Source organism: Bdellovibrio bacteriovorus, from assembly GCF_001592755.1.
Lineage (GTDB): Bacteria > Bdellovibrionota > Bdellovibrionia > Bdellovibrionales > Bdellovibrionaceae > Bdellovibrio > Bdellovibrio bacteriovorus_E.
Map to the genome: position 1 here is coordinate 402,929 of NZ_LUKF01000016.1, position 115,343 is coordinate 518,271.

Consider the following 115,343-nt stretch of genomic DNA (forward strand, 5'->3'; position numbering starts at 1 on the left):
GCTTACCGTGTGGGCGCGCGAATTGCGAATTTAGAATTCATGCAATTTCACCCCACCTGTCTTTTCCATCGCGAATCGCGCAACTTCTTAATCTCTGAAGCTCTTCGCGGTGAAGGTGGCGAATTGATCGATGCTTCTGGCAACGCATTCATGCAGAAATATCATAAGCTGGGCTCGCTGGCTCCGCGCGACGTTGTGGCTCGTTCTATCGATAAAGAGATGAAAAAAACCGGCGCAGAATGTGTTTACTTGGACATGACAAAATTGGATCGCGAATTCTTAAAAAATCGTTTTCCAACGATCTTCAACAAATGTCTTGAGTTCGGTATCGACATGAGTGAGTCGCCGATTCCTGTTGTCCCCGCTGCGCACTACCTGTGTGGCGGTGTGCTTACGGATCTCAACGGTCGCACGGATGTTCCCGGTCTCTGGGCTGTCGGTGAAACGGCTTGCACAGGCTTGCATGGCGCAAATCGTTTGGCCTCAAATTCTTTACTGGAATGTTTAACGATGGCCCACAACTGTTCTGAACAAATTAAGCAGCAGTGGGATACAGACACATTTTTCCCTCTGGATCCCAAGCCTTGGACTCATCCGGAAGAATCAAATGATGATGAGATGATCGTCATCAACCACATGTGGGACGAGATTCGCCGCTTGATGTGGAACTACATGGGAATTGTCCGCTCTAACAAACGTCTGGAACGCGCCCAACATCGCCTCCAGAATATTTTGTCAGAGACGAAAGAGTACTATTCACACATGAAGATTCATTCTGACATCTTAGAGCTCCGCAATATCGCTATCGTCGCCAACTTATCGGTCGAATGCGCCCTTCGCCGTCAAGAATCCCGAGGCATACATTTCAATATCGACTACCCTGAATCCAGTCCGGAACCGCACGACACAATCGTGGTCCGGGGCCTGATTTGACTTGCCCGCTGATTGCTCTCGCGGCAATCTAGTGGGTATGTACAAAAGATCTGAAGGCTTTTTTAAAGGTTATCAGGACATCAACCTGTTCTTTCAAATTTGGGACAACCCGAATGCTCGCGGCACCGTCATCATCAATCACGGTCAAGGCGAACACTCCGAATCTTACCACCGTCTGATCAAAGCATTTGAAAATGATCAATGGAGTTTTTACGGATGGGACTTGCGCGGACATGGACGCTCTGAAGGGCGTCGTGGTTACGTCGCGCAGTTTGATGATTACTGCAAAGACTACAAAATCTTTTTGGACATGGTTCTTAAGAACGAAAAAGTGAAGCAAGGCCCCGTAATTCTTTTCTGTCATTCGATGGGTGCTTTGATCGAGCTTAAAACTCTTTTGCGCAATCCCGACATTCGCTGCGACGGCATTGTTGTCAGCTCTCCCCTTTTAGGAGTTTCTGTTCCAGTGCCTGTTTATAAATCCAAAGGCGCGGTGATCTTAAATTCGTTACTACCGACAATCACAATGGGGAACGAATTAACGAATGATATGCTAACGCGCGATCCAGATGTGATTCGCGAGTTTGAGCAAGATGCTCTTCGCCACAACCGCATTTCACCGGGAGCGTTCTTAGGTTTCTTAGAATCCTTTGAATACGTTCTTCCACGCGCGAACGAAATCAAAAAGCCCGCTTTGTTCGTCATTGCTGAAAACGACCCCGTGGTCAGTAGTTTCGAAGCTAAAAAGTTCTATGACAAATTGGGCAGTCAGAAAAAAGAAATTTACATTTACCCTGAAGCAAAACACGAAGTCGTGAACGACATTATGCGCACAACGGTTTTTGCCGATATCAAAAAATTCTTAGACGGTTTCTTGGAGTCTAAATAATGAAATACCTTTTGAGCCTTTGTTTTTTACTTTCTGCGTGCGCCAGCACTTATGAAGTCACTCCCGCAGGTCACACGATTAAAACCAAAGATGACTATATGGAAGTGATTGAAAAGTATTCCGATCAAGTGCGCCAGTATTCAGGCTTTTACAACACTTTGGATTTCCAAGCGACTTTGCTTAATTCAACGGTGGCTCAAGCCCAACTTGCTCAAAGCAGTATGCTTTATCAGTGGGATGACAAACGCTTCACTGAAGAAAAAGGGAAATACGAGAACCGCCTAAGCAAAGAAACAGAAGTATTCTTGAGCTTCTATACTCCGGAAAGAAAGAATGATGATCTTTTCAAAGACTCCACAATCTGGAAAATCTTTTTGGATGTCGATGGACGTCGTTATGAAGGCAAAGCTAAGAAGATCAAATTGCAGTTAGCAGAAATCGAAGGGCTTTACCCTTATCACAACCGCTTTTACACGCCTTATTCCGTGATCTTCCCGGTTCCTATGCGTTCTATTGAAGGTAAACCGATGAAAATGACCATCACGGGCGCTGTCGGCTCTGGCGTTTTAAATTTCCAACCTTAATAAGTTTTTTTCTAGGAAGTCCGTCTGAAAAGACGGACTTTTTTTTGCCTTAATTGCGCTTAAAGCGTCGTCCGACTTCAATATCAAAAAGCGGTTTTGCGAATTTCGCAATCTTCAATCCCACTCCCGTCAATCCACTCGGCTCTAAAACTTCAATATCATGAAGAATAGCTTCACGAATCATCTGTGCATATTTTGCTGGAGAGATTGATTCCGTCGGAATCACGAAATTCTTAGAATACAAAGTCTCGATCTCATCAAACATGCGAGTCTTGATCCCGGGAGTGACCAACAATAATGTCGTAACACCCGTATCTTTAAGCTCCATACGAATGCAGTCTGTAAATGCCATGACGGCGGCTTTTGAGGCCGCGTAAGTCGAAGCACAAGGAAAATGCATATACGCAGAGACGCTAGAGTTATTAATGATTTTTCCGCGCTTACGTTCTAACATTCCTGGCAACAGCCCGTGAGTCAGATGAACCAGCGCATTCACGTTCACTTGAAACATTTTGTAAATATCATCTAAAGGCTGCTCTTCAATCAGACCGCCCGTTAGCATTCCGGCGTTGTTGAAGAGAATATCAATCGGCGTCTCTTTCAGATTATTCAACAGCGCATCGACACCTTGACGGGTTGAAAGATCTGATTCCCACACGCTCACTGATTTTGCGCCCACGGTTTGCAATTCTTTTACCAGATTGTCGTCCGACTGCCTCATCACAAGATGAAGATTCGCTTTGTCTTCGGCACACATTTTAGCGAAGGCTTTTCCGATTCCACGACTGGCACCTGTGATAAGAATATGACGGTTCGCGATTTCCATGCTGACTATCCTTCTTTGATGACGGTCTGAGGACTTAATCCCCAGGATTTCAGAATTTCGATTTCATCGGCGGCCGACGTGGCCTTTTTGAATTTAGCTCCTGATTTTCCGCTCACACGGTTTTGGCAAGAAGGCCAATTCTTGTGACGATAAACCAGGCCACCGATATTGCTCAAGTAACTGAAAGCCTCTTTCTTTTCACCCGGCGCACGCATTTCTGGCAAAGCCGTGTCGGCGGGAACTTCCAGCATGTTGATGGGATAAGAGCTCAAAGGTCCCTGATACAAAGACACGTAATCATTTTTTGAAAAGGCGACGGCGATGCGATCACAGCGTTCATTGCCCGGCGTGCCCACGTGACCGCGCGAATATTTCCACTCAATCTTATTACCGGGACCGCGCGCTTGAATGAGCTGCGCCAGTTCTTCCCAAATATCACGATTGGAAACATCCGCACCTTCCGCCGTTTTCCAACCGCGTTTTTTCCAGCCCCAAATCCATTGCGTGATTCCACGAATCAAGTAAGTGGAGTCCGTATAAAAATGCACAGGACCTGGCACAGCAGAAATAAACTTCAGCGCCTCGACAGCGGCTGTCATCTCCATGCGGTTGTTCGTCGTAGAGCGTTCTCCCGCACCTAGTTCTTGCACCTGATCATTCGGCAAAAGCACAATGCTTCCCCAGCCACCGGGACCGGGATTTCCTGAACAAGCGCCATCAGAGAATATCAAAATATAATCGCGTACTTTTATTGCCACAGCTCATGGTCATCGCGCGCTTTTCTTATGTCAATGCGCTGGATGCCAGAGACGGGCCTCTGACCAATACTTAGACAGGTAAATCTTATCAGGCTGCAATTTAGGGCCGTTGGCTTCTGGCACCCTCCCTGCAAAATAATCCCGAAGGAGAGTGTTTATGTCTTTTGCTATGCGCCCCCTTATCGGATTTTTGACGACAGTCTTGCTGGCAAGCCAGGTCTTTGCCAATGCATCTGTGACGTCTTCGACGACGCTAGTACAACAACCGAAAAAACAAGGGCGCATGTGGAGTGGATTCGTCAATGCCAGTCGCTCGACAAGTCTTTATGACTTTGAAGACGGCACTCGCCAGGACGCTATGGACTATATGATGCGTCTGAATCTGAAGTTGAACGACAAGTTTTCTATGCGCGTTCAAGGTGGTTATTCTCAAGATTTAAAATATCCTGAAAACAATGATTTCTCGGACACGTCTGTCAGCTTGGGGCGTGCGCCCATGGCTTTGGGTAAAACGATTATGTTGGGTTATCGCGTAGCTACGGGTCTTCCTACTTCTAAGGATTCTCATACTCGTCAAAATCTGATCGCTTCGCTTTCAACAACCGTGAACGGCATGATCAATCCAGACCGTCTTATTTCGGGACTGGACATCGCGGGTTCAATTTCGGCAGGTCGCAACTTCCATCAGTATGAAACTGCTTTGGATGGCCGTGTAAATACGCAATGGACTTCATCGCAGATGTTTTCGATGGCGTACACTTTTACTACGGGCATTTCTGTATCCGCTGAATTTCTTCACCGAAACACATGGTCTTACCAAAACGTGATGCGCGACAGTTTCGAAATGACTCAAGAGATTGGCTATGAAATCAATCCCACTTTTTCGATTGCCGCAGGCCACACAAACTCAGGTTCTTCTTTAAAACCTAACGGCGATGACTCTAACGTGCAGTTGATCAACGAAAACACTTCACTTGTTTACGCCTCTGCAACTGTAGTCTTCTAGGACGGCCATGAAAGCCTGGTTGGTAGCACTTCTTCTTACTCTAAGCTTCCAACCCGCGTGGGCCGGCACTCCTCTGGACATTGTCTTTGATATCGACTGGACCACCTTTTACACCGTTCATTCCGAAGACCCGAATGAACGCAGCTCTAAGAGCATTCAAATAGAAGGTAAAACCTATCGACCCACCGACCACCTCACGGAAGTCATCGAACATCTTTTAAAAACTCATCCAGATATTCGCATCAGTTTTTTTAGTGGTGGAACCCAGTCACGCAATATGACTTTACTTGAAAGTGTGAAGCTTTCTGATGGTCGGTCCCTCGTCGATATCAGCCACCGTATTCTGTCTTATGGGGATCTGACCGTGGTGTCTCAAAACAAGACTTTGAAATTCTCCGAGCAGCACAAAAAAGTTTTGAATCAAGGAATTCCCGACTGGAATCCCAAGAACACTCTTCTGATCGACGATCAGCCTGAATTCGCCGTGAAGCCTTTAAAGTCCGTTTCTTCTTTAGGTCATTTCAACTTCCAACAGAAATTTGATGTTTCACGAGCTGGAGAAAAATTCTTTCCGGCATCCGAGATCGAATGGAAGATGGAGCGCAACAAAGCTCTTATCTGGTTGGCTCTTTTAGAGAACGCCATTGCAGAGTCTGCGCGCACAGGAAAAGATTTTTCATCCGTCGCCCAAGAGCTGTGGACTCGGGACTCAAAAAATCCTTTCATTTTAAAACAAGGGCAAGACCTGCTTCCTTCCTTGAAGGGACAGGCCTGCCGCAAGATTTTCGCACTCTAAATTTACTGCATTTCTTTTAAATACTTCAGAGTTATAAAGTGCATTGCCCGTGTTTTATCAAAATGTATCGAATACTTTTGCGGATAATAGCCTAGATGGGTGAAGGTCTTTGGCAACATCAGCTCTTGCTCGAATTTCTTTTTCTTTAACAAAAACTCTCGCGTGATCATCGGCTCAATGAATATTAAATTTGCGTCGTAATAGCCATAGATGTAAGTGGTCGTAAAAGGCTTGCCGTTGTACTCTGGCGAACGCATATCCACCCAGTGCCAACCCATTTGCGGAACGCCTTCGGGGCCACCGACATAGAACGGTGGAAGCTTATCGGGATCCGGTTGCTTCAAACAGATTTCACGATCGGCGCCCATACAAGTGATCGCTTTGCGAGTTGTCTCATCAATAAAATAAAAGTGAAAATCGAAGTGAGGTCGGTTGTAAATACCATCAGGCTCATGACCGTGAGGCATCCAATTAATGACCATGTGATTGTAAGGCGGGATGTTCAGAATGGACGGCAATTTTAGTGTGTACTCACCTGGCTCATGTTGAGGCAAGGCATTCAAAGCTCCATCCGTAAGCGCCAAGCCGACAGAATAAGGAGTGCCATCTTCTCCGATATCTGCGAAGGCCTTCGCAGTTCCCTCTCCCATCGCCACGGCATCCCCGTATACGATAAATCCGTGGGCGTAGATCGCTAGAAAAAATAGTCCGCAAAAGACAAAAATCCCTCTCATAAATCCCCCTGCTTTTCAGAATGAAATCCGAGATTTAATTCGACGACAAGCTTCCACGAGGACCGGTGTTTTAAATCAGAAAATCAGTGTCTCATTTTGAGATCTCCCTGAATTGTCCCCTGTATATTCTGTGGACGGCTTGTCTGCCTGTAATGCATTTAATTCACGGCCGCAACCAGAAGCTCGTGGCACTTTCAATGCATTTATATCCCTTAAGGAGAGTGTCTTTGTTCTAGGCCCATATATTCGATGTGGTGCTATGAGCAGTGACAATTTAGGAATGGAGAGAAAAATGGCTCACAAACCTCAGTACACAAAAGCATTTACGGCTTTGTTGACCTTCGCCCTCGTGGCCGCGGGTTGTACGAAAAAGCGTGATGCGACTTTACCGGATTCAGAAGCTCTAGAGATCTTTGCGATTTCAGACTTCGCGACCCCGTCGAGTGAAGGTTTTAAAGCCATCGCAAAAGCCAGCGCCCGCGAGAAGTCTTTGGTTGAAGCAGCTAGCAATAAGGCTTCAAACGAAAAAGGTTTAGTTGCGGTCGACACATCAGAATCTTCCATCCCTCAACGTTTGCGCTTCATGTTTGAAAACCTTGAAGTTTCCGGTCAGGAAGCCCAAGACTTCAAAATCGTGTTCGGCGTAGATTCCAAATTTGTTACGGCCTACAAGCTCACAACGAATGTTGAAAGCTTGACCCGCCTAGAAAAACAACTCGCTGTCTCTCCAAGCGAAGTTCAGCTTTCTATTGATTTACAAAAAGCCACTTCCTCTCAAGCTAAAAAAGAAATCATGAATAAGATGGCGACGGCGCAAAAAGCTCGTTCGGCTTCTTTATTGAACCGCGCTAACATCAACGTTCTAGTTCCACTTTTCAAATATGAAATTGCTTCTAAAGGTGTTCTGGAAAGAACAAAAAATGAACTCAGAGAAAGCACTTCGACATTGAAGTTGCGTGAAACTGAGTTCAGCCAGGCCACTCATATTCGTTTGAATATTACTTCTGACGCTCGTAAGGATGTAGGCAGCGTCGACCAAAAAGTCGAAATGGACCAAATCTTCACGATGGAATCCTTGGATAACAAGATCCATAGGGCTGCAGACCTTCAATCTCGCTATAACTTCAACATGAAGTTCGTAGCTGACGATTCTCAAGTTCTTACTAAGCTTGATTCTGACGATATGAAAGTTTACGAACTAACAACGGTAGGTTCTTTGTCTGACGATGAAAAACGTCTTATCAATACAGGTCGCGCAGCGGGCGAAATCATTCGTTGCTCTGACTCTGGCGTGACTTCTGCGGATAAGAACTGTGTTCTTCGCTTGGTGGCGAAGGTTCCAGTGACTTATAAAAACGCTCGTCTAGTGCTTGCAGACTCTAAAGATAATACTTCAAATAAAATCGAGCTTCAAAAGGTTACCAAAGCTCAGGCGCAAGGCTTGGTTGAAATCGCCCGCGAAGTACGTGCAGAGCGCGCTCGTCCTACGGGAATTATCGATCCATTGAATACAATTAAAGTAGCGGACCTTAAGGGTGAGTTTTACTTCAGAAGAACTTTTGAAGATGCTTCTAACATGATGCTCGTGGGCAAGTCTGGTACAAGCGGTGACCTTTCCGTCGTGAAATTCGAACTTGAAAAAAGCCGTTTAGTAGTACGCAATCAAAAAGCTTTGATTCAATACGAAGGACAAACAGCGAAAGACAAAGAAGAGTTGATTTCAGTTCCGGTAAAATACTTCAAACTTGAGACTGTGAACGCTGATGGCGTAGCTCTTCAAGTTCCTAAATTAATTGAAGCGAAGCTTGAAGATGCAGAGTACGTAGAGATTGATTGGACTAAAAATACAATTCCTGTTGCCAATTCTCCATTGGCTTTTTTCGATGCTGGCGAGTGCTGGGCTGCAGCGACTTCTCAACAAGTCACTGACATGGACATGCGTTTAAATAGCGATGGCATCCTGAACTTCTCTTTGTCTGGTTCTTACACTGTAAAACCAGGTTGCCATAACGCTCCGACGACAAATAACTATGCTTTGGGTTGGAATGTTCAATTCAACTACAACGTGATCGAGCGTCTTTCATTCAAAAAACGCACGAATGCGCAAGTTGACGATGCTCAATGGGCACCGAACATCGCTCCCAACGTTCAAAGCTCTTTGAACTTCGCAACATTCACTATGGGTGAAACAATCACTTCTACTGATGTTCGTCCAGGCCGTGAGAACAGCGAAGTGTACCGTCCCGTGGTTCATGACTTCCGTAACGGCAAAGTATTGCACTACTGGGTTGGCGGTTTGAAAAATGCTCCTTCTGACAGAAAAGCTCTTATCACTCAGGCAGCGGTCGAGGTTGTGGCTGAGTGGAATGAAGCTTTCCGCAAAGCTTTCAAAGGTACGAACCTTGAGCGCTCTGGTGACTACATCGTTCTTCACACGGGTGATGATGATACAGGTCACTTGGGTGACTTGGACCGCAACTACTTATGGTTCTTTGACCAACCGACTGAAAACGGTCTTTTGGGTGTAGCTCAACCGGCACCAAATCCATACTCTGGTACAATCATCGCGAACAACGTGATGGTTTACTCTGGAAACTCTGAGATGGAAATCCGTCGCATGATGGAATCTTACAAAGAGTCTCGCGAATACGAAAAAATGTTGGACGAAGCAAAACAAGAGGCTTTGGCTGAATTCCAAAAAGAATTGGCAGCTCAACAGCAGCAACAAGGCTCTTCAGCAGCAGCTGAAGGTTCAGCAGGTGCGGCTTCAGGTGCTGCAGCAGCTGAAAAAGTGAGATCTTTGACGAAGTCTTACGGTTCATTCGTACAGAAATTAGTGTTGTCTTCACGCCCAGTGGCGGCTCAACGCTTCTCTTCTAAGTTCGCTTCGAACGTAGCATCTAAAAAAGCAGGCAAGTCTTTGCAAGCTAAGATTCTAAAAGGACGCAGCGTAGTCTCTGAAGCTAAAGTAAATTCAAATAAAGACTTCACTCGCAGTGTATTGGAGGCTGCTCTTTCTCAGGAGTTGGAAAACGATCCAATCATGTTGGAAGCTATCATTGCTCGTGAGTTGGCTCGCACTGAAAATGGCATGTCTCAACAAATGAAACAATTGTTGTTGAAACAAGCTCAAATGAAAGAGATGTCTGCAAGATTTGATCAACAAGCTAAAAAACGTGGCGGTTGCTTCTTGTACACGCGTGCAGAATACAACGACAAGTTCCTAAGCTCAGATTTTAACACATTATTCAAAAAAGAGATCAAAGCGACTTTATTGCATGAAGTGGGTCACGCGATCGGTCTTGTGCACAACTTCAAAGGCTCTTTTGACAAAGCTAACTTTAACTTCCCAGGTGAAAAGACAAACCGTAACTATACATCTATCATGGACTACATCGCAGCTCCTGAAATGGAATACCAAGGCCCAGGTACATACGACGTGCATGCATTGCGCGCGGCTTACACAGGTTTGGTTGAGTTGAGTGAAGATATCAAAGCTATGGTTGCTAAAACTGGTGGTGTATTAACTAACCAATCTAAAGTGTCAGTAAACACGGTAGCTGGTCAGTTTATCTCTTTCCAAGACGTTAAGAAAATCTTAGGCTTCAGATATTACTCTGATATGGCAAGACAAACTGTCGCGCAAACAGGACTTTTGAAACATTACGGTCAATGTAACGACATGGAAGTAGGAAATGAACCAGGATGCCAACGCTATGATCAAGGTGCCTCTGCGGTAGAAGTTGTTAAAAACGAAATCCAAAACTACCACAGATCTTATGCGACATCTTACCATGCAGCTGATCGCTTGAACTTCGGCTGGCCGCAAAAAGTAAACGTGATCAGAAGCTCTATCTCTAGATTCACGACGATTCGCTCTTACTTGGATCATTACTTCAAGATGGTGATCTACCGTACAGCATTGTCAGACGCTGAAATGGCTGACTTCCGTGAGGCTTCTCACCTTGGATACGACTTCTTCCACGAAGTGATCCGTATCCCTGACACGAACTTGGCTTTCGGTAACTCGAAAGAAGAAATCAAACAACGTTTGATCCCAGTTCCATACATGTTGAACGAACCAGTTATGCAAAACGGTCAACAAGCTGTCGATGCTAACGGTCAACCGGTGTTTAAACAAACTCCTGACGTGCGTATCCTTGAAGCTCGTCGTGTTTACGATGCGGCTCCGGCTCCGATGAGCGATCGTTTGGATACTTTGGGTATCGGTTACGACAAACAGTTCGCTCTTAGATACTTGTTAACTGCAAATCCTGCAGCTATGACTGATGACTCTCAAACGGGTTGGATTGGTTACAATGAATTCGAACAGTATTTCTTAGGCGTTCAACATGCGGCTCAGTCTCAAAACATGTTGACGCTTCTTGAAATCATCTCTGGAACACTAAACTCAGGGTTTGTAGACAAGTACCACAACTTACAAACGGTTGAGTTGCCAGTGAACGTAAACAGAAGCCTTTTGGATTCTGCAACATTGGGTGGCTTGGCTGATACCAACCAATACCGCTATCCAGGTTTGGATACTTTCGCAGAGTTCTTCAAAGTGGGAACTTTGAAAGGTGGAAAAACTGTAAAAGATCGTTTGATGGCAACTCGTTACGGTCAGAGTTCAAAATCAGCTGCGGGTGTTAAGTTCTTCGCTGCTGACAATGCGATCGGTGCGCAGGTTCTAGTAAATAAAGCCGCTCGTAAAGGAACACTGTTAGAAAATAGGGAGACTTTGACTCAGGGTATGTTCCAGATGATCCAAGCGGACATGGAATTGAGTGCGAAGGTAGCTGCAGTTAAGAAAGCGGACGAAAAGTTGAAAGACAAAGCGTTTGCAGACATTGTAGCTTCTTCTGAAGAGTTAAAAGCACTAGCTGCCAAGGGTGACGCAGCAGCAGCCGAGCTTGTGATGACATTGACAGCTTTGAATCAAAACGGCGCGATCGTGTCTGCTGATGAGATCAAAGCAAATCCAAACTTCGCTTTGGATAAACAAGTGTTGATGTTAAGAAGCATGACTAGCAGATCTATGTCCTACTTCACGCAAGTAAAACCAATGCTTGAGCAAGTTCCTCTAGAGCAGTTGAACAACGTATTGCAACAGTTGGCGGGTTTGAAATCAAACAACACGACTCTTGCAAATTCATTGGATTTGCTAGCGCTAGGTCAGGAAGTTTTAGTTCAAGCCGTGTCTTCAGTACAAATCGTACTTAAAGACCGTGGCCCAGTATCTGGTGATGTGGTGATGGGATTGATGATGGATGCTTCTCCATTGTCGAGCTCACAACAAAACTTGATGTACGCGATCGAAGATCTTGCTCGCTACACAAGCATCTTGAACCCTGAGTACATCTACTAATATGAATCTTCAAAACGCGGCCCCCGCTCTCTCCTGGGGGTCGCGTTTTTTTTAATTTTAAAACCACGGAGTCTATAAATGAAAAAATCAGTTCTGATGGGTCTTTTATTATTAGGAAGCTCCTCGGCCTTTGCGGGCGTTCAAGATTACATTGGACGTTATGATTTACAGCGCGAAGAGCTTAAAGACGGGACCTTCTGCTATGAAGGTTTAATCGTTAGACAAGAGGGCAAAGAGCTTTCTCTTTATCGCTCTGACATCACAGATTTCGCCCTGGTAAAAAGTGAACTTAATTCTTCACGCGAAGTCCGCACGTCTCACGGCGAAGCCATGACGACAACTAAAGGCAAAGACTCCGTCACTTTGAAAGACGATGGCAGTTTAGTTTTTCAATTTAGCGGTATCGAAAGTATCTTGGGAGTTCCCGCTTCGCGAGTTAAAGACGCGGTCGCTTTGAAACTTTCCGATGATAAGAACACTCTTTTTGCCGTTCGTAAAACAGCCGATGGGCTTGCCGGTCTCAACCGTGGTGAAGCTCGCTGCGTTTATAAACGTCAGTAATTTCTTGAAAATAAAAAGGGAGCTTTCGAGTTCCCTTTTTTTTATGATCTGAATTTTGGAAAAAGTCCTTCGCCCTTAGTTACGAGCTTCTTGAGCCAAGCTCCGAAACTATCTTCAGGTCCCGGCAACCGTTCGGTCACAATTTTCTTGTCTGCGTGCAACTTATCAATCACGCGTTTTACTTGTTTCTGACTTTCGTTAGTATGCTCGAAGCGAACACCCCAACCTTCACTGCCTGGACGATTCACTCGGTAAACTACAAGACCCGATACAACAGTTTCGTGATCGTCGAATTTCCAATACACGTCGACCTTATCACCATCAGCAAGTTCCGGCCCCGCTGTCAGGAACAAGCCACCTTGCGAAAGATTTTTAATAAAAGCTTTCGCTCCATTCACGGTTCCTTCTTGATTGAAGTTATAACGAGGCGCCGCTTCCCACCAACGCATGCGCGGATCAAAGTACACTTGTTGAACGGACGGCACGACGAAGTAGGCAACAATCAAGACGTCTACAAGAAGAACCACAATCAGAATCACCAACGTGTTCCAGTTCATGCTTGTCCAGTAGCTATAAAGATTCGAAAGTAAGACTAAAGCGATACAAGCAAGATAGGCCCAGTAGCTCCAGCGGCGGCAGATGTAGATAAAGATGCCCGCAAGGACAGGTACGCCTACGTAAAGAAACAACAAAGGCTTCGGTAAAATCTCAAACCAATAAGTCCACTGCTGCGGAAGAGTACGTCCCGAGCGGAAGGCATTGAGAATAAGATTTCCAATGGGTGCGAAAACATGAAGGAGTGCAAGAACGATCAAGGACCAGGGTTTTCTTTTCATATAATCAAATGATAAGAAAGCCCTCGGGACTAGACAAGGGAAAACAAAAGTCAGGACTCCGACGACTGCATGTACTCAAGAAGTCTTTTTTCCATTCGAGAATTCATCTCTGGAAGACTGCGGACATTCTCAATCTTCACCAATGCATCCATCGGATAAACAACAGCAAGATTGATTTTATTAACGCCGTCTAAATACTTCATTTGATAAAGAGCCCATGCATAGGCTTCTAACTGTTTAAACGCGGTTTCTGAATACCGTTGAGAGCCGGTTTTATAGTCCACCATCCACAGTGTATCACCAACGATGCCCCAAAGATCGATCTGACCTTGCATAAGAGCGTTTTTAAAATTCAAAGCAAAACCCCATTCGACATGTCCTTTTTCGATGATTTCTAAAAGAGGAATGTCCTTGGTTTCAGTTAAGAATTGCAAAGGCTTTTTGAGGTCTTCATCCGAGACTTTAAGCAGCTCTTCGTAAGAAGTGTATTTCAAGGCCTCAAACAATCTATGCGCATTCGTTCCCTGTTGGGCCCGAGCTAGACCTTGTCCTAAAGCGCCTGCTTTCGGAGTGTAAGTGGAGCCCGTCGGTGCTTCCGGCGCAACGAGTTCGGTAACAGAAATATATCGGCGTTTAGCCTCTATGTCTTCGCCTTGCCATGCCGGACGAAGATTCTTATGTTCCAATGCTTCGCTTTGCATTTTCTGCGGTAACAAGTTTTCTACTCGCACCACGTAAGCGAAATCTTTTTCCTGATGCAGACCTTCTTCCAGGTTCAAAGGACATTGTGCGGCCCACGATTTCTTACCGATCTTTCGGTCCCAAATTAACGAGACACCGGATTTGGCTCGAGTCATTGCCACGTACAGCACGCGATTGAACTCTTCACTTTCACGCTGACGAAGTTCTTCGGTGATTTGATCTGCCAGAATACTTCCGGTCATCGCTTGAGTTTCTTCGTTGCGAACTTTCAGAGACCACAAACCATCTTGCTCTCGGATACTGAGCACAGGGGCGTGGCTGGCGCGAGGATCTTGCCCCATACCTGGTAAAATCACTTGATCAAATTGCAAACCTTTTGAGGCATGCACGGTCATGAAGTTCACACGCTTAGGCTCAATCACCGGAGTCGCATCCGCATCTTCCCCGCCTTCGTCCGTCGACAAAGTTTCAAGGCTAGAGTCTAAGAAATCCAAAAAGTTAAAACCAGGTCGGCGTTCTTCCTGACTCAGAAGTGCCACGACTTTCCAAAGATTGGCTTCGCGACGTCCCGTGGAATCAATTTTTGCCGAATAGTCAAAAAGTCCCAGATCAATCAAAGCTCGCTTAAAGGTCCAAGAAAGCCCCTTGGTTTCACTTTGCGCAATTAAAGTTTTAAGAATACGCAAGGGATGAGTTTCATCTTTTTGCTCTAAAGGCTTTTGAGCCTCTTTCCAGAACGAGTGCTTGAAGCTGTGACAATAACTTGCAATTTCACTATCCGACAATGCCAACCACGGGGATCTTAATAAGGCCACAAAGTTGGCGTTATCATGAGGATTCACTAAGAACTTCAAAATGGCCAAGGCGTCCAAAACTTCACGACGCTCATAAAAACCACTGCCGCTATGAAGTTGCAATGGGACGCCGTACTCTTGCGCCACTTTCGCAATGTCTTCAAGAGTTTTATGGGTCCGACCTAACACACAGATTTGTTCCGGACTCACACCTTCTGCCAACAGTTCTTGAATGCGGGCTACTGTCGTTAAAACCTCGGCAGAGGTTTCGTCTTCGTCTCCAGTTTCAGAAAGCAAAACTTGCACGACGGGATCTTCATTCCCCTTTCGAACTTTATCCGGAGCCGGCGTCATAGCGGCAAACTGCTTGCTCAGCTTGGTAAAATAGTGATTGAAGAATTCTAACACTTCTGGAGACGAGCGGTAATTCGTCAGTTTAATCTGCACATCGCCGTTTTGGCTTTGGATTTCGCTGACCTTTTCCTGGAAGACTTCCGAACGAGCTCCGCGGAAAAGATAGATACTTTGCTGGGGATCCCCCACCACAAAGAGAGGACGCTCGCCGATAAGGTGACGCAACAACCGCACTTGCACAGGGCTTGTATCCTGGTATTCGTCGACCATCCAAAAATCCCACTCTTGCGAAAACTTCACAGCAGCGTCTGGGGACTCTTGAATGATTTTGTACGATAGAGTCTCAAGATCACTCATAGAAAGCAGACCTTGTTCTAATTTCGAGCTCATAAAGTCACGACAGAAGAAAGACGCTAGTTCATCAAAAAGTTCACAGTTCTTTTGATGCTTTTCCCAAAATTCGGGACGATAGCGCGGCTCTTCCAAAAGCTTATCAATACGCTCACGCAATTCTTCTAATTCTTCATGAAGACTGAGGGAAAATGGCGGTGTCGCTTTTCTAAACTGAGGTTTCGAAGTGTGTTCCCAGAAACTCTCTAGGCGCGCAAAGAACTCATCCCAGGACGACACCGTCCAAGAGAAGTTCGCTAAAGATTGAGCATATTCCTGCCACTTTTCATTGGAAGCTTCTTGTCCGATCTCAGTACAGACGCGCTTCAACTTACCTGCGATATCTTTGACGACTTTTTCAGTTTCCTTTTGCATGTCCCCTTTTTCAATAAAGGTCATGTTGGGAAAGATCACATTTTCAGAGAAATACTTTAGCAAGGCACTTTCTAGGGTTTGAAAGTCGTATTCTTCCAGAAGTTCCTGCAAAGAAGGATTCTCCAACAGGTATTTGCGCATGATTTTACGCGCGCCCTTGCGGATCTCGGAATCACTCATGATTTTATAATCAGGCGTCAGCCCGATGCTAGAACCATAACGAGATAAGAACAGACTTAAAACCCCGTGAATCGTTGAAATCTGAACTTGCGACTTTGCACTGACATAGTGGAAAAGATCTTCACGACCTTCAGATAAAGCTTTGCTTAAAAGACGCTCTTTTAGTTCTTGCGTGGCTTTGCGCGTGAAGGTCGTCACGACGATGCGTGGAAATTTACCGTTTCTTTCTTTAAAGTCGCTAGCAAACTTCAAAAAGGTTTGGGTCAATGTTGTGGTTTTACCCGCACCGGCCCCGGCGCGCAGAATGGTGTTTTTTAATTCAGATGTGGGGCTCGACATTGTCGCCTCCATTCACAACCAGAACAGGTCTTAAAGTCCGTGGGTTTTGCCTGACTTTCCCCTTTTTTGATACGATCTAAAGTTCCCATAAGAACTGTGCTGAACTCGGAAAGATATTTTTCTTTGGATTCAGCCGTGGCATTTTTATCTTTCCGTTTGGAAGACGGAAATAAGCCTCCGGCAAAATCTTCGATTTTAAATCCTTTGCGTTCAAAATTTCTAAAGACGTAATAGAAAAGACCGATGACTTCCCCGCCGACGTCTTCTAGCAGGCCTTTTTCAATCACCCACATGTAAAACAAAAGCTGAAGCTCGCGGTTTTTAAACCACGAAGCATGAGAAGAGATGCCCCCTGCAGAGCTCTTGTAATCCAGAACAACCAACTGACTGACACCATCCCCGTCAATACGGTCGATTTGACCAGAGATACGGAAGCAGTTGTCTTTAGGTTCGCGAGAAATTTCTTCGGTCACCGGATCTAGATAAAATTCGAAACGCTTTTCTCGGGCCAAAGTACGTGTTTTCTTAAACTCATCCCGCCAACGCTTTTCAAAATCTAAAAAGCGTTGTCCCAAGTGAATGTGTTTTTTCTTAAATGGCTTCCAAAGACGATCATCCGCGAAAAGAAGTTTCTTTTCCGTTTTGATTTCTTCTAGAACCTGGTCCAACTCTTCCGCGGTCCAATTAAAGCGCATCGGCTCCGCCGTCAGTTTTTCAAATAGAGCATGAGCCAACTGACCACGCGTTCGATGATCCACATCCAGATCAATATCAGGAAGGTCTTTTAATTTAAAATATCTTTGCGCTGCAAACACGAAAGGACACTCTAGGAAACTTTCTACAGAGGACGCAGAGATTCGCGGTAAATTTGGCACCTGAATATTTTCAAGCTCCATCTTCCCCATATCCTGCTGAATGCGTCTTTCGATATTTTCTTTACGTGCATCCACCCACGGACGTCCCGCGGTTTGATCAGAGTGTTGCAGTTCATCCCAACGAGTTTCTTTAGGAAGATTTAAAGATTCGTGATCGCCAGATAAGCTCATCCAGAATGTGCAAGGCGAACAGAGGCTGCCACTTAAATCCGTAGCTCCAAAACAGAAAATGTCGTGAATGCTTTCAGCTTCGGCCAAAAGACGAAGTTCAAAATCCAAATCGCTTTGATCTGGATTATCCAGGTAGAAACCAATGTCTTTTGCTAACTCAAAATAGTCTTGACCCGAAAGCTGCGTTTTATTTCTGGCACGCAAAGCTTCGTCGGTCAGGCCTACGAAGATACGGTACTGCGCTTTTTCACTATGCGCTGACATCAGTTTTGTCACCATGATGCCGCGAGGATGGCCTTTTTCTAAAGTGTACTCTTTAGCGGCCACGATGCTTTCAAGATAACTCAGCCATTCTTTCCAAATAAGTTTGGTCGAGCTAACGGCATTTTGTAAGAGCTCGCGCAAGATTACCTGCACGATGTCGGTCTCGGCTGAATTCCAGTACATCAAAGCTTTTGCGACAAACTCGTCGCGACTTAAAATTCCAGTAAGATCCAATTGCTCGTGGAAGACCTTATAGACGGTTTCATTGCGGGCAAGATCTTCATTCACGTAAAGGCTTTTAAACAACGAACGGAATTCTTCATAGCGAAGCTCTTGAGATTCTTCTTTATCGAAGAAGGAAATTTCAAGGTCCGAGCTAGAAAGTCGTCCGCTCTTAGAACGAAGCAAAGCCAACCAACGAGTGACCGAAGGAAGACTTTGCGCTTTGTGGGTTATATCCTTTTGAACCGGAATGCCTTCTTCTTGCAAATACGACTGCAAAACCGGCCAGTATGTTTCTATATCTGGAGCAACGATGGCAATAGACTCTGCGGATTTTCCCTCATCCAGCCATTCGCGCACTTGCCCTACGCTGTGTTTGATTTCGGCTAACATCCCTGAGAAACGCATCACATCCTGACGTTTCTCCTTTTTTACGACAGAAGGAAGCTCTTGCACCTTCTGACTTTGTTGGCGCAGATCTTCGTAAGGCTTTAATAGGAAATGGAAATCTTTTTTCCAAGAAGGATTCGGCTCTAAAACAATCACGTCCACCGAACGCGAAAGCACGCGCAGGATTTCTGCCTCCACACGTGAGATTTCCCCGCTCAGATCGACGATCAAAGGAATATCCCAGACGCGTTCAAGCTCATTGAAGTTTTGCAAATAGGCCGTAATCCAATCCGCGGTGATCACGCGGTGGTCTTGAAGAAGTTTCAGTGCACAGAAACGCGCGCGCAGATACCAATCACGCCACCGGTTCTTAGATTCAGGGTGAGTTTCAAACCACTCTTCAAGCCGCGACGTCCCTTCGGGATGGAAAAGCACCGCCGCCATTTGGTCGATATAAGAAAAGACCGTGTCCTCCGCGGAAGAATTGACGCCAAGAACTTCGGCATTTTCATCCATAATGGTGCGCAGAAGAGAACGCGCAAAAGGATCGCTGACCAAACGTAAACCCGGATCCAAACGCTTTAACAGAATTTTCCAAAGATCACTGGCACGCAAAACAGATTCATCAACGTACTGTCCTTCACGTGCCAGAATTTTTTGTTGAAGTTCGAACTTTGTGCGCAAGTCAGAAACCAACCACGATTGGGAACGTGGATTGTAGTTCGCAAAAATCTGTGCGATCTGAGTTCGACTTTCTATGGGAATGACTTGCAACATTTACGAATTACCGGCGTTGTTTTAGTTTACGTCTCTTGCCGTTATTATCCGTGAATTTGAAGTTTGCATCAAAGCTTAAATCAATACTGAGACTCGCCATATAACGGGAATCCCCGTCTTGACCTGGATAAAGACCGGTCTCTTCAGTGTAACTTACAGCATCAAGATGGAATATGAGAAAATTCACACCCACACCGTAACTGAGGTAACCTTGATTATATCCTGCGCGCAAGTCGATCAAGGGAAGAGAAATCTCCGTTCCGACGTGCAGTTTCTTTCCTATTTCGATTTCAGGATTCAAGAGTCTTCGGCCCTCGACGCCTATCACCCAATCAAGGCCAGGCAAATCCATGCCGACGCCCGCACCAAAGACTAAATTCTGTTCAATATGAACGGGCGCATCGTCACCCTCTGTTTTCTTAAAGGCTGTGTTACCCACGTCTTGCCACACCAGTGTCAGCGTCGGCTTTAGAATCGGCAAAGGAATCTCATGCAAGATCGCCAAATCCGCACCATATCCCTGCCCTTTGTTGGCAAAGCGATCTCCGATGTCTGAAAGACTGCTTGAGTCTGCGATATCGCTGATGCTTAATTCCTGCGTTGAGCCCCCTTGGCGAGTGATTCTTTTTACACTCATTCCAAAATAAGTCGAAGGTCCCAAGGAAAAGGCCGTTCCCAAATAAATGGCCTGATCACTGCGGAAGTAAGTTTCAAATTGAGGGAACGCCGGATTGTGAAGTTCGGCAGTCACTTCGGTGTCGTAAAGATAACCTGCAGAAATCAAAGGCAAAGAAATGGCGGCTTTACCCACGCCTTGCGCCCACAGCTTTTTACCGTAGAAGTCATTGAACGTGGATGGGTCATTGGCATCAATATTCTGCAAATCATCAAGACTGTCGACCAAGGTTTTATTCGCACCTGCCATTAATTCAATCAGCTTAATATCAATGGCAGCGGCTCTTTTTAAAGCCGCAGGATTGACGAACAAGGCATCCGCATCATTTACAAATGGCACCAGCACGCCACCCATCCCACGAGCGCGGATAGAGCGTGTCGTTTCACCCAAAGACTGAGCAAAACTTTGCGCACTGAATGCAAAAATAAGAGCGGCAAAAATCAACTTCATGGAGCTTGCATCCCCGGACAGCAATCCGCATTCACCGAAATTGTCGGAGGAGATCCCATCGTGTAGTTCACCGTAATATCGGCGATATCACACGCACCCACTCCCAGAGTGCCACTTTCAATCATGCGACGGAAAATACGACGCAACTTAGGTGTCACATCGGCGTCTTGAGTTGTCGTACAAACAATGGGATCTGTGACATCCGCGCCTAAACCGAAATCTTGATACGTCGGCGTATTAGAAGGAAGTCCCAAGTCGACCCACGTCACACCCATAGGAGCACCATGGTCTTGAGGAGTTCCAATAGGCGGAATCACCACATCTGTTTGACACAAGGTTTGTGCATCACCGAATGAATCGCCCGCGGTTCCCGAAGTCAATTCATCACCCAAGGCCGCCAAGTTTTCAAAGACCAATCCCACACCCGTGACGATGCGATCTACTTCGGCATCACTGAGCTTTCCTGCCGCCGCACTCACCGTACAAGCTTCTGCGCCCGCATCGGGCACACCATCACCAAGACCCGCAGCATCGATATCAAATTTTGATTTCAGAGTCGTCGCCATGCGAGTCAGTCCCAAAATCGCGGCGAAAAGGTTTTGATCATTCGTTCTTTGTGCAGCGGTAGTTCCGATGCTCATCAAAACCGCTACAGCGTTGTCACAAGCAGCAACATCGGTGACCTGACCTTGAAAAATCTGAAGGGCAATTTCAAACATCTTTGTCGAAGACACACCTTTAAGTGCCTGCACCAAATCAAAAAATGAAATACCGCACTTACCACCGTAGGCATGCATAAGGCTCGTTTTCACATCATTACGAGCTTGGTAATCCGCAGACAATTGCGTCGTCATGATAGAGATCGCATCATCCCAAGCGGCATCATCGATTTTCTTTTTCGCTTCCAAAAAAAGAGCGGCATCTGAATCCGTAGATGCATACTCGGTCAAAACGTTTTCCTGATTGCTACAAGAAGTCGCCACCGACAGAGAAATTAGAATGATAAAGAGATGTCTAAAATATTTCATGCCTCATCCTTAAAACCGGTAAGCAAACTTCATAGTATAACGTCTGTCTTCTTTAGGTTCGTCTTGAGTGCCGACTTCTTCGCCGTAAGATGCAAGCTGCCATTGAAAGTGTTCAGTAGAATACTCAAAGCCTGCGGTCCAATATCTTTGATTATATCCTCCACGGAAAAAGAAGGCATCTCCGAAGTTCAATTCGAAACCACCGTGAATCAATTTGGCCTTATCCTCTTCATCACCTGATGTTAATAAGCCACGGTACTCAACCGTCCAAGCCGAACGAATGTTGTTGGAATGAATCGGAAAGAGAGCCGCTGCCACATCGATGTCTTGCTTTATCAAATTGGGACGATTGACTGTGTCTAATCGGATACCATTGGCCTGATCGAAGCTGGTGCCTCCCACATCACGCACGACAGCTGTCACCGTCGGCAGAAACTTCCAAGGCGCCGCGAGGATCAACCCAACATCCGTTGAAAGGCCTACGCCCTCACTGGCTATAGAATCATAATCCAGTGGACCTGTGGCACTTAAAGTTTGATTGTCTACTTCGATGCGATTGATAAGTTTCGTGTTAAAGCCAAGCTTGATTCGTCCATCCCAGAAACGGAAATTGAATCCCAAAATAAACGCGACGTCATTGCGATAATAAGTGTCAATGGTCGTACCGTCACCGGACATCTCAGCATCTAGCAGATAGTTCCCGTAAAGTCCCACACCGAAGTTTCTGCCGACAAAAGAAGGAAACACCTGCGCCTTGGCATGATAATAGGAGCTGCGTTTTTTATCTAAGGCCGGAGCCACATCTTCTAGGGAAAATGGATTTGAAAAAGCCTCTTCGCTATAGAAACCCGGAGCGTTGTAACCCAATTCAATTTCCGGGTCGATGATCGTTCCATAAAAATCACGAAGTTTTCCCAAAGCCGCGGGATTCACGATCAATGCGGTTTCATCATTGGTAACGGCAATACAAGCGCCACCCATGGCCTGGCAACGAACACCTGAATAAAAACTACGACGCTCTCGTGCATTCACTTCGTAAGTGAACGCCATCAATGCAAAAATTTGAAAGAGCGCGATCCACAAAATCCTTTTCATAGATACCTCGCTAAAAACACGTGGAATATATCAAAAGGCTTATCGGTTCAATGGGGGCTCATATTGAGACAGAAAGGGAAAATAAGGTCTTAGGTCGTGAAGAAAGACTCTCTTCAGGCTTTAGAAGCCAAGAAGAGAGTTGATACGTGAAAGTCGATTTAACGTTTCTAGTTGAGGTTTGTTACGGCCTGGTTGCAAGTCTTCAGGCTGAAGGTCTTGCTCTTTCATGAAGGCACATATTGATTGAGCGAAGTCTTCTTGGGACATCTCATCTTCTAATTGGAATTCGATTTCATATTTTTTTTGAATGAAAGTGCTCCCCACAAAGTCTTCACCTTGAGTGATGGAAACTTCTATATTTCCCCAGCCCATATCCTGAAGAACCGTCCACTTGATCTTTTTCGTCAGATGGCTCGCCGTAAAGTACCAGTGGGTGTTTGCAGGGACAGACAACAACTTATCCAAAAGAGGAAGCTTCAGCCCGACAATGTGCCGATGTAACTTTTGGACATCGTGAACAGCTTTTGGCAGATCAGTTCCATTCAAAGCATCCAGTTGTTCAACCACGGCGCGCGCGAAGTTTTCGTGATCACGATTGTTAAGTTTTAACTCCCCGACAGCCTTCTCTTTGACTTTGAAAGTCCATCCCTCGGGACATACCGAAGGCAGAATCGAGATCTTTGTATTCGCTTGAAGAACGGCTTTTCCTTTTGTCGTTTTTAAACGGAACTTGTACATCTCTGGATTGGGGATCAACAAAAATTTACTTCCATCATAGATATCCGCGTAATAGTCGACACGATCTTCACCCACGAAAGCGTATTTTTTAAGAATCTTTTGAGCCGCGACAGCTTCGAGGTTGAAGCCCGCTTCGATCTGATTCTTGATACTACCATCTTTCGCGCTCGCGACTGAAGAAACCACAGCGAAAAGGACCAGCCCGAACAGGGCCTTAGACAGAGATTTCATTATTGGATTTCCTCTTTTTTGATAACGAATAAATAATTTCTATTTCCCACATCTGCGTCATGAACACCAAAGTCATTGTCATTGACGATATAGACTTGGCCTTCTTTATCGACAGTCATGCCTTCCAGTTTTTCAAAATCTTGTAAGCCTTTGTCCGTTAGGTTTAAGACTTCGGTTTTTTCTACAAGCTTTACGTCTTGGGGAATTTTAAAAGATTCTGAAGCCAAGGACTCTTTGACGACATTGCTGGCTTTCGTGCGGTCCACCGCAAAAACTCTTTGCCATGCTTTCTTACCGGTTTTCCCATTCTGTTCTAAAACCCAAATACGGCCGTCAGGCCCAACAGTGGCGGCACCAATCTTCCCACCCTCTTTGCTAAGGGGATAAAAATAAACGCCCACAGTTTTTTCTTTGATTGGATCAAATTCGAGGATCGGAGCCTGCTTTTTATCAAGATCAGGAACTCCGCTTTGCAAAAACACCAATAAGGTTTTCTGTGGAGTAAAGACCAAGGCTTCAAATCCACGGTTCAACTTTCTTTTAGCATAGAAATACGGAAGCTCTTCAATCCCCGTGCGTTCTTTGGAAGATCCCTTGGGAAGAAACCTTTTTTGCACAAGCCCTTCCGCATTCACCTTCAAAAGCGAAGGTCCATATTCCTCACTCGCCCAGAAGTTCTTTTGCTCGTCTAAAGCCAAACCTTCTGGATCCAAGCCGATAGCATCGAATTTCAAAACAGTGCCTTTTGCATCCATGGGAGTTTCATCCGCGCCTGTTTGATTGAGCTTCGGGTTCACGTTAGGCAGACCGGTAATTAAGATCGGCTCCGGCTTCAATGTCACTTTGACCTTCAAGCCAATGCTTTGCACAAGTTTCACTTCACCGTTCTTAAATTCAAACTTAAGAATTTGCGGGTTGTAAGCGGGATGAAGAAAGGCTCTTTCTGGTGATTTTTTATCCCCTTTTTCCTTACCGTTGGGACCACGGTCTGTGATGGAATAAAAAACACGTTTTTCTTTTGAAGACTCTGACAGTGAATAGACGAGATCCGAAAGACCACCCAACAACACTTTACCTTCCGAATTTTCAAACAAGGGCTTTTCGGATTGGATCAAATACTTCTCTGCCGGGGCCGCTTGAGCAACCGTCGAAAGAAGCATTGTTAATACTATGTATTTACACATTTTTGTCCCCATTCGTCTGGTATATGTGGTCGCGGACTTACAGACAATGACTAACCAATAAGCCCATAAAACTCTGACTGAATCCTAACAATAATTTCGCTGAATATTCCAATATAAAAAAGCCATGAAGCTGACTTTCCGCCATCTAATTCTATTTTTCTTCTTCCTTATGTGCCGACCCGGTTTTGCACAAGAGGCGGTCAGCGTTATCGACACGCCATCACCAAAAAAAACCTGGAATATCAAAGTTGAAATGGAAGCCAAATCGACTTTCGATAAAGAAAAAAATATGAACGGCTACTCTTCCGAAGCTGATCTTCAATTAACGCGGATGTGGTCCGAGACTTACGGAACAATTTTAGGTATTCAGGTCGGCCACAAAGCTGGTGAAGAAGAAACAACGTCACAGATGGAAGAAGCGACTTTGGGTCTGCGTGTCGCTCAAAAAATCGCGGGTCTTAAATGGCGCGCTCAATTGACGTACAATTATCTTCTTCAAGAAGAGCAGCGTCTTGCTGACTTCCGCGACGGCTCTTTGATGTTAGATATTCGCACTAATATTCCGCTACAAACATGGGGTAAAGCGCGCTTGCGATTGAAGCATGCGGAATATCTTCCCACGAAAAATGAAGATGACATTGGCGTTCGCCAAACGAAGCTAGAGCTTTCACCGTCCTATCTTTGGGGAAGATTTGCCACGGGCTTTAAAAATCAAGTCACTCGCCTTTCAACTTTCGCCGAAAGCTTTCACACTTTTGATATCGCGCCCTTTATTAAATATGAAGGAGATCATTTTGAGCCTATGCTTAAGGTCATCTATCGGCCTGTGGAAAAATCCGCACAGTTTCACACAGCCCAAAACTGGGAATCACATCCCATTTATGCTTTAGAAATGGAAATGAATTTCTAACGTCTCAAGTTAAGACAGAGCCCCCTTCTTTTAATCAAAATCTGAGTTAAGGCCCCCCTTCGGATTCCGATAAGTACTAAGTACTTTCAAGACTTCATGAAGGAGACTTCAATGCAAATCCATAAATCTGCAGCTTTGCTAGCGACATTAAGTTTGGCTTTGGTCCTAACGGGATGTGAGGGCGAACAAACAGAAAAAGACATGATCGCGGAAGCCCAATTCTGCCTGGATAAGGCGACAGACGAAGCTTCGGCTATGGCTTGTACAAGCAAAATCTCTGGTCTGACTTCTCCTCGTGCCTATGCACTTCGTTGTGCGGCGGGCTTTATCGCCGCAGAAGTGACAGATCCAGCAAATCTTTCCAGCGCTTTGAATGCTATTCAAGACAACCAAGGCACAACAGCTCTTCTGTCGGCTTTAACATTTCCGCGCCAAGATCTTATGAATGACACTTTCGCGGCCTGCAATGCTTCCGGCCAGGACGGTTTAGCGTTGATTGGTGCGATGGCGAAAAGTGCGACGTTGCTTTCTAACCTTTCAGGTGGAGCTTTTGGATCTTGCACCTCTATTTCAGACTGTGACTCTGCACAGATCGAATCGACTATCAATAATCTGATCGCGGGCCTTACTTCTGGAGATCCGACGGAAGAAGCGGAGGCAGCCGAGGCCATCACTCAAGTAACGGAAGTGGTTCAAACAGTTTACGCGACAACTTGTGGTGGTACTCAAACGGCTAACGATGACATCTGTGGACAGATCAATACAGCTTTGGGTCAAGCCGGTGTGGATATCGCAACAACGGATCCGGCGGAAATCGTAGAGCTTGGAAAAAAACTTTTAGAACAGTGGACTCAATAGTCTTCGTCTAAAGAGAAATAAAAAAAGGCTTCCACACGGAAGCCTTTTTTATTATTTAAACTCAGTGATTCTTTTAGAAATCCAGATTCAATCTTGTCGCATACACACGACTTTCAATCGGTGTATTTCTTGTTCCCACATCATCCGCATAAGAAACAACATCCAAGTTGAAGATTCCGAGCTCGGCAGATAAACCGGCGGTCCAGAAACCTTGGCTCATACCTACACGGTATTGCCCTTTCCACCAACTCGTCACCGTCCAATCAAACTCAAAACCTAAGTGAATGCCTTTTCTCCAAGTGAAATCCGGATGACCCAAATCGCGAACATCCAAGACGCCACGGCCGCCAAAGATCCACATGGATGGATATTCCCAGCGTGAGCCTAGGTCGAACACGCGGTACAATTTTTCCGGCGTGCCGTTTTGTTTCTCTTTATTTACTAGTTGCATAGACTGGCCAAAGCCGGTTTCAGCAACGTTACGAACTACCGCTCCGAATGTGGGGTGAGCCAAACGCAAAAGAGACCAAACGCCTGAATCCGGAAGTTCCGGCGTCCACAAAACACCGAGGTCTGCATCAATGGTGTAACCTTCCAAAAGATCTTCTTTAGAAACAATCTCGTCGCTAGCCGCCAAGTCCGTCGCACTGATCGGCTGACTGAAAAATCCGCGATTCACGAATTTGCCTGTAATACCCCATGAAAGACGACCGTGATCAAACCAATGAAGATCATCTCCATAAGCAAGACCTAAAGTCGTATCTGCATAAACCGTCGCATTTAAAGTCGGACCGACTTGTTGATGCATGGCCATTTCTACGCTGACATCCATCGGGATTAAAGCCACTCCCCAATTGGGGCGGACCCAAAAGCCTTCTAACGGAGCCAGTCTTAAAGAATAAACATCACCATAGTGTTTTTGAATAAGTTCTAAGTAAGCCGTTTGTTTGTCGGTTTCAGACTGACTTGAAGATTCAATTTTTGAATACTCGTCATAGAAATCCATCGCGCCCGGGGTTCCCGCAGCACTCAAAGAAAGATTGATTTGACCGTCGTCTCTTCTGGCTAGACCAGCGGGATTGTAAAAGATCGCGGAATAGTCATTGGCTACGGCAACAAAGGCATCACCCATTCCTAAAGCACGTGGAGCTTGATAATGATGATGAATAGTGGTGCTGATGCTTTCTGCCTGGGCAAGAGGTCCAGTTAACAACGCAAAAAGACCCGAGAGGAATAAAGATCCCCGGTTCGACATAAATTTGCCTCCAAATTTGTTAACAATGATTGTAGTCCTAAATTATACTTTGTCTTATGCGAGTTATTCTTTCTCTCCTTTTTTTGACCTTGGTCGTGAGCGTGTCTGTTTCTCAAGCGGCGCCTCAAACAACGACCACTTTAGAAACTCAGCCCTTAAGTGGGGAAGATGATCCGTTATTGGCAACGCGAGATCCCGAGGCGCGCGCTTCCATCCCGACTTTTTTGTTAGGAACATATTTAGGATTCGAGGGCGGAAACTACTTAGAAAGTGATGACTGGGATCAAGGGCCTTACTTGTCTCTTCGTTTTATCCCCGTTCAAGATGATTCTATTTATTGGGACTATGAAGTCGCCGTGAATACCGCCAACTTTGTGGGATTAGGTGCAGGTTATCGCTGGTACTGTTGTCCTGACGACAGATTCAATCCTTATCTTCGCGCATCCGCAAATCTCTATCTAGAAGGAGCTGACGAACTTGCAGGGCTCGTCGAAATTCGTCGTTGGCGGGCTCGCGCCTCTGTAGGCATGGGTGAAACTTTCAACGCCGAGTTCGGTGTGGGAGCCGCGGTCACGGGGCCTGATTTATTTGCACAGTTTGGTTATCAGTTCGCGTTTTAAGCTTTTTCCGTTTTTAACGTTTCCAACCAAGCAAGCAATCTTTCGATCTCTTTTAAAAGATGCTGTTCATCGCGGTTGTTATGCAAAATAAAATCCGCTTGCTGTTCTTTGAACTGAATAGGAATTTGCGAAGCAATGCGCATATCGATTTCATCATCCGTCCAATTCTGACGGCGACGTAAGCGCTCTTTTTGTTGTCCCTTGGTGCATGAAACCACAACGACGGCGTCGAATTGATCTTGTGCTTTGGTTTCGAAAAGCAACGGAATGTCGTACACCGCGACCGGATGATTCATATCTTCGAGCAGTCGACGACGGCGACGAGTTTCCTCTCGAATCAAAGGATGTAAGATAGATTCAAGTCGATGCAAAAGCTCCGGATGACCGAAAACATGCTGTCCTAATTTGCGACGATCCAAAGATCCGTCGGGCAAAAGGAAGTCTTGGCCAAAAACATCGATCACAGACTTCAGTCCAGGTGATCCGGACTTCACGACCTCTTTGGCAATTTCGTCCGCATCTACAACTGGAATAGAATGATCTTTAAGCGCACGGCTTACAGTACTCTTACCGCAAGCTATACCTCCGGTCAGTCCTATCCATTTCATAGACAATTCTCCTTAAGGATTAGTTTTATTTTACCGATAGACCTCACAAAGGGGAATCAGTTTTCATGTCTCAAGCCGTAGAGCAGTTTGGTAAGTACATCCTTCTTGAGCGTCTCGCCGCAGGCGGTATGGCGGAAGTGTACCTATCTAAGTCAACGGGTGCCGTGGGCGTCAACAAGTTTGTCGCTATTAAACGTATTCTTCCCCAATATTCCGACCATCAAGAATTTATTGAGATGTTCAAAGAAGAGGCGAAGATCGCCGTGAACTTGAATCACGGGAACGTCGTCTCTATTTACGACTTCGGGGTTGAAAGAAGTCAGTTCTTCCTGGTTATGGAATACGTCGAAGGCCGAAACCTTCGCCAAATCCTGAACGAACTTAAAAAGTCCAACACGCAATTCACTATCGAGCAAATCGTCTACATGATGAAAGAGGTTGCTGCGGGATTGGATCACGCCCACCGTTGCCTTGATGGCACGACGGGCAAACCTTTGAATATCGTTCACCGTGACATGAGTCCGCAAAACATCATGGTCAGCTTCGAAGGCGAAGTTAAAATCATCGATTTCGGTATCGCTAAAGCTGAAACTCAACTGGAAGCAACAAAAGCTGGAACCCTGAAAGGGAAATACGGCTACATGAGTCCTGAGCAAGCCGATGGACAATCCATCGACACGCGCACGGATATTTTCTCTTTGGGTATCGTTCTTTGGGAACTTTTAGCGAATGACCGTCTTTTCACTTCCAACAGTGAAGCGGCGATTCTTCGTAAGATCCGCGAGTGCCAGGTTCCTTCTATTCGCAAGATCAATCCTTCTGTTCCTCCGGAATTAGAAAGAATTGTTAACAAAGCTCTCGCAAAAGATAAAAGCCTTCGCTATCAAACAGCGGCGGCCTTGCACCGTGATTTGAACCGTTTCTTAAATACGCAGTATCCGGAGTTCTCTCCGCACGACTTCAGCGTGTTTATGAAAAACGCTTTCTCTGCCGCTTTCCTCGAACAACGACGTAAACTCGTTGAGTTTGCAAAAATCCAGGCGACAAACCCGGATGATAAAACCGTGGTCACTCAGACGGATATGCGCACACAAGCTCGTGCGATTCCTCAAGCGGCCCCGCCTGTTGCGGATGAAGGCGAAGAAAAACTAAATATTGATACTTCGACAGATATCCGTGTGAATCTAGATAACTTGAAGACTCCGCCAAAACCGGCGATGCCTTCAGCGGGTCAGACAAACACAAACATCACGCAAACCCGTACTTCCGCAACCGGAACTTATGCTTCCGGCACTGGAACTATGACTCGCACTCCGTCGGCGATTTCACAAAGTGGCACTCGCACTTCGATTCCAAGGTCTGCGTCTTCATCTTCTATGGAAGACATGACGGGTCTTGTGATGAAGGCCGTGATTGGCTTGGTTGTAGTTGTGGGCGGCTGGTGGGTTTATAACAATTTTGTCGCTAAGAAGACTCCAAAGGCTCCCGCTGTGAGCGGTGCTACGACAACAGCTCCAAATTCTCCGAATACGGCCGCGAACGGTGGCACTCAACAACTCGATATGGCGGCGACTTCTCCGGAATACACTGTGACTATTTACAGCAGTCCGGACCGTGCACGCGTCGTGATTGACGGTGTCGATACGGGCGAATTCACGCCGGCTCGTAAAACTGTGAAAGCGAACACTCCTTTCAGCCTTCGTTTGGTGAAAGAGGGTTACACAGATCTCGTGACAACGATCACACCGACTTATGAAGCTTATTCTTTCAACGGCACTTTACAAAGACTTCCTCGAGTCGCGTCCGTGATTATTAACATCGTCAATGGTGGAGCAAATCCAGAGCTTCGCATTGCCGGAGTTCCTGTTAATATTAAGCCCACAGGCGATGCTTACTTGATTCAAGCGGAAGTGGGAGTGAAGATCCAAGCCCTTAATAAAACAACAGGGCTTTCTGCTGAAACCACTGTCACAGTGCCAGCAGACCAACGTAAAATTTTAGACTTGTATTTGAAGTAATCCCCTTCGTTATACATAGGCAGCTAGGGAGTTTTCATCATGACGAAGCCAACCACTTTGGGACATTCCATTCTTTCCATGCGCAACAGAAATCCTGCGCACGTGGCTGTAAAATTCAAAGTCAACGACACTTGGCAATCGAAATCCTGGGCTGAATATTATCGCGATATCGAAAATGTTGGCGCGGCTTTACTTTCTTTAGGAATTAAAGAAGGCGACCGTGTGGCGATCATGGCTAACACTCGTTACGAATGGTCGGTGATGGATTTAGCTATCTTTGGAATCAAAGCTATCACTGTTCCCATCTATCAGAACAACACCGCCGAAGACGTGGAATACATTCTGAATAACTGCGGCGCCAAGGTTTTGGTCTGCGAAAGCCGCGGTCCTTTAAAAACTTTCGAATCAGTTAAAAACAACTGCCCGAAGGTTGAAAAGCTCATTGTGTTTGAAAACACCTGCCCGAATCCTGACGCTATCACTTGGAATCGCGTGCACGAAATGGGCGAAGGTCATTTGAAGAAACACGCCGACAGCTATCGTCGACTTTGTGAAACAATTAAACCTGAAGACACTGCAACCATTCTTTACACTTCAGGCACCACGGGACGCCCTAAGGGCGTGATCTTGACACACCTTCAAGCTTTTAGCGAAGTTTCAGAGGCCTTCCCCTATTGCGGAGCCAATGAAAAAGACATCTCTTTAAGCTTCCTGCCCTACGCTCACATCTTGGGTCGTATCGAGCACTGGGGTCATCTGTATATTGGCTTCACCATGGCCTTTGCAGAAAGCTTAGAAAAGATTCGTGGGAATCTGACAGAGATTCGTCCCACTATTTTAGTTTCAGTGCCGCGCATTTTTGAAAAAATCTATGCCGCGATTTGGGCGCAAGTACAAACGCAGCCCTTAAAGATGAAAGTCTTCACTTGGGCTTTAGATATCGGTCGTAAAGTCGGAGAGCATAAACTCAGCGGACAGATTCTTCCTTTAGATTTATTAGTGAAATACGAATTGGCACGCAAGCTGGTCTTAGGAAAAATCACGGATGCCTTTGGGGGTCGTCTGCGTTTTGCTATCAGTGGCGGGGCGCCGATCTCTAAAGACATCGCACTATTTTTTCATTCTGCGGGGATTTTAGTTCTAGAAGGCTATGGTCTAACAGAAACAACGGCCGCTATCACCGTCAATACGCCTTTTAATTATCGCTTCGGTTCTGTCGGTCGTCCCATTGGCGAAGTGAAACTGAAGATCGCTGAAGACGGCGAGATTTTAGTGAAAAGCGATAAGGTTATGAAAGAGTACTACAACAATCCGGAAGCCACGAAAGAGGTCTTTACGGATGGTTGGTTTCACACCGGCGACATTGGAGAAATTCTTCCTGGTGGTGACCTTAAGATCACGGATCGCAAAAAAGATTTGATCAAGACTGCGGGCGGTAAATACGTAGCGCCTCAGAAACTGGATGGTCTTTTGAAATTGTCTCCTTACGTTGCTCACGTGCATGTTCACGGAGATCAAAAGAAGTATATCGTCGCACTATTAACTTTGGATCGCCCTTCGGTTGAAAATTTGGCGAAAGAAAAGAACATCAGTTATAGCGACTGGAATTCTTTAGTCGCCTCCCCTTTCGTACAAGAAATTGCACGTAAGGCCGTCGCCGATGCCAATTCACAATTGGCTAGCTATGAGGCCATAAAAAAGTATGCAGTCCTTCCCAACGAGTTTACTATTGAGGGTGGCGAATTAACGCCGTCTTTAAAAGTAAAACGTAAAGTCTTAGATCAAAAATTCAAGGATAAGATCGAGGAACTTTACTCATAGGGAGACCTGTGACTCTTGTCCCTCTATTTCTTGTCGTCTTTGTAGATATTCTGGGAATGATGATGATCATTCCCCTTCTGCCCTTCTTCGCGATGAAAATGGGCGCCTCTGTCTTTGAGACCGGCCTTATCACTGCGGCTTATGCTGTCATGCAAATCCTTTTTAGTCCCGTTCTTGGCAGGCTTTCAGACCGTTATGGTCGTAAGAAGCTGTTGTTGTTAAGTCAGGTGTTTTTGGCGGCAGGATTCTTTCTTTTAGCTTCCTCCACCAGTGTGACGATGGTTTTTATCGCACGCATTCTTTCGGGAATAGGCGCGGGCAATTTATCTTTAGTGCAAGCGATGATCGCCGATTCCACTCGAGAAGAAGAACGAACTCGGGCTTTCGGTTTATTCGGAGCTATCGTAGGATTAGGACTTACTATCGGACCTGCATTGACCGGTATTTTTGCAAAGATCGATTGGACGGTTCCTATCTATGTGAGTTTTTCGTTGGCTTGCTTGAGCTTTCTTCTGTGTGCAACATTGCTCCCTAACAAAATGCCCGCGTTGGTCGTCAGAAAATCCATCATAGAGACACTGCACGGTTTCTGGCAAACGTCGGGAACCCGCCAATGCTATTTGCAGTTCCTTCTTTTCTTTTGCTCCTTTGCATTTTTGGTATCAGGGTTGGGCCTCATCATGGAAAGTCGGTTCTTCACTGCTGAAGGCCGACGCTATGGCCCTTCAGAGATTGGATATCTCTTCGGCGTCTTAGGCGTGATAGGCATCGTTGTTCAAGGTGTTCTGTTGCCACGCTTAGAAAAGACCTTCGGCAATCATCGGCTGACTTTGTCAGGATTTCTTTTAACCATCTTAGGTTATTTGGGTGTTGGTTTCTTTCATAACGTCTATTTCTTCTTTTTTGCCTGCGGACTTTTTGGGATTGGTAACTCATTAATACGTCCGACAATCACCAGCCGCTTGACAAAGACTTTACACAAATCAGATGAAGGCATGGCTTTGGGATTTTCAAGTTCGTTGCAGTCCCTGGCCCATGTGATCTGTCCTCCCTTAGGTGCATTTCTAATTCAGCATCACTGGGTCCCTCAATTGGGTATCTTGATGGCCCTTCTATCTTTGATGGGTTATGTCATCGGATTGCGAAATCAAGACACCGTATCAGCCCTGTGATAGCCTTTTTCCATGCTTCCTAAAAGACACCCGGTTCATATATTTGTTTGGATTGCTGTTGTGATCGCCGTCGCTCTTTTTCTGCGCGCCTCGATTCAACATTCAGCGCATGTCTTTACGAACATCTTTATTTTCTTATTGAATCTGTTTATCTGGCTTGCGGTTTTGAATTTAAATTATCTGACTCAGAAGTTTGCATTTAAAAAGCTCGTCTGGATTTTACTGTTCATGCAGGCACTGACCATTTTCTCGGCCTATCACATGACCCAGCAGGTGCTGCTCTTTGGTTTGATCGCAAGTTTGAGTTTAAATCTGCTCGCGTACTTCGTGTATATGGCGAATGAGAAAAAAGTCGCAACAGTTGTCGTTCTTGCCTCGCTGGCATTCCTGGTCAGTCTTCTGACAACACCGCTAGAGTTTTGGCTGACGGCGGGATAGTTTTTTCCTTTCTTAAAAATTAGGGCGTTGTTACTGCCACGATGGCAGTAAGCGGTTGCGTTATGTCGTTGGTCGTCTCGCAAAAAGCGGGCGGATTTAATTCAATTGTGATTAGTAAGATTTTTTCAATTCTAGCTACTACCCCCGGGTAGGTACTTTTACTTCCACGGTGGAAGTAAGTGTTAGCGTCACCGGTAAACTGAGGTTCTTTATAAGAAGGAAATTTATCCGCAAACAAGTATAAAGAGATTAGTTTCTCGAAATCAGCGTAGTACTGTCTGGAAAGCTATTCTCGCTTCAAGCTATTTCACTTCCACCGTGGAAGTAAGCTTCAGCGTCAATCGTTGAACGGAGGTTTCAGAAACAGAAACAGAAACAGAAACAGAAACAGAAACAGAAACAGAAACAGAAAATTACGAGTATTAAACTTAGACTACCAGAAGTAAAATCTACTGCCACGATTGCAGTAAGCAGATGCGTTAATAATGACTATCAAGCTCGAAGCGATAACGGCCGTTCAATGTTTTCCAAGCTCAGAGCGATTTTGATTGAGCATTCAATTCAAAAAAAAAGCGCAGTTCGCACTGCGCTTTTCTATTCACCTTTTTAAAATGCGAATTACAACTTCAGCTGTCCCGCTTCGAAAAGATCAAGACCTTTCATGATCTGTCTCATCTGATCGCTGAACACTGTGGACTTTGTGTCATCCAAATCAACGGTCTTACAAGGAACGGCACCGACAACAGCTTTAAGAACGTTGCATTTCACGATTGTCGCGCAAGTCGTATTGCCACATGCCACCGGAGTTCCGCTGAAGAAATTCATTGTACGATTAGACTCGTAAGCTTTGGTTTCAATCGCTTCACGGCAGGCGTTGCGTTTTTTGCTGCTCTTATCAACCGGACACATCCAGTCGACAACGGCGTTAATCATCTCTTGACGAGAAGACTGTTTTGAAAGCGGAGTCACTGTCGGGCTTAACAATGTATAGTGAATCAATGCTTGGGGAATCAGGCTTTCCACTGGTGAAAACACCTTATAAAAACCTAAACCTTTGCTGAATCTTCCGAAGTCATCGTAATAAGCCGTGTTCACCGGACGAAGACGAAGGCATTTGCGAGTTCCACAATCAAGGCTTTGACGGATCACGCTTGTTGTTTGACCAATACGAGAAAGATTTTCTGGGAAAGAACCAGGATTGTGTTCATACCACTGACCATCACTCATCGGCTCGTGGAAATCAGAAGATGTCATACTTCCAAACACAGGACGACGCCACAATTTCGCACCCGTTGGAGCTAACAACCAGCCCGAGTTGCAAGAGTTGAATACCACAATCGCGTTAGGAGCTAAAAGACTGCCGATTTGAGCAAACTCTTCGTCTTCGTGATTGATTCGATCCCGTTTATCTTGCAAACGAAAACCATTGTACGTGTTCGCATGACCGAAAAACTGCAAAGAGCTGATCGGCGCATTTAGATATCTCATAGCCAAAATGAGACGGCTCTTAACAAGTTCATCCTTATCTGCTTTACGGAAGCCGAAGCCCGCATTAGCAAGCATAGAGCGCTCAGCCTCGAAGTATTCATTCACCGGGCTGATGATGACACGTTGACGCTCTGGAAAGCGATCTCGTGAGACTTTAGCAGCTAATATAGCGGTCTTTAAAAACTGGTTGCCTTGATCTGCACCAAAACCAGCCACGAATACATCCGTCGGTACGCCCGCACGGATCGTAGCCGGCTCAGAGGCAATAAAGTAGGCGTGTGCTTTTTGAGTAGCGATTCCTGAAAGGCACAGGAAGGCTCCAAGAATAAATTTGAAATTCATACGACCTCACTTCGTGATTTATAAAGTGAGGCATTAACTATCATATGTTTGGGAACATCTAAAGAAGCGGTGACAAAGTCCGACACCGCGATGAAAGATCTTCAAAGCAAGAACGAAAGTGTCTAGAGACTAGACACTTTCCCGAGTGAAAAGCTTATAAATTACGGCAATAAAACGATTTGCGAGCTGATCACCTTACGACCGTCTTTATCGATCGAGATCGCTTGCGCTAGATAATAGATCCCGTGAACAAGCCCATCCAAGTTCACCGTGTGATCAGTCACTAGATTCGCATCTACAGGAGTATAAATTTCTTCACCTGTATACACGTTAAGAATTCTCAACTGGCTGTTGGCTGGAAGATTGGTCTTCCAAGTTAAGACCGCCGTTGGAGCCGCCGCAGAGACCACGACGAAATCCGACAAAGCTAACTCCACAGGTGGTTCTTCAGGGGGACAAGGGTTCGTTGTTTGCGCAGGCATTTTATAGTTAGCTGCTGCGATCGTCGACCAACCCAATTGCTCTAAGAACTTCACGGGCAACAATTTCTTTCCATTGTCAGGATTGTAGAAATATTTGTTGGAAGCAACACCACACAACGGATTGCTGTTTTGTTTCTTCCACGTCTGGGCCTTTTTATGATGTTTCCAGATCATCACATTCGCAATATGGTAGCGTGGCCCCTGATAGTAAAGAATCTTGATCGGAAGTTCGGTCCCCTTCTTCAATTCTACCGTGCGGAAAGCACAACCCATACGTGTGGAGTGGTCACCATCATTATTAATGATTTCATTCCACTGATTATTTTCTTTCACGAAAACGCGCGATCCATCGTCAGATAGAGTTGCGAGCTCGTAGTGACCTTCTTTATCTTTGTCAGAAAGTTTTAAGACAGATGTGTATTCGATGGCAAAGTTCTCAATCAGCTTATTGCCTTGAGCATCCACCAAGAATTCATCATTCACGTTTTTAAAACCCGCCGTAAATGGCGACGTAGGAACATTCACGTCAGCAAAGTAAAGCTTGGCATCGAGCTTTAAACCTTTGTTGTAATAGTCCATCACCCCTGAAATCTTTTGACCCATCTCTGGAGTTCGCAGAATCAGCTTTCCCAACAATCCACTCTCAGGTGTCGTCCCCGCACTTTGAGAAAGCGGAGTACAAACGGTGTTTGCTGGATCTTCAAAAGTTACATTTTCAAGTGGTTTTGAAGCCGGTGCTCTATTAACACCCGAATAGGAGCATTTAATTTTCTTAAGATGCCCACGTTCATAGCGGATGTCTTTCTTGAACCAGCCTGCTTCGGCAGAAAAGGACAATAGCAATGCCATTACTATCAGTGATTTTCCCATTACACGTACCTCTTGGTTTTTCCTATATCTATAAGTTTAACAAATATGGAAAAATCGTGGCGATAAAATGACAATGTTGTTTGAAGATGAGATTAGACTGTCTTCGACTGAGACGGAAACTAGAGCCCTAGTTTCTGTTTGATCATTTCGAGATCTTTTTTAAGAGCTGCATTTTCTTTTTCTAAGTTCTGCATGCGTTCTTCATTAACGACTTTAGCTTCTTCTAAAGAAGCGATCTTACGCTCTAGCGCTACAATCTGTGATTCTTGGGCTTTGCACATGCCGTAGAGTTCGTGCGTGCTTTCGATCAGTGGGGCGACGAGTTTAGAGTAAGCGACGGCCTTATATCCATCCGCGCCTGTAGTCACCGCTTCAGGATATACCGCTTCCACTTCTTGTGCGATCACACCAATATCCTGTCCAGCTTGAAAAGACTTATTTGGAAAACTTGCGCGGTCCCAGACAAAACTGACACCTCGCAATTTTAATATTTTTTCCAAAGCAGCTGACAAAACGTGGATATCTTTTTTATATCGTCGGTCCGACGAGCTCGTCCACGTGTGAGTGCCGCCCGCGTTTCCATTTACATATAAAGAATATCCCGTAAATACTGTGGAATTAATCCCTACTCCTCCACCCATGTAGGGATTCGACAAGCCGTTCGATGGAAGTAGGGATAGTACAGGAGTCCCGAGTGAATCATGCTTAAACGAAAGTGTTCCCAAGGGTCCCCAAGTAGAAGTAGAAGTCGATCCGGCTTGACCGATATTCCACGCGCTGAGGTTGGAGCCGCTAGAGTTGTAGATTCGTAATCCCGTTGCCGTGGTATTCGCCGAAGTCAAACCAAGTGGAGTTGCTGACGCATCATCAGAGATCTGTACTCTAAAGCCAGGGATTGTAGTTCCAATCCCCACTTTACCGTCATTCGAAATTCTAATGCCCGAACTTCCTGTCGTGGTCCCGTTTTTGGTCACGACTAAGTCCAAAGCCATACCTTGTGCGGTCGCCGTGTGATTTTCAGTTGCGGAAATACTTACACCAGCATAGCCGACAGGATTGATTGCATTGGCGCCAAAGAATGCTGCAATACCTTGCCCACTCAGCGGATGAGTCGGAGTCGCCAAAGTTCCTCGAGCAGTGTATCCATAAAATGCAGAATAGTGATCAGGGTCCGTCGATACTGTCGTCGCACCGATAATTGACGAAGTTCCATCGCGCGTAACATCTAACGACGTCCTTGGACTACTTGTTCCAATGCCTACGTGACCGGCATTCGTAACGGTGACTCTGTTCAATCCTGCAGTCTCAAAATGCAGTGAATAATTGTCATTAGTTCCAATCGTGAGCGGCGCAGAAAATGTGTTCCCGTCTTTAACGACAGCGCCCGTGCTTCCAATATTCGCACAAGTCGCCATACCGCTGGCATCAAACGAAACTAACTGTCCCACGGTACAACTGAAACCATTTACCTGAGCCCCAGTTCCATTCGAGATCAAAAGTCTATTCGCAGGTAACGAGGCGCTTCCCGTCCCGCCCTGTGCAACAGGCAGAGTTCCAGTCACATCGGCAAAACTCAACGCCATCGGTGACCAGTTTGTTCCGTTGTATTTCAATATCTGTCCATTGGAAGGCATCGTCGCTGCGATATCACGTCCCTGCAGTTTCACCACTGAAGGATTTGGATAAGTGCCTGACAAATCACCGCCGGCAGTCCCCGTCGCACCAGTAGAAATTCCTGAACTTAAAAGCTCCCAGCTTGAACCACTATCACGATAAATTTTTTGCGTATCTGTCGTCACGTACAGGCGACCGGCAGTTCCCGCTGTGGGCTTTCCTGTATCCGTACCTGATTGAATACTTGGAGTGCCGCCCGAATTTTTAACTGCATCAGTGATACCATAACCGGCAAGCGTTGTCGGCGTTCCACTTGTGATTTGCGACCAAGGAAGTCCTGGAATATCTGACGCAATCAAACCTCCGCCTGAAGTCACGCGACCTTTTCCATCCACGGTCACTTTGGCGTATGTGCCAGCCGTTCCCACTGAATTCAAAGTTAAAATACCATTCGTCGCAAGCGAGGCATCACCAGTCAAGGGGACTGCCATTGCTTTATTGCTGCCATCACCAACAAATATATTTCCTGCAGGCAGAGCTCCGGAAAGTTTATTATTAAAAGTATTCCAGTCACCCGTGCTTAGATAACCGCTTTCCGTTCCACTTGCTTGTGGAATAGAAATCTGAGGCGTCGTCGTTGGTGTCGTCACATTCAGAGGAGCCAAAGCCGTTACATTCGTGACGGTTCCTGTGCCCCCACCACCGGTCGCAGAGATCGTAATTGAACCCGCACCACTCGTGATGTTAATACCGGTACCCGCATTTAAAACGCCGGATTGATAAACAGAGCCATTCCCAATCAAGATACTTCCATTAGCGGGAGCCGCCGTCGGGAAAATATTTAGAATAGAATCAAGAGTTGTATAACGAGCAAAAAGACTATCCACGTTCGCTTGAGTCGTGGTCGCGTTGACGTTCACAAAATCAGAGGCCTGCTTATCACCCAAACGCTGTGCCTGAATTGCATAAGGGACAGAAGTGATTGTCACGTCAGGAGTTAAAACTGTGGCCCCGACAGTGATGCGCAATGAACGAGACGATGAACTTCCTGCGGCGACGGGTGATGAACCTTCGCAGTTTACGGTCCCGCTTTGCGCAAAGATTCGCTCTAAAGTGTTCGTCGTTGAGTCGGTTCTATTTCCGGTACCAACGATCACGCTGAACTGACCTACGGAACCTGGAGTCACCGTTTGAGTTTCACGATACAAAACACAAGATCCGCTTTGCAAAACTTCAAAGGTCACCGTTTGCGCCGTCGTAATGGGAGTGTCTGTGGCATCCGTCAGAATACCTTCGTACGTCAACATCGGGCCAGGACCTGTCGCAGCCACGGCTTGAACACTTAAAGAAAGAAGAATCGCCAAGATCGACTTCATTGAGTGATCCTTCCGCGAATCTTAAATCCTCCCCCTGAAGCCACATGCTGATCCTGAGCACGCACGCGACCACGCAGATGCAAGCCCGTTCCGGTTTGCACTTGTGATCCCGCTAAAATCTCATGAGACATTGGCGAGGAAGGGACATACTTCACGTTCACGGTGCGATAGATAAAATCACCAATGCGCGGTTGCGCACGGAATTTCACCGACACCGTATCCCCGTTTGAAAAAGTCATCGCATCCCAGGGAGCTTTGGAATTAGAAAGAGTGATTTCAAACTTTCCATTTTCGCAGGTATTCTTGGCCGTCGACTGATAATCCGCTGGATTTACCCACGTCGTGCCACCATCAAAGCTCATCTGTACTTCGCCTACGAAAGCGGAGCACTCCGCCTGCAAAGACACGGAATTCATGCTCGCGGTGATCACGTGATTGTTGGTGAAATTGAAACCGTCAATAGAACGCAAGATAGAAACTGTCGGAGTCGTATCCGTACAGCCCGCCATCAAAAGAAAGAGGCCCAAAATGTTGATCTTGCTGACGTTCTTATTTTTCATTGACCCCTCATTTATCGGTAAAAACGAGGGGAAGCTTTAAGTATCAGCTTGAAACGTTCTCAGAATGAAACACTACTTTTTGCGGAAAATATGAAACTGATAAACCCCGGTGCCATCTTTGCTTTGGGCCCAAAGATTACGATCTGACAATGGCTCCCAGTTTTTCGTATCAATAGCGGTGGGCGCTCTCATAAACGAGCGGATGACCATCTGACTTTGGCTTCGAGTCTCAGGGGAAAGCTTTTGTAAAATCTGATTGGCGTCAGGCTCTGACAGGTAAGAAATCGTGTCGGACAACGAGATAAAATCATAAGCATGCTTAGGAAGCTCTTCCAAAAGATTCCCATGAAGATAACGGACTTGAGTGCTGGACTTTTTGACAGCCTCGACGGTTTCAAAGTGTGCTTCTAACGGCAAACCTTCCTCATAAGCAATTCGGCCTAAAAACAGAATTTGCATGAAGTAGTTTTTACGAACCAACTGAGTTCTAAAAATGCGATCGAACTCTTCCATAATAAATTGAGAAGGCGCCCGCTGCTCAGTTCTGTGCTCGGACTTCCCGCTGAAATGTCCCTTGTATAAGAACTTATTGAAAACATACTCGCTGGCGGCAACTTTGATAAAACTATTCCAACGAATTTTCGGCCAATGCTTTTCATAGAGTTCGATTTGTTCTTCCAAGCTTTGGGCTGCAAAAACTTTACTGAAATCACATTGCAAGACCTCACGGAAAAGATATCCCAATTTTTGAAAGTGAGATTCCCAACGACCCAATAAAATAAAACCTTTAGGCTTCCATCCCGACACGCGCTCGTTCCAATAGTTCTTTGCGTCCTGGGACAAAGTTAATCTTTTATAGAGCGCTTCGCGATCATCCCCTTTATCGCTGCCCGCTTGCAGGGCTCCACGATATCCCATAAAGAAAAGATACTCTTCATATGTTAACGTCTTCATGGCTTGCAAACGCAGTTCACAAAGATAAAGCTGACTGACTGACATATCGATCACATCAAGATACTTCGGATTTTTCGCCATCAAAGGCAAACAGCGTGCACCAGAGCCGGCGATACTGAACACTCTTTCCACCCCATTTGGCAGAAGATCATACTCGATACGCGTGTCTTCATTGGACAAGGTGTAATTCAGATCAGAAAAATATTCTTTTGCCATGAAAGCTCCTTAAAACGCTAAATTGCCACTTAATTCTAAACGTAAACCAACCACGGTGCCACCGGTAATCTCTTCATAAATCTTATATAGACCACTGACGCCCGCATAATTCTGCACAAAGCCCGACACCGTAAAATAATCTGTAATATTGTAACCGTAACTGAAACTTCCGAAATTGCTTTCTGCATCCGGGTTATAGAATGCCTGAAGCTGCACGTCGTGACGGTTCGGGTTCCACTGTCCCGTCAGGTAATAAGAGGTTTCGTAAGCCAAGCCGTTCGGGACTAAAGTTTCATATCGACTAACTTGAGTCAGCAAGATCCAGTTCCCCCAAAAGATATCACAACCCAAGGTCGCAAACTTTCGGTCTTGTTGATTTTCCAACGCCTTACGATCATGAACGTATCCCAATTCAAATTTCGGAACGGCATTTTCAAACGCATAGTTCCCCGTAACGCCATAGTGATCGGTGGTAAGGACTTGCGCAGATAAAGCGGAAAATGCAAAGTTCCCCCAATTCCACTTCACGCGTCCACCAAAGCTGGTGTTCTCTTCGACATCGGGTTGAGGAATCGGCACAGGGTAATAAGACTCGGCAAGCTCCCCCACACCCACAAACTCCAAAGAATAAGTTTCCCGGGCATACGAGAAAACAACTCCGGTAGAATGAGTGAGCTGGTCGGCCAAGGGATCAAAGAACAAGCGGTTCCATCGGCGTCCCGTCCACACATCCAGAGAGGGAACAGTCCAACTTTCGCTCCAACGCAAAGCCTGCCGTCCTACCCGCACATAAAAAGAATCGAGGTTGAATTCAAAGTAAGCTTCTTGAAGATATCCATGGGAAGGTGATCTGCGCACGAAGGCCTGATCTTCGTTTCCTTCAAACTCACCAAAGCCTTCGACGAAAATTCCGAAAGGCCCGACTTTCGAGTTCAACTTCCCTTTGACGATCAGGCGATTGGCCAACTCTTCTTCTGTGCCTTGAATATATTCATAGCGAGGCGCGACCGTAAGGTCCGCCATCGCGACGGCTGAATTTAAAAGAAGGATCAGAAGAAGGCCAAATCTCACTACTTCATGCTTTCCATGTTACGAACGGTAAAAAAGGATTCACCGAAAGTCTTTTTACCCATGGCAAGGATGCGCACGAAGCTGACTTGTTTATTTGTATCTTCGATTTTCAAAGTCGTCGGGCGAGTCGCGCCGGCGATACTTTTATAGTCTTCAAAAAACGCTCTTTTAAGAACGGTTTTTCCGTTCAATCCCAAATATTCCGCACGCAAGGGTTCGAAGTTCCCTTTTTTCAGCCAAAGACGAATCCACGCATAAGTCAGATTGTCTTTGTTGCCTTTAAGAAGAAGCTGCACTTCTTTACCGTTGTCGGCTTCTTTCGTCACATCGTAATCGCCGTACCAGCGAGTGCGCGAGATATCGCCATTAGAAACTTGACCTGAAAGTTTTTGTGCCAAGGACAAACGCATCGAGCGCTTCAAGTTAGGAACATAAGCGTGGAAGTCACGATCCAACATCAACATATTGCGACCCTTGTCCCGAGCCGGTTCTTTAGTAACGATCAAGGTTTTATCCTGCCCCTGCAAAAAAACTTGGAATACAGAATTGTTTTCCGGAGTCTCTACACGGATTTTCATTTCATAAGATTCTGCCGGATTGCGAATATTGTCGGCCTTTTTAACCCACTCTGCGGGATTTTCTTCCGCGACCGCATGAACTGCAAATACAAAGGTGCACAAGGCTAAAAGTGTCTTCATGACATCTCCTATTTATTTCTTTTTGAAAGAGCCAGTTGTCGTGTGAGCTCAATTTCCTTATCCGTGATAATTCCTGTATGACCTTGAATCGCCGCCAATTGAACTCCGTGGCGACGGGCCATTCTATAGATCTGCTTAACCTTATTCCACTCAATATCGCGGCCCATGGTAAAGGCCTCGAACTGTCCTTCCAAAGTCAGCAATGCCGTTTCCGCTAAGCACGCATAAACCGCTTTACCAGGAAGCCCCATATCAAAATCAATCTCGACCGGTCCTGGTAAAATCACTTCACCCGATTCGATGATTAAAACATCCGGTCTTTTCTTCGCATCTTCAATGTCGAAATCCAAAGGGCGGGAACAATCACAGACTACTGCGCCTGGTTTCAACAACATCACGTCCACAATTTTGTGATCAAACGCGGAAGTGGCCGTCACAAGGACATCCGCCTGCGGAGCAAGCTCGTTGGCATCTGTAGCAATTGTGATTTCACAACCTGGAGCCATTTTCTGAATCGTCTCTTTCAGTTCTTGCAGACGATTCATACGAGGCGCTACCAGACACAGTTTCTTAAAGACCAGCGAAAGAAGTTTTGCAGAAACTTGCCCAATAGAACCTGTGGCACCAATCACCATCGCCATGCCGTCAACCATGCCTGTCTGCGGATCTTGATTCAAAAGACGCATTTTTTTAACCACGTCATTTAAGGCCCACAGTGTCGCTGAAGCACTTAAACTATTTCCCGTTGTCACCGGAATGGGACTGTTCTGATTGATAGTGATCCCTTGGTCGCCCACGATTTTCGTGTAAGCGCCAAGGCCAATCATCTTCGCTCCGCGATTGGCGGCATCGTAACAGATGCCTTCAATCTTGCGATAAACGACTTCGGGATCCGTGTTTTTTAAAACTTTCGGTGTTGCTGGTAAGGCATAGATAATACCATTGATCTCTTTACCCGATTCTTCACTGATGACATGTTTCACGTGCCCATGAACAAAAGGCGGAACTTTCGAAGCCATTTTATCAAAAGAATCATTCCATTCTTTCGGCATGTACTTCAGTGCAGAAAGCCCCGGCACACGCATAAAATCGCTATGAGATAAGGCATGAATCACAAACGCAAAATCCGGTTCTTTTTCACTTAAGATTTTATTCTTAACGACGTTGATACCTTTAGAAATCTTCGCTTGCGTGGAAGTATTGCGAGTCATCACATACTTGCGCGCCACCTGACGGATTTCAGTATCCTCCGTCATCAGTTGCTCCCACTCTTCAATGCTTAAAGGCGCCGTGCGGTTGTGCACCAAACGCAAAGTCGCATCCAAAACAGAATAATTCATGTAAGGATGCACTCGATAATTTTCCGGGAACAAATTAATAATACTACGAGGATTGTACTTCTTTACTTCCGCTTCCATCAAAGGATGCGAAGACCAAATGACCAGATCTTTCCCGCGTACAAACTCCGTAGCGGCTGAGTCGAAAAGTAAAAGAAACGGCAAGTCACAGAAAACATACTGAACATTTTCAACCTGTGCCGCCAAAGAGGAGCGACTCATCTTTTGAAGTTTTGTTTCCGCCAACGGAGTGTTGTTACGAAGATCTTTGAAGTTTGCGACATTCAAAACCAGTTTTGAAAGCGTCATCAAACCTGGGAAAGGTTGAATCAACCAAGGTACGCCCAATAAAGAATAGGCGTCACCGATGTAAACGGATTTGCGATAGCGATGACGAATGTATTCTTCCAGCTCGGCGCAAAACACCGCCGATGGGAAAAAGATCCCACCTTCAGGCTGAATCTTCCCCGATTCAATTTTTTTAACTAAAGAATTAATGTTCGCGATTTCACGAAGCCCCGTTCCATCACATAAAGGTACTGGCGAAGGAATCCCCATGATTTCTAAATACTGGCGATGAACATAGCTTTTTTGTTCAAGCTTAATTACCGGAGGCAGGCTTGTTAAAGCAAAGGCATCCACTTGATTGCGAAGCGTTTCAATCAGACGGCGCACGCCATCCACAGAGAAATTCACACTAAAGCGCTGCACTTCAAAGTGACTGCCGTTAAATTCAAACTCATAAGCCGCATCCCAGTGCGGTCGGCCGAAACTAATTTCGGCGATTCGATACGAATGCTTCATACCCGCTCCAGAATGCTTGTTCATATTCTTTAAACTCAGGACACCAAGAAGGGCCTAGAACTTTGCGCGTCGCCTCGGTGTCGTAAGTTGGAAAGTTCATTAAATAAAAAAGTTCTTCTTCAGGAAAGCGCGCCACCAGACTTGAAACTTTCATCATCAAAGGTTTTGGCACTTTGCTGACAAGGGTGATGCCTTTATTAGGAATCGCCAGGCGCTTTAATGTGGCCGTGTAAAGTTCTTTTGCCGTCAAACCGTACGTCGGCGTAACATGAAAGCTTTTATAGCCTTCAGGTTTTTCGGTCAGAGCCCATTCGCAAAATTTCACAATGGCTTCTGCGGCTTTATCCACAGGAACAATCGGCATCTTCACCGATTCATTTCCTGGCAATGGCAATGCCGTTGGAAGTGATTCAATCAAAGGACGGATTTTTTTAAAAGACTCTGGAGCGTGATAAGGTCCATCGATACGTTCGATGCGGCCTTTCTTAGTATCCCCGACAAGCACTCCCAAACGCAGATTGATTCGTGATTTGATATTCTTCACCGGCCAATTGTGCAAAACCTGTTCACCCAACGCTTTCGAATCAGAATAAGCATCCGGGAAGGCTTTAGAAAAATTAAGATCGTAAGGTTTCACCGTCGAAAGGGTTGAGTTGATAGCCGCCGCGACAGTGCTGGTATTAAGGAAGTACGGAATTTCTAAAGCCTCAGCGACTTTCAGTGCAATTCCCATCGCCGAAATATTATGTTGAAAACAATCAACATAAGATCCTTTCAGATCATAAAGTCCTGCCATGTGTACGATGATGGAATATTTTTTTGAGCGAAGAGTTTCAAAATTAAGATCTGCATTCCAATGAGTCAGATCGCCCTGGACTTCTGTCTGGCCTGAACGTGACAGGACGTCCACTTCGAATTTTTCACGAAGAAGTGGAACGACCAATTTTCCGAGAAAGCCAGTGCCCCCGGTGACGAGGATACGAGGTCTGCTCACGGAGCCTCCAGAAATATCATTATTGTCGGACCATGATAGGAAGTCCGCGATGTAAGCAGCGGATTGAAATTTCCTGCACGTCCTTAAGAAGAATCTCGCCATCCCCAAAGAAAGTCAAAGAGCGGCGGGGGTTCTGGCTCTTTAGTCTGAACTCTCGAAGTTCGAAAGTTTTAAAGGCATTGAATTTTTCTAAATTACCTTTACGGATTCGCAAAGCAGCCATTGCATGTTGCTGGGCCGTTTTAGTTTCGGATAAAAGTAAGTTCACGGTGCCATCGGTATTGGACGTGTAAGGAGCCGGTAAAAAGCTCGCGCCAATACTTTGCTGATTGCTGACTAGAACGATGGGTGAATTTGTCTCGACGTTAACCTTGCCCGGAATTTCAATTTCAAGACCCCAGCCATCGGGATTCCAAGTGCGAATCGCTTCGGCGGTCATCATCGAATAAACACCGGGTCCCATTTTCTTTACCGCGTAATAACTTTTTTCTGCAAGATAGCGGAAGGCTTTTGCTGATTTGGGACAAGTCGAAAGAGTGCGAAGATGATTTCTAAATTTATTTGCGAGCTCCGCAGCCACTGCCGGAAGACCTAAGCCTCCGTTAGTCAACATATAAGCTTTTTGTTCGGGAGAACTAACCTCGATTACATCGATATTCTTAACGACACCTTCAAAGATATTGCGAACCGCGCGATCAATGCGGTGAGAGACTCCAATTTCATGAGCTAAATCGTTCGCGGTTCCCGAACGTACGATAGTAATAGGTGGAATCTTACTTAAGTCATCATACTTCATTAAACATTGAAGCGCGACATTGATGGTACCATCACCACCACAGATAATGATGGCGTTGGTTTTATGAGACATCTCTTCATTAAGGAAATCCGCCATCTCCGTCAGCGTCTGCGGACGGCTGAAACGAAGGTCACAGCGAAACAAAGCTTCGCGTACTTTCGCTTCAATCAGATCTGCATTCACAGACCCGGCTTTGGAATTTACCAGAACGGATACTCTCATAAAATTTAGTCCTCGGTGGAACACAAAAGCAATTCTTATACCTAAGGTTCTTTGAGTCATGAGCGCTAAAATAGAACTGGCACTCTAGAAGATGACTAAAAACGTCACTTTGGCACCGTTGTACAGAGAGTGGACACAATAAGCAAGAGTCAGGATGTCACCGACTCATATATCTAATAGATGGACACTGTGGACCCACATTTGAAACACGTAATGAAAAATCAGAGAAAACTCAAAATAAAAAATCCCGCAATGATCGCGGGATTTTTCAAAGATAGATCTTCTTGGAAATCTATGTCGAACGAAGAAGCTCTGGGATCGACTTCTTAAGAAGTTTCACTGTCGGATAAAGACTTGCTAACACCGTTGCAATCATCGGCAAAAGAAGAGCCTGCACGTAGTGCGGAGCCATAATATCTAAGTACACGATAAACTGACGCGTGATCCCCGGTGCCGGCGGCATGGGAATTCCTCCGCGCAGTAACGTCTTGTCGATGAGGACCGCCAAGCAGATTCCTAAAAAGCCCCCCAAAGTTCCTAACAAGCTATTTTCAATAAGCAGGATACGGAAAAGGCGCGAGCGTTTTTCGCCGTTGGCGCGAAGGGCACCCATCTCTCCGGCTCTCTCTAAAAGACCGACAGAGATCACGTTGAAAATACCCATCGCCACGATCACCAGAATAATAGAGCGAATGAATGCAAACTGCGCATTCAAGAAATCGACAGAGTTCTGATAATAGTTTTTGTCTAAGATTTCAAAAGGAATGGCTTCGACGTTGGAGTTCGCATCGTGAATGTCTTTTTCAACTTGTGGCCAAGCTTCCACTCCCTTTGTCGCTAAAGAAAACATTTCGATACGATTGGTATCTAAAAGCTGATGAGCTTGCTTCAGGTCCACGCGATAAAAAGAGTCATCAATCACTTTCTTACCGGTAAAGAAAATGCCTGACACTTTGAGATCAGCGCCATTCAATTGGTTATTCACGGTTTGAGTTAATAACGTGACCGTATCACCGACTTTAGCGTCTAAGCTTTCGGCCAAACCCTTACCCAAGATCACTTCATCGACACTTTGTAAGTTGCCGCCGGAAATGAAATTCATGTCAGTAAAAAACGCGTTTTCTCTTTCGGGAATAACACCCTCCCCTTTACCACCTAAGGTGATTCCGCCTTTGACGATAAAAGAATAGAAAGAAACACGAGGAAAGACTTGAGTCACTGACGATGAGGAACGAATTTGTTTTTCGATCTCTTCCGGATTTTCAAACCAAGCCTTCCAAGGAGTTTCATGTACTTTGCCGAAATAGTTTTTCGGAAACACTTGTCCATAGCCGTAATATCCATGAATGACGTTTTCACGGTACTGATTCATCACACCCGAATTAAAGCCTTGATAAATCAAAAGGCCCGCGGCACCAAGCGCGACGGTACAAAGGCTGGCCAAAGTTCGGCGAGGATTTCTAAAAAGATTGCGCCAAGCAATTTTAATCAGCTCAAACATTAGCGACTCTCCTGGATGCGACCATCTTTCATCGGATAAACAGACTTAGCAAAGCTCACAAGATGCGAATCATGCGTAGAAAAAATGAAGCTGGTGTTTTCGGCTTTTTGCAGTTCCTTAAAAGCATTGATGGTTTTTTCTGCGGTGACCGAATCCAGATTCGCCGTCGGTTCATCTGCTAAAACCACGACCGGTTTTTTAGCAATCGCGCGGGCAATGGCGACGCGCTGACGTTGTCCACCCGAAAGCTCCAGAGGTTTTTTCTTGGCATGATCTGCCAATCCCAAAAGGTCTAAGGTTTCCAGCGCCGTTTTCTGAGCCTCGGCGTGATTATAGCCCAAGGAAGGAAGAAAATAAGACGTATTTTCTAACACCGTCAAAGTCGGAATCAGATAAAAAGATTGAAAGATGAATCCGACTTTATGCAAACGAACTTGTTCTTTTTCACTTTCTTCAAGACGAGTCACGTCTTCACCAGCGAATTCGATATGGCCATTCGAAGGAGTGTCGATCAATCCTAACAGATTCAGCAACGTCGTCTTTCCAGTCCCACTCGGGCCTACAATACAAGTGAAGCAGCCCTTTTCCAACTCCAGATCGATGCCTTTAAGAACAGGAACCTGTTGTTTATTCCAAAGATAAGAGTACTCAAGCCCACGAAGACGATACAGTGCACTCATGCCGGTGATTCCTTACATGTAAAAGCGAAAACCCAAAGAGATAAAACCGCCCGAAAAATCCAGCTCGCGCTGTTCCCCGGATGTATTTAGGACCGCGTCTCCACTGCTTTTCGCACCAGAAAACGTTGTGACATCTTTCGAGTATTTTAAATTATCTATTTTTAGTTGACGATAGCCGAACTCAACAAGAATGGTTGTCGTGTCTGACAAATTACCTTCATAACCCAAAGAAGCTTGCAAAGAAGTTCCCGAACCTTTGGACTCGGCCGTGTGATCGGCGACACCTGGGAACGCTGTTTGCCCATCCGCAGTTAAAGTGTATGCATTTTTCATCGTGACACTGGCAAGGCCTGCGGTCGCAGAAATGAAGGAACGATAACTTGCTGTACTTTGCAAATTAACTTCAACGCCCACCTTTGGAACATATCCTAATATCTGACTGTTCGCCGAATACAAATCGGCAGTTCCATTATTCGCGGTCGAATCCAAAGTGGAAGGTTTTAAAATTTCAAAACCAAAGCGGAAATTCAAGTAGCGAACTGAATACAGAAAACCAAATTCGCCGGAGTAGTTGTAATTCACTCCCCCGCTGTAGTTGATGCCAGAGCTGGCTTCGCCATCCAGCCCTTCCGTCCCGATAGCCGAACCTCCCCCTGAAACCAGGAAGTAGGCCGCGAAAGTTTCTTTTTGAATATTGAACACTCGTGCTTGAGCCGTGCTCGTTAAAAGCAAAAGCGGTAAGAGCCAGAACTTCATCACGGTCTATTCCGTAATCAGATCGATAACGACTTTGCTTGTCGTCTTGTTGCCAGCCACCTGATAAACGCGCACTTTTGTATCTTTCTTAAGATCCAAAGTCAGATTCAAAGAACTGTCGATCGGATCCAGACTCATCGATGTTTTCGTCACGGCCATTGAGTTTTTCATCAATCCCGAAAGACGAGTTTGATCAATGTTCGCATTCGGCATCTGGGAAAAATCAATCACCAAACGCGAAGGATTTTTTTTCAATTCCGCAAAATAATAACCTGGAAGTCCCTTGATCGTACCGCCATTCAAATCGCCGATATCCATCACGATACGCTCTACTTTTTTCTTTGTATCCGCCGTGCGACGAACATCCATCAAAGTGAAACCCGTGCCGGCAATTCCACCGAAACTGACACCTTGACCTTGAAGAATTTTAGAAACCGGTTTTGCCTTTTGCGCGGGAACTGCGGCAACTGCAGGTACGGCCAACATAACGGCCCAAGAGAAAGCAAAAACACATCCGATGTTTTTCATGATCGACTCCTTTCGATGCTCACCTAAAAGAGTAAAAGAAGACCCCCTCCCTGCCAACCCTAAAACTAAAAGGCACCTGCTTTTTAAAAGTGCCTGCTTCTTTTCTGTCATGCAGAGCAGTACAAAAAAGAAGCAGGCACCTTTAGGCGCTGGGTGCCCATTTTGGGCACCGGGATTGGAAATTTTGCGACTGGATTCGAATATATCCCAGCTGAAGAAATTCTCATAAGGCACCAAACTTGAACCTTAGATGGCTGTTGAAAGATTTATTTTAAGGAGCCACTTATGAAAAAGTTGGTTTATTTCGTCTTTGCTCTATTCCTCGCAGCCTGCCAGCCGGGCGATGATGGTGGCGCGGGGACAACAACAGTAGTAACACCGTTGAACACGGGTTGTTTGACGGGACAAGCCTATTGTAACAATACCGTGTATTCACAATACTACGGATTTATTCCTTATCCGGGCATGTACAATTACGCGTACAACTACACGAATTATTTTAACCAATACGGATTCTGTGGTTGCCCCGCAGGTTATTCTGCAACTTACAACGGGAGCTTCGGCTTAGGTTGTATTCACAACGATCTAATCAACCCTTACTACAACACTCTTTACTACTGGCAGTGGGGTTACACTTGGGGCTACACGACTGCAGCTCCACAAACGACGATCAATATTCCACAAATCTCAAACGTACCGGGAGCAAGTAATAGTGCCAGCGCCTGCAGAAATAAATTAACTCAGAGCTGCCTATTGGATCAGGGAAACACTTGCGGCGCAGGGGCGACGTGCCGCCAAGTGATCTACGGATCAAATCTTGGAGTATGTACTTACTAGAGCGAGTGCGGCACTCCTCGACCGTTTTTACGGAATAATACGCCGCAATATCACGGGCCCTTGGACGGATAAAACCACCAAGGGCCCTTTCCATTTTTAGACGCCTTTTTACACCTAGTTTTTGCTTTATTTCTGCTCTGGTTCGTGAAAGAAAAGAAGAGTCTTTTAACTCTCTTGGAGGCACATCATGAGCAATCCTCTTTTACAACCTTTTACCAATAAAGACCAAGCTGTTCCCTTTGATCAAATCAAAGTGGAGCACTATCTTCCGGCTTTGGATGAAGCGATCAAAATTTCAAAAGAAAACATCGCGAAACTAAAAAGCAATCCGGCCACTCCTGACTTCGAAAATACAATTGTGGCTTTAGAAGCGGCTTCCGAGCTTCCAGACCGTATCACAGGGATTTACTCAAACCTGGAAGTGGCGCACGCAGATGAGGCTTTGCAAGCGTTAGCGAAAGAGATTTATCCCAAGGTCACTGCCTTTGCGTCTGACGTTTCTTTGGATGAAGAAATCTTTAAGCGCGTGAAAGCCGTTTACGATAAACGCGATTCTTTGAACCTGAACAAAGAACAAGCGCGCTTGTTAGAAAAAACTTATCTGTCTTTCACTCGCAACGGTGCTTTGCTTTCTGAAAAAGACAAAGAAACTCTTCGCAATATCGATCAGGAACTTTCTGTTCTTGGACCGAAGTTTTCTGAAAACGTTTTGAAGGCGACAAACGCTTTTGAAATGTTCTTGGATAAAAAAGAAGACGTCGAAGGCCTCCCTGAGGGCATCCTTGAAGGAGCCGCTGCAATGGCTGAAGCCAAAGGCCAAAAAGGCAAATGGCTTTTCACTCTTTCAATTCCGTCTTACCTGCCATTCATGACGTATGCGAAAAATCGTGCCCTTCGTGAAAAAATGTGGAGAGCTTACGCTTCTCGTGCTTACAAAGGAACTTTCGACAACCAAGAAACAGTTTTGAAGATCGTTCAACTTCGCGATCAACGCGCAAAACTATTAGGCTTCAAAACTCACGCTGATTTCGTATTGGCAGAGCGTATGGCGAAGAACCCGCAAACAGTGACAGAGTTCCTTTCAAAACTTTTGAAGGCTTCTAAAGATGCCGGCAAAAAAGATTTGGCGGAAGTCACAGAGTACGCGAAGAAATTAGACGGCGTTTCTGACATCCAGCCTTGGGACTTCGGTTACTACTCCGAGAAATTGAAAGAAGATAAATACGCTTTCAATGAAGAAGATCTTCGTCCTTACTTCCAACTTGAAAAAGTGGTCGACGGTGTTTTTGCTCACGCGAAAAAACTGTACGGCCTGACTTTCAAAGAAAACAAGGACATCCCGGTTTATCATCCAGAAGTAAAAGCTTACGAGATCTACGAAGATAAATCTGGTAAGTACATGGGTCTTTTCTATACAGACTTCTTCCCGCGCGAGACCAAAAAAGGCGGCGCTTGGATGACTCAGTTCCGTGGGCAAGGCTTGCTTAACGGCGAGATGAAACGTCCTCACGTCAGCATCGTGTGTAACTTCACGAAACCGACGCCGACGAAGCCTTCTCTTTTGACTTACGATGAAGTACGTACATTGTTCCATGAATTCGGTCATGCTTTGCATGGCATGTTGTCTGAAGTGACTTATCAATCTTTGAGCGGCACCAATGTTTATTGGGATTTCGTAGAACTTCCATCGCAAATCATGGAAAACTGGGTGGGTGAAAAAGAAGGTTTAGATCTTTTTGCTCGTCACTATGAAACCAATGCGGCGATGCCCACAGATTTAATCGAAAAATTAAAAGCGTCGCAAAAATTCCAAGCGGGTTATGCGTCTTGCCGCCAATTGCAATTCGGTATGATGGATATGGCTTGGCACTCAACGGATCCTTCGACAATCAAAGATGTCGATGCGTTTGAAGAAAAGGCGACGGCCGAAACCCGTCTGTTCCCTAAGATCGATGGCGCAAATAGCTCTTGCAGCTTCAGCCATATCTTTGCAGGTGGATACTCAGCGGGATATTACTCTTACAAATGGGCTGAAGTGTTGGATGCCGATGCCTTTGAGTTCTTCAAAGAAAAAGGTTTGTTCAATGCCGAAGTGGCTCAGAAATTTAAAGACAATGTTCTTAGCAAGGGCGGAACGGAACATCCGATGGAACTTTACAAAAAATTCCGCGGTCGTGAGCCAGATCCGAATGCGCTTCTAAGACGCGATGGTTTGATCTAGTGAGTGCAAAAGTTTCGATGAGCAAAAACAGTAAATTAGTTCTAGAAGAAAATAGCAGCATTGCTTTAGTTTACCGCTTAGAGACGGCGCAAGCCGTCTCTCTAGCAAAAAAGGTTTCTGATTATTTGAAAGACAAGGGCTTTGATGTTTTCACCGGCCCTGATCAAAAAATCATTCCCGGCACCAAAGCCGCTAAAACAAAAAAACAATTGGACCAGTTAAAGCTGATCATTGTTCTGGGTGGTGATGGAACGTACTTGCGCGCCGTTCGCCTTCTTGAAGGGCGCAGCACGCCGATTTTGGGCTTTAACATGGGCTCACTGGGCTTCCTAACGGCTCATGCCGCTGAATCCGTTTTTGATGTCATCGAAAAAACTTTGGCGGGAAAAATGGTTCTTCGTCCCCGCTCTATGCTTTTTGCAAAAATTCTTCGCCGTGGAAAAGTGCGGGATGAGTTCCATGCACTGAACGACATCGTGATTGAAAGAGGCTCAATGAGCCAATTGATCAACACGGCTATTTATTCTGAGAAATTCCTGGTCAGCGAAGTGAAGGCCGATGGTTTTATCGTCGCCAGTCCTTCGGGCTCGACAGCGTACAATCTCGCTGCGGGCGGTCCTTTGCTTGATCCAGAGTCCCCGGTATTTGTGATGACGCCTGTTGCGCCTCACTCTTTGACGTCTCGTCCTTTGATCTTCCCTGACAATAAAGAGCTTTCTTTCAAGCTTGATGGGAAAACTCAAAAAGCGCATTTCATCGTGGACGGTCAAAAGATGACGGAACTCACGCCTCAAGACGAAGTGATTGTGACAAAGTCTTGTTACGATCACATGATGGTGCGGGAACCTAATCACAACTACTTCCACTTGCTTCGCGAAAAACTTAAATTCGGAGATCGCAGCTAGAAACCTAGTTTGCAGGAGATATTATGTTACTAGAGCTGAAAGTTTCTAATTTCGCCATTATCGAAAACTTGCACATCACCTTCAAAGAAGGACTTAACATCTTGAGCGGTGAAACAGGTGCCGGTAAATCCGTTCTTCTTAAGAGCTTGAGTCTTTTGATGGGCGGAAAAGCATCTAGCGACACGATCCGTACCGGCGCTTCCCAGGCGACGATCGAAGGCTCGTTTGATATCAGCAAACGCTACGACATCATCGACAACTTAAAAAGCATGGGTATTGAAGTGGATGAAGACACTTTGATCGTTCGTCGTGTTTTAAGTGCAGGTGATAAATCGAAAGTTTATTTGAACGGCAGTCTTAGTACATTGAACAGCTTGCGCGACATCGTGGCTCCTCTGGTGGAGTTAGCAGGTCACTCAGCACCTTTGATCGAAATGACCGGCCAACATGAAAACCGCAATTTGATGTCTAAAGCTTACCACTTGGATCTTTTGGATCAGTATGCGGGCACTTGGGATAAGCGTCTTTTGTTCACTGAAAAGTACAATCGCTATCACGCCATCTTTGAAGAAATCAAAAAACTAGAAAGCGATGCCAAACAAAAAGCACAGCGTTTGGATTTCTTAATTTACCAGCGCGATGAAATTGCCAACTTGGATTTGTCTCCGGGCGAAGATCTTGAACTTGAAGTGGAAGTTAAGAAGCTTAAAAACTCTTCGCGCATTGGTTCTTTCGTGGATCAAGCCGAAGAAGCGCTTTACACCGATGACGATTCCGCAATCAGCCGTTTGAATGCCGTTCTTAAAAAAGGCCTGGAACTTGCGGGCGTGGATCCGCAGATTGCGACGAAACTTGAAAATCTTGAACAAGCGAAAGCTTTGATTGATGAGACCGTCTATGAGCTTCGTCAGTATGCTTCGAAGATCGATGCCGATCCTCAGCGCCTAGAAGAAGCGGAAGGTCGTTTGAGCGATCTTCGCAAGTTGCAAAAAAAATATGGCTCGACAGTAGACGATATTTTAAAAGCCTTGATGGATATGGAAATTGAAATTTCCAATCTGCAAAATTCTGAATCCAAAGTAGAATCCTTAAAGAAAGAAGCTTCAGCGATCTTAAAAGAGCTAGAAACTTTAGGAGCCGATCTTCACAAGCGCCGTCTAAAAGGTGCCGACTTGCTTTCAGAAAGCGTGAATGCCGAGCTATTAGATTTAAACATGAAAGGTGTCACCTTCCACGTTCAGGTTGAAAAGATGGAGCTTTCTTCTTCGGGCATGAGTGACGTGGAATTCCTGAGCCAGACTTCCGCAAAAGACGTAAAACGTCCTTTGGCGAAATTTGCTTCGGGAGGCGAGTTGAGCCGTATCCTTCTTTCTTTGAAGCGCGTGGTGGGCTCGACAAATCAGCCTCGCACTTATCTTTTCGACGAAGTGGATACCGGCGTTTCCGGTGAAACAGCCGAAAAAGTCGGAAAGAAACTAAAGACCATTGCTAAAGGACAGCAAGTGATCTGTGTCACTCACCTTCCGCAAGTGGCTGCCTTCGGTGATGCTCACTTCTTTATTCAGAAATCTCCGCAAAAAGGTTCTGTGGCGATGCTTGTGTCAGAACTCAAGACAAAAGATCGTGTGCAGGAACTGGCTCGTCTTATCAGTGGCGAGAAAATCTCTAAAACTTCTGTCGCTCACGCCGAACAACTTTTGGCAGAAGCTCAAGCCTAACAGCTGATGAAGAATTCGTAAGTAGAGCCTCCTTATTTCCCCAAGTAAAATGGGGATAAATAAGGAGGTTTTTTTATGATTCTGGTCATGGGAGCCACGGGTAATATAGGCTCTAAAATCGTTACCCACTTACTTGCTCACGGTCAAAAAGTGCGTTGCGTGGCCCGACACTTTCCTAACAAAGAAAACTTCCAAGGCGCGGAACTTGCCCAAGGCGACGCGAATAACGTGAGTTTCTTAATGGATGCCATGCGCGGTTGCTCGGCAATATTCACCATGATTCCACCCAACCCCAAAGCCGAAGAATCCCGTTTCTATCAAAATAAGTTTGGCGAAGTGATTGCCGAAGCTATCGAAGAAGCCGGCATCAAAAAGGTCGTCAACCTCAGCAGTGTTGGTGCGGATTTAGAAAGCGGTACAGGCCCCATCTTAGGATTGCATGATCAAGAAGAGCGCTTGGGTGAAATCACTCATGCCGACATCATGCACTTGCGCTGTACGTACTTTATGGAAAACTTAAATAATAATATTTCTAGCCTGATCGGCATGAATCGTTTCTTTGGTACAATCAACGGGGATGTACCAATCCCCATGGTCGCGACAAGAGATATTGCGGCTCGCGCGGCATTCTTATTGATGAATCCAGATTTTAAATCCCACAACGTCGAATACCTATTGGGAGAGCGAGATATTTCAATGAACGAAGCTGTTAAGATCCTGGGAGCTGCCGTCGGTCGCCCTGACGCTGAATACGTTGAAGTGCCTCCGCAAGAAATGCGCAATTACTATATCGGTGCAGGATTAAGCGAAGACTGGGCGGATGTTTATCTCGAGATGGAAGACGCATTCGGCAACGGCACCATCGCAGGAACTTTTCAGCGCAACAAGATCAACACGACCGCCACCTCTATTGAAGAGTTTGCTCGCACTACTTTTGCGGATGCCTACAACAAAGCTTTGGCGAAACAAAACCAAGTGCGCTTTCAACAAACTCAACGCGGCGGCGAAGCCCGACCTTAGTCTGAGTCCCCAACAAGCCTTTTGGAAATCCAAGAGGCTTGTACCCACCTTCACCCCATCATGATAGCCTGAGTCCCATGAAAAAAATCACTTACGCTGTTTTACTTCTGGGAGTTTCCTGCATGCACAAAGATCTTCGTTCTTATCCGCAACCTGAAAAAGTTCCGGTGACGCTTAATAAGCACGGAGACATAAGAACCGATGAATACTTTTGGCTGCGTGAACGTGAAAATCCGAAAGTCATTGATCACTTGAAAAAAGAAAACGAATTCACGGCCCAGGCAATGAGTTCGGTGAAATCTTTGGAACAAACACTTTTCACCGAGTTAAAGTCTCGTGTAAAGGAAGATGAATCATCGACCCCAGTAAAAGATGGCGATTATTACTATGCTGCTCGCTATGAAAAAGGACAACAATACCCGCTTTATGTTCGCTACAAGGGTTCACCGAAAGGGACGGAAGAAATTCTTTTGAATATGCCGGAACTAGCGAAAGGACATGACTTCTTTGAATCTACGGGACCACGCATGAGTCCCAATCACAAGATCATGGCCTATGCCGTAGATACAGTGGGACGTCGCTTTTATACCGTGTATTTCAAAGATCTTGAAAGTGGAAAGCTTCTGCCCGACACGATTCCCAATATGACTTCGAATCTGACTTGGGCTAATGACAATGAAACCGTTTTTTACGCCGAACAAAATCCAGAAACTTTGCGCAGTGAAAAGATCTATCGCTACAACTTGCGCACGCAAAAGAAGGACTTGGTTTATCACGAAAAAGATGAAACCTTCAGTACTTACGTTTACAAGTCATTGTCAAAGAAGTTCATCTATATCGGTTCTAGCAGCACATTAACGACGGAAGTTCGATTCATTGAGGCTAACAAACCCACGGAAGCCTTCCGCGTCTTCAATCCTCGTGAACGCGAGCATGAATACTCGGTGACGGACGATGGTGAACGCTTCTACATCATCACAAATAAAAAAGCTAAAAACTACAAGCTGATGACGACGGACCTTTCTCACACGGATGCTAAATCCTGGAAAGACCTGATTCCTCATCGCGCTGACACATTCTTGCAGGATGTGACGGTGTTTAAGAATTATCTGGTTTTGGATGAAAGAAAGAATGGTTTAACTCAAATCCATATCACCGACAAAAAAGCCAAAAATTCTTATTTCATCCCGTTTGCGGACGGCAGTTATATGGCTTCCGTCGGCGACAACCGCGAGTTTGATGCCGAGTGGGTGCGCTATGATTATGAGTCCATGCGCCTGCCCCCTTCTGTTTATGAGTTCAATATGAAAACTCACGAGCAGGTTCTAAAAAAAGTGCACGAGGTTCCTAACTACAACCCGGAACTTTACAAATCGGAACGCATCTTTATCACGGCTCGTGATGGTGTGAAGGTGCCGGTCTCTTTGATCATGAAGAAAGATCATAAGGCTGACGGCACGTCTCCTCTTTTAATTTATGGATACGGCTCTTATGGGGCTAGCATGGATCCCTGGTTTAGCAGCGACGTCTTTAGCTTGGTGGATCGCGGATTTGTTTTTGCTAAAGCTCACATTCGTGGCGGCAGCGAAATGGGACGTGAATGGTATGACACAGGCCGTACGATGAATAAGAAGAACACTTTCAATGATTTCATCGATTGCACCGAAGCCTTGGTAAAAAATAAAACCGCTTCTGCAAAGCGTGTCTTTGCCATGGGTGGCAGTGCCGGTGGCTTATTGATGGGAGCCGTGATGAACATGCGTCCTGATCTTTATCAAGGTATCGTGGCGCAGGTTCCATTTGTGGATGTGATTACGACAATGCTGGATGATACGATTCCACTAACGACCGGCGAATATGATGAATGGGGAAACCCCAACGAAAAAGCCGCCTATGAGTACATCAAATCCTATTCACCGTATGACAACGTCAAAGACCAGGCTTACCCGAACACTTTAGTGACGACGGGTTTGCATGATTCCCAAGTTCAATACTGGGAGCCTGCAAAGTGGGTCGCTAAACTGCGCGATCATAACAAAGGACCTTCCCTGATTCTGCTTAAGACGAATATGGAATCAGGTCATGGAGGCGCCTCAGGACGCTTTGAACAACTGAAGGAAACGGCCACCGAGTATGCCTTTATTCTGATGGTGAATGAGAACGTAAAATAAAAAAAGGCCGAGTGAACACTCGGCCTTTTTCTTTCAAATTTATCTAGAAATCTTAGTTAACGTCTTCAACGATGATCAACGCACTGAATGTGTTGAACTTCATCAACTGACCGGTTCTGCTGTGCACGATCTCTTGTTGAGAGATGTATTTCACATTTCCGTTTTCATCTAGAACTGGAGTCCCATCCAGATTCACCGCCGGAACTACAGAGCGTTCGGTTTCTTTCACGCGGAAGAAAAGGTTTTCAGCCGTTTCTTTATCTTGACGAATGCAACCACCCGAAGCGCGGCTTCCCAACATATCTACGTAACCTCTATAGACTTGGTGAAGTGCCAGACCATTTTCGATATCAAAAAAAATCGCGTACGGCATATCTGAATCCCAAGAACTTGATTTGTGGTCTTCAGACAAATATTTCGGAGTGTAATATCCTGTGGGTGTTTGCGACCAATAAGATTTTGGAGGCGCGCCTGTGCAAACTTTGTTTTTACGGCGAAGTTCAAAGCCTTCACGGCCTGTAGAAACCTTCGTTTTATGGATCAAATATCCATTTTCGTAAACCTTCATAGTTTGGGCCTCGTAACCGCGAGAGGCTTTGTTCACAACGATCACATAGCGAAAACCACGCATCCAAGGCTTTGTATCAAAATCACTTTCAGAAAAACGACCTTTAAAATGCTCAGGTAACTTTTCTGTCGTCTGCTTCTCAAAGGCCAAAGTCGCTGCATATTCCTGCTCATTATACTTACAGTCGTTAAACGTGTTTTTAACTTTACCCCAGAACGACGCCGACGCTGTCTGAGATACCACCAACGTCATTACGATGGCGCCATACTTCATTACGTTCATAAAAAAACTCCAGTCTATAAAAATAAATGACGAAAACAGGAGAGCAATTACCCTGCCAGGAAATCACCAGTTCAGAACAAAACTAAACATAGCAGGCCAAAAACGGATTTTCGTTTTCACCCGTGAGCGGCATTTTCGCTAAGAAGTTCTACATGTAATTTTTACTTTATAACGATTTTAAGAGGGAAAGAGGAGAAAAGGGCGGCCCCTCTCAGACGGGGCCGCCCCAAAGAATCTTTAAGTCAATTTGCGAAGAACGTAGTGAAGAATTCCACCGTTCTTGTAGTACTCAAGCTCAACAGCAGTATCGATGCGTGAACGCACTTTGATTTCTTCTGTTTTACCAGTAGTGCGAGTGATACGAACAGTAAGATCTTGCTGCGCTTTCATGCCCGCTTCAATACCCACGATGTCCAAAATCTCTGAACCATCCAAGTGCAAAGTCTTGCGGTCCGTGCCGGGATGAAATTGCAATGGCAATACACCCATACCAATAAGATTGGAACGATGGATGCGCTCAAAGCTTTCCGCGATAACCGCTTTAATTCCTAAAAGACGCGTTCCTTTTGCCGCCCAGTCACGAGACGATCCCGTGCCATACTCTTTACCAGCAACGACAACCAAAGGTGTTTTTTCAGCCTGATACTTTATGGAAGCATCATAGATCGCTAAAACTTCACCGGATGGAATATGTTTCGTCATTCCGCCTTCAACCAAGCCACCCAGCATTTCATTTTTAATGCGAATGTTGGCAAATGTTCCGCGCACCATAACGTCGTCATTACCACGACGAGAACCATAAGAGTTAAAATCCTGTGGCGCAACGCCCTTACCAATCAAATAACGACCCGCTGGAGAATCTTTTTTAATACTTCCCGCAGGCGAAATATGATCCGTCGTAATGGAGTCACCCAAAATCGCGAGAACGCGCGCGCCCTTCACATCTGTTAGCTTTTCTGGCGTCATTGTCATGCCGGCAAAGTACGGTGGATTTTTGATATAAGTACTTTCATCCCACGAATATGTTTGCGAAGAGGTCGTATTGATTTTCTTCCAATCCTCCGTTCCCGCAAAAACATTTCCGTACCGAGAATCAAACATCTTTGTTTCAACAGTTTTATTCACAAGATCTTGGATCTCTTGATTGCTTGGCCAGATATCTTTCAAGTAAACAGGCTTGCCAGCTTTATCTTCGCCAATAGCATCTTTCGTAATATCAATGTGCATGCTGCCGGCAAGAGCGTGGGCCACCACCAACATCGGCGATGCCAGGTAGTTTGCTTTGATGTGCGGATTGATACGGCCTTCGAAGTTGCGGTTTCCAGAAAGAACAGACGCCACAACTAAGTTTCCTTTTTCAACAGCCGTCGCAATTGGTTGAGGCAATGGACCGGAGTTTCCGATACAAGTTGTACAACCATAACCGACAAGGTTGAAGCCCAATTGATCTAAGTATTTTTGTACGCCGGATTTTTCTAAATAATCTGTCACGACTTGGGAGCCTGGAGCTAACGAAGTCTTCACCCAAGGTTTTACTTGCAAGCCTTTTTCCACAGCTTTTTTCGCAACCAAACCAGCACCAATCATCACGGAAGGGTTGGAAGTGTTCGTGCAACTTGTGATAGCCGCAATAACAACATCGCCGTGACCGACCGTGTAGCTTGCGCCTTCCACGGCCATCTGCGATTTTTCTTTGGATGTCATATTGTCAGCAACTTGAAATCCTGAAACCAATTGGCTTTGAAAATCTTTTTGAGCGTTTGCAAGAACAACGCGATCTTGAGGCCGCTTCGGCCCTGCCAAAGACGGTTCCACCGTTGAAAGATCTAAGTCTAAAATATCTTGGAAGAAGTAGTGCTTTTCATTTTCTTCAGAACGCCACAAGCCCGTCGCTTTCGCGTAGCTCTCTACAAGTTCAATCGTTTCTTGAGGGCGGCCCGACAAGCGAAGGTATTTAATCGTCTCTTCATCTACAGGGAAGAAACCGCAAGTGGCGCCGTACTCGGGAGCCATGTTGGCGATAGTCGCACGGTCAGCAAGAGGCATAGACGCCAAACCTGATCCAAAGAATTCTACGAACTTTCCAACGACGCCTTTTTTACGAAGCATCTGAGTGATCATAAGAACTAAATCAGTCGCCGTTGCACCTTCTTTAAGTTTGCCATGCAAACGGAAGCCAATCACTTCAGGGATTAACATGCTGAGCGGTTGCCCTAGCATCACCGCTTCGGCTTCAATACCACCAACGCCCCAACCTAAAACAGAAAGACCATTCACCATTGTGGTGTGACTGTCTGTTCCGACAAGTGTATCTGGGAAGGCATGTCCTTCAGAACTCCAGACAGTTTTACCAATGTATTCAAGATTCACTTGGTGGCAAATACCAGTACCCGGAGGAACGACTTTGAAGTTTTGGAACGCGTTCTGGCCCCATTTTAAGAACACATAGCGTTCGTGATTTCTTTCGAATTCCATTTTTACGTTTTCATCGAAAGAACGATTGGTTCCGAAGGAATCCACCATCACCGAGTGATCAATCACCAGATCCACGGGAACCAGCGGATTGATCTTTTTCGGATCGCCACCCAGATTTTTCATCGCGTCTCTCATCGCCGCTAGATCGACAACCGCAGGGACACCTGTGAAGTCTTGCATAAGAACGCGCGCTGGGAAGAAAGAAATTTCGCGAAGCAAAGATTTAGGATCCAAGCTAAGAAGAGAGTCGATATCTTCTTTCGTCACATGCAGTCCATCTTCGTGACGCAGAAGATTTTCTAGCAGGACTTTCATGGATACAGGAAGTTTTTGTAGATTCGGGTGAGAGATTTTTTGTTGGTTGAAAACCGTATAGGATTTCGCTCCCACCTGAAGAGTTTCTTTTGTTTTAAAGCTGTCTTTGGATTGAATGTGCATAAGACGTCCCCCGTCTTAATTCCACTCCCCTCGCAGGATTTTATCAAGCCAAAAAGCCCCGATCTGGGTTTTCACATCCGAGACTTTTCCCTCTTGAACCAAGCGCATGAGGTCTTCTGGTTTTACTTCGACGACCTCAATAAACTCACCATGATCCAGCTTCTGCTGCGCAAAATTCAGTTCGCGCGCCAAGTAAAGATCTATGTGTTCGTTGGAATAACCGATGACAGGATGAATCGTTGTTAAGAATTTCCAGTCCTTAGCTTGGTAACCAGTCTCCTCCAAAAGTTCGCGTTGGGCTGTAAATAGAGTTTCTTCATTGGGATCCCGTTTTCCCGCAGGAAATTCTAAAAACACCTGCTTAACCGCATGACGGTACTGGTGAATCATCACGACATTTCCGTTCGGAAGAAGAGGAATCATCATCGCCGCACCTGGATGAAGGATGTATTCACGCGTGTAAGTACGGCCGTCGGGAGCCTGGACCTGATCCTGCTCTACGCGAAGGAACCGGCCTTTAAAAATCTGTTTTGTCGAGAGAGTTTTTTCTTCGAGATGCTTCATAAAAAAAGAGTCTCATACAGAGAACACTTTGTCTCAATATAACTCCCCTGGACAAAAGATGATCCCGTCCTTTGTCCTAAACCTGTATAATGTTAGTTGCATACACTATGTGGATTAAAAGATTCTAATAGTGATTCAAATATGGTGGGAATCAGGAGGATTCTTTTATGAAGATGTTGAATAAAGTAGGACTTTTTCTTTCAACAGTTCTCGCAGTCTCGGTCTTCAGCGTACAAGATGCAAATGCACAAAGACGTTTCGGCAGCAGCCGTGGCCTTTCGGGAGACATGGCTTTGGGTATTGGCTTATCGACCGTCTCTGCAGATCAAGACGACATCAATAGAGTTATTGATTACACCACTAATGGCGGTTTCGCGAACGTCAAAAACATGGGTTCGGCCTTGGAGTTCTATGTGAACTGGAGTTATCGCTTTAGCGGTACAATGTATGCGATGGTGATCCGTCCTTCATACTTCACTCAAAAAACGGATGGTTCTGGAGCTGCAGGTTCGTATGACTATGAGTTGACTGGGTATACGGTATTCCCAATTTTCCGCCTCTACCCTTTGGAAAACTCTTTCATCAAATTCTATATGCAGACTGGTTTGGGCTATGGAAGCTTAAGCGGCTCTATGACTGCTGGTTCAAAGAATCTTGATTTTAAAGGCAGTGCTTTCGGAGCGATGGGCGGCATTGGAGCTGAGTTCTGTTTCACCGATACTCACTGCCTGACTGTCGAAGGTAATATGCGCTACATGCCTATTGAGCGTAACGTATCTACTGGCGGCAACTGTACGGCGGCCAATGATATTCCAGGCGTCAGCCAGTGTGGAAACGGCGCTGAAGTTGAACGTGATGGCTCTGACTTAAGAACGACCATGTCGGGCGTTCAGGGTCTTATTGGCTATACAATGAATTTCTAATCTAAATTGTTCCTATGTCCGATCACCTAAGGGCTCCGAGAAGGAGCCCTTTTTTTATATTCTCGTCAGGAATAATAACATATTTACTATGACCCTTTAACTTCCTGAGGCCTTTCTGTATAAACGGCCCCATGAAAACACTGATCGCATCTCTTCTATTGTCTTTAGTCTCTGTTGCCCAAGCCGCCGTTGAGGGCAGCACGATTCCCAATGCTCACGTGATTTACAGCGAAGGCGATATAGCCGTCATTCGTGGCAAAGCTCCGGCAAATAAAAAACAAATGGAAGAGCTTCTGGCTTTGGGCGTGGAGGAATTTTTAATCTTTAAAAACGACACCAAAGGAGAAGTCGCAAAACAGATCACTGCTTTGCAAGGTTTGGGAGTCGCTAAAACATCCATCACCCATATTCCATTTCTTTGGAAAGATCTTCATGACTTCAAATCTTCCTGCGAAATGACGATGCAAGCTTTGCGCACAATTGAAAAAGCAGTCGAAGACAATAAGAGCATCTACTTCCACTGCACTGTCGGGGAAGATCGCACCGGATACCTTGCGGGTCTTTGGGGACTTTGGGCAGGCACTTATAAAACTGTGAAACAATCCGTGAATGAGGAACTCTGCGCTCGCGGATACGAAGCGGGCAATCCGCGCAAACCCTATCGTGATGTGGTTTTCAAGATTCGCGAAACTTTGACCCCGACTTATTTAAAAATGACGGTGATTCTGGCAGAAGCCAAACAAAGAGGTCTTTCGTTAGATGAATCCTTGTGTAATGCAGAACCGGAATTAAACGTGGACGTCTCGAAGTTCTACTGTGGAATCAAAAAATAATTACTGCATTCCGTTTAATAACGATGAGTTTCCCATATCCGAATATGCGCGGGTGCCGTTGGTTAGAAGCATCGGCTCTGCCGTTCGCGAATACAGATAAGACTGATTGGAATAGATGCGGTTGGCTCCGTCAGACAACTGCCCTTCGGTTCGCTCAAAAGAAATATTCAAGGCTTTCGCCAGCATTCCCTTCTTGCGATTATTGGTCTCCATCTTACTTAAAACTTTATCTAGTTCGAGCTTCAGTTCAGCGGCAGCTAACGTATCTCTTTTATCTTCCGCTTTTACGATACGGCTTCTTAGTTCCGAAGCCTTCGTGGGCAGGGCCTTATCCAGAATAAATTCCGCCTCCAGTCTTTCTTTAGAGACAGTCTGGCACGCCATCATAAAGGCGCACAGAATAGGAATTAGAAATTTAAAGTTCGATGTTTTCATAGCCACCTGCTGTTATTACTGCAAAGTGTGCCAAACACATCAGGAGCGTCTCAAAATGAGATTCGGCTTTCATCTCTAAGAAAGATAAGTTTGAGATGTTTAACGAGCTGGCAGATGTTGCCGTTTTAGGACTCTAAATACACCCAATTCGGCTGGCCGTCTTTGATATGAAAGACCTTAACTTTTTCTTCGAACCACGAACCCAAATTCACCGTGCGCACTTTTCTGCCGCGAATATCAACGACGTGATCGTCAAAGACATGCATGTGGCCCGAGATAATAATATCGAAAGGCTTTTCTTGATAAACCTTTTCTGTGTGGGCGCGAATCATCTGCACCAGCTGAGATTCGTTCGTCGCGCGATAGTGACCACTGCGCGCACGACTGCGTTTGCTCGCTCGATTTCCGACGTAATCCCAGAACTTCCCAGGAATGATGTTTCCCAAAGGTTTGATATAAGGGTTGCGGATGATACTACGGTATTTTAGATACTTTTCATCGGCCAGATTGATCAAATCACCATGTTCACAACGAACAATCAGGCCATCCAAATTATAGTACTGAGCTTCCACATGAACTTCGACGCCTAATTGCTTTTGGAAAAAGCCTTCGACGTGAACGTCGTGATTGCCTTCAATATACGTGATGCGGGCTCCGGCTTTGCGGAGGTCTCGCAAGGCTTCGATTAAATCCGGAAACTTTTTAGCGAAATACGAATGACCGCCCACCCAAAGATCGAAAATATCACCCAGCATGAAAAGATGAACTTGCGAAGGATTTTGCTGCAGCAAAGAACGCAAAAAGCGCAACAGGATTTTCCCATTGCGCTCTTCTGCGGATTTTAAGTGAATGTCAGATAAAAACCAGGCTTCCACTATTCTTTATTCAAATCAAAACCTTGTTTCTTGCGAATGAACGCCGGTACTTCAAGATTTTGGCTAGAGAATGGAGAGCTCAAAACTTCGCGAGCCATGCGACGAGCTTCTTCCAAAGATTGCTGTTCATGATCCACGTTCATAGACAACTGTTCAGGGTTGTTATGACGAGCTTTCAAGTCTTGGCTTTCTTTGAAAGCGCGAGCTTTCGCTAGCAACATATCACGAGGAGAAACAGCCGCTTCAACTTGAGGTTGAATTGGTGTTGCCACTTCTTGTTGTTGCGGCTGAGGTTGTTGAACCATCATGTTTTGCGCCGCTTGTTGCGCTACTTGCGGAGTCACTGGAGCTACTGGCGGAACTACAACCGTCTCAGTTACCGAGGGACCCTCCTGTTGTGGTTGCGTAAAGTTCATCACGTGGGATTGAACAGTCGCAATTGGTGGCAACTCAACAGGGGCCGCTTGCTGTGGAGCTTGCGGCATCTGTGGCATTGTCGGCATTTGAGGCATCTGCGGCATTTGGAATTGCGGCATTTGCGGCATCACCGGCATTTGGGGCATTTGTGGCATCTGAGGCATTTGCGGCATCATGTTCATTCCGCCGAATTGCGCTGTTGCCTGTTGGTTCAAGAAGTTTTGCATTTGATTTACTTGAGCCATGTCGTTCACAAGTTTCACATCGTGAGAATCAAAACCAGTCGCAATTACAGTCACGCGAACTTCGTCACCCATGTTATCATCGATAACCGCACCGAAGATGATTTCTGCATCTTCATGAGCTGCTTCCGTGATAAGAGTCGTCGCTTCGTTCACTTCATATAGAGAAAGATCAGATCCACCTGTGATGTTCACGATGATACCAGTCGCGCCATCGATTTTAACATTTTCAAGAAGTGGAGAAGAAATCGCTGCTGTCGCGGCCTCAACAGCGCGGTTTTCACCTTTCGCTGCACCAGTACCCATAATTGCGATACCTTTAGAAGACATAACAGTGCGGATGTCGGCGAAGTCCAAGTTGATCAAACCGCGGATATTGATAAGGTCGGAAATACCTTTCACTGCTTGAAGAAGAACTTCGTCCGCTTTTTTGAAAGTTTCCAATAGTGGCGTTTTTTCAGCGGCGATCGAAAGTAGCTTTTGATTCGGGATAACGATCAAAGTATCTACGTTCTCTTTTAGTTCCTGCAAACCACCTTCAGCGTGTTTACCGCGTTTTTTACCTTCGAACAGGAAGGGCTTAGTGACCACACCGATTGTCAAAGCGCCAAGTTCGCGCGCAATCTTCGCAACAATCGGAGCGCCACCTGTACCTGTTCCGCCACCCATACCCGCAGTGACGAACACCATGTCCGCGCCTTCCAATTTCTCAACAATCTCATTATACGATTCAATCGCAGCTCTGCGACCCACATCTGGGTTTGCACCTGCGCCCAAACCTTTAGTCAAATCAAGACCCAACTGAATTTTGTTAGGGGCTTTATTTGCATTCAAAGCTTGGATATCTGTGTTGGCAACGATGAACTCAACACCGGTCATATTAGACTCGATCATTGTCGTTACAGCGTTGCTTCCGCCACCGCCGACACCGACAACTTTAATATTCGCTCCGATATTGATATTTTCCTCTAGCTCAAACATTCGACCCTCCCCTATTAATACCGCCAGCCCAGGCTACGGCGGTGATGCAAGTAAAAAACTTTTAAAAAATCTGTCCGAAAAAATCTTTGATCTTCTTCGTGATACCGTCGAGAGACTCGCCGATGTTCACTTCCTGCTGCTGATGACCTGCCTGCAAATCTTTTCTTTGTGCCAGTGCATACAACAAAAGACCGACGGCTGCTGAGAACTCTCCAGATTTCACAACATCTGTCAGACCGCCGATTTGCTGAGGAGTACCTCGGCGAACCGGAATATCAAAAATAAACTCACCCATCTCAATCAGACCATCAAGTTGACTTGCGCCGCCGGTAAGAACGATTCCCGAACCCAACATTGGCATCAAACCACTCATGCGCAAATCGTTCGCGATCAAGTTCAAAGTTTCCTCTGCTCTTGCTTCGATCACGTCTGCTAAGTCTTTGCGAGGAATCACGCGGGATTTTCTTCCGCCAACACCTTCGACTTCGATAGTTTCATTTTCATTCACCATAGAAGCCATGGCACAACCATGCTTCTTCTTTAAAGCCTCTGCCGCGAACTGAGGAGTGCGAAGTCCTACAGCCACGTCATGAGTGAAGTGTTGACCGCCCACCGGGATTGTCGATGAATGCGCCACACTTCCGTTAACGAAATACAAAGCGTTGCAAGCGCCGCCGCCCATGTCGACAACACACACACCCAGATTCTTTTCGTCATTAGAAATAACTGCGGTTGCTGAAGCCAATTGCGCCAGAACCAAGCCAGAAATTTTAAGTCCCGCTTTTTCAACACATTTTACTGAGTTGTTGATCGCGCTTTGACTGCCCGTCACGATGTGAACGTTGGCTTCTAAGCGGATGCCTGACATTCCCACAGGATCTGTGATGCCGTCTTGGCCGTCGACTTTGAATTCTCTTGGAAGAATGTGCAGAACCGTGCGATCTGCGGGAACCGCCACAGCTTTCGCCGCTTCGATCACGCGATCAATTTCTGAAGGAGTCACTTCGCGATTTTTAATTGCGACCATGCCCTTTGAATCAAAAGAGGAAATATGTGTTCCCGCAACGCCGACCCATACTTCAGAGACGGAGTAGCCAGACATCAATTCTGCTTCTTCTTTAGCTTTTTTAATGGATTCCGTTGTGGCCTCGATATTCACCACAACGCCTTGGCGAATGCCCGTATTAGGAGCAGTTCCTACGCCAGCGACTTCGATTTTTCCGTCGGAATTGACTGTGCCGATCACAAAAGAGACTTTGGTAGACCCAATGTCCAAACCAGCCAATACCGGTGCCTTCGGTTTTGATGTACTCATCCTTAAGTCCTCACGGATGCTTAATCTAATGTTGTAGAACCACCCAATAAAATCATTTCAAAGGGTTTTCAAAGCGAGCTTGACCCGACTTTGATCGGTCCTCCAGACTTAAGCTTAGGGATCCTTACGCAACCTGACAAGGACTTTCTTAGACAGATTCGCATCTATGACGCGCGCGTCAAATTGGCGAGATTCGAGATAGTCGACGACTTGTGAGACTCGAGCGGCCTTCAGTGAAACTTGGTCTTCGCCCATCTTCACTTGAATTCCGGTCTTTATCATCGTCATCCAAAAACCTTCTTTAGAGTCGTGGCGAATTTCAGAAATCGTTTTTTTACTGAACGATCCTTCAGCAGGAATTTGTTCGATCACTTCCACTGCTTTTTTTCTAAGCTCACTTTTCTTCTGAAAACTTTCGCCATCAAGAAGAGCCACATCGGGAGCTTGCTTGGTTTCAACAGGATCTAAAAAACTTCCGTCTTTGATAATAGGAACAAGCTTTCCGCCTTTACCCATATAAAGAAGCTTCACTTCATAAGGACGAACACGCACCGCCAAAGTTGCGGGCCAACTGCGTTTGATATTAAGTTGTTCCACCCAATTAAGATCAGACACTTCACGAGAGATTTTTTTAAGTTTGATATTCCAAAGAGAGATACCTTTGTACTTCGCTAAAGAAGCTTCTAAACGGTCGACATGAGGTTTTAAGAATTGCTCTTGCCCTGCTGGAGGGTTTTCAAGAATCACTTCGATTTTCGTGATATTGAAGAAGCCATTTTTATTGAGATAAAAAAGGGAACCCGCAAGCGCTACAGGCAAAACAATAAATCCAAAGATGAGTTGTAAAACGAGCTTCTTCACGAGGTTCTCCGAGCAAATCCTTTGCTGTCGTAGATTTTAGACTAGCAAGAGCGGCCCTCACTTTGTAGTTATTTACGTGAGGAGATTTCCTTTCACCCCTGAAGCAAGACCAAGGTCGCAGCCTTGAAACACTTTCCAACCTAAACTCTCGAAATAAATGCAGAACACGAGTTCTTAAGTATTTTTTTTATTCGATCAGCCACCGATAGAAAGATTACGAAGGAGACATCTATGAAACTCGGAACGAAGATTATTTCAAACGTGGGCTTGTCCTGTGTGATTTGTACGCTTGCCGCCGTTGCCATTTCTTCGTCGAAGGTTCATAACCAAGGACGCACGCAGCTTATTGAGAAATCGCAAGCGATTCTTTCACGACTGGAAGCCATTCGAGGCTACATCGCCACACAGGGAAAATTAGAAAACGATTTTGCTCACGCTGTTAGCAAATTTCCTGACGGAAAATTGCCTGAAGAAGAACGTCAAAATTTACTTCGCAAAGTTCCTATTTTTGCCTCTATCGTCGTAGGATTTGAAAATGCTAAAAATGATGGATATCAGTTCCGCGTATTTGCCGATAAAGCTCGCCGCGAAGGCAACAAAGCGACCGTAAAAGAATTAGAAATCCTAAAACAATTTGAAGCCAACAAAGACCTGAACGAAATCGTTGAAGATACAGACCAAGCCGTCATCGTGTATCGACCGGTCCGTCTTTCTGCCGCGCAAGGCTGCTTGCTCTGCCATGGTGATCCAGCAACAAGCCCCTGGAAGAACGGCAAAGATATCTTAGGCTACCCTATGGAAAATTGGAAAGATGGAAAGCTTCACGGCGTTTTTGCCGTGACTGCATCTACAGAGGAAGTCACTGCCGCGGCGATGAATACAACCTACTCTATTCTAGGTTGGGCTTTATTAATTACTGTTTCTATTCTTGTGGTTTCAATCATCCTCGTGCGTAAGCCAATGACGGCTCTTTTAGAGTCCATTAGTTTACTCAATGTCGCAGGGACACAAGTTTCTAGTACGGGTAAAGAAATTCGCGACTCAAGCCAAAACTTGAGCAACGCCGCCGTCACCGCCGCTGCCTCGATCGAAGAGACCTCGGCATCGACGGAAGAAGTTTCCAGCATGGTGAAAATGAATACGGAACACGCCAGCAAAGCCCGCGATCTGGCTCATCAAGCACAAGAAAAAGCGCGCATCGGTGAAGAAGAAGTCCGTAAACTGACGCTTTCGATGAATGAAATCACAACAAGCTCAAAAAAAATCGAGGAGATCATTACCGTCATTGACGATATCGCTTTCCAGACGAATCTTTTAGCTTTAAATGCTTCGGTGGAGGCTGCCCGCGCCGGTGAACACGGAAAAGGTTTCGCCGTGGTGGCTGATGCTGTACGCAGTTTAGCCCAAAGAAGTGCGACATCCGCAAAAGAGATCTCAACGTTGATCAATGAAAGCGTTTCGAATATTGAAAAAGGTCATAAGGTTGTTCAATCCAGCGAGGTCTCTTTGAAAGAAATTGTGAAAAGTATTGAGCATCTGTCTGTGCTCAATGATGAGATTTCAAATGCCAGTGGCGAACAAGAACAAGGCATCGCGCAAATCAATAAAGCTCTCTTTGAAATGGATAAGATCACTCAAGCCAACGCGGCGGCAGCAGAAGAGTGTGCGGCCGCGTCCGAAGAATTAGCGAATCAATCTGTCGTTATGGACGATGCTGTTAAGAATTTAAATCACATCATCACCGGTAAAACGGCGGCTTAAACATGAAGACTTGTTGCCTCTAGACGACGCCTCATAGCCGAGGATGTATTTAATCCCTTAGAAGAAAGGACGAATTCTCAAATTGAGATTTCGTCCTTTTTCGTCACCTGTCAGTCTTTTTCACTCTCAAACTCAGCACGGACTTCAGCGCTGTGGATACAAGCTTGCACCACTGATTCTGTATGAGAACACATCTGCTTTTACTGTTAGGATCCCTCTTATTTTCGGTAGCCGCATCGGCCGCTCCGAAAAGAATCTGCACAATGACTTTAAACTCTGAAAACGAACGCGAAGTTCTAAAAAGCCTCTATGCCGGCAGCGATGTGGAAGTCACTGAGTTAGTTCCCACCAATAAAGATCCTCACTGGCTACAGAAAGCCTGTCAAAGCGGTATCGAGTGTGATGTGCTTCTAGTTTCAGGTCACTTTGGTGGCGTGTTTTTTGGTGAAGGTGTGAGCACAACGCTGGATCTGAAGGAAATTGAAAAACTGAGTTGCGAAAATACCTGCGCGGGAATTTTAAATAAGCCCAAAGATGTTTTCTTAATGGGTTGCAACACTCTGGCAACAAAAGTTCCCGACAAACGTTCCATTGAAGAATACGTTGAAGTTCTAATTAAAAACGGTTTTCCTCGCGACCTCGCCGAACGCGTCGCCTTTTCCCGTTATTCCGATTACGGCATGAGCATCAGCCAAATATTCTCTTCGGCCTTTCCTCAAGCGGAAAGACTGCATGGATTTTCTAGCACAGGCCCGATGGGCAGTGTGGCGGGCCCCATGATGCGTAAAGCTTTGAAAGACATTTCTAAAGACACCTTCTTTAGCAAAGGCCCTAACACGCAGAAACTTAAAGACGTGTTCGCTGGAACGAGCTATCGCATCGTAAATCCAAAGACGGAAATGGATCCAAATTATCGCACTCTTGCATGTAAAACCTATTCTCAGGAAACAGCTCACAACAAAGAAGCTATCGAGTTCATTTCACGGAAAACAAATTTGAAAAAATACTACGAACCCTTGCTAGAGGCCTCGCAAAATCCGTCGTTTTTAGAGCAGCTCCAAAATACGGTTCAGCCCTCCCCTGAAATCACTAAAAACTTCGAAAACTTTTTTGCCCAAATCAGCTCGGCGAAGTCTTTGCCATTAAAAATGAAATTTCAATTCTTGGAATTGCAAACAAAGCTGGGCTGGATGCCCGAGATGGTAAAGCAAGAACAACAAGAAAAGCTGATCCGCCAAAGATTAGCGAACGGCCTGAACTTCATCATCACGGATCAGTTATGCACAATGAAAGATCACTTGAAAAACACCGAACTCAAAGGCGACTGGATCAAGCTAGATAAAGTAGGCATCCCCTTCATGCCCCGAGTAGCCCAGTGTTTCGGTTCCTACGACACGCGCATGGAAGACTTACTGAAAGCCATGACAACAATGGACGATCCATCATGGAGACGCGAAGCCGTTCGCGCCCTAGCTCGCCGTCTGACACAATTAGAAGTTCAAGATCTCTTAATAGCCTCATCTTCGTGGTCCGTCCGCGACCGCCAAGACGTGCTGTACACTTTAAACCAAAAACAACAAGACCCATTGCCACCCATGGCCCAACACTGCATGCTCAAAGCCAAACACCAAGACACCGCAGATTCACGCGACGGCTACCGCTGGGGCTGCTACAAAGATTTCGAACACCTGATCGACACCCCAGCAAAGTGCCATCAAGTCGCCGAACAATTCGAAACCAACAGCGTCTCTGGCATAGACTGGAATTGTCTTACAAGATTCAATTCAAAAATCCATTTAGGCGCGTGCCTAGCATCAGCCGACCGCAACCAAGACCCCGAAAACTCCGACGACATCCGCTGGTACTGCTGGAGCAAACTCCAAAACCAAAACCAACTCAGCCGCTCCGAATGCCTAGCCCTCGCCTCCTCAATGCGAATCCAAGGCAACCGCTTCAAAGCCAACTGGAACTGCATGAACCGTCTCTAAAAAAAAGCCAAAACCATGAGGCACTAAAAAAAATCCTCGACGCAAAAAACGCCGAGGACTTTGTTATTTAATCGTTTGAAATTCTGAACATCGTAGGCTGCGGAAGTGAAGGGAGCTGCTAGGGATCTCCTCCGAAGGAAGGCCTTTGCCGGCGCCAGGACAAAAATAGCAGGATGCTATTTTTGCGCGTCAGCCCCGAAGGGGTTGAGGGCAGGAGCCCGAAACATCCGCGAACCGCACGAAGTGCGGCGGCAACTGAGCCCGGATGGCGTGCCGACCGAAGCGAGGAGATCCCTAGCAGCTCCCTTCACTTCCGCAGCCCACCGGTGGCTCTGATTTTAAAGCTGATTCAAAACATCAAGACCAAGTTTCCATCCGTCGCCGGCTCCTAGAGTGACGAAGACATCGCCTTCTTTGAGGAGGCCCAGCACCTTCTGAGTAGCCTTCTCATCACGAAGGAAATAAGAAGCATTGGCATGTTTCATATCTAAAGCTAGCTTTTCACTGCTGATTCCAGGAATAGGCGCTTCACCCGCCGCATAGATATCCGTCAGAAGAACTGTGTCTGCCTCTTTGAAAGCCGTCGTGAAATCATGCCAGCAGTGTTGCGTGCGTGAATAACGATGCGGTTGGAAGAAGACAACCAGGCGTTGACCCGGATACTTTTCACGGAAGGCTTGCAAGACCGCGCGCACTTCTGTGGGATGGTGACCGTAGTCATCGTAAATTCTGATGCCGCGCTTTTCGCCTTTAAAGTGGAATCGACGATCCACACCTTCAAATCGTTGCAGACCTTTTGCACAAGTGGCAAATGGAATTCCCGCCGCGACACCCGCACAGATGGCCGCTGTCGCATTCAAAGCATTATGACGACCGGGAACTTTCAAACTGAATTCGCCCACCAAGTGGCGCGTTCCTAAAAGACGGTCGCCGCGATACAAAGAATAATTGCCTTGCTCACCCGAAAGAACCAAGTCGTTCTTTTCATCAAAACCATAGAACAAAATACGTTTTGGGAAGTTTTCAAAAATCTGACGGATCACCGGATCATCACCGCAAGCGATGACTTTTCCATAGAAAGGAACCTTCTGGGCAAAGTCATAAAAACTTTTTTGCAAGTTTTCAAAAGTCTTATAGTGATCCAAATGGTCGGAATCCACGTTCGTGATGATCGCCACTTCCGGAGAAAGTTTTTGGAAGCTGCCATCAGACTCATCGGCTTCAGCGACCAACCAGTCACCGGAACCCAACATCGCCGTGGATTTGATCAATTCAAAACGTCCACCGACAACAATGGTGGGACTTAAATTGGCTTCTAAGAAAATCGCGGACGTCATCGACGTCGTCGTCGTTTTACCGTGAGTGCCGGCAACGGCAACACCACGCTTAAGACGCATGATTTCGGCCAAAGCTTCCGCTCGAGGAATTAACGGAATTTGACGAGCACGGGCTTCAGAAATCTCGGGGTTTCCATATTGAATAGCGCTGGAATAAACCACCACATCCGCGTCACCCACATTAGAGGACTGATGTCCTTTAAAGACTTTCACTCCAATTTCGCGAAGACGTTCTGTATTGGCGTTATCTGCGATATCACTGCCTGAAACTTTTGCGCCGATATTGTGAAGAAGCTCCGCGAGCCCACACATACCGATGCCCCCGATACCTACGAAATGAAATTTGGCTTGTTGTAACTTCATTGCAAGATTTCCTTTGCGATCGTGGTCGCCGCTTGAGGGATGTAGAAGTTCTTTATATTCTGAACCATCTGTTCACGCAAAGCTTTATCGTTTCTTAAAGATTGAACTTCTGAAATCAATCTTTCCGGAGTTAAATCTTTCTGTAAAATCATGCGACCGGCATTTTTTGACACAAGACTTTCAGCATTTTTTTGCTGATGATTGTCGGCGGCTGGCAAAGGAATAATGATAGGAATAATCCCGAAAGCCGCAGCCTCTGCGATGGAGCTGGCGCCACCGCGACTGACGATGATGTCGGCCCAACGATAGTATTTTGGCATGTCGTAGATGAACTCTTGTGGCTCAACACTGCAAGGAGCTCCACGATATTTTTCCGAAATGGTTTTGAAATCCAAAGAACCGAGTTGATGAACGACAGATAAATTGCGAACCCATTCTCCGCCGGACATGATGGCATCACTGAGGCAGTTATTGATGGCGCGGGCCCCTTGACTGCCACCGAAAGAAAGCAGATGAAAGTTTTCATCTTCCCTTTTTTCTGTCTGCGCATTTTCAATCTCTTCACGCACCGGCATACCGGCTTGAATCACGTTGTCACTTTTTAAATGCTTCTTTGCTTCGGAAAAGACGACAAAACATTTATCCACGAATCTTGCCAGCAGACGATTCGCCATTCCTGGCATTGCATTCGGCTCCCAGATCGCGGTGTTAAATCCAATAATACTAGCGGCAAGCACAAAAGGACCTGAGGCATAACCGCCTACACCGATCACGTACAGAGGTTTTAATTGTCCTAATAAGCGAATCGACTGCCAAACACCCAAGGGAATTTTGAAAAGAGTTTTCAGCTTTTGAACGGGGCTTTTCACATTGAGCTTGCCCGACTCAATCAAGTGAAGTGGGAAACCTTCGCGAGGAACAATCTTCGTCTCTAAACCCATCGCCGTGCCGACAAAATGAACTTCCACACTAGGATCCATTTTTTGAATGGCGCGTGCGATTGCTATACCAGGATAAATGTGACCACCGGTCCCACCACCCGCGATCACAATCGTCTTTTTACTCATTAGTTTTTCACCTTCGAATGCGTCCAGCGTGATCCGAATCGACGAGAAAATTTATCCTCTTCAAAAGAGTTTTCGATATTCAGGATCAAACCAAACATAAAACACAATGATACCAAAGAACTTCCGCCGTAACTCAAGAATGGTAGAGTCAAACCTTTCGTCGGAAGAAGTCCCATGACCACCCCCGCATTGATAAAGACACTCAGTCCAAAAGTCACTGACAAACCTAGGGCCAACGCTCTTTTAAAGGGTTCTTCAGCTTTCACTGCGATCTGGATGCCGCGGAAAACTACGAATCCGTACAGAGCCAAAATCGCCACAAAACCGATGAAGCCCATCTCTTCACCCAATACCGCCATCGTGAAATCCGTGTGCGCTTCAGGTAAGAAGAAGAGTTTTCCTTGTCCTTGTCCCAAACCAGCGCCCGTCAAACCACCCGAGTGAAAACTGAGCATACTCTGAATCACCTGGAAACCTTTTTGCGCCGGGTCCGACCACGGGTCTAAGAACGCCAGGACACGGGCACGACGGTAAGGAACCGACATCACCAGAAAATAAAACGCAGGGATCAAAACCGCAAAGGACGCGATAATGTATTTCCACTGTAAACCGAACGCAAAAAGCAAAGTCACACCCACCATCATGATGATGGCGAAAGTTCCGAAGTCAGGTTGCTTCAATAAAAGTCCCAACGGGAAGATCATAAATAGAACGATCCAATGCCACTTCACACGGGCTAAGAAGTTTTCCTGGCGGACCACAAGACTTGCGAACAAAAGACTGAATGAAATTTTCAGCAATTCCCCCGGTTCAAAACGAATCCCTAAAGGAAGTTGAATCCAGCGCATAGCCCCACCAACGCGAACACCCAAGCCCGGAACATAGGTCGCTAATACACCCAACGTCGCTAAAAGCCAAAAAGCCCAGCCGTATTTTTCAATGTAGCGAAAGGGAATATGAATGGTCGCAATCAGAACCGCAAAGGCAATTAAGGCGAAGATCAGTTGTCGCTTAAAGAAGAAAAGGCCGTCGCCGTAAGATTCGATCGCGAAAATAAAACTGGAAGAATAAACTTGGACAAGGCCAATACCCAGAAGAGTGATGATGGCTAAAAACAAGCTGCTAGACAAATATCTCAACATAGATGGGACTCCCGACCTTTAGTTAATCAGAAGTCCAATTTATCGTCTATGACTCTCAATTTGAGTTTTTAAAAGCTGGACCCGCTTATTCGGAGATCACTTCGGCGTTGGGATCTTCCGTTTCCGCTTTAGGAGCCGGAGCTGAAATCGCCTTCTTAGCCGTCACTGCACCCTTCTTTGTCGAAGCACAGCAGTAGATCACACCATTTTGGTCTGAAGAGTTTTTGTAGTTAGTGATCGAGAAGTTGCGATTCGCGTCACAGCGACGCGCCATTTGCATACTGAGTTCTACATCCAAGTCAGGATTCAAATCACCGCTGACGAATTCACAGTACATTCCGGTGCTAGCTGCTAATTTTTCACGTTGTTCCTGGCGAGCTTTAAAAGTTCCGGAAGCGCAACCGGAAAGAAGAAGAGCGGAAGATGTGAAGAGGATGAAAAGACGTTGGGACACTTAAGCCTCCTGGCTAAAAGAAGACCGTCCTTCTTGGACGGTCTGATGCTTGGTGAGCTGCTTCAGCTACGGGCGCGCGTGCGCGCGCCCTGCGCTCTGCCGGCTCCGCCGGTCAATGAAACTTTCTCACGATTTCTTTGAAATAATCGCCGCGCTCTTCGAAACTGTCAAACATGTCGAAGCTTGAGCAGCCTGGAGATAGAAGAACGGTGTCGCCGATTCTGGACTTTTGGTAAGCGATAAGAACCGCCTCCTCAAATGTACCGATCAAGAAAGTCTCAGAGAAGTCACCGAGGTCACGGTTGATTCTTTCTTTGGCTTCCCCGACTAAAATCAAGGTCTTCACCTTTCTTTTCACGGCAGTACGCAAAGGTTCGTAATTCAAATTCGTATCTTTACCACCCGCGATCAAAATCACGTTTTCATCGAAAGTGTCCAAAGCGCGAAGAACCGCGTGCACGTTTGTTGCTTTAGAGTCGTTGTAGAAAAGAACTCCGCCCACTTTACGAACATACTCGATACGGTGTGGAAGACCTGAGAAACTGTCGATCACTTTTTGAACAGCTTCGCGAGTTGCCCCGTGTTCACGAGATGCCAGGATCGCGGCCATCACGTTTTCAACAGAGTGCTTACCGCGCATTTTCATGTTCTTGATCGTGAAAGTTTCGATCTCGGGACCTGTGCGAACACGGATCTCATCACCGATATTCACCGCACCACCGATGTTCATGATTTGTGGCTCTAAAGCCGGTTTGCGAGAGAAGTAGAAAATTCTTCCGCGTTGAACCGCTGGATCACGCGCCAACTCAACAACCGCGTTGTCGTCAGCATTCAAGATGCTTGTTGTCGCTTGATTTGTGTTTTTGAAAATACGTCTTTTGGCGTTTACGTACTCTTCCATAGAGCGATAACGATCCAAATGATTTTCGGCCAAGTTCGTGAACACGATGTTCATCGGGTTGAACGTGTCACAGTGTTCAAGCATGAAGCTAGAAACTTCCGCGATCACCACTTGCGCTTTTTCTTCAGAGCGCAAGTAATCAACCAAAGGTTTTTCATTCGCGCCACCCACCCAAGTTTTGATGCCGGATTCTTTAAGAATCGCTTCGGTGATTTTCGCAACAGTCGTTTTACCGTTTGTTCCCGTCAAACCAATGATAGGTTCTTTGATAAAGCCTGCAGAGAATTCAAACTCGCCCGTGATGCGGATACCTTGAGATCTTGCGTAATCGAAGATTTTCAAATTGCTAGGTACGCCCGGTGACAAGATCACAAGATCTTGCGCAATGAAAGTTTTTGGACTGTGACCGCCCAATTCAAACTTGATTGGCAAATCACCCAATTGTTCTAACTGAGTCGAAAGTTCAGGTTTGGATTTATGATCCGTCACTGTCACTTGCGCGCCATGCTTAGTCAGGAAGTGCGCCAAAGAGGCCCCCGTCTTACCAAGACCGACGACAAGAATTCTTTTATCTTTTAATTCGCTAAACTCTTTATACATTTTCTTACCTCAACTTCAGAGTCGAAAGACTTAATACTGCAAGCAAAATAGAGATGATCCAGAAACGCACGATGATCTTTGTTTCTGTTAAACCACCCAATTCAAAGTGATGGTGAATCGGCGCCATTTTAAACACACGCTTCCCGGTCATCTTAAATGAAATCACCTGAGTGATGACCGACAACGCTTCCACCACGAACACACCACCAAGAACAACCATTAAAAGTTCGTTCTGAGTGATCACGGCCATGGTGCCCAAGAAACCGCCCAATGAAAGCGATCCCACGTCCCCCATGAATACTTGTGCGGGGTACGCGTTAAACCACAAAAATCCCATTCCTGCAGCAACAATCGTCGCTGCAACCGGAGTTAATTCACCCGCCCCGATCACATGCGGGATTTGCAGGTAATTCGCGATGGAAAAGTGACCTGTGACGTAGGCAAATAAACCTAAAGTCGCCGCTGAGATCATCACCGGAACAATCGCCAAACCATCTAAACCGTCAGTTAAATTCACCGCATTGGCTGTACCCACAATCACTAAAGATGCAAACACGATGTAGAGGTAGCCAAGCTCCAAAGAAACGGATTTTATAAAAGGAATTGTCACCGCTGTGCTGAGTCCGTGATAGTGAACTAAGTAAGCAATCACTCCACCGCTGATTAAAAACTCTCCGGCCAAACGGATTTTACCAGAAAGACCTTTGGAGTTTTTCTTACTCACTTTGAGCCAGTCATCCATGTAACCGATCAAACCAAAGCCCCAAGTGATAAGCAGCACCGCCCACACCAAAGCATTCGTCATGTCGACCCAAAGAAGACACGGAATCAAAGTGGAAAGAAGAATCAATCCTCCACCCATTGTCGGTGTTCCCGCTTTTTTCTTATGTGTTTGAGGACCGTCATCGCGGATCGCTTGCCCAAAGTGCTTCATCTGCAAACGACGAATGAAGTAAGGTCCCCACATCCAACACAGCAAAAAGGCCGTGAAGAACGAGATAAACGTACGGACAGTTAAGTACCTGAAAACATTCAGAGGCGAAAACTGATCCGCCATCGAATAAAGCCATTGATAAAGCATGCTGGAGATATCCTCTGTTGTGACTTGTAAATTTAAATTTCCTAGGAACTTAAAGGGTTTAGCATGAACGGATTCGCAAAAGCAAGAAAAACTTTATAACTAATTGATATTACTAATGTTTTATAAACCTTATGAGATATGACAGTCGTCATGTCACAGACCTTTAGAAATGATAAAATTGAAACGTGATGAAGGAGGTCCGTTGTGAAACTCGTATTAAAAAATCACATAAGTCGTAAGCTTATCACTGTGCCGACAACAGCCACAGCTGCAGAGGCACAACGCCTGATGGCCAACTACTGGATTCGTCACCTGCCCGTGATGGACGAAGAAGACGATTACATCATCGGGATGCTTTCCGACCGCGATTTAATGCGCGCTTCTTCGCTAGAGGTGACGGTCGACAAAATCATGACCTCACCCATTAAAACTTTCGATATCGACACCCCGATCGATGATGTCGTGGAAGCGATGATTGAAGAAAAAGTCTCTGCCTTTCTTATTACTAAAGAGGAAGAAGTGGTGGGTATCGTGACGACAGAAGACATGCTTTTGGTTCTTCATCAGGTTTTGAAAAAAGAAGATACGACCACATGGAATTTGAGCGAGATCTTAGTAAATCCGGCCCTGCAACGAGCCGCCTACTTGGTAGGCCAAGCGGGTATCTAACTTTGAAAAGGGGGATTGTATGAATAAAGAAAAAACTACGAAACCCAGATTCGCCAGTCATAAAATGAATTATGGAAAAATGAATGAGCGTGATGCCCGCGCTTCCGGTTATACCGATAAGCAAGGCCGAGCCGTAGACATGGCGAAACCAGATGTCGAAGGCTCTCCAACGGGTGCCTATACTGACATCGGTGCGGGACGCTCCTCTGTGGTTCATCCCTCACCTAAAAAATCCGAAGATCGTCATTAGTGCTTTAAGATGGATTTTTCTTCGGGATGTTTTTCGAACCATTTTTTGACATAGGGGCATGTTGCGATCACTTGGGCGTTTTCTTGCTTCGCTGTTTTTAGGGCTTCGCGCACCAATTGATCCGCAACATTTTTCCCGCGAGCTTCCGGAGGAACTTCGGTGGCATATAGATCATAAACATCTCCTTTACGACGATAAAGAAGATGCGCTTCCCCACCCTCTACCATAGTAAGAAATTTGTGACCCTGAACATCGTGCTTAAATTCCATGTTCAACCTCATTGTTAAAAGTTGTGACTTTTATTTTTATCTCTAAAAAACAAATCAGCAACACCAGACTTCGTGTAAAATGGCGTTACGTGTTCTTGCAAATTCACAGAAGGAGATTTCGATGCAAATGGATTCCATAGATCTGCAATCACTTCGATTGGCTAAGGAACTCTTAGAAAAGCCGGGACTCACCGCGCGTATCGCCGCGAAGATCGGGGCCCCTGTGGAAAAAGGCCTTTCCCTGTTACCAGATAAAGTTCAGAAGACCGTGCATAAAGCGGCAGAAAAATCCATTCACGTCGCCTACGATCTTGCGATGCGCACCGTGCCCCCTTCGAACGACAAAACTTCACACAACCTAGGACATAAGCTGGCCGTCGCCGGGACAGGAGGCGCGGGAGGCTTTTTTGGCCCGGCCTCCCTTCTTATCGAACTGCCTATTTCGACAACCTTGATGATGAGATCCATCATCGACATCGCCCAAAGCGAAGGCGAAGACATTTCAGACGTGGATACGAAACTGGCTTGCCTTGAAGTTTTTGCGTTTGGTGGACTGAGCACTGCCGACGATGCAGCGGGTTCGGGTTACATCATGACCCGTGCGGCTTTATCCAAAGCCTTCACCGATGCGGCAAAAGCTTTTCTTGGAAAAAGCCTGGCAGAAGAAAGTGCGCCGATCATGGTAAGACTTCTTTCCAGTGTGGCATCACGCTTTCAATTAGTCGTCGCAGAGAAAGCGGCCGCACAACTCATGCCTTTAGTGGGAGCCTTAGGTGGAGCCGCCGTCAATGTGATCTTTATGGATCATTTCCAAGACATGGCTCGAGGTCACTTCGTCGTTCGCCGTCTAGAAAGAAAATACGGTATCAACGAAGTGCAGACGATGTATCGCGAATTAACTATTTAGGAAGACGGATCGTAAACTCGCTTCCCACATTCATTTTGCTGGTGACTGTGATCGTTCCCTCATGAGCTTCGATCACGGCACGAGCGATGGCTAAGCCCAATCCAAATCCCGACTTCCCCGGTGACCTAGCGGTATCAGCACGATAAAAAGGCTCAAAGATATGAGTCAGATCTTTTTCGGAAATTCCAATCCCTTGATCTTTCAATTTCAAAACCCAGTGATCACAGTCTTTCTGCAAGGAAATAGTAAGTTCGTTAGGTTCAGAAGGCTTCGCGTACTTCATCGAATTCTCAATGAGATTGCGCAAAACACGCTCCATTTGCATCGCATCCATATGTAAGGAGGCCTCTTCCGGCAGATTCAGATGCACCTTCATCGACTCTTCGTAATCAGAGGCGACATTTGAAATGAGCTCGCTTAAATTCACATTGGACTTTTTAAGCGACTTCGCCCCTTCTTTCAGACGATAAGATTCCAAAATCTGATGAATCAATTCTTCCATCTTCGAAAGATCATCTTTTATGGAGGCCTTCATTTTTTCATCTGCTAAAAGATCCACAGCCACCCCGACGCGAGTCAAAGGACTGCGCAATTCGTGACTGACGTCTCGAAGAAGCTGCTCTTTAGCGACGATCATCTTTTCAAGGCCGTCGGCCATGTTGTTGAAAGAATCCGCGATAAGACCGAATTCGCCGCGATGATTTGTTTTAATACGGTACTTCAAATTCCCTTCCGAGATTTTGTTCACCCCTTCGACGACCACCTTGATGGGAGACATCATCCAACGAATAGTCAAAAAGCTGATCGCCATAATAAAGAAAATAAAAGAGGCCACCCAAAGAAAAGGAAACAACCACGCTCGAGGGATTTCATCATACGAAATAAACCAGACAGTGCGCGGTGTAACGCCTTTAACTTCTGCAAAGTAGAAACCGTTGGTTTTTCCTAAGGAAAGCTTATTTGAAAAATCCTTATCCATCTTTTCGGTGGTCGCAAAACTGGGAAGTCCCTGACTGTCAGCCAGCTGTTCGAAGCCTTCACGACGGACATGCAATTGCAGGTCTTTATAGATACGACGAATGTCGTCTTCATTCTGAATTTTGGCACCTAAACTTTGAAAGTAGTTGACGGCGTTGTTTTCAATCACCGGCGACAAAGATTTCTCAGGGCTTAAGGAATGTCCTAACAGAGCCAAGCCCCCGACAATCAGAAGTGATGTCAGAAGAAATGCCAGAAACACTTTGATAAGAAGTTTCATTCCACGGGGTTTCACAGTGTTTCCTCCACAGGAGCAATAAAGCAATATCCTTCTCCCCATACAGTGCGCAGGAAGACAGGAGTTTTGGCAGGGTCTTTTAGTTTTTGTCTTAGACGGCTGATCGCCACATCAATGCTGCGATTATAGGCTTCCCAATCTACGCCGCGAAGTTCGTCCATAATACGATCACGGGAAAGACTTTGGCCGGCGTAAGACATCAGAAGTTTCAATAATTCATACTCGTGCGTACTTAGATTCAAATTCTGCTCTTCTAAGAAAGCCGTGCGAAGCTGGGTGTCTAAAACGAGAGCTCCGGAACGAAGTTTAGTTCCACCGACAGAAGTCTTTTTATATCGGCGAATCAGACTTTTCATACGAGCCACAAGTTCGCGGGCTTCAAAAGGTTTGGGCAGATAATCATCCACTCCCAATTCCAGACCTAAAACTTTGTCGGAAGTTTCGCCGCGAGCTGTGAGCATCAGTATCGGCAGATCGCTGAAGCCTCGAATTTTTTTGCACACTTCAAAGCCATCCATTTCGGGTAGCATCACATCTAAAATAATCGCATCAAACTTTTCACGCTTTAAAGCGGACAAAGCTTCTGAAGGAAAAGTGAATTGCACGGTCTCCAGTTCAAATTGACTGAAATACTGCTTTAACAATTCTCCTAATTTTTGATCGTCGTCGATCAGGGCAATGCGATTCATAAAAGTATCTTAATCCATTTACAGATTTCGCGAAAGCCCCAAACCCTTGAATAATCAAGCAGTTACAATTTGTTACAAATATTAACAATCCGGCAACCACTTCGCCCTCAGAACCACCTAAACTCATATTCAAGAAACCCACTCATCCGAAGGAGTTGATATGAAAATCGTAGATAAAAGAAAATGGCCCCGTGTTCTGGGCGTTGTCTTAGCGGTCGCTGGCGTCGGTCTGATGACGGGTTGCCATCGCAGTCCTGAAGAAAGAATCAATGCCGTGAGCGAAAAAATCGCGGATAAGTTTGATTTCAATGAGCAACAAAAAGCCTTGCTAAATGATATCGCCGCAGACGTGAAAAAAGATTTCGCCGAAGAAAAAGCCGTTCGTCAGTCTTTATATGGTGATTTCAAAACCATGTTGCTTTCTGAAGAACTTGATAAAGCCAAAATCAAAGAAGTGATCAAACAACGTCAGGCGCGCATGGATGCAAGAACGGATAAATACATTGATAAGGTGTCTGCTCTTCATAAAAGCTTAACGCCTGAACAGAAAAAGGAACTGGTCGAAAAAATCGAAAAGTTCCATAAAAAGTGGGAGTAAATTATGTATTTCGCGCTTTTTACCAGAGCGCTGAACCTGCCAAAGGTTCAGCGTGTTACTGCTTCTCCGCGAAATCTAAAGGTTCACAAGGGAACACAAAGCGTTCCAGCTTTGTCCCGCGTGACGCCTTCACTACCGCGATATCTCCAGATTTTAAAAACTGACCCAGATCCTGGCCTGAAGATTCCTTAAAATCTTTCTCGATCAGGGATGGATTTTTATAGCCGGCTTTTTGCAGGCCTTTCCCGAAGGCCTCATAGTCGTCACCGATAAAATAAACCTTATCGAATCCTGCTTGTCCCACCCAGGTGCCCAGTTCTTCATGCAAGGAGGCTGAGGCACTTCCTAGTTCACGCATCTGACCAAACACACCGACTTTTCGACCCGAAACCGTTAACAGCTTCATATTGTCGATCAAAGCTTTCATGCTGTCGGGATTTGCATTGTAAGCATCAAAAATCATTTGCGCGCCCGATTTTAAATTCACGAGCTGATTGCGGCCCCAATTTGTTTTGCAGTGAGGAAGACCTGACCATACTTGTGCCGGAGTCATTCCTGCAGCTAGCCCCAAAGCCGCCGCAGCCATCAGATTCGTCAGATTTTGAGATCCAAAGACTTGGACTCTGGCAGAGCCGGACTGACCACTGATGCTTCCTTTGATCGATAGTTCTCCCATGCTCATAGAGGCAATTGTCAAATGCACATCGGCACGAGGGTCTTCGGATGAAAACGTCAGAAGTTTTTCGTGCGGGTATTTTTCTGTCGCTCTCACGTACATTTTGTGAGTTTGTGCGTTATCTAAATTGTAAATGCGAAGAGTGTTAGAACCAGACGCAATATAGATTTCTTCTTTGGCTTCAGCGACTTTTTCAATCGTCCCGAAGAATTCCATGTGCGCACGTCCCACCATCGTGCAGACAACCACATCAGGTTCTGCGATGTGCACTAGCTCTGTGATTTCTCCGGCGTGATTCATACCCATTTCTACAACGGCGACTTCGGCGTCCGCAGGAATTTGCAACAAGGTGAAGGGAACGCCCCAATGATTGTTGAAAGAACCTTTGTTGTAGTGAACTTTTTTAACCGAGCCGATCAAAGCGGCCGTAAATTCTTTCGTTGTCGTCTTACCGTTAGAGCCCGTGATTCCCAAAACTATGGCTTTAGACTGACGGCGCGCCCAAGTCCCCAACTGTTGAAGAGCCTTCAATGTGTCAGGTACTTTCAAAATCGTCACTTGGCCTTTTAATCTTTGTACAAGATCGCTGTCTTCATGAACTAGAAGTCCTGAAGCTCCTTGCTGAACCGCTTTATCTAAAAACTGATGTGCATCGAAAGCTTCGCCTTTGAGGGCGATGAAAAGCTGACCTTTGAGGTCCGCTCGTGTGTCCGTTCCGATGCCTTGAAATTTTTCTTCTTTCAATCCCAGAGCTTCAGCACCTGTGACTTTTACAATGGTTTGCACATCCATGGCTCTCATTGCTTTTATCTCCCTTGTAAGGCTTCTTCGGCCACTTTCACGTCACTGAACGGGAATTTTTCTTTGCCGATGATTTGGTAGTCTTCATGGCCCTTGCCCGCGATCAAAACGACATCGCCTGGCTGCGCCTTTTTAATAGTTTGATGAATGGCTTCTTTACGATCGATGTAAACTGTCGCCTTTGATTTATCAGCGCCTGCCACACCTACCAAAATATCATTGATAATGCGTTGAGGATCTTCCGTACGTGGATTGTCCGACGTGATCACGACATGATCAGAAAAACGCAGCGCCATCTGCGCCATCAAAGGACGTTTTCCTTTGTCGCGGTCGCCACCGCAGCCAAACACGGTCCAAATTTTCGCTGAAGAATTTAAGTTCTCACGCACTTTTGTTAAAGCGGTTAAAACGTTTTCTAAAGCATCTGGAGAATGAGCATAGTCGACAAAAACCGCGAGGTCTTGTTTATTAGGCACTGATTGTAGGCGCCCCGGAACACCGGTGAAACTATCTAAGGCGCTGATGCAAATTTCTAGAGGAATCCCCGCCGATAAACCCGCACCTAAAGCTGCTAGGGCATTCATCACATTGTGGGTGCCAGACATCGGAAGACGGATCTCACCTTCACCCATAGGGGTTTGCACTTTAAAATGCGTCAGTGCAAAATCCATTTTCAAAATTTCATAACGAATATCTGAATCCTTGGAACCATACGTCCACAGCACCGCTGGATCCGCCACTTTAAGACGACGGCCATATTTATCTGCGGTATTCACAATCGCATAACATGGGGACTTCTCTGTCTTCCAAAGAAGATCCGTGAAAAGTCTTTGTTTCGCTTCAAAATACTGATCCATGGTTTCGTGATAATCCAAATGATCCCGCGTGAGATTCGTGAAGATCACGGTATTAAATGGCACACTGTCGACGCGCTTTTGATCAAGGGCGTGCGAAGAAACTTCCATCGCTACGGCCATCGCTCCGTCGTCGCGGAACTCGCGCAGGCGCTTTTGCAAAAACACAGGATCTGGCGTCGTCATTTCTGAAGGCCATACTTTATCTAACAAATGATGATTGACGGTGCCGATCACACCGGTAGGAATTTTTCCAGCATTCAAAATCGCTTCAGTCATGTACGTGACGGACGTTTTTCCGTTCGTTCCGGTGACACCGACACAGAAAAGTTCCTGCCCTGGATCCAGATAATAGCGACTTGCTAAAAGATCCAAAGTTTCACGCGAATTTTCTGTTTGCCATACAAAACCGGCATAACCTGCGGGAACTTTCGCCTTGTCTTCAACGACCAAAGCGGCGGCCCCTTTTGCCACAGCATCGCCTAAGAAACTATGTCCATCCAGTTTGCTGCCACGAATCGCAACGAAAACAGAGCCAGGAACAACCAAGCGCGCGTCATTAAAGACACCGCTGACTTCCGCCTCAGACAAAGTGTAATTCGAAGTTCCTGGAATGATGGAAAAGAGATTATTCAGTTTCATAGACTCGGTTTCAAGAATAGCGTATGACTAAGTTATGAGACAACTCGGAAAGATACATTGCCAAGAAATAAATAAAGACGATAACGCGCCCTGGGTGATCTTCTTCCACGGTTTTGGCGCTGATTGTAATGACCTTTTTTCTTTGGGAGAAATGATCTCCACTAAGAAAACTTACAACTGGCTTTTCCCGAATGGGATTTTAGAAGTTCCTATTGGTCCCGCATGGATGGGACGCGCTTGGTGGACAATCAACATGATGGAAATCCAAGAAGCGCAAGCCCGCGGTGAACATCGCGATTTCAGCAATGACACTCCGAAGGGTCTTTCCAAAGCTTACGACGCGGCCATGGAAATGATTCGTCAGCTCAAAGTGCCTTGGAACAAAATTGTGCTGGGTGGCTTTAGCCAAGGTGCGATGCTGGCAACAGAGATTTATCTGCGTGCGCCCGAAACACCTGCGGGACTTGTCATTATGTCAGGCACCTTGCTTCATCAAGAAGAATGGAAAAAGCTTATCCCCGCACGCGAAGGACAGCGCTTCTTCCAAAGCCATGGCGAGATGGATCAAGTTCTTGGCCACAAACAGGCGCAGAAACTAAATACTCTTTTAAATCAAAATGGCATGAAGGGATCTATGCTGAGCTTCCGTGGAGGTCACGAAATCCCAGCCCCCGTGATTATTAAAATCAGCGAGTACTTAAACTCGATTCAAACTGATTAGTAAAGAATGCAACCATTCGCGAGCGGGCTTTGATTGAAAGCCCGCGCTCTTCGCTTTCTCTACATTTAAAAACCAATCTTCCGAAATTCCATAAGGCGACCAATTTTCAGGCGAAGGTTCTTGCAAAAGCTGGGCTTTCCGTCCCGTGATGGATTCAATGTCGCTCACAAGCTCTTTCAACGGAATGGCGTCTTCAGAGGCAAAATTAAAGGGTCCTTCATGCTTCGTATGCACGAGCCATAAAAGAGCCCGGGCCGCATCTTCTGAAGTAATAAAAGAAAACTTGGCATTTAAATTCGGGAAGTACAAAGGCTCGCCCTTTTTTATTTTCTGAATATGGCCCAACAATCTTCCCGTATAGTCATCCTCGCCGACAACCACCGGAAAGCGCGCAAAAGAGCATTTAAAAGGAGCTTTCGTGGCGAAGTAATGTTCTGCGGCTCTTTTGCCTTCGCCGTACTCTTCCGCAGGATTTGTGGGCTTTTTGGGCTGATACATATAAGCGTTGTAATTTTCTTCCAGAAGATTGCCGCCTAAGTCATACACCGACATCGTTGAAGTCATAATGTAGTAAGAGGTTTTTTCCGCGAAGACCTCACAACTGGCCGCTGCATCTTCCGGAGTCATACAGACCTGATCAACGACGACGTCAAAATTCAAAGATCCTACGGCCTGCGCCAGGGACTCTTTGTTTTTTCGATCCCCTTTTAAACGATGAACACGGGCCCCGAAATCATCTTCTTGCTTTCCTCGAGATAGCACCCAGATTTCGTGACCTTCGCGAATCAGGGAGTGCACAAATCTTTTCCCAAAATAGCGAGTCCCACCCAATACAAGAATCTTCATACTGAAACGTCCTTCTGAAGTGTCTGAATTTTTGATCTTAGTTCTGCGGCCGCCACCTGCATGGATTTCAAATCCGGCACTTGCAGCAGCTTCTCTATGTACTGCGATTCAGTCGGTGGCAAATCGCGATACAGATATCTCAATCCAAAATCATGCTTCTGCGGGGTCCTGTGTCTACGGACCAACTGCACCCACATCATCACCAGTCTCTGATAGAACGTGTAGCTGTCAATGTACTTTCCTCGTAAAGATTCTTTCAGGAAAGTTCTGTACAGGATTTCAAAACGCGCAATCCATTGAGACCATTCGATTTTTTTCGAACTTTCATAGCGAGGCTGTTGCGACGCCTGTTTTAGGATATCTTTTTTATCAAAAAGAACTTGCGGCGAACCATGACGTTCGACATTGAAATGCTCGGCATAATCTTCTGAAGACAACGATTGAAAAACACCGATATCCAGATAATACGTTTCGGAAGTTTGATCTAAAACATAGAATTTTTGGGCGAAGTTTTTCCAGGGAGAATCTTCCACCTTCCAAATATGGGTGATGGTCGCAATCCCTTTAAGAGTGTCCTCAACTGTTTGGAAGATTTCGTCTGGATTCGTGCTGATGATAACAATATCCGTATCAGAAAGATCATCTTCAAAGCCTGTCGCGGTAGATCCGCCCAGCCAAGCTCCTTCCGCAGATGAGGACTGCTGAAGATTTTGAACTAAAGAATGAACGATTTTATTTTTATCAAATCCCGTCGCCATACAGAAAGTATGGCGGGCCTGAGGACGAATCACTAGAAGGATTTTTAAGTACTACGATATAAGACGCCAAGTTTTAGCGGGTTAGCTCTGCTAAAACATCCCAACCGAACTTTTCGATTTTAGCGTCACCGATACCGTAAACAGATTTCATTTCTTCCAAGTTTTGCGGATTCTTAACCGCTAAGTGCTTTAAAGTCTGATCACTGAACACCACAAACGCCGGCGCATCGAGTTCTTTCGCCTTGGCTTTACGCCATTGACGAAGGATCTCGTAACGCTTCTCTTGAACTTCATCCAAAACAAAGTCCATGTCGGAAGCTTTGGGTTTCTTGGTCTTTTTCAATGAGGTTTTAATTTTTTCTAAAGTTTGATCCAGCACCAACGATGGCGTCAGCGGTTTCAAAATACGACGAGAAGATTTTGGATCACAGTTATCACAGTGTCCGCAACGCTCAATACGTTGAGAATCTTTGTAGTAAGTTAGAATTTCCGCATGACGACACTCGCCGCCTTCGGAATAGTTCACCAAGGCTTCTAAGTTTCTCCAACGAGCACTTTTGATTTCTTCGGGCGCTTCTGAGCTGTGAATGAAGTAAGACTGCAAGCCTTTGTCTTTTTTTGAATACAAGGCCACGCACGTCGACTCGGCCCCATCGCGGCCACCACGCCCCATCTCTTGATAAAGCGCATCGATGTTGGCTGGGATTTGATAGTGAACGACCAAACGCACGTCGGGCTGGTCAATCCCCATTCCAAAAGCGTTCGTCGCAACAAGAATCCTAAGATCTCCGTTGGCATACGCTTCTTGTGTTTGTGCGCGAACTTCGGCCGTTAAGCCCGCATGATAAAAACCAACTTGTTTGAATTTTTTTTGTAAAAGGGCCGCTGTGGTCTCTGTCACTTTGCGAGTGCCACAGTAAACGATGATTCGACCTTGCGGCGTGGACTTGATACTTTGAAGCAGCAATTCCAACTTCGCCTCTTCGTTTTCACAAAGCTCCACCTGATAATAAAGGTTCGAGCGATAAAATCCGTGAACCATGCGTTCCGGATTTTTCAAATTCAAATGCTTTGAAATATCATCCAGAACCGTCGGCGTTGCCGAGGCCGTGAGCGCAAGAATCGGCACATGCGGGCAGATTTTCTTAAGGACACTTAATTGCGCATACTCTTCACGGAAATCATGCCCCCACTGTGATACACAGTGAGCTTCGTCCACCGCAAAAAGAGCGATCTGACGATGTTGAATCCATTTTTGAAAGCCTTCTTTCTGAGCCCTTTCCGGCGAAAGGTACAAAACAAAGGCGCCGCCTTTATTCAACTCAGCAAAAACATCGCGTTTTTCATCGTCCGATTGACCTGAGTGCAAACAGCCCGCAGGAATGCCCAGTCTTTGTAAAGACATCACTTGGTCTTTCATCAAAGCTATCAAAGGTGAAATAACAATCACCAGCTTTTGAAAGTGGACAGCCGGATATTGATAACACAAAGACTTACCGCCTCCCGTAGGCAGAACGGCTAAGACGTCTTTTTTTGCAAGAACCGCATCAATGATCTCTTTTTGCCCGCGACGAAATTGCGGAAGATTGAAGTATTTTTTTAGTAGATCAGATTGCGATGCCTGCTGGATTTCCATACCCGTGTACTTTCTGTGAAAGAGTTCTGCGAAGCAACAACAATCTGGCCTTCGCTTTGAAACTCTTCGAGCAAAGAATGAACTGGGATTAGGTTTTATCTGAGGAAGAAAAGACTGACACAAGTGGCCGATGTTTGAAGAAAACTCGGACAAAAAAAGGGAAGATCTTCACAATCTTCCCTTTACTTTTATTTCATTATAACCGTGATCTCTTTTGTTTCCGGAACCATCGATCCCGCATCGGGAATGGTATCGGCGACGACTCCCTGACCGACGAATTTCACTTTCAAGTCTTGACCGTTGATACGGCGAAGAACTTCACGTGTGGTCATGTTCTTTAAGTTCGGAACAGTTTCCCCTGTCGCCACTTCCGTGACTTTATCTAACTCTGTCGCGGTTAACACTTCTTTCGGTGGGATTTTCACAACTGGTTTAGGTTCAGCGGCAATACGACGCACCTTTTTATCAACAGTCGAAACCTCAGCCATCGGAAGTGGAGCAATACCTTCTTTGCGAACCGCATAAGAAGCCAATCGCGAGAATAACGGAGCCGCCACTGTCGCGCCATAATAAGCTTTGCGAGGAGAATCCACGGCGACGTAAATCACAAACTTGGGGTCATTTGCCGGAATGAATCCGCCGAAGCTAGAAATGTAAGCGCCTTTTAAGTAACCACGTCCGTTCGGATTGACTTTCTGAGCCGTCCCGGTTTTTCCGCCGACCATGAAACCATCGACACGAGCGTTGCCACCCGTTCCCCCTGTCGTCGTCACCCCAACAAGCATCGCCCGCATTTGCGCCGCTTGCTCTGCCGTCAAGACACGTCGAATGGGCTTCACTTCAGTCTCTTTAAGCTCTCCTGTTTCAGCATCACGAATGCTGTGAACGATGTACGGAGTGTTCAACACACCACCATTTGCAATGGCAGCAAAGGCATTGGCCACTTGCAAAGGAGTCGCAGAGATACCATGACCAAAAGAAATATTACTGAGCAAGTGCTGTCTCCACGGAAGAGCCTGCACCATGCCGCGCGCTTCGCCCGGAAGATCCACACCCAGTCTTTGCCCAAAGCCGAAATCTAAAAGACCTTGGCGAAGTTTGTCTGACCCCATTTTAAACGCGATCTTAGTTGTTCCGACGTTTGAAGAGACCGCAAGAATTTCACTCACTGTCAGATCTTCAAACTTTTCTTTTGTTTCAGCTTCGCGGATGATGCGATCACCGACTTTGAAGCTTCCTTTTTCACAATAAAATTTTGTATTTGGCTGAATCAATCCGTCACGCAAAGCGGCCGCGATCACGAAAGTCTTCATCGTCGAACCCGGTTCAAACGCGTCCGTCACGATTTTGTTACGACGATGCTCACCAGGAGCCTTCATTGCTTTGTTAACATCAAAGGTCGGCGCAGAGGCCAACGCTAAAACCGCCGACGTTTTTGCTTCTAAGATCACACCCACCGCGTGATCGGCTTCGAATGTAGAAACCGCATTCGCAAGTTCACTTTCAAGTCGGTACTGAAGTTCTGAATCCACCGTCAGACGAAGTTCACTGCCTTCAGGGTTTTCAATGAACATCAAACCGTCATTGATCAAAGGACGTCCGCGGGCATCGCGCTTCACGGATACTTTCTTTTGGTTGCCCGCAAGAAGTTGATTGTAACCAAGCTCTAAACCTTCAAGCCCCTGACCTTCAATCCCCAAGAAACCCAAAGTCTGAGCCAATAAAGTTTCGTTCGGGTACACACGGCGCCACTCTTCGACAAACGAAAGACCGCGAATATCCCATGATTTAATTTCATCTGCGGTCGCTTGATCCAACATGCGCTGAATCCAAACGAAACGACGACTGCCATCTTTAATCTTCGAATACACAGATTCATAAGATTGATTTAAAGCCTTCGCTAATTTCTTTGCTGCGACTTTGCGGTTTTCGATAATTTTTGGATCGGCATAAAGAGAATAAGCCGCCGCCGACATGGCCAAGTCACGACCATTGCTATCAACGATGGCCCCTCGGCGCGCCTGCAAAGTGACCTTGGTTTGAAACTGTCTATTTTGCAAAGAGTTTAATCTGTCATTAGGAAGGAATTGCAAGTAACCCGCACGCAGGATCAACGCCGACCACAGAACTAAAATACCTACAAAGATGATGACAATACGTGATTTCAATTACAGGTCCTTTTTCGCAATGTCTTTATTCACTACTTTATCGGCTTCTTTCGTCATAGCGCCGGTCAAGTGAATGATCTGATTGGCCTGAACTTTTTTAAGTGTGAACTTTTGCTGAGCCATCGTATCCAAAAGCTGCGGGCGTGTGATCTTCGCAAGTGCAATTTCTTTGGTGCGCTTTTCTTCCCACACTTTTTTATGCTCGCGAGTCAGTTTCAAAACGCTATAGCCCATGCGACGTTCTTCCATTTGCAGGAAGACGATGGAAAACAAAGTAAAGATGATAACCAGAATGCTAAAAAAAGGTTTTAGCTGCCTAAAGTTTTCCGAGCTCATCCTGAGCACTCCTCTCGAAGACTCTCAACTTCGCAGAACGCGAGCGAGAGTTTTTGTCACACTCTTCCTGAGTGGGAACGATCACTTTTTTATAAACGGATCTACCTAGATCTTCCGCCTCTTTGAAGATGTTTTTCACAATACGATCTTCTAAAGAATGGAAAGAAATGACGGCCAAACGGCCACCGGGATTTAAAGCTTTCATCATCGCAGGCAAAGCTTGTTCGACAACTTCCAGTTCCGAATTCACTGCCAGGCGCAAAGCCATAAAATATTTTGTAGCGGGATGATGACCTTTGATCTGCCAGCCATCAACGCGTTCAATGAGGCCCGCAAGCTGACTGGTTGATTGGAATGCTTTGGTTTTGCGATCGTTAACAATCGCGCGTACGACACGAGCCGGACGATACACTTCGCCGTACTCTCTGAAGATTCGAATGAGTTCATCCTCTGAAGCCGTATTCACAAGCATCTCTGCTGTCATTCCTTGTTGCTGATTCATTCGCATATCTAGGGGGCCATCGTGATAAAAACTAAAGCCTCGTTCGGCCTGGTCTAATTGCGGAGAGCTCACACCTAGATCTAAGAGCATCATATCAAAGTTATTTAGATTATGTTCTGAAAATTGAGAGAAATTTCCATGTATTATCTTTAACTGGCCCTGCTCGACTTCCGTCTGGAAGCGCGTTTTCGCGTAACCAATCGCTGCTAGATCTTGGTCCATGACCGTGGCTTTCATCTGGGGAATCACATAGCGCATGGCCGAGTAGTGACCTCCACGTCCAAAAGTTCCATCGAAGTACGTTGGACTTTCTTTTTCGCGATAAGGATAAAAGGCGGCTAACACTTCTTGCAGCAAAACGGGATAATGCTCAGGCGAGAACTCAAAAGGCAGCTCGACTTTGGGCGGGATCACTTCTTCTTTGATCTCTACTCTTTCGCCGGATTTCGGTTTGTACTTTTTCATAGCTGCGGACTCTCTGATCTGTAAGGAATTCCCGTGAGATTTCAAGGTATGAATTATTCTATTGAGCGTCAAGTCGCTTTGTCTTAACCTGATTTTATGTTAATCAACTGTCCACGGTGTGGATTCCAGCAACCGAAAGATAAATACTGCGCGCAGTGTGGCGTCGATATGGAGAACTTCAAACCTGCGACACCTCCTATGTGGAAACGGGTTTTTGGAAATCCTTTGGTTCAACTTTCACTTTTGGTGGCGGTTGCGGGTGGCGTGGGAATCAGCCTTTACCAAAAAGGTCAGCAGAATCTTGAACGCCGGGTGAGTTATCTTAAATCCACGGTTCAAATTAATCCTTCTTCAAACACTTCCGTGGCCTCTTTAGCGGAAGCCGTGGATTCAGAACCTACAGAACAGGCCTCTCAAGAGCCCGCAGATATGGCTTCCGATAATGATGCAACGGACGGTACGGTGAGTGCGTTTAAGGTCGCTCCCGCTGCTGGGGCAAACCCAACGGCTACGGCGACTCCGTCTCCCTCTGCCACTGAAAAATCGGCACGCGCGGGCGCTAAAGATGGTTCTCACTTGGTGGTGTATTACGCGGAAGTAGGACGAGGCAGTTTAAACGCCATCATGGGGGCCAGCCGTAGCACGGGGCAGTTCATGAACTTCAATGACTACGTAGCAGGTATTCTTCCAACCGTTGATTCGAATATCAATCGCCCTCAGATCACTATTCTTCACAAAGAAGATCGTGCTTTAGATGGTGCTCGCACTTTACAGTGGTCTTATTCAATTAAAGACCGCAGAGACCCTTCCGTAGAAATCGGTCTGACAACTTTTTTTGAAATCAGTGAAATCGAAGGCAACACGCTTCGCGGAAATTTGGAGATTCAAAGAACTTGGAAAGACCCCACACCTTCGGGAACTTTCGAAGTGCAACGCAAATCTTTCCCCGCGATTTTCGAAATCGGTGGCCGCACAGGATTTTTCTTAGCGGGCGTCATGCCGCCGCACTCGAATCTTGAAAACGAAGACGAACTAACAGCCATTGATGTTTTCAAAATTTTGCGTTCGCCGCGCTTCAGAGCCGGTGACAGCGAGTTTGTGATTTTCATCGAGTTCGTTAAAGGCAACTAATCACCAAAGGTCATTTATGGGATTTCATCAGGAACTGGGACACAAATACGGGTCTCAGGTGCACATCATTGACAGTCCTTTTCTGAGTGGTCTTCTAGCCCGCTTGTGCTCTCCGGACTGCTATCAACCCGAAATCAACCGCATCGTGGAAGTGCTTTACACTCACTTGATATCTATCATCATGAACAATGAATTTAAGTTGGAAAACTTCACGCAGCCCACGCGTATGACGGATGTTCATCCCGATAAAAAGCTTCAGGGCGTGCGTCTGTCGGCAGAGCAAAAGGCAGTCAGTGTGAACCTGGCACGTGCGGGTACTTACCCCAGCCATATTTGCTACAATGCTCTGCATTTTTCCTTAAAACCGCAGAACGTCCGCCAAGATCATATCTTTGCGGCGCGGGTGACGAACAACAAGGACAAGGTCACGGGAGCCGAGTTCGGCGGTATGAAAATCGGGGGTGATGTGAAAGACGCCCATGTCATTTTCCCCGACCCGATGGGTGCCACGGGCAATACAATGATTACCGCTGTGGACCACTATAAGACCCATATCGAAGGTCCCGCGAAAAAGTTTATCGCGTTAAACCTGATTGTAACCCCTGAATATTTGAAGAATGTTCTCACCGCCCACCCTGATGTCGTGATCTATGCCTTAAGGCTTGACCGAGGACTGTCTTCTGCGGCAGTTTTAGAGGCTATTCCTGGGGAATTTTGGGATCAAGAGCGCGGCCTGAACGATAAACAATACATCGTGCCTGGCGGCGGCGGCTTTGGCGAGATCATGAACAACTCTTTTGTGTAGATATGGAGAGAGCACTATGACAAACCTTTCACTGAAACCTTACATCACTGAAGAACAAATTCAGGCAAAAGTAAAAGAGTTGGGCGAGACTCTTTCTAAGAAATTTAAAAATGAAAAAGTTGTCGCAGTCTGCGTTTTGAAGGGTTCTTTCATGTTCTACTCTGACTTGATCCGCAACATCAATGCAGACATCACTTGTGAATTCTTTGGCGTGGCTTCGTACCATGGTGGAACTTCTTCTTCTGGTGAAGTGAAAGTAACATTGGACTTGGCAAGCCCGGTTGAAAACTGCCACGTGATTCTGGTTGAAGACATCATCGATACGGGTCTGACGATGAACTACTTGAAAAACGCGATCCTATCACGCAAACCAAAAAGCCTGACAACAGTATCACTTTTAGAAAAGCCGGATGCTTTAAAAGTAAAATGTGAAATCGATCATGTTGGCTTCAAGATTCCAAACGATTTCGTTGTTGGTTACGGCTTGGATTACCAAGGTTACTACCGCAACCTTCCTTACATTGCGCAAGTTCAAAACTTCCAGTAATTCATCACTAAAAGTGATTTCAAAAAGGGAGCCTTGGCTCCCTTTTTTATTTTGTTAATTCGCAAAGCCCCGTTTGCATCTCAACAACCCTTCCCCTTGAAACATGACCACTCAAAGGCTCAGGCTAAAATCATCTTCATGGTTGAAGCAGGCGCCCCGACACGGTATCTAGTTTGTGAAGTTTGTGGCTATCATATGCCAGTGCCTGTGCATGTGCGCGCGACGATTATCTGCGATCGCTGTGGCAGTCGTAATACGCGACTGAATCCTAAATCCACAAAGCTGACGGCGGCTTTTTCCTTTACGGCCTTGATTCTTTATCTTCCCGCTAACTTCTTTCCATTTATGACTTTGGAAATCTATGGAAATCGTACGACATCGACAATTTGGAGCGGGATCGTTCAGCTTTCGGATACGGGATATTGGCCCATCGCCATCATCGTTTTTTTAGCAAGTATTTTGATTCCGCTCATGAAACTGATCGTTCTGTTTTACTTGGCCGCCACCGCCAAAAACAATCAGAATCCGCGTTTTAAAACCACTCTTTATCACATCGTAGAAGCCATCGGACGGTGGTCGATGTTGGATATTTTCTTATTGGCAGTTTTAGTGGCCGTCATGAAATTAGGAAATCTTGCAGAGGTTCGTCCTGAAGCAGGTTCCATCATGTTTTTACTTGTCGTGATATTTACAATGCTCGCCTCGGCGTATTTTGATCCACAAATGTTATGGGAAAGAGAAAGTGATGACTGAAACAGCCACCGAACAAAAAGTGAAAGCCCTGAAAGCCGGATGGTATATCTGGCTTTTCCCCGCGTTTGCGATTGCCATTTCCGCTTGGCTTTTTTGGGACTATTGGCAACAAAGAGGTCCGCATATCAAAATATCTTTCGAGGACGGATCTCAAATCCAGCCAGGGAAAACACAGATTCGCTATCGTGGGGTGACTATTGGTGACGTACAAAAGGTCACTATTTCCGAAAACAAAAAAGATGTGATCGCCCACGCTGTCTTACAAAAACACGCCGAAGAATTTGCCGTTGCGGGAACGCGCTTCTGGCTGGTGACTCCGAAGGTCAGCTTGCAAGGTGTTTCCGGATTAGAAACTTTGATCGAAGGCGCCTACATTTCTGTCGATCCTGGAAAAATCGGTGGAGAACTAAAAACAGAATTTAAAGGTAAAGAAGGAGGCGAGTCCAAAGATCCACTTGAAGACACCAGCACTTATCAATTGGAAACAAGTGACTTAGGATCCGTCAGCTCTGGAGATTCTGTGACCTTCAGAGGAATGAAAATCGGCACCGTAACCAAAGAAACTTTGTCTAAAACAGGTCAAACCGTTCTTTTGCAAATCAATATTTTAAATCGTTACGTCCGAGTTGTCAGAACGAACACTGTTTTCTGGCGCTCTTCAGGTATTAGCGCGAAGTTGGGTTTATTTAAATCCGAATTAAAAATTGACGCTCTTGATACCGTTCTTCGCGGAGGCATCGAACTTGCGACCCCCTCCCCGGCGGGAGAAATTGCGAAGGCTCAGACGAAATTTCCATTACAGGCCGATCCGCCTAAAGAATTTGAAAAATGGAACACGGTTTTAGAATAAAAAAAGGGGCCGAGGAGCCCCTTTTTGTTAACGAAGATCAAAGAACAAAAATTCCGTTTCTTTATTAGCTTTAATATTCAACATCGTTTCATTTTCGATCGCCAAAGCGTCCCCCGATTTTAAAATCGTCCCGTTGACGACAAGCTCCCCTTCCGCCAATTGCACATAAGCACCACGGCCGGGACGAAGAGAGACCTGTTGTTCCACTCCAGGTTCAAAGATCGCGGCATAAAGATCCACATCTTGATTTATTTTCTGACTATCCCCACGCCCATCTTTCGAAACCAAAAGCTTCAACTGATTTAGTTTTTGTTCGCGCGTAAAGGACTGTTGCGTGTAACCGGGCTTGGCCCCGACGACATCAGGTAAAATCCAAATTTGAAAAAGCTGAAGCTCTTCACTGTCTGAAGGATTGTATTCACTATGACGAATGCCCGTGCCCGCGTGCATGGTTTGAATTTCGCCGGCTTTGATTTCTCCGACATTTCCTAGGCTGTCTTTATGTGCCACCTTTCCTTTGAGGACATAGGTGATGATCTCCATATCTTTATGCGGATGGGCTGGAAAGCCCGCCGATTTCGCGATCCAATCTTGATTGATCACGCGAATGTCCCGAAAACCCATAAATTGAGGATCGTAATACTCGCTAAATGAAAAGGAATGGCGTGATTTCAGCCAACCGCCAAATTCTGCATAGCCTCTGTCTTCGGATTTACGTAAATACATCATATTAGGCCCCTTTTCTCTTCATAAGATGTGCATGAAATAGGCAATGGCAAGCCCTCATGACACGATACAAAACAATGGTCCCATGCGATATGCCGTATTTCCATAGACAAAAAAGACGGGTTCAAAAATACTGTCATTGGGCACCTCTCAGGGAGGATCGATGAAGCAGTACCACGATCTTATTAAATTCGTTCTTGAAAATGGCACTAAAAAAGAAGACCGCACAGGGACCGGAACTATTTCTACTTTTGGTTATCAAATGCGCTACAACCTTGCAGAAGGTTTTCCTCTTTTAACAACGAAGAAGTTGCACACGCGCTCGATCTTTCATGAGCTTTTGTGGTTCCTTAAAGGTGAAACCAACATCAAGTATCTTCACGATAACAAAGTGACGATCTGGGACGAGTGGGCTGACGAAAACGGCAACTTGGGACCGGTGTATGGAAAACAATGGCGTTCGTGGGAAACCGCAGACGGTCGCACCATTGACCAAATCACAAACGTGGTTGAGCAAATCAAAAAAAATCCGAACTCTCGCCGCTTGTTGGTGGTGGCTTTCAATCCAGGTGACGTAGATAAAATGGCTTTGCCACCTTGCCACGCGTTCTTTCAATTCTATGTCGCTGACGGAAAACTTTCTTGTCAGCTGTATCAACGAAGTGCCGATATTTTCTTGGGCGTTCCGTTCAATATCGCGAGCTACGCTTTACTGACTCATATGATCGCGCAAGTTTGCGGTTTGGGCGTCGGTGATTTTGTTCACACATTGGGAGATGCTCATCTTTACACGAATCACTTAGAGCAAGCGCAGTTGCAGCTGACTCGTGATTTCCGTCCTCTGCCCCAATTGAAGTTGAACCCAGAAGTGAAAGATCTTTTTGCTTTCACATACGAAGACATTGAAATTGTCGGTTACGATCCACATCCCGCAATCAAAGCGCCGGTGGCCGTATGATTTTAACCCATATTGTGGCTTGTTCGAAAAATCATGTGATCGGAACTCAAGGGGGGCTGCCCTGGGATCTTCCCGAGGACATGAAATTTTTCCGCGACACAACCAAGGGTCACATCATGATCATGGGCAGAAAGACCTTTGATTCTTTCAATGGCCGAGCTCTTCCCAATCGCTATCACATCGTGATCACCCGCGATCCGTCGAAACAAAGCTTCCCTTCGACAGAATCCAGTCCGGTGGTTTTTGTCTCTTCGATTGAAGAGGCCGTAGCGCACGCCAAACCACTGACAGCAAAATGGGGCGATGAAGTTTTCATTATCGGCGGCGGAGAAATCTACAAACAATCCATGCCGATCACGAACAAAGTCTATCTAACCCTTATCCATCAAGAGTTTCCGGGCGACACCTATTACCCGCAAATTGACGAAAATGTTTTCACACTGAGTGCACGTCGTGATGTGGAAGTGCCAATTCCATTTTCGTTTCTAACTTACATTCGCAAGTAGGGTCTAGATTTATAGTCTCATTTTGAGAACACGGAATTTTGGACTCTACGAACGCGATATTTCCTCCGACAATAGAATTAGCAACCATGCCTTTCGGAGTCGCGATGAAAACGTCCAAACGCTTTGCCACTAAAGAAACTGCGAAGATCGAAGTTTACGGGCATATTGGAATTCTGGTTGCGAGTCTAAAAAATCTTTCCGAAACCGGCGCCTTTCTAGAAGTTTCCCAAGGTGATTACGTCCCGCAAAAAGGAGATCTTCTGAATATGACTGTCCAGCTGGACAGTCTTCGTCGTACGCACAACGTGGCCGCCGAAGTGGTTTGGAGCAAAGGTTTGGGGCTTGGCATTTGTTTTATTAACAAAGAACAAGTTCTGGAAAGAATGATGGCCAAAGCCGTTGGCTTCTAATAAAATCTGTAGATCATGCAGATCCGCACAAAAGTTGACTTAAGCTCATTTAACACACTTCAATTACGTTCCCAGGCAGAACACTATGCGGAGCTTCGTTCACCGTCTGATTTGCATGCCGTTCAAGATGACGCCTCTTTAAAAAAACTGACTTGGAACATTTTGGGCGGCGGTAGCAACCTGGTTCTTCCTTCATCCATTCCCGGTCTGGTTTTGAAAGTTGCTAATCAAGGTAAAGAACTTGTCGCTGACGACAAAGACTTTTGGTTCGTCAAAGTTCAAGCGGGCGAAGTTTGGAATGACTTTGTTCAATGGACTTTGCAGCAAGGCTTTTGGGGTTTAGAAAATCTGTCTTTGATTCCCGGCACTGCCGGTGCGGCCCCTATTCAGAATATCGGCGCCTATGGCGTGGAGATCAAAGACACTCTTTGGGAAGTCACTTGTCTGGATTTAAAATCCGGAGAAACCAAAGTTCTTTCAAATAAAGAATGCCAATTTGCTTATCGCGATAGCTTCTTCAAACAAGAAGGCGCAGGTCGTTATCTAGTTTGGGATGTCACCTTCCGTTTACCTAAGAAAAATGTTTTGCATCTGGAATACGGAGACATCCGCAAAGAACTTGAACGCCAGCAATTAGCAGCGGATCCTCGCACCATTGCAAATGCCGTGATTCATATTCGCCAAACGAAGCTTCCCGATCCCCGTGTTATTGGTAATGCCGGCAGCTTTTTTAAGAACCCGATTGTTTCTAAAGAAATGCGCGATTCTATTTTAATGAGGCACACCGATTTGGTGAGCTATCCGTATTTAGAAACGAATTTCAAACTTGCGGCTGGATGGTTGATTGACCGTGCTGGTTGGAAGGGTAAGAAACTGGGACCGGTTGGCATGTTTGAAAAGCAGGCCCTGGTACTTGTAAATCACGGCGGGGCCTCTGCGGATGACGTGTGGAAGCTTGCCAACCAGGTCAGCTTGGATGTGAAAAACATGTTCGGTGTTGAAATCGAGCCGGAACCGATTCGCTGGTAACTTTTCGCCTAGACCTAAGGCCGTGTGCACCGACTAAAGACTTGTACCTCGACATAGATAAATGACACTAAGGTATTCCTGACAGCCATGTCAGAACCCAAGGAGGGGTTATGAAAATCACCAAGGTGCTCGTTGCGGCCGCTTTTATCGCCGTGGGCTTTTTGCCTTTTCAAAATGCATACACTGTCGATTCCACTCAATATTGGATGAAAGTTCGCGCCAAAGATAAGTTCGAAAGATCTTTGATCGCGAATACAGGTCTTGCCATTGAAACCACGCGCGAAGATTTCGTCGTCGGTGTTGGAAGCCTGGAAGAAAAAAACGCGATTGAGCGTTTGGGTCTTTTAGAAGTCAGCTTCCCGCTAACGGACGCGATGGATTTCCCGACGAAAGATGCCGCTTTTCATAACTACGCGGAGATGACAGAAAAACTTCGCACTCTGGTTACGAACCACAGCTCGATTGCGCAAATGAGTTCCATTGGAAAATCTGTAGAAGGTCGCGATATCTGGGCGATTCGCATTTCTGGAAATCTGGCGCAAGCGGACTCCTTACCTGCCGCCGTGTTCATGGGTGGACATCATGCGCGCGAACATCTGTCGATCGAACTTCCGATTTACTATGTGGAATATCTTTTAACGGAGTATGCGAAAGGCAATCCACGCGTTCAACGTTTGGTGAACAGCCGTGATATTCACTTTATTCCGATGGTGAATCCCGATGGCGCGGAATACGATATTTCGACAGGAAGTTATAAATCCTGGAGAAAAAATCGCACACGCAATAACAACGGCACTTATGGTGTCGATCTCAATCGCAACTACGCGTATGGCTGGGGCGGCGAAGGCGCCAGCACAAGTCCTAACAGTGAAACTTACCGCGGCCCGCACGCTTTCAGTGAACCTGAAACTCAGGCCATCAAGAAGTACGTCGACACGCACGAAAATATCACGATTCTTCTTTCGTTCCACACGTACTCACAGTTGATCTTGTATCCGTGGGGTCATGTTTATGAAAGCATCGCCAATGCCCAGGACAAACAAGTCCATGAAACCATGGCAAAAAAGATGGCCGAGTGGAATGGCTACACTCCCCAGCAGTCTTCCGAACTTTACATCGCCAGCGGGGATACAACGGATTGGTCTTATGCAGAACACAAGATCATCTCTTTCACTTTCGAATTAGATCCAGGAAACAGTGGCTGGGGCTCTGGCGGTTTTTACCCTGGAGCGGGCGTGATTCCGGAAGTGCAAAGAAAGAACTTAGAACCGGTTCTGTATTTGATTGAATACTCTGACAATCCTTACCGTGTTTTAGGATCTGGAAACGGTCCGATCTTTAAGCCTTAATAAACGAAAAAACCCAGCCTTGTGCTGGGTTTTTTCTTTCTATCTGGTTCCTTCCAAAGCTTTTCCACGCAGTCGAACATTCGAGCCGCCAAATTCTTTGGCCCGTTTTTCTTTTGAACCTAGATGCTCGTTGACGAAACTTTCACACTCACCGGCCAAGGGATCACCGGAAGGTTTCTGGCAACAACGCAGAACTGCCGCCGGAAGTTTATTGAGCTTCATTTGCGGATCTTGCGCCATCGCCACCGAATAGTCCGAAGCACTGTGACCTTTATTAAATCGGGTGACTTCTTCACCGTTGATCCAGATATGAGGTCCTTCCCCTTTATTGCACGTGATTTCAATCGTGGACTTAGGTGTTTGTGCCAGCATTTCACTGATTTCCTGAATGCTTGAAAGGGCCTGGCTATTTCCGTACTGAGAAAGACATTTCTTCGTCATGTCTTGATTCTTGTTGAAATAATAGTTGTCGCGACAGCGCGCTAAAGGAGATTCAGAAGAAGTTTCTCGCACCAGCCACAACGAGGCCGCCATAGAAACTTCCAAACATCCTGAACTCACCACCATATTGCAGGTTAAAGAAGCTTGTGCGTAAGGAAAGAACAAAGACCATAAGCCCGCGCCTTTGGACTTCGCCGGCAAAATCTTCATACTCACCAATCGACGCAAGTACGACATCTTTTCTTCCAGAGTTTTATAACGATCGACTTCGATCTTGTGACCGTTGACTAGGAATTCACCCCGAAAATAGTCCGTTATTTCAACTGAAACCTTCGTGCCATCAGAAAACTTGTAGGTGATGATTCCGTCTTCGTTGGCCACTTCGGGCATTTCGACCCACAGTTTTTTCTGTATAAGACCTTCAAGATATTTCACTTCGCCTTCATTCAAGCGAGGTTTCAATTTTTCTAATGCTTCAGAGGGTGACTTGATACGCGAAAGACTTAACGCCGTATCGGCGATGATCTTTTTCTCTACGTCCTGCCTAGGAGTCGCAAAGACAGCAAAAGGTAAAAACAAACTGAGGATCAGTGCAGAAACTTTCATAGGAACCTCTAATTGTTATGACCCTTAACGTATCGGTTTGTTACACACCGGACTTTAGAAAAGCGGCCGCACCCAAGTCCCCGCCATTTTCGACCCCTGTCTCGAAGTTAGACAGGGTTCCTTGCCTAAAAACAAATATAAAGAAGAATACGGCGCCTTCATTTTGCACTATACAGCCATGAGGGAAAATTCGTATGCGCCAATTCAAGCTGTTCGTTGCCTTCATGCTGTGTTTTTCATTTACGTCGGCCTATGCCCAAAGTCTTTGCCAGGTCTCTGGTAAAAGTCGTTTGGCCATGGACCAACGCGATGATTTAAGACTGAAATGCTTGAAGCAGAAAAAAGCGCAGCTCAATGTCTCTTCCTGTTTAAATATCGCTAAGAAAATGGAGTATTCAACCAACGCCGAAGAGGCTCGCCTGGTTTGTCTTTATGATCTTCGCGGCATCACGATCAAAGAATGCCATGCCATTTCTAAAAGCATGGAATACGCGGACACCGGAGATGAAGTTCGTTGGGAATGTCTTCGCCGGTTCAATCGCTCTTTAACGAAAAAACAGTGCACCACTTTCGCAAAGAGCATGGCGTATCCTGCCAACACTCAACGAGCAGAAGTTTACTGCGCGCAGGAACTTGAATAAGCAAATTCTAATACCGATCACATTCAATACTTAGAACCTGTTCATTACAGGTTCATTACAATTCTGTAAAAAACCAGACTTGCCCCTATCTGCAATGCTCCTTATTCTGTCCTCATAGGACACGAATCCAAAAGTGCGTATTTAGAAGGGATAACTCGGTCATGACTCAATCTATTGAGAAAGAAAAAGCAAAGAAAACTAAGATCATCGTGAAAGCTCCAACACAAGAACGTTCAAGGCAGACTGTGGCCACGATCTTAGATGCTTGTTCTCGTCTTCTTATTTCAGAAGGCTTCTACTCTATTACTACAGACAAAATCGCGAAAGAAGCCGGCGTCAGCATCGGGTCTCTTTACCAATTCTTCGGTAATAAAGAATCTGTTGTTCAAGCAGTGGTTAAAAATATCGTTGAAGAAGATAAACGCATCATCAGTGAAAAGATGCGCGCGATTTCCCCACTTCCGCCTGAGCAACGAGTACGAGCGATGATTGAACTTGCTGTGGACACGATCCGCCGCAACTCTGAACTTCGCGCGAAACTGACAACGATCCAATATTATGTTGCTGAAGCATCTTATATGTCCGAGTCGATCCGTTTCTTCCAGGAAGTTGTTCGTTACAATCTTCCACAAATTCCGGGTCGCGATATGGAAAAGGTGTCTTATCTTGTTGTGAATGCTTTCATCGGTTTGGTGAATACAATGTCTATCGATAGACCAGAAGCCATTCATGATGCCGGCATCGTGCAAGAAATCACTCAAATGTTCTTTAAATATTTAGATCTAGAGCCTGGTAACACAGCGACATCCTCCGTAGGTGCTCGTGCTAAAGGCGACTTTATCTAAATAAAAAACGATCACCTAAAAAAGAAAAAGGGAGCGAAAGCTCCCTTTTTTATTTCGTATTTTGGAAAACTCTAGCGACCTTTTTTATCTTCCATCGCGACCGTACGATCTTTTCTAGCCAATGAAATCAAAGCCACATTGTATTTATCTTTAGGAACTGAAATCACGGTCTGCGCTGGGATCGGATGTCCTTTGCGCGCCTTGTGTGTCAGGTGAGGATTGTAAACTTGCGCTTTTGAATCGTCTCCGTCGAACCAACTAACAATCTCTTTGTACTTCACTGAAACGGGAAGTTTTAAGTCTTGTGCCGGCAAGGGTTTTGACCAAACCACAGAGCCGTAATACTTGTTCGCGTTTTTTTCCACTTCAAGTGCCGCTAAGAAGCTTGCATAGAAGTTGCGGGAAGCAAAACCAAAACTCTTACGAGAGCGAACATTTTGAATCAGTTCACCCAACTCGCGAGTTTCATAACTCTTTGTCATTTTCAAAACGCCTGTAGGGCCATGGTTATAACCAGTCACCGCCAAAGGCCAGGATTCTAACATACTGTAGTTTTGACGAAGCAGTTTCGCCGCCAGTTTCGTTGCCTCTAAAGGATGATTTCGTTTGTCCACCACAGGAGAAATCATTTTATAAGGACGAGCCGTGTAAGGCATGATCTGCCAAATACCGCTCGCACCGACTTTAGAACGCGCCATAATATTAAAAGAGCTTTCTACGAAAGCCAGACGAGTTAATTCTACGGGAACCTTGCTGTCACGGAAGATTTTTTCCATGTCTTCAAGATAGCGGCCAGAATAAAAGATGGCGTCTTGCATACGGTCTTTTTGACCTAACTGAAAACGCAGACGTTCGCCTTCTTCAGGAGTCGACAAGCGAGCCGCGATGATCTTTTTCACTTCATCGACTTTCTTTTGTTTTTCACGCTCGGTTTTTAAACCTTTAAGATCGACGATCTCGTAAACGGTTTCCACGTTTTCTGCATCGTGAATCACACCTTGCTCTGTCGTGTATTTCGTATAGACGTCGATCCAAAATTGAACCTGTTTTTCCATGCCTTTAGGAATAGAGAAAGCAGATTCGTTGTATCCCAAGGCTGCGGACTGATCGGCAAAAACAGGGGCACGCCAAGGACGAATCTCCTCAGGACTTCTGCTTAAGACTTGCGGCACGACTTGCGCAGCAATATCGCCTTGCGCTCCCGCGATTGGAGCAACAGATAAAATCGCGTATAAAATTGAGACACTCAGCTTTTTCATCGAACGTCCACCTTCCTGGTTCTCATTCGGCTTATTTTACTAGATAGATAAGTAAATTATCAAAAAACGCACGAATCTTTGTTTCATCCGTAGACCCGTTGTAAACAAACGAAAACGTGACAACCCGACCATCCTCTAATCCCGCGTAACCCGCTAAGGATACGACGTTCGTGAGGAATCCCGTTTTAGCACGCACCCAACGTTCCGCCGCTGAGTTCTTCATTCGCTTTTTGAGCGTGCCATCGACGCCGGCAATGGGCAAGGACGTAAGAAATTCGGGCTGGACTCGGAAATCATCACGCAAGTGGTCTAAAACTTTCCACATGGCAAAAGATGAGATTCTGTTTTCACGCGATAATCCCGAGGGCGAATTAATCTTGTACTGATCCGCGGGCAATCCCAGACTTTGCAAATGCTCATTGATGACTAGCACGCCATCCGCCAACGTGGCACCTTTTGCTTTTTTCGCAACACCCAGGTTCTTTGTCAGCATTTCCGCCACGTAGTTGTTCGAAAACTTGTTCATGTCAGCAACCATCTGCTCGATCGGCTTGCTTTCAGACTCTGCTAAGAGGTCTGACTTCTCTGGTGTGACACCGTTCTTCACTTCTCCGGTGAGTTGAATTCCACGTTGAGCCAAAAAAGCTTTCAAGTTATAGCCTGCCCAAAGGTCGGGTTGCTGCACGTTCTTGAAAACCACGATTTCTTTAAGGCCCTGTCCAATAGAGCCGCCCACTATAATCACGTCGCCGGGAAATTTCTTATCGTCTTCTCGATCGGCTAAAAGATTATTTCCAGATCCAGACACTGTTTTAGACCGATTGATAAGACGGATGTATTCATTTTCTGGATCAATGAAAACTTGCGCGTTCGAGCCGACACCGTTGGGGCGCACGAAAATATTCACCGAATTCCAGTTAAAGCTCATCGCCCCCACCGGAGCATCATAAGCACGATCGACTCGTTCTTTTTGTCGACTGAGGTCGTAACGGACTTTGTCAAAAAGAGTGTCGTCAACGATGATGTCACCTTCGATTTTCTTGACGTTATTGCGAGTGAAAGCATTGACCAGATACCACATGTTTTCCGAAACGAAAGAAGGATCGCCTCCCCCTTTTAGATAGAGATTCCCTTTAAGAACACCGTTTTTCGGTTCAACGTTGGATAAGAGTTGAGTTTTGAATCTGTGGCCTGGAGGAAAGTGCTCTAGCACCGCCGACGCTGTGGCAATTTTCGAAATCGACGCGGGAATCATCACTTTCGTGCCATTGGTGTCGAGAAGAACTTTCATTTCTTCGCCTTCGCCCACGGTGGCATACATGCCTAAGTCTTTAGCATCCACACCGAACTTTTTTAAAAGAGCCTGATATTCTTTTTGCAGATCTGCGAATTTATCTTTGGATTCCGTCCCTGGTTTTTGAGCGTTCGCGAAAACAGAAAAAAACAAAATGGTGGCAATAAGATATTTCAAGTCCAGCTCCCCTCGGGCGTCCCCGTCTAGGTATAGTAAAGGCGGAAGTTTTTCTTCGCAAGAACTGGGATGAATTGTTAGACTGAAGTGCATGAAAAAACGCGAATGGCTTATAGTGATTCTTCCTTTGCTCGCAACCTGGCTCGTGGACCGTGTCACGAAAATCTGGGCGACAGGAATCACACAGCTAAAATCTTTTGGTCCGGTTCACTTTGTTTTGCATCACAATCACGGCGCAATGTTGGGACTGTTTTCAGATTTGCCGTCTGTACTAAGAATCGTGTCTCTTTCTACGGGTGGAGCGTTCCTTCTTTGCACTTACGCTTTGATTCAATACCTTTTGCCGATCAAGTCCCTGACTTTACGAAGTGGTCTTTCCATTCTTATTGGCGGCATCATCGGCAACGTCACCGACCGGATTATCTGGGGTTATGTGGTGGACTTTATCGTTTTGGGTACGCCATCGCTTTCAAGTCCAGCATTCAACTTAGCGGATGCTTTGCAATGGTTAGGTTATGCATTGATTGTCTATGCGATCATTCGTGAAGGCGAACTTTTATGGCCTGAAAACAATGTTCGTAAGCAATATTGGGTGAACATGCCATTTCAGCTGAAGTACTGCTTCATTCTGATGGCGGTAGGTTTAAGTCTGACTTTGATTTGTTTGGTGTTCTCGTACACATATATGCGAGTGACGATTCAAGAGCTGGTGGGGAATAACGCGTTCTTATTGAATAAGTTCCTGGTTCCTTACGTCATCACTTTTATAATTATCTGTATCGCGTTTTGTGCCATCTTATTTGCTGTGGGTCGTTTGATCTCGCACCGAATTGCCGGACCGCTTTATGCCTTCGAGCGTTTTCTAAAGACTTCTTTGGAGGGAACATCTTCGCCTCTGAAACTGCGAGCTGGAGATGAATTTAAACACCTGGAAGAACTGGCCGAACAAATCAATGAGCGCCTAAATCAAATTAAAAAAGAGCGCACCGTCAACGTCATCGAATACAAAGAAGATGAAAACTAAAAAAGGGAATCTGTGAAGATTCCCTTTTTTCTTTATTAAGCCACATCGTTCAAGGGCAGTAAGTCTTCATTCGTCTTTGCGACCGTTTTTGGTGTCGCTGAAGATGGTCGGGCTTTCTGCGCCTTTACCGGAGGAGGCACCGGAGATGCCGCCAACGTCTGCTCGCCTTTAATAGTTTCCACTAAAGTAGCAATCACTTGAGTCATGCTGTCAGCTTGGGCTGAAAGTTCTTCGGCGGAGGCTGCGGCCTCTTCAGAAGTTCCCGCGTTGATTTGCGTTACTTGATCCAATTGATTCATCGCCTTACTGATCTGAGCAATGCCATTGCTTTGTTCTGTGCTTGCCGCCGCGATTTCATTGTTTAATTGAGTCACCTTCTTCACGGCATTGACGATTTCATTAAGAACCACACCACTGCGCTCAGCTTGCTCACTGCCGATCTCGATACGCTCCACAGAGGTTTTGATCAGTTCAGTAATATCCTTCGCGGCTAAGGAACTTCTTTGCGCCAAGGTTCTTACGGCTTCCGCCACCACCGCAAATCCCTTGCCTTGTTCTCCCGCGCGGGCCGCTTCAACAGCCGCGTTGAGCGCCAGAAGATTCGTTTGAAAGGCGATATCATCGATCACGTTAATGATCTCTGCGATTTTTTTAGAGTCTTGTGAAATACCAGACATCGAGCCCACCAACGTGCGGATTTCTTGTTCACCACGAGTGGCAATCGAACTTGTCTCATTAGACAAAGAAGCCGCTTCAGCCGCATTGTTCGAGTTGACCTTCACCATAGATGAAAGCTCTTCAATTGTAGCTACAGTTTCTTCCAAAGAAGACGCTTGCTCTGTCGAGGCCTGTGAAAGCTGTTCGGAAGAAGAAGCAATCTGTTGGGCCGCCCCTGAAACCTGCATAGAAGCACTGGATAGATTTTCGATCACGGTATTGATGGCTCTGCCTAAAGAAACCAAGACAAATCCCGCTAAACCTGTTCCTAAAAGAATCGCGAAGGCACTTACGAAGATCATCAGCATGCGTGCGTGCTCATAATTACTTTGTGCCATGGCCGCTTCTTCTTCCATGCGTTTTTCGTTGCGCTCGACCGTCGAGTTGATGATCCCTTCTCCGAATTTTCTTAAGGGAGCGCCCTTTGTCTGAGCCATAGTTAAAGCGGCTTTATCATCACCTTTGGTTGAATGATTTTTTACTTCCGCCGTCGTATTCCACCACGTCAGATAATTTTCTTTAAATTGTTCCATTTCCTTTTTTCCGGTCTCGGTAGAAATGGCATGTAAAGAGTCAATTTTTTTAAGCATTTCATCATGGCGCTTTTCCATCAAGCCCCAAGCCGTTTCCATAGCTTCTGGAGAATCTTCTAAGATCAAATTCTTTTCATTCATCATTTGCAAATAGAACAAAGCCTTGATGTCTTTAACTAAAGAAACGCGCAGGCTTTTTTCTTCGACAATAGATTTTAAGGACAGGTTGATGCCTTCCATACGAGTAAGACCGATACCGGCAATTGTTAATGAACCAAGCACAAGAATGGCCATCACAAAGGCCAACTTAAAGTTGAGACTTCTTTTTTTCATTTAGATTTTCCCCTTAGTTACGCACAACACATCTTGCATTTGTATGCAAAACGACGAGGGGATTTTCGGAAAACAAACAAACAACTTAAGTTTATTTCTAAACAAATTTTATTAACACGAAGAGATCTTCGCCGAAGAATTTTTCGGAACACTTCGAACGAAAGTCGGATTTTACCTCTGAAAAAACGTGTTAAGGATTGTTAAGCGTAGACGACGGCCACGTCATTGATGCGATTTAAGTAATATCTCTTCGCCGTTTTTTCATTGTGACAAAAGGCTTGCAGATAATCGCCATCCGGATTTCTTACAATTCCAATAGGAGTGATCCGGCGAACTTCGCCTTTTGCAGAGCCTCCCATATAAACCATGTCGATGTCTCGTTTTGCTAGAATGGCTTCTTTGATAAATTGAAATTTCGGCGCATTCAAAGCGGCTAGTGAATAATCTTTCCACCAAAGATTCTTGGCCTGGCTTTTAATGACCTCAGCCAAAGTGACGTTCTCGTTCATTTTTTGAAAGCAAGCTAAGGCCACATAAAGACAAGATTTCGCATCATCGTAGGCTCTATGAGCCTGGCCACCGTCGATTGTTAGATGCTTCACCAAAGTTTGCAGCTTATGATTTTCTACGCCATGAATCCACTTGCGCGAAAGAAGACTGGTGCACAACGCGGGTTCGGATGGAAGAGGCAGATGGTTTTTTTCGAAATCTGCCGCCAAGAATCCCATGTCAAAAGGGGCATGGTGAGCCATGACAATCGTACCTTTGATAAAATCATGAATCTCGCGGATCTTTTCTGACATCGGTGGAGCGTCGGCGACCATCTCGTTTGTGATCCCGTGAATACCGATAATAAAATCCGTCATGAGTTCGCGCGGCTTAATTAGAAACTGCAAGCGCCCGATCTCTTCCCCTTTATACCATTTGACCGCACCGAATTCGACGATGTCATGCCCGACCGGGTAAGCACCGCTTGTTTCAGTATCGAAAGCCACAAAGGTATATTCGTTCAAAGGAAGATCTAAATTCATAGGAACAGGCACCATAACACCTTTT

At 45.8% G+C, this 115,343-nt stretch carries 100 protein-coding genes (1 of these 100 cut by a window edge); 42 read left to right on the plus strand and 58 right to left on the minus strand.

The genetic code is table 11. From position 1 onward, the window contains the following. The 3 genes in view from nadB to AZI85_RS11655 are tightly spaced (at most 37 nt apart) and all read left to right on the plus strand, a layout consistent with a single transcriptional unit that may run on beyond the window. Positions 1-933: the 3' portion of an L-aspartate oxidase gene (gene nadB, locus AZI85_RS11645; RefSeq protein WP_063244200.1), read on the plus strand. It extends 681 nt beyond the left edge of the window; only the last 933 of its 1,614 coding nucleotides appear in the window; the start codon falls outside the window, past its left edge; the stop codon is at positions 931-933. Positions 934-970: 37 nt separating this feature from the next. After that, on the plus strand, positions 971-1,822 hold the full coding sequence (locus tag AZI85_RS11650; protein ID WP_063244359.1) for an alpha/beta hydrolase: 852 nt from the start codon (positions 971-973) through the stop codon (positions 1,820-1,822). After that, positions 1,822-2,406, plus strand: a complete 585-nt coding sequence (locus AZI85_RS11655) for a hypothetical protein (RefSeq protein WP_063244201.1) — start codon at positions 1,822-1,824, stop codon at positions 2,404-2,406. Before AZI85_RS11650 ends, AZI85_RS11655 begins: the two co-directional genes overlap by 1 nt. A 49-nt stretch (positions 2,407-2,455) precedes the next feature. On the opposite strand, the gene AZI85_RS11660 is transcribed toward AZI85_RS11655, so the two are convergent. Beyond that, positions 2,456-3,232 (minus strand): SDR family NAD(P)-dependent oxidoreductase, encoded by a 777-nt coding sequence (locus AZI85_RS11660; RefSeq protein WP_063244202.1) that lies wholly within the window; start codon positions 3,230-3,232, stop codon positions 2,456-2,458. A 5-nt stretch (positions 3,233-3,237) separates the two neighbouring features. After that, positions 3,238-3,990: a ribonuclease HI gene (gene rnhA / locus AZI85_RS11665; protein ID WP_253696388.1), complete on the minus strand. Its 753-nt coding sequence runs from the start codon at positions 3,988-3,990 to the stop codon at positions 3,238-3,240. 157 nt (positions 3,991-4,147) lie between these two features. Between rnhA and AZI85_RS11670 the strand changes: the two genes are divergently transcribed. Then, on the plus strand, positions 4,148-4,996 hold the full coding sequence (locus AZI85_RS11670; RefSeq protein ID WP_063244203.1) for a hypothetical protein: 849 nt from the start codon (positions 4,148-4,150) through the stop codon (positions 4,994-4,996). Positions 4,997-5,003: 7 nt separating this feature from the next. After that, positions 5,004-5,792: a hypothetical protein gene (locus AZI85_RS11675; RefSeq protein ID WP_063244204.1), complete on the plus strand. Its 789-nt coding sequence runs from the start codon at positions 5,004-5,006 to the stop codon at positions 5,790-5,792. Between the two features lie 2 nt (positions 5,793-5,794). Here AZI85_RS11675 and AZI85_RS11680 read toward each other — a convergent pair whose 3' ends face one another. Continuing rightward, the gene (locus AZI85_RS11680; RefSeq protein ID WP_253720962.1) at positions 5,795-6,526 is read right to left on the minus strand and encodes a DUF5602 domain-containing protein; all 732 of its coding nucleotides are present in this window, start codon (positions 6,524-6,526) and stop codon (positions 5,795-5,797) included. A 292-nt stretch (positions 6,527-6,818) separates the two neighbouring features. Here AZI85_RS11680 and AZI85_RS11685 point away from each other — a divergent pair, with 292 nt between their 5' ends. Beyond that, positions 6,819-11,894, plus strand: coding sequence for a zinc-dependent metalloprotease (locus AZI85_RS11685; protein ID WP_063244205.1), 5,076 nt, complete (start codon positions 6,819-6,821; stop codon positions 11,892-11,894). 78 nt (positions 11,895-11,972) lie between these two features. Next, the gene (locus tag AZI85_RS11690) at positions 11,973-12,455 is read left to right on the plus strand and encodes a hypothetical protein (protein WP_063244206.1); all 483 of its coding nucleotides are present in this window, start codon (positions 11,973-11,975) and stop codon (positions 12,453-12,455) included. Positions 12,456-12,496: 41 nt separating this feature from the next. Here the strand turns inward: AZI85_RS11690 and AZI85_RS11695 are convergent, their stop codons facing one another. The 8 genes from AZI85_RS11695 to AZI85_RS11730 all read right to left on the minus strand — a co-directional run bounded on the left by AZI85_RS11695 (position 12,497) and on the right by AZI85_RS11730 (position 24,526). Further along, positions 12,497-13,291, minus strand: a complete 795-nt coding sequence (locus AZI85_RS11695) for a PilZ domain-containing protein (protein WP_063244207.1) — start codon at positions 13,289-13,291, stop codon at positions 12,497-12,499. A 50-nt stretch (positions 13,292-13,341) separates the two neighbouring features. Then, positions 13,342-16,425 carry a UvrD-helicase domain-containing protein gene (locus tag AZI85_RS11700; RefSeq protein WP_063244208.1) on the minus strand — a complete coding sequence of 1,028 codons (3,084 nt, stop codon included), beginning with the start codon at positions 16,423-16,425 and terminating at the stop codon, positions 13,342-13,344. Further along, on the minus strand, positions 16,401-19,124 hold the full coding sequence (locus AZI85_RS11705; protein ID WP_063244209.1) for a PD-(D/E)XK nuclease family protein: 2,724 nt from the start codon (positions 19,122-19,124) through the stop codon (positions 16,401-16,403). The genes AZI85_RS11700 and AZI85_RS11705 overlap by 25 nt, the downstream gene beginning before the upstream one ends. A 7-nt stretch (positions 19,125-19,131) precedes the next feature. Beyond that, entirely contained in the window at positions 19,132-20,250 is a 1,119-nt protein-coding gene (locus AZI85_RS11710; protein WP_063244210.1) for a hypothetical protein, read from the minus strand. Beyond that, a complete protein-coding gene (locus tag AZI85_RS11715) occupies positions 20,247-21,278 on the minus strand; it encodes a hypothetical protein (protein ID WP_063244211.1) in 1,032 nt (343 codons plus the stop codon). The genes AZI85_RS11710 and AZI85_RS11715 overlap by 4 nt, the downstream gene beginning before the upstream one ends. Before the next feature lie 9 nt (positions 21,279-21,287). Further along, a complete protein-coding gene (locus AZI85_RS11720; RefSeq protein WP_253720963.1) occupies positions 21,288-22,373 on the minus strand; it encodes a hypothetical protein in 1,086 nt (361 codons plus the stop codon). Between the two features lie 120 nt (positions 22,374-22,493). Further along, complete coding sequence (locus tag AZI85_RS11725; RefSeq protein ID WP_063244212.1) at positions 22,494-23,342, minus strand: hypothetical protein; 849 nt, start codon at positions 23,340-23,342, stop codon at positions 22,494-22,496. Continuing rightward, positions 23,342-24,526, minus strand: a complete 1,185-nt coding sequence (locus tag AZI85_RS11730) for an esterase-like activity of phytase family protein (protein ID WP_172795331.1) — start codon at positions 24,524-24,526, stop codon at positions 23,342-23,344. The genes AZI85_RS11725 and AZI85_RS11730 overlap by 1 nt, the downstream gene beginning before the upstream one ends. A 124-nt stretch (positions 24,527-24,650) precedes the next feature. On the opposite strand from AZI85_RS11730, the gene AZI85_RS11735 reads away from it, so the two are divergent. Further along, positions 24,651-25,436 carry a hypothetical protein gene (locus AZI85_RS11735; protein ID WP_063244214.1) on the plus strand — a complete coding sequence of 262 codons (786 nt, stop codon included), beginning with the start codon at positions 24,651-24,653 and terminating at the stop codon, positions 25,434-25,436. Positions 25,437-25,547: 111 nt separating this feature from the next. Then, positions 25,548-26,294, plus strand: coding sequence for a hypothetical protein (locus AZI85_RS11740; protein WP_063244215.1), 747 nt, complete (start codon positions 25,548-25,550; stop codon positions 26,292-26,294). Positions 26,295-26,367: 73 nt separating this feature from the next. Here AZI85_RS11740 and AZI85_RS11745 read toward each other — a convergent pair whose 3' ends face one another. After that, entirely contained in the window at positions 26,368-27,549 is a 1,182-nt protein-coding gene (locus tag AZI85_RS11745) for a conjugal transfer protein TraF (RefSeq protein WP_063244216.1), read from the minus strand. A gap of 101 nt (positions 27,550-27,650) precedes the next feature. Here AZI85_RS11745 and AZI85_RS11750 point away from each other — a divergent pair, with 101 nt between their 5' ends. Then, positions 27,651-28,169, plus strand: a complete 519-nt coding sequence (locus AZI85_RS11750) for a hypothetical protein (RefSeq protein WP_253720964.1) — start codon at positions 27,651-27,653, stop codon at positions 28,167-28,169. Here the strand turns inward: AZI85_RS11750 and coaE are convergent. Then, positions 28,166-28,777, minus strand: a complete 612-nt coding sequence (gene coaE / locus AZI85_RS11755) for a dephospho-CoA kinase (RefSeq protein WP_063204991.1) — start codon at positions 28,775-28,777, stop codon at positions 28,166-28,168. The genes AZI85_RS11750 and coaE overlap by 4 nt on opposite strands. Positions 28,778-28,842: 65 nt before the next feature. On the opposite strand from coaE, the gene AZI85_RS11760 reads away from it, so the two are divergent. The 4 genes from AZI85_RS11760 to AZI85_RS11775 are packed head-to-tail and all read left to right on the plus strand — an operon-like array spanning position 28,843 to position 34,226. Beyond that, on the plus strand, positions 28,843-30,795 hold the full coding sequence (locus AZI85_RS11760; RefSeq protein WP_063244218.1) for a serine/threonine-protein kinase: 1,953 nt from the start codon (positions 28,843-28,845) through the stop codon (positions 30,793-30,795). Between the two features lie 39 nt (positions 30,796-30,834). After that, complete coding sequence (locus tag AZI85_RS11765) at positions 30,835-32,616, plus strand: AMP-dependent synthetase/ligase (RefSeq protein ID WP_063244219.1); 1,782 nt, start codon at positions 30,835-30,837, stop codon at positions 32,614-32,616. Positions 32,617-32,624: 8 nt separating this feature from the next. Then, a complete protein-coding gene (locus AZI85_RS11770) occupies positions 32,625-33,788 on the plus strand; it encodes an MFS transporter (protein ID WP_063244220.1) in 1,164 nt (387 codons plus the stop codon). Between the two features lie 12 nt (positions 33,789-33,800). Continuing rightward, complete coding sequence (locus AZI85_RS11775) at positions 33,801-34,226, plus strand: hypothetical protein (RefSeq protein WP_155724006.1); 426 nt, start codon at positions 33,801-33,803, stop codon at positions 34,224-34,226. A gap of 618 nt (positions 34,227-34,844) precedes the next feature. Here the strand turns inward: AZI85_RS11775 and AZI85_RS11780 are convergent. The 14 genes from AZI85_RS11780 to AZI85_RS11845 all read right to left on the minus strand — a co-directional run bounded on the left by AZI85_RS11780 (position 34,845) and on the right by AZI85_RS11845 (position 51,515). Further along, complete coding sequence (locus AZI85_RS11780) at positions 34,845-36,056, minus strand: hypothetical protein (RefSeq protein WP_063244222.1); 1,212 nt, start codon at positions 36,054-36,056, stop codon at positions 34,845-34,847. Positions 36,057-36,217: 161 nt separating this feature from the next. Beyond that, the gene (locus tag AZI85_RS11785) at positions 36,218-37,408 is read right to left on the minus strand and encodes a PA14 domain-containing protein (RefSeq protein ID WP_063244223.1); all 1,191 of its coding nucleotides are present in this window, start codon (positions 37,406-37,408) and stop codon (positions 36,218-36,220) included. Positions 37,409-37,527: 119 nt separating this feature from the next. Next, complete coding sequence (locus tag AZI85_RS11790) at positions 37,528-40,398, minus strand: tail fiber domain-containing protein (RefSeq protein WP_063244224.1); 2,871 nt, start codon at positions 40,396-40,398, stop codon at positions 37,528-37,530. Then, complete coding sequence (locus AZI85_RS11795) at positions 40,395-40,958, minus strand: hypothetical protein (RefSeq protein ID WP_253720965.1); 564 nt, start codon at positions 40,956-40,958, stop codon at positions 40,395-40,397. The genes AZI85_RS11790 and AZI85_RS11795 overlap by 4 nt, the downstream gene beginning before the upstream one ends. 72 nt (positions 40,959-41,030) lie before the next feature. Next, complete coding sequence (locus tag AZI85_RS11800; protein ID WP_063244225.1) at positions 41,031-42,128, minus strand: DUF3419 family protein; 1,098 nt, start codon at positions 42,126-42,128, stop codon at positions 41,031-41,033. A 9-nt stretch (positions 42,129-42,137) separates the two neighbouring features. Then, positions 42,138-43,199 carry a hypothetical protein gene (locus tag AZI85_RS11805; protein WP_063244226.1) on the minus strand — a complete coding sequence of 354 codons (1,062 nt, stop codon included), beginning with the start codon at positions 43,197-43,199 and terminating at the stop codon, positions 42,138-42,140. After that, positions 43,199-43,897 carry an outer membrane lipoprotein-sorting protein gene (locus AZI85_RS11810; RefSeq protein WP_063244227.1) on the minus strand — a complete coding sequence of 233 codons (699 nt, stop codon included), beginning with the start codon at positions 43,895-43,897 and terminating at the stop codon, positions 43,199-43,201. Before AZI85_RS11810 ends, AZI85_RS11805 begins: the two co-directional genes overlap by 1 nt. An 8-nt stretch (positions 43,898-43,905) precedes the next feature. Next, the gene (locus AZI85_RS11815) at positions 43,906-46,038 is read right to left on the minus strand and encodes a dehydrogenase (RefSeq protein WP_063244228.1); all 2,133 of its coding nucleotides are present in this window, start codon (positions 46,036-46,038) and stop codon (positions 43,906-43,908) included. Beyond that, positions 46,007-47,032: an SDR family oxidoreductase gene (locus AZI85_RS11820; protein ID WP_063244229.1), complete on the minus strand. Its 1,026-nt coding sequence runs from the start codon at positions 47,030-47,032 to the stop codon at positions 46,007-46,009. The genes AZI85_RS11815 and AZI85_RS11820 overlap by 32 nt, the downstream gene beginning before the upstream one ends. A 19-nt stretch (positions 47,033-47,051) precedes the next feature. Then, entirely contained in the window at positions 47,052-48,050 is a 999-nt protein-coding gene (locus AZI85_RS11825; protein ID WP_063244230.1) for a diacylglycerol/lipid kinase family protein, read from the minus strand. A 292-nt stretch (positions 48,051-48,342) separates the two neighbouring features. Next, positions 48,343-49,551 (minus strand): ABC transporter permease, encoded by a 1,209-nt coding sequence (locus tag AZI85_RS11830; protein WP_063244231.1) that lies wholly within the window; start codon positions 49,549-49,551, stop codon positions 48,343-48,345. After that, a complete protein-coding gene (locus AZI85_RS11835; protein ID WP_063244232.1) occupies positions 49,551-50,231 on the minus strand; it encodes an ABC transporter ATP-binding protein in 681 nt (226 codons plus the stop codon). Before AZI85_RS11835 ends, AZI85_RS11830 begins: the two co-directional genes overlap by 1 nt. Positions 50,232-50,243: 12 nt before the next feature. Further along, positions 50,244-50,987, minus strand: a complete 744-nt coding sequence (locus AZI85_RS11840) for a hypothetical protein (protein WP_063244233.1) — start codon at positions 50,985-50,987, stop codon at positions 50,244-50,246. Between the two features lie 6 nt (positions 50,988-50,993). After that, a complete protein-coding gene (locus AZI85_RS11845; protein ID WP_253720966.1) occupies positions 50,994-51,515 on the minus strand; it encodes a hypothetical protein in 522 nt (173 codons plus the stop codon). A 285-nt stretch (positions 51,516-51,800) separates the two neighbouring features. Between AZI85_RS11845 and AZI85_RS11850 the strand changes: the two genes are divergently transcribed. The 6 genes from AZI85_RS11850 (at position 51,801) to AZI85_RS11875 (ending at position 60,387) form a co-directional block, all read left to right on the plus strand. Beyond that, positions 51,801-52,352, plus strand: a complete 552-nt coding sequence (locus tag AZI85_RS11850; protein ID WP_063244234.1) for a hypothetical protein — start codon at positions 51,801-51,803, stop codon at positions 52,350-52,352. A gap of 187 nt (positions 52,353-52,539) precedes the next feature. Further along, positions 52,540-54,573 (plus strand): M3 family metallopeptidase, encoded by a 2,034-nt coding sequence (locus tag AZI85_RS11855; protein ID WP_063244235.1) that lies wholly within the window; start codon positions 52,540-52,542, stop codon positions 54,571-54,573. A 17-nt stretch (positions 54,574-54,590) separates the two neighbouring features. Continuing rightward, positions 54,591-55,478 (plus strand): NAD(+)/NADH kinase, encoded by an 888-nt coding sequence (locus tag AZI85_RS11860; RefSeq protein ID WP_063244236.1) that lies wholly within the window; start codon positions 54,591-54,593, stop codon positions 55,476-55,478. A gap of 23 nt (positions 55,479-55,501) precedes the next feature. Next, on the plus strand, positions 55,502-57,196 hold the full coding sequence (gene recN / locus AZI85_RS11865) for a DNA repair protein RecN (protein ID WP_063205011.1): 1,695 nt from the start codon (positions 55,502-55,504) through the stop codon (positions 57,194-57,196). 75 nt (positions 57,197-57,271) lie between these two features. Beyond that, on the plus strand, positions 57,272-58,216 hold the full coding sequence (locus AZI85_RS11870; RefSeq protein WP_063244237.1) for an NmrA family NAD(P)-binding protein: 945 nt from the start codon (positions 57,272-57,274) through the stop codon (positions 58,214-58,216). Between the two features lie 77 nt (positions 58,217-58,293). Next, a complete protein-coding gene (locus tag AZI85_RS11875) occupies positions 58,294-60,387 on the plus strand; it encodes a S9 family peptidase (protein WP_063244238.1) in 2,094 nt (697 codons plus the stop codon). Positions 60,388-60,439: 52 nt separating this feature from the next. Here AZI85_RS11875 and AZI85_RS11880 read toward each other — a convergent pair whose 3' ends face one another. The 3 genes from AZI85_RS11880 to AZI85_RS11890 form a co-directional block, all read right to left on the minus strand. After that, positions 60,440-61,237, minus strand: coding sequence for a L,D-transpeptidase (locus tag AZI85_RS11880; protein ID WP_063244239.1), 798 nt, complete (start codon positions 61,235-61,237; stop codon positions 60,440-60,442). Between the two features lie 237 nt (positions 61,238-61,474). Continuing rightward, a complete protein-coding gene (gene acnA, locus AZI85_RS11885; protein WP_063244240.1) occupies positions 61,475-64,150 on the minus strand; it encodes an aconitate hydratase AcnA in 2,676 nt (891 codons plus the stop codon). 15 nt (positions 64,151-64,165) lie between these two features. Next, positions 64,166-64,714: an NUDIX domain-containing protein gene (locus AZI85_RS11890; protein WP_063244241.1), complete on the minus strand. Its 549-nt coding sequence runs from the start codon at positions 64,712-64,714 to the stop codon at positions 64,166-64,168. Positions 64,715-64,881: 167 nt separating this feature from the next. On the opposite strand from AZI85_RS11890, the gene AZI85_RS11895 reads away from it, so the two are divergent. Further along, positions 64,882-65,637, plus strand: a complete 756-nt coding sequence (locus tag AZI85_RS11895) for a hypothetical protein (RefSeq protein WP_253720967.1) — start codon at positions 64,882-64,884, stop codon at positions 65,635-65,637. A 131-nt stretch (positions 65,638-65,768) separates the two neighbouring features. After that, positions 65,769-66,470, plus strand: coding sequence for a tyrosine-protein phosphatase (locus AZI85_RS11900; RefSeq protein WP_063244242.1), 702 nt, complete (start codon positions 65,769-65,771; stop codon positions 66,468-66,470). On the opposite strand, the gene AZI85_RS11905 is transcribed toward AZI85_RS11900, so the two are convergent. The 5 genes from AZI85_RS11905 to AZI85_RS11925 all read right to left on the minus strand — a co-directional run bounded on the left by AZI85_RS11905 (position 66,471) and on the right by AZI85_RS11925 (position 71,596). Further along, positions 66,471-66,905: a hypothetical protein gene (locus AZI85_RS11905; RefSeq protein WP_063244243.1), complete on the minus strand. Its 435-nt coding sequence runs from the start codon at positions 66,903-66,905 to the stop codon at positions 66,471-66,473. A gap of 125 nt (positions 66,906-67,030) precedes the next feature. Further along, the gene (locus AZI85_RS11910; RefSeq protein WP_063244244.1) at positions 67,031-67,780 is read right to left on the minus strand and encodes a UDP-2,3-diacylglucosamine diphosphatase; all 750 of its coding nucleotides are present in this window, start codon (positions 67,778-67,780) and stop codon (positions 67,031-67,033) included. Beyond that, positions 67,780-69,420 carry a cell division protein FtsZ gene (gene ftsZ, locus AZI85_RS11915; protein WP_063244245.1) on the minus strand — a complete coding sequence of 547 codons (1,641 nt, stop codon included), beginning with the start codon at positions 69,418-69,420 and terminating at the stop codon, positions 67,780-67,782. Before ftsZ ends, AZI85_RS11910 begins: the two co-directional genes overlap by 1 nt. A gap of 61 nt (positions 69,421-69,481) precedes the next feature. Beyond that, positions 69,482-70,735, minus strand: a complete 1,254-nt coding sequence (ftsA, locus tag AZI85_RS11920) for a cell division protein FtsA (RefSeq protein ID WP_063244246.1) — start codon at positions 70,733-70,735, stop codon at positions 69,482-69,484. A 114-nt stretch (positions 70,736-70,849) separates the two neighbouring features. Beyond that, positions 70,850-71,596 (minus strand): cell division protein FtsQ/DivIB, encoded by a 747-nt coding sequence (locus AZI85_RS11925; RefSeq protein WP_063205022.1) that lies wholly within the window; start codon positions 71,594-71,596, stop codon positions 70,850-70,852. A 231-nt stretch (positions 71,597-71,827) separates the two neighbouring features. Between AZI85_RS11925 and AZI85_RS11930 the strand changes: the two genes are divergently transcribed. Together AZI85_RS11930 and AZI85_RS11935 are read left to right on the plus strand one after the other, a co-directional pair. Beyond that, positions 71,828-73,357: a methyl-accepting chemotaxis protein gene (locus tag AZI85_RS11930; protein ID WP_063244247.1), complete on the plus strand. Its 1,530-nt coding sequence runs from the start codon at positions 71,828-71,830 to the stop codon at positions 73,355-73,357. A gap of 182 nt (positions 73,358-73,539) precedes the next feature. Beyond that, the gene (locus AZI85_RS11935) at positions 73,540-75,345 is read left to right on the plus strand and encodes a hypothetical protein (RefSeq protein ID WP_063244248.1); all 1,806 of its coding nucleotides are present in this window, start codon (positions 73,540-73,542) and stop codon (positions 75,343-75,345) included. Positions 75,346-75,683: 338 nt separating this feature from the next. On the opposite strand, the gene murC is transcribed toward AZI85_RS11935, so the two are convergent. The 6 genes from murC to mraY form a co-directional block, all read right to left on the minus strand. Then, on the minus strand, positions 75,684-77,045 hold the full coding sequence (gene murC / locus AZI85_RS11940) for a UDP-N-acetylmuramate--L-alanine ligase (RefSeq protein ID WP_063244249.1): 1,362 nt from the start codon (positions 77,043-77,045) through the stop codon (positions 75,684-75,686). Continuing rightward, a complete protein-coding gene (murG, locus tag AZI85_RS11945) occupies positions 77,042-78,112 on the minus strand; it encodes an undecaprenyldiphospho-muramoylpentapeptide beta-N-acetylglucosaminyltransferase (protein WP_063244250.1) in 1,071 nt (356 codons plus the stop codon). The genes murC and murG overlap by 4 nt, the downstream gene beginning before the upstream one ends. Then, positions 78,112-79,254: a putative lipid II flippase FtsW gene (gene ftsW, locus AZI85_RS11950; protein ID WP_063244251.1), complete on the minus strand. Its 1,143-nt coding sequence runs from the start codon at positions 79,252-79,254 to the stop codon at positions 78,112-78,114. Before ftsW ends, murG begins: the two co-directional genes overlap by 1 nt. An 85-nt stretch (positions 79,255-79,339) precedes the next feature. Beyond that, positions 79,340-79,708 (minus strand): hypothetical protein, encoded by a 369-nt coding sequence (locus AZI85_RS11955; RefSeq protein WP_063244252.1) that lies wholly within the window; start codon positions 79,706-79,708, stop codon positions 79,340-79,342. Positions 79,709-79,820: 112 nt separating this feature from the next. Continuing rightward, on the minus strand, positions 79,821-81,209 hold the full coding sequence (murD, locus tag AZI85_RS11960) for a UDP-N-acetylmuramoyl-L-alanine--D-glutamate ligase (protein ID WP_063244253.1): 1,389 nt from the start codon (positions 81,207-81,209) through the stop codon (positions 79,821-79,823). A gap of 4 nt (positions 81,210-81,213) precedes the next feature. Next, on the minus strand, positions 81,214-82,290 hold the full coding sequence (mraY, locus tag AZI85_RS11965) for a phospho-N-acetylmuramoyl-pentapeptide-transferase (RefSeq protein WP_063205030.1): 1,077 nt from the start codon (positions 82,288-82,290) through the stop codon (positions 81,214-81,216). 204 nt (positions 82,291-82,494) lie between these two features. Here mraY and AZI85_RS11970 point away from each other — a divergent pair, with 204 nt between their 5' ends. Both AZI85_RS11970 and AZI85_RS11975 read left to right on the plus strand, forming a co-directional pair. After that, the gene (locus AZI85_RS11970) at positions 82,495-82,959 is read left to right on the plus strand and encodes a CBS domain-containing protein (protein ID WP_063244254.1); all 465 of its coding nucleotides are present in this window, start codon (positions 82,495-82,497) and stop codon (positions 82,957-82,959) included. Between the two features lie 19 nt (positions 82,960-82,978). Further along, positions 82,979-83,209 carry a hypothetical protein gene (locus AZI85_RS11975; protein WP_063244255.1) on the plus strand — a complete coding sequence of 77 codons (231 nt, stop codon included), beginning with the start codon at positions 82,979-82,981 and terminating at the stop codon, positions 83,207-83,209. Here the strand turns inward: AZI85_RS11975 and AZI85_RS11980 are convergent. Next, positions 83,206-83,478 carry a GNAT family N-acetyltransferase gene (locus tag AZI85_RS11980; RefSeq protein ID WP_063244256.1) on the minus strand — a complete coding sequence of 91 codons (273 nt, stop codon included), beginning with the start codon at positions 83,476-83,478 and terminating at the stop codon, positions 83,206-83,208. The genes AZI85_RS11975 and AZI85_RS11980 overlap by 4 nt on opposite strands. 121 nt (positions 83,479-83,599) lie before the next feature. Between AZI85_RS11980 and AZI85_RS11985 the strand changes: the two genes are divergently transcribed. Continuing rightward, the gene (locus AZI85_RS11985; protein ID WP_063244257.1) at positions 83,600-84,385 is read left to right on the plus strand and encodes an EcsC family protein; all 786 of its coding nucleotides are present in this window, start codon (positions 83,600-83,602) and stop codon (positions 84,383-84,385) included. Here the strand turns inward: AZI85_RS11985 and AZI85_RS11990 are convergent. Continuing rightward, positions 84,378-85,658: a sensor histidine kinase gene (locus AZI85_RS11990; protein WP_063244258.1), complete on the minus strand. Its 1,281-nt coding sequence runs from the start codon at positions 85,656-85,658 to the stop codon at positions 84,378-84,380. The two genes, AZI85_RS11985 and AZI85_RS11990, sit on opposite strands and share 8 nt — an antisense overlap. After that, positions 85,655-86,350 carry a response regulator transcription factor gene (locus AZI85_RS11995; RefSeq protein WP_063244259.1) on the minus strand — a complete coding sequence of 232 codons (696 nt, stop codon included), beginning with the start codon at positions 86,348-86,350 and terminating at the stop codon, positions 85,655-85,657. Before AZI85_RS11995 ends, AZI85_RS11990 begins: the two co-directional genes overlap by 4 nt. Before the next feature lie 160 nt (positions 86,351-86,510). On the opposite strand from AZI85_RS11995, the gene AZI85_RS12000 reads away from it, so the two are divergent. Next, entirely contained in the window at positions 86,511-86,948 is a 438-nt protein-coding gene (locus AZI85_RS12000) for a Spy/CpxP family protein refolding chaperone (protein ID WP_063244260.1), read from the plus strand. A gap of 55 nt (positions 86,949-87,003) precedes the next feature. Here AZI85_RS12000 and AZI85_RS12005 read toward each other — a convergent pair whose 3' ends face one another. After that, entirely contained in the window at positions 87,004-88,425 is a 1,422-nt protein-coding gene (locus AZI85_RS12005; RefSeq protein ID WP_063244261.1) for a UDP-N-acetylmuramoyl-tripeptide--D-alanyl-D-alanine ligase, read from the minus strand. A gap of 5 nt (positions 88,426-88,430) precedes the next feature. After that, positions 88,431-89,921: a UDP-N-acetylmuramoyl-L-alanyl-D-glutamate--2,6-diaminopimelate ligase gene (locus tag AZI85_RS12010; RefSeq protein WP_063244262.1), complete on the minus strand. Its 1,491-nt coding sequence runs from the start codon at positions 89,919-89,921 to the stop codon at positions 88,431-88,433. Positions 89,922-89,955: 34 nt separating this feature from the next. Between AZI85_RS12010 and AZI85_RS12015 the strand changes: the two genes are divergently transcribed. Beyond that, positions 89,956-90,642, plus strand: a complete 687-nt coding sequence (locus tag AZI85_RS12015) for an alpha/beta hydrolase (protein WP_063244263.1) — start codon at positions 89,956-89,958, stop codon at positions 90,640-90,642. On the opposite strand, the gene AZI85_RS12020 is transcribed toward AZI85_RS12015, so the two are convergent. The 6 genes from AZI85_RS12020 to rsmH form a co-directional block, all read right to left on the minus strand. Next, a complete protein-coding gene (locus AZI85_RS12020) occupies positions 90,619-91,488 on the minus strand; it encodes an NAD-dependent epimerase/dehydratase family protein (protein ID WP_063244264.1) in 870 nt (289 codons plus the stop codon). The two genes, AZI85_RS12015 and AZI85_RS12020, sit on opposite strands and share 24 nt — an antisense overlap. Beyond that, positions 91,485-92,279 carry a hypothetical protein gene (locus tag AZI85_RS12025; protein ID WP_155724008.1) on the minus strand — a complete coding sequence of 265 codons (795 nt, stop codon included), beginning with the start codon at positions 92,277-92,279 and terminating at the stop codon, positions 91,485-91,487. Before AZI85_RS12025 ends, AZI85_RS12020 begins: the two co-directional genes overlap by 4 nt. A 40-nt stretch (positions 92,280-92,319) precedes the next feature. Beyond that, positions 92,320-93,882, minus strand: coding sequence for a RecQ family ATP-dependent DNA helicase (locus AZI85_RS12030; protein WP_063244266.1), 1,563 nt, complete (start codon positions 93,880-93,882; stop codon positions 92,320-92,322). Positions 93,883-94,070: 188 nt separating this feature from the next. After that, positions 94,071-96,050 carry a penicillin-binding transpeptidase domain-containing protein gene (locus AZI85_RS12035; RefSeq protein WP_063244267.1) on the minus strand — a complete coding sequence of 660 codons (1,980 nt, stop codon included), beginning with the start codon at positions 96,048-96,050 and terminating at the stop codon, positions 94,071-94,073. Continuing rightward, on the minus strand, positions 96,051-96,386 hold the full coding sequence (locus AZI85_RS12040; RefSeq protein WP_063244268.1) for a hypothetical protein: 336 nt from the start codon (positions 96,384-96,386) through the stop codon (positions 96,051-96,053). Continuing rightward, entirely contained in the window at positions 96,367-97,353 is a 987-nt protein-coding gene (gene rsmH, locus AZI85_RS12045; RefSeq protein ID WP_063244269.1) for a 16S rRNA (cytosine(1402)-N(4))-methyltransferase RsmH, read from the minus strand. The genes AZI85_RS12040 and rsmH overlap by 20 nt, the downstream gene beginning before the upstream one ends. A gap of 168 nt (positions 97,354-97,521) precedes the next feature. On the opposite strand from rsmH, the gene AZI85_RS12050 reads away from it, so the two are divergent. Genes AZI85_RS12050 through AZI85_RS12070 form a run of 5 tightly spaced genes read left to right on the plus strand, consistent with a single transcriptional unit; the run spans position 97,522 to position 101,439 of the window. Further along, a complete protein-coding gene (locus tag AZI85_RS12050) occupies positions 97,522-98,484 on the plus strand; it encodes a hypothetical protein (RefSeq protein WP_253720968.1) in 963 nt (320 codons plus the stop codon). Between the two features lie 16 nt (positions 98,485-98,500). After that, positions 98,501-99,289, plus strand: coding sequence for a uracil phosphoribosyltransferase (locus AZI85_RS12055; RefSeq protein WP_063244271.1), 789 nt, complete (start codon positions 98,501-98,503; stop codon positions 99,287-99,289). Positions 99,290-99,305: 16 nt separating this feature from the next. Next, on the plus strand, positions 99,306-99,836 hold the full coding sequence (hpt, locus tag AZI85_RS12060) for a hypoxanthine phosphoribosyltransferase (RefSeq protein WP_063205048.1): 531 nt from the start codon (positions 99,306-99,308) through the stop codon (positions 99,834-99,836). 33 nt (positions 99,837-99,869) lie between these two features. Continuing rightward, positions 99,870-100,589, plus strand: a complete 720-nt coding sequence (locus tag AZI85_RS12065; RefSeq protein ID WP_253720969.1) for a paraquat-inducible protein A — start codon at positions 99,870-99,872, stop codon at positions 100,587-100,589. Next, entirely contained in the window at positions 100,582-101,439 is an 858-nt protein-coding gene (locus AZI85_RS12070) for an MlaD family protein (protein WP_063244272.1), read from the plus strand. Before AZI85_RS12065 ends, AZI85_RS12070 begins: the two co-directional genes overlap by 8 nt. Before the next feature lie 27 nt (positions 101,440-101,466). Here the strand turns inward: AZI85_RS12070 and AZI85_RS12075 are convergent, their stop codons facing one another. After that, the gene (locus AZI85_RS12075; protein WP_063244273.1) at positions 101,467-102,168 is read right to left on the minus strand and encodes a pirin family protein; all 702 of its coding nucleotides are present in this window, start codon (positions 102,166-102,168) and stop codon (positions 101,467-101,469) included. 160 nt (positions 102,169-102,328) lie between these two features. On the opposite strand from AZI85_RS12075, the gene AZI85_RS12080 reads away from it, so the two are divergent. From AZI85_RS12080 to AZI85_RS12100, 5 genes are all read left to right on the plus strand, one after another. After that, positions 102,329-103,123, plus strand: a complete 795-nt coding sequence (locus tag AZI85_RS12080) for a thymidylate synthase (protein ID WP_063244274.1) — start codon at positions 102,329-102,331, stop codon at positions 103,121-103,123. Then, positions 103,120-103,629: a dihydrofolate reductase gene (locus AZI85_RS12085; RefSeq protein ID WP_063244275.1), complete on the plus strand. Its 510-nt coding sequence runs from the start codon at positions 103,120-103,122 to the stop codon at positions 103,627-103,629. Before AZI85_RS12080 ends, AZI85_RS12085 begins: the two co-directional genes overlap by 4 nt. A gap of 104 nt (positions 103,630-103,733) precedes the next feature. Further along, the gene (locus AZI85_RS12090; protein WP_155722488.1) at positions 103,734-104,039 is read left to right on the plus strand and encodes a PilZ domain-containing protein; all 306 of its coding nucleotides are present in this window, start codon (positions 103,734-103,736) and stop codon (positions 104,037-104,039) included. Between the two features lie 15 nt (positions 104,040-104,054). Continuing rightward, positions 104,055-105,068 carry a UDP-N-acetylmuramate dehydrogenase gene (gene murB / locus AZI85_RS12095; RefSeq protein ID WP_063244276.1) on the plus strand — a complete coding sequence of 338 codons (1,014 nt, stop codon included), beginning with the start codon at positions 104,055-104,057 and terminating at the stop codon, positions 105,066-105,068. Between the two features lie 110 nt (positions 105,069-105,178). Next, entirely contained in the window at positions 105,179-106,417 is a 1,239-nt protein-coding gene (locus AZI85_RS12100) for a M14 family metallopeptidase (RefSeq protein ID WP_063244277.1), read from the plus strand. Positions 106,418-106,456: 39 nt separating this feature from the next. On the opposite strand, the gene AZI85_RS12105 is transcribed toward AZI85_RS12100, so the two are convergent. Next, positions 106,457-107,464, minus strand: a complete 1,008-nt coding sequence (locus AZI85_RS12105) for a hypothetical protein (RefSeq protein ID WP_063244278.1) — start codon at positions 107,462-107,464, stop codon at positions 106,457-106,459. Between the two features lie 194 nt (positions 107,465-107,658). Between AZI85_RS12105 and AZI85_RS12110 the strand changes: the two genes are divergently transcribed. Then, positions 107,659-108,105, plus strand: a complete 447-nt coding sequence (locus AZI85_RS12110) for a hypothetical protein (RefSeq protein ID WP_063244279.1) — start codon at positions 107,659-107,661, stop codon at positions 108,103-108,105. A 161-nt stretch (positions 108,106-108,266) separates the two neighbouring features. Continuing rightward, on the plus strand, positions 108,267-108,950 hold the full coding sequence (locus AZI85_RS12115) for a TetR/AcrR family transcriptional regulator (protein WP_063244280.1): 684 nt from the start codon (positions 108,267-108,269) through the stop codon (positions 108,948-108,950). A 71-nt stretch (positions 108,951-109,021) separates the two neighbouring features. Here AZI85_RS12115 and AZI85_RS12120 read toward each other — a convergent pair whose 3' ends face one another. Both AZI85_RS12120 and dacB read right to left on the minus strand, forming a co-directional pair. Then, positions 109,022-110,209: a lytic transglycosylase domain-containing protein gene (locus tag AZI85_RS12120; RefSeq protein ID WP_063244281.1), complete on the minus strand. Its 1,188-nt coding sequence runs from the start codon at positions 110,207-110,209 to the stop codon at positions 109,022-109,024. 31 nt (positions 110,210-110,240) lie between these two features. Beyond that, entirely contained in the window at positions 110,241-111,680 is a 1,440-nt protein-coding gene (gene dacB / locus AZI85_RS12125) for a D-alanyl-D-alanine carboxypeptidase/D-alanyl-D-alanine endopeptidase (RefSeq protein ID WP_253720970.1), read from the minus strand. A 91-nt stretch (positions 111,681-111,771) separates the two neighbouring features. On the opposite strand from dacB, the gene AZI85_RS12130 reads away from it, so the two are divergent. After that, on the plus strand, positions 111,772-112,704 hold the full coding sequence (locus tag AZI85_RS12130; RefSeq protein ID WP_063205060.1) for a signal peptidase II: 933 nt from the start codon (positions 111,772-111,774) through the stop codon (positions 112,702-112,704). Between the two features lie 35 nt (positions 112,705-112,739). On the opposite strand, the gene AZI85_RS12135 is transcribed toward AZI85_RS12130, so the two are convergent. Then, a complete protein-coding gene (locus AZI85_RS12135; protein WP_081110999.1) occupies positions 112,740-114,287 on the minus strand; it encodes a methyl-accepting chemotaxis protein in 1,548 nt (515 codons plus the stop codon). Between the two features lie 200 nt (positions 114,288-114,487). Continuing rightward, positions 114,488-115,333 carry an exonuclease domain-containing protein gene (locus tag AZI85_RS12140; RefSeq protein WP_253720971.1) on the minus strand — a complete coding sequence of 282 codons (846 nt, stop codon included), beginning with the start codon at positions 115,331-115,333 and terminating at the stop codon, positions 114,488-114,490. Positions 115,334-115,343 lie beyond the last annotated feature (10 nt).

Bases quoted from the DNA above. Each gene is read 5' to 3' on its own strand.
- AZI85_RS12120 (WP_063244281.1), bottom strand. From the start codon at position 110,209: ATGAAAAAGCTGAGTGTCTCAATTTTATACGCGATTTTATCTGTTGCT.
- AZI85_RS11855 (WP_063244235.1), top strand. From the start codon at position 52,540: ATGAGCAATCCTCTTTTACAACCTTTTACCAATAAAGACCAAGCTGTT.
- AZI85_RS12110 (WP_063244279.1), top strand. From the start codon at position 107,659: ATGCGCCAATTCAAGCTGTTCGTTGCCTTCATGCTGTGTTTTTCATTT.
- ftsZ (WP_063244245.1), bottom strand. From the start codon at position 69,420: ATGTTTGAGCTAGAGGAAAATATCAATATCGGAGCGAATATTAAAGTT.
- AZI85_RS11740 (WP_063244215.1), top strand. From the start codon at position 25,548: ATGCAAATCCATAAATCTGCAGCTTTGCTAGCGACATTAAGTTTGGCT.
- AZI85_RS12005 (WP_063244261.1), bottom strand. From the start codon at position 88,425: ATGAGAGCCATGGATGTGCAAACCATTGTAAAAGTCACAGGTGCTGAA.
- AZI85_RS11975 (WP_063244255.1), top strand. From the start codon at position 82,979: ATGAATAAAGAAAAAACTACGAAACCCAGATTCGCCAGTCATAAAATG.
- AZI85_RS11670 (WP_063244203.1), top strand. From the start codon at position 4,148: ATGTCTTTTGCTATGCGCCCCCTTATCGGATTTTTGACGACAGTCTTG.
- AZI85_RS11685 (WP_063244205.1), top strand. From the start codon at position 6,819: ATGGCTCACAAACCTCAGTACACAAAAGCATTTACGGCTTTGTTGACC.
- AZI85_RS12080 (WP_063244274.1), top strand. From the start codon at position 102,329: ATGAAGCAGTACCACGATCTTATTAAATTCGTTCTTGAAAATGGCACT.
- AZI85_RS12130 (WP_063205060.1), top strand. From the start codon at position 111,772: ATGAAAAAACGCGAATGGCTTATAGTGATTCTTCCTTTGCTCGCAACC.
- AZI85_RS11880 (WP_063244239.1), bottom strand. From the start codon at position 61,237: ATGAACGTAATGAAGTATGGCGCCATCGTAATGACGTTGGTGGTATCT.
- hpt (WP_063205048.1), top strand. From the start codon at position 99,306: ATGACAAACCTTTCACTGAAACCTTACATCACTGAAGAACAAATTCAG.
- recN (WP_063205011.1), top strand. From the start codon at position 55,502: ATGTTACTAGAGCTGAAAGTTTCTAATTTCGCCATTATCGAAAACTTG.
- AZI85_RS11690 (WP_063244206.1), top strand. From the start codon at position 11,973: ATGAAAAAATCAGTTCTGATGGGTCTTTTATTATTAGGAAGCTCCTCG.
- AZI85_RS11810 (WP_063244227.1), bottom strand. From the start codon at position 43,897: ATGAAGACACTTTTAGCCTTGTGCACCTTTGTATTTGCAGTTCATGCG.
- AZI85_RS11825 (WP_063244230.1), bottom strand. From the start codon at position 48,050: ATGAGAGTATCCGTTCTGGTAAATTCCAAAGCCGGGTCTGTGAATGCA.
- AZI85_RS11660 (WP_063244202.1), bottom strand. From the start codon at position 3,232: ATGGAAATCGCGAACCGTCATATTCTTATCACAGGTGCCAGTCGTGGA.
- AZI85_RS12090 (WP_155722488.1), top strand. From the start codon at position 103,734: ATGAAAACGTCCAAACGCTTTGCCACTAAAGAAACTGCGAAGATCGAA.
- AZI85_RS11800 (WP_063244225.1), bottom strand. From the start codon at position 42,128: ATGGCAAAAGAATATTTTTCTGATCTGAATTACACCTTGTCCAATGAA.
- AZI85_RS11775 (WP_155724006.1), top strand. From the start codon at position 33,801: ATGCTTCCTAAAAGACACCCGGTTCATATATTTGTTTGGATTGCTGTT.
- acnA (WP_063244240.1), bottom strand. From the start codon at position 64,150: ATGCACATTCAATCCAAAGACAGCTTTAAAACAAAAGAAACTCTTCAG.
- murB (WP_063244276.1), top strand. From the start codon at position 104,055: ATGCAGATCCGCACAAAAGTTGACTTAAGCTCATTTAACACACTTCAA.
- AZI85_RS11815 (WP_063244228.1), bottom strand. From the start codon at position 46,038: ATGAAGCATTCGTATCGAATCGCCGAAATTAGTTTCGGCCGACCGCAC.
- AZI85_RS11845 (WP_253720966.1), bottom strand. From the start codon at position 51,515: ATGAAAAACATCGGATGTGTTTTTGCTTTCTCTTGGGCCGTTATGTTG.
- AZI85_RS11720 (WP_253720963.1), bottom strand. From the start codon at position 22,373: ATGAAAAGGATTTTGTGGATCGCGCTCTTTCAAATTTTTGCATTGATG.
- AZI85_RS11655 (WP_063244201.1), top strand. From the start codon at position 1,822: ATGAAATACCTTTTGAGCCTTTGTTTTTTACTTTCTGCGTGCGCCAGC.
- AZI85_RS12050 (WP_253720968.1), top strand. From the start codon at position 97,522: ATGGAGAACTTCAAACCTGCGACACCTCCTATGTGGAAACGGGTTTTT.
- AZI85_RS11980 (WP_063244256.1), bottom strand. From the start codon at position 83,478: ATGGAATTTAAGCACGATGTTCAGGGTCACAAATTTCTTACTATGGTA.
- AZI85_RS12030 (WP_063244266.1), bottom strand. From the start codon at position 93,882: ATGGAAATCCAGCAGGCATCGCAATCTGATCTACTAAAAAAATACTTC.
- AZI85_RS11680 (WP_253720962.1), bottom strand. From the start codon at position 6,526: ATGAGAGGGATTTTTGTCTTTTGCGGACTATTTTTTCTAGCGATCTAC.
- AZI85_RS11860 (WP_063244236.1), top strand. From the start codon at position 54,591: ATGAGCAAAAACAGTAAATTAGTTCTAGAAGAAAATAGCAGCATTGCT.
- AZI85_RS11875 (WP_063244238.1), top strand. From the start codon at position 58,294: ATGAAAAAAATCACTTACGCTGTTTTACTTCTGGGAGTTTCCTGCATG.
- AZI85_RS11780 (WP_063244222.1), bottom strand. From the start codon at position 36,056: ATGAATTTCAAATTTATTCTTGGAGCCTTCCTGTGCCTTTCAGGAATC.
- AZI85_RS12040 (WP_063244268.1), bottom strand. From the start codon at position 96,386: ATGAGCTCGGAAAACTTTAGGCAGCTAAAACCTTTTTTTAGCATTCTG.
- AZI85_RS11745 (WP_063244216.1), bottom strand. From the start codon at position 27,549: ATGTCGAACCGGGGATCTTTATTCCTCTCGGGTCTTTTTGCGTTGTTA.
- AZI85_RS12055 (WP_063244271.1), top strand. From the start codon at position 98,501: ATGGGATTTCATCAGGAACTGGGACACAAATACGGGTCTCAGGTGCAC.
- murC (WP_063244249.1), bottom strand. From the start codon at position 77,045: ATGAAGTTACAACAAGCCAAATTTCATTTCGTAGGTATCGGGGGCATC.
- AZI85_RS11710 (WP_063244210.1), bottom strand. From the start codon at position 20,250: ATGAAGTTGATTTTTGCCGCTCTTATTTTTGCATTCAGTGCGCAAAGT.
- AZI85_RS11795 (WP_253720965.1), bottom strand. From the start codon at position 40,958: ATGAAAAATAAGAACGTCAGCAAGATCAACATTTTGGGCCTCTTTCTT.
- ftsA (WP_063244246.1), bottom strand. From the start codon at position 70,735: ATGAGTACATCAAAACCGAAGGCACCGGTATTGGCTGGTTTGGACATT.
- AZI85_RS11850 (WP_063244234.1), top strand. From the start codon at position 51,801: ATGAAAAAGTTGGTTTATTTCGTCTTTGCTCTATTCCTCGCAGCCTGC.
- AZI85_RS12015 (WP_063244263.1), top strand. From the start codon at position 89,956: ATGAGACAACTCGGAAAGATACATTGCCAAGAAATAAATAAAGACGAT.
- AZI85_RS11695 (WP_063244207.1), bottom strand. From the start codon at position 13,291: ATGAAAAGAAAACCCTGGTCCTTGATCGTTCTTGCACTCCTTCATGTT.
- AZI85_RS12070 (WP_063244272.1), top strand. From the start codon at position 100,582: ATGACTGAAACAGCCACCGAACAAAAAGTGAAAGCCCTGAAAGCCGGA.
- AZI85_RS11985 (WP_063244257.1), top strand. From the start codon at position 83,600: ATGCAAATGGATTCCATAGATCTGCAATCACTTCGATTGGCTAAGGAA.
- AZI85_RS11730 (WP_172795331.1), bottom strand. From the start codon at position 24,526: ATGTGTAAATACATAGTATTAACAATGCTTCTTTCGACGGTTGCTCAA.
- AZI85_RS11895 (WP_253720967.1), top strand. From the start codon at position 64,882: ATGAAGATGTTGAATAAAGTAGGACTTTTTCTTTCAACAGTTCTCGCA.
- AZI85_RS11765 (WP_063244219.1), top strand. From the start codon at position 30,835: ATGACGAAGCCAACCACTTTGGGACATTCCATTCTTTCCATGCGCAAC.
- murG (WP_063244250.1), bottom strand. From the start codon at position 78,112: ATGAGTAAAAAGACGATTGTGATCGCGGGTGGTGGGACCGGTGGTCAC.
- AZI85_RS11840 (WP_063244233.1), bottom strand. From the start codon at position 50,987: ATGAAGTTCTGGCTCTTACCGCTTTTGCTTTTAACGAGCACGGCTCAA.
- AZI85_RS12115 (WP_063244280.1), top strand. From the start codon at position 108,267: ATGACTCAATCTATTGAGAAAGAAAAAGCAAAGAAAACTAAGATCATC.
- murD (WP_063244253.1), bottom strand. From the start codon at position 81,209: ATGTATAAAGAGTTTAGCGAATTAAAAGATAAAAGAATTCTTGTCGTC.
- AZI85_RS11995 (WP_063244259.1), bottom strand. From the start codon at position 86,350: ATGAATCGCATTGCCCTGATCGACGACGATCAAAAATTAGGAGAATTG.
- mraY (WP_063205030.1), bottom strand. From the start codon at position 82,290: ATGCTTTATCAATGGCTTTATTCGATGGCGGATCAGTTTTCGCCTCTG.
- AZI85_RS11935 (WP_063244248.1), top strand. From the start codon at position 73,540: ATGAGAACACATCTGCTTTTACTGTTAGGATCCCTCTTATTTTCGGTA.
- AZI85_RS11900 (WP_063244242.1), top strand. From the start codon at position 65,769: ATGAAAACACTGATCGCATCTCTTCTATTGTCTTTAGTCTCTGTTGCC.
- AZI85_RS11725 (WP_063244212.1), bottom strand. From the start codon at position 23,342: ATGAAATCTCTGTCTAAGGCCCTGTTCGGGCTGGTCCTTTTCGCTGTG.
- AZI85_RS12020 (WP_063244264.1), bottom strand. From the start codon at position 91,488: ATGAAGATTCTTGTATTGGGTGGGACTCGCTATTTTGGGAAAAGATTT.
- AZI85_RS11735 (WP_063244214.1), top strand. From the start codon at position 24,651: ATGAAGCTGACTTTCCGCCATCTAATTCTATTTTTCTTCTTCCTTATG.
- AZI85_RS11650 (WP_063244359.1), top strand. From the start codon at position 971: ATGTACAAAAGATCTGAAGGCTTTTTTAAAGGTTATCAGGACATCAAC.
- AZI85_RS12000 (WP_063244260.1), top strand. From the start codon at position 86,511: ATGAAAATCGTAGATAAAAGAAAATGGCCCCGTGTTCTGGGCGTTGTC.
- AZI85_RS11785 (WP_063244223.1), bottom strand. From the start codon at position 37,408: ATGGGAAAATCACTGATAGTAATGGCATTGCTATTGTCCTTTTCTGCC.
- AZI85_RS11700 (WP_063244208.1), bottom strand. From the start codon at position 16,425: ATGTCGAGCCCCACATCTGAATTAAAAAACACCATTCTGCGCGCCGGG.
- AZI85_RS11835 (WP_063244232.1), bottom strand. From the start codon at position 50,231: ATGAGTGCACTGTATCGTCTTCGTGGGCTTGAGTACTCTTATCTTTGG.
- AZI85_RS12010 (WP_063244262.1), bottom strand. From the start codon at position 89,921: ATGAAACTGAATAATCTCTTTTCCATCATTCCAGGAACTTCGAATTAC.
- rsmH (WP_063244269.1), bottom strand. From the start codon at position 97,353: ATGAAAAAGTACAAACCGAAATCCGGCGAAAGAGTAGAGATCAAAGAA.
- AZI85_RS11675 (WP_063244204.1), top strand. From the start codon at position 5,004: ATGAAAGCCTGGTTGGTAGCACTTCTTCTTACTCTAAGCTTCCAACCC.
- AZI85_RS12140 (WP_253720971.1), bottom strand. From the start codon at position 115,333: ATGGTGCCTGTTCCTATGAATTTAGATCTTCCTTTGAACGAATATACC.
- AZI85_RS12100 (WP_063244277.1), top strand. From the start codon at position 105,179: ATGAAAATCACCAAGGTGCTCGTTGCGGCCGCTTTTATCGCCGTGGGC.
- AZI85_RS12085 (WP_063244275.1), top strand. From the start codon at position 103,120: ATGATTTTAACCCATATTGTGGCTTGTTCGAAAAATCATGTGATCGGA.
- AZI85_RS11870 (WP_063244237.1), top strand. From the start codon at position 57,272: ATGATTCTGGTCATGGGAGCCACGGGTAATATAGGCTCTAAAATCGTT.
- AZI85_RS12105 (WP_063244278.1), bottom strand. From the start codon at position 107,464: ATGAAAGTTTCTGCACTGATCCTCAGTTTGTTTTTACCTTTTGCTGTC.
- ftsW (WP_063244251.1), bottom strand. From the start codon at position 79,254: ATGTTGAGATATTTGTCTAGCAGCTTGTTTTTAGCCATCATCACTCTT.
- coaE (WP_063204991.1), bottom strand. From the start codon at position 28,777: ATGAAATGGATAGGACTGACCGGAGGTATAGCTTGCGGTAAGAGTACT.
- AZI85_RS11830 (WP_063244231.1), bottom strand. From the start codon at position 49,551: ATGTTTGAGCTGATTAAAATTGCTTGGCGCAATCTTTTTAGAAATCCT.
- AZI85_RS12135 (WP_081110999.1), bottom strand. From the start codon at position 114,287: ATGAAAAAAAGAAGTCTCAACTTTAAGTTGGCCTTTGTGATGGCCATT.
- AZI85_RS11760 (WP_063244218.1), top strand. From the start codon at position 28,843: ATGTCTCAAGCCGTAGAGCAGTTTGGTAAGTACATCCTTCTTGAGCGT.
- AZI85_RS11790 (WP_063244224.1), bottom strand. From the start codon at position 40,398: ATGAAGTCGATCTTGGCGATTCTTCTTTCTTTAAGTGTTCAAGCCGTG.
- AZI85_RS11705 (WP_063244209.1), bottom strand. From the start codon at position 19,124: ATGTTGCAAGTCATTCCCATAGAAAGTCGAACTCAGATCGCACAGATT.
- AZI85_RS12075 (WP_063244273.1), bottom strand. From the start codon at position 102,168: ATGATGTATTTACGTAAATCCGAAGACAGAGGCTATGCAGAATTTGGC.
- AZI85_RS11930 (WP_063244247.1), top strand. From the start codon at position 71,828: ATGAAACTCGGAACGAAGATTATTTCAAACGTGGGCTTGTCCTGTGTG.
- AZI85_RS11905 (WP_063244243.1), bottom strand. From the start codon at position 66,905: ATGAAAACATCGAACTTTAAATTTCTAATTCCTATTCTGTGCGCCTTT.
- AZI85_RS11890 (WP_063244241.1), bottom strand. From the start codon at position 64,714: ATGAAGCATCTCGAAGAAAAAACTCTCTCGACAAAACAGATTTTTAAA.
- AZI85_RS11715 (WP_063244211.1), bottom strand. From the start codon at position 21,278: ATGAAATATTTTAGACATCTCTTTATCATTCTAATTTCTCTGTCGGTG.